At 64.8% G+C, this 114,679-nt stretch carries 98 protein-coding genes and 1 riboswitch (2 of these 99 cut by a window edge); of the genes, 36 read left to right on the top strand and 62 right to left on the bottom strand.

What is annotated here, in order from left to right; genetic code table 11:
* Window positions 1-244, bottom strand: the 5' end (the start) of a protein-coding gene (locus ABIB78_RS21560) for a selenium-binding protein SBP56-related protein (protein WP_429028299.1). Its footprint begins 1,163 nt before the window's first position; the window shows 244 of its 1,407 coding nt (coding positions 1-244); it begins with the start codon at window positions 242-244; the stop codon falls past the left edge of the window.
* Between the two features lie 346 nt (window positions 245-590).
* Here ABIB78_RS21560 and ABIB78_RS21555 point away from each other — a divergent pair, with 346 nt between their 5' ends.
* Window positions 591-2,153: a serine hydrolase domain-containing protein gene (locus ABIB78_RS21555; protein ID WP_429028297.1), complete on the top strand. Its 1,563-nt coding sequence runs from the start codon at window positions 591-593 to the stop codon at window positions 2,151-2,153.
* Window positions 2,154-2,302: 149 nt separating this feature from the next.
* Here ABIB78_RS21555 and ABIB78_RS21550 read toward each other — a convergent pair whose 3' ends face one another.
* Window positions 2,303-2,509, bottom strand: coding sequence for a hypothetical protein (locus ABIB78_RS21550; RefSeq protein ID WP_106324689.1), 207 nt, complete (start codon window positions 2,507-2,509; stop codon window positions 2,303-2,305).
* Between the two features lie 299 nt (window positions 2,510-2,808).
* Here ABIB78_RS21550 and ABIB78_RS21545 point away from each other — a divergent pair, with 299 nt between their 5' ends.
* Window positions 2,809-3,051, top strand: coding sequence for a hypothetical protein (locus ABIB78_RS21545; protein WP_106324687.1), 243 nt, complete (start codon window positions 2,809-2,811; stop codon window positions 3,049-3,051).
* A gap of 123 nt (window positions 3,052-3,174) precedes the next feature.
* Here the strand turns inward: ABIB78_RS21545 and ABIB78_RS21540 are convergent, their stop codons facing one another.
* Complete coding sequence (locus ABIB78_RS21540) at window positions 3,175-3,639, bottom strand: Lrp/AsnC family transcriptional regulator (RefSeq protein ID WP_429028295.1); 465 nt, start codon at window positions 3,637-3,639, stop codon at window positions 3,175-3,177.
* Between the two features lie 175 nt (window positions 3,640-3,814).
* Here ABIB78_RS21540 and ABIB78_RS21535 point away from each other — a divergent pair, with 175 nt between their 5' ends.
* The 3 genes from ABIB78_RS21535 (at window position 3,815) to ABIB78_RS21525 (ending at window position 6,638) form a co-directional block, all read left to right on the top strand.
* Window positions 3,815-4,828: a 1-aminocyclopropane-1-carboxylate deaminase gene (locus ABIB78_RS21535; RefSeq protein ID WP_429028293.1), complete on the top strand. Its 1,014-nt coding sequence runs from the start codon at window positions 3,815-3,817 to the stop codon at window positions 4,826-4,828.
* 100 nt (window positions 4,829-4,928) lie between these two features.
* Complete coding sequence (locus ABIB78_RS21530; RefSeq protein ID WP_429028523.1) at window positions 4,929-5,174, top strand: hypothetical protein; 246 nt, start codon at window positions 4,929-4,931, stop codon at window positions 5,172-5,174.
* A 204-nt stretch (window positions 5,175-5,378) separates the two neighbouring features.
* Entirely contained in the window at window positions 5,379-6,638 is a 1,260-nt protein-coding gene (locus ABIB78_RS21525; RefSeq protein WP_429028291.1) for a S1C family serine protease, read from the top strand.
* Between the two features lie 208 nt (window positions 6,639-6,846).
* Here ABIB78_RS21525 and ABIB78_RS21520 read toward each other — a convergent pair whose 3' ends face one another.
* The 4 genes from ABIB78_RS21520 to recQ all read right to left on the bottom strand — a co-directional run bounded on the left by ABIB78_RS21520 (window position 6,847) and on the right by recQ (window position 12,500).
* Complete coding sequence (locus tag ABIB78_RS21520; protein ID WP_429028290.1) at window positions 6,847-7,791, bottom strand: metallophosphoesterase; 945 nt, start codon at window positions 7,789-7,791, stop codon at window positions 6,847-6,849.
* Between the two features lie 82 nt (window positions 7,792-7,873).
* Window positions 7,874-9,622: a flavin-containing monooxygenase gene (locus ABIB78_RS21515; protein WP_429028287.1), complete on the bottom strand. Its 1,749-nt coding sequence runs from the start codon at window positions 9,620-9,622 to the stop codon at window positions 7,874-7,876.
* A gap of 172 nt (window positions 9,623-9,794) precedes the next feature.
* The gene (locus ABIB78_RS21510; protein WP_429028285.1) at window positions 9,795-10,487 is read right to left on the bottom strand and encodes an alpha/beta hydrolase; all 693 of its coding nucleotides are present in this window, start codon (window positions 10,485-10,487) and stop codon (window positions 9,795-9,797) included.
* A gap of 144 nt (window positions 10,488-10,631) precedes the next feature.
* Complete coding sequence (gene recQ / locus ABIB78_RS21505; protein WP_429028283.1) at window positions 10,632-12,500, bottom strand: DNA helicase RecQ; 1,869 nt, start codon at window positions 12,498-12,500, stop codon at window positions 10,632-10,634.
* Window positions 12,501-12,622: 122 nt separating this feature from the next.
* Here recQ and ABIB78_RS21500 point away from each other — a divergent pair, with 122 nt between their 5' ends.
* From ABIB78_RS21500 to ABIB78_RS21485, 4 genes are read left to right on the top strand one after another with little or no spacing between them, the layout of a single operon-like run.
* A complete protein-coding gene (locus ABIB78_RS21500) occupies window positions 12,623-13,441 on the top strand; it encodes a c-type cytochrome (protein ID WP_429028281.1) in 819 nt (272 codons plus the stop codon).
* Window positions 13,434-13,964, top strand: a complete 531-nt coding sequence (locus tag ABIB78_RS21495; RefSeq protein ID WP_429028279.1) for a c-type cytochrome — start codon at window positions 13,434-13,436, stop codon at window positions 13,962-13,964. Before ABIB78_RS21500 ends, ABIB78_RS21495 begins: the two co-directional genes overlap by 8 nt.
* The gene (locus ABIB78_RS21490; RefSeq protein ID WP_429028277.1) at window positions 13,961-14,452 is read left to right on the top strand and encodes a (2Fe-2S)-binding protein; all 492 of its coding nucleotides are present in this window, start codon (window positions 13,961-13,963) and stop codon (window positions 14,450-14,452) included. The genes ABIB78_RS21495 and ABIB78_RS21490 overlap by 4 nt, the downstream gene beginning before the upstream one ends.
* On the top strand, window positions 14,449-16,671 hold the full coding sequence (locus ABIB78_RS21485) for a molybdopterin cofactor-binding domain-containing protein (protein WP_429028274.1): 2,223 nt from the start codon (window positions 14,449-14,451) through the stop codon (window positions 16,669-16,671). Before ABIB78_RS21490 ends, ABIB78_RS21485 begins: the two co-directional genes overlap by 4 nt.
* A gap of 5 nt (window positions 16,672-16,676) precedes the next feature.
* Here the strand turns inward: ABIB78_RS21485 and ABIB78_RS21480 are convergent, their stop codons facing one another.
* Window positions 16,677-17,888, bottom strand: a complete 1,212-nt coding sequence (locus tag ABIB78_RS21480) for a DUF2235 domain-containing protein (RefSeq protein ID WP_429028272.1) — start codon at window positions 17,886-17,888, stop codon at window positions 16,677-16,679.
* A gap of 20 nt (window positions 17,889-17,908) precedes the next feature.
* Between ABIB78_RS21480 and ABIB78_RS21475 the strand changes: the two genes are divergently transcribed.
* The gene (locus ABIB78_RS21475; RefSeq protein ID WP_429028270.1) at window positions 17,909-18,235 is read left to right on the top strand and encodes a hypothetical protein; all 327 of its coding nucleotides are present in this window, start codon (window positions 17,909-17,911) and stop codon (window positions 18,233-18,235) included.
* Window positions 18,232-18,759: a hypothetical protein gene (locus tag ABIB78_RS21470; RefSeq protein ID WP_429028267.1), complete on the top strand. Its 528-nt coding sequence runs from the start codon at window positions 18,232-18,234 to the stop codon at window positions 18,757-18,759. Before ABIB78_RS21475 ends, ABIB78_RS21470 begins: the two co-directional genes overlap by 4 nt.
* Window positions 18,760-18,777: 18 nt before the next feature.
* Here ABIB78_RS21470 and ABIB78_RS21465 read toward each other — a convergent pair whose 3' ends face one another.
* The 10 genes from ABIB78_RS21465 to ABIB78_RS21420 form a co-directional block, all read right to left on the bottom strand.
* On the bottom strand, window positions 18,778-20,154 hold the full coding sequence (locus tag ABIB78_RS21465; RefSeq protein ID WP_429028264.1) for a vWA domain-containing protein: 1,377 nt from the start codon (window positions 20,152-20,154) through the stop codon (window positions 18,778-18,780).
* Between the two features lie 6 nt (window positions 20,155-20,160).
* A complete protein-coding gene (locus tag ABIB78_RS21460) occupies window positions 20,161-21,108 on the bottom strand; it encodes an AAA family ATPase (RefSeq protein ID WP_429028262.1) in 948 nt (315 codons plus the stop codon).
* Between the two features lie 163 nt (window positions 21,109-21,271).
* Window positions 21,272-21,589, bottom strand: a complete 318-nt coding sequence (locus ABIB78_RS21455; protein WP_429028260.1) for a hypothetical protein — start codon at window positions 21,587-21,589, stop codon at window positions 21,272-21,274.
* 170 nt (window positions 21,590-21,759) lie between these two features.
* The gene (locus tag ABIB78_RS21450; RefSeq protein ID WP_429028257.1) at window positions 21,760-22,392 is read right to left on the bottom strand and encodes an HAD-IA family hydrolase; all 633 of its coding nucleotides are present in this window, start codon (window positions 22,390-22,392) and stop codon (window positions 21,760-21,762) included.
* Window positions 22,393-22,563: 171 nt separating this feature from the next.
* The gene (locus tag ABIB78_RS21445) at window positions 22,564-23,250 is read right to left on the bottom strand and encodes a methyltransferase family protein (protein ID WP_429028255.1); all 687 of its coding nucleotides are present in this window, start codon (window positions 23,248-23,250) and stop codon (window positions 22,564-22,566) included.
* 97 nt (window positions 23,251-23,347) lie between these two features.
* Window positions 23,348-23,689 carry a hypothetical protein gene (locus ABIB78_RS21440; RefSeq protein WP_429028253.1) on the bottom strand — a complete coding sequence of 114 codons (342 nt, stop codon included), beginning with the start codon at window positions 23,687-23,689 and terminating at the stop codon, window positions 23,348-23,350.
* A 36-nt stretch (window positions 23,690-23,725) separates the two neighbouring features.
* Complete coding sequence (locus tag ABIB78_RS21435; protein ID WP_016842277.1) at window positions 23,726-23,905, bottom strand: hypothetical protein; 180 nt, start codon at window positions 23,903-23,905, stop codon at window positions 23,726-23,728.
* A gap of 56 nt (window positions 23,906-23,961) precedes the next feature.
* The gene (locus tag ABIB78_RS21430) at window positions 23,962-24,153 is read right to left on the bottom strand and encodes a hypothetical protein (RefSeq protein WP_429028251.1); all 192 of its coding nucleotides are present in this window, start codon (window positions 24,151-24,153) and stop codon (window positions 23,962-23,964) included.
* A 174-nt stretch (window positions 24,154-24,327) separates the two neighbouring features.
* Window positions 24,328-26,781, bottom strand: coding sequence for a S8 family serine peptidase (locus ABIB78_RS21425; RefSeq protein WP_429028248.1), 2,454 nt, complete (start codon window positions 26,779-26,781; stop codon window positions 24,328-24,330).
* A 356-nt stretch (window positions 26,782-27,137) separates the two neighbouring features.
* Window positions 27,138-27,809 (bottom strand): LuxR C-terminal-related transcriptional regulator, encoded by a 672-nt coding sequence (locus tag ABIB78_RS21420; RefSeq protein ID WP_429028246.1) that lies wholly within the window; start codon window positions 27,807-27,809, stop codon window positions 27,138-27,140.
* Between the two features lie 433 nt (window positions 27,810-28,242).
* Here ABIB78_RS21420 and ABIB78_RS21415 point away from each other — a divergent pair, with 433 nt between their 5' ends.
* Window positions 28,243-29,004: a S1 family peptidase gene (locus ABIB78_RS21415; RefSeq protein WP_429028244.1), complete on the top strand. Its 762-nt coding sequence runs from the start codon at window positions 28,243-28,245 to the stop codon at window positions 29,002-29,004.
* Window positions 29,005-29,104: 100 nt separating this feature from the next.
* On the opposite strand, the gene ABIB78_RS21410 is transcribed toward ABIB78_RS21415, so the two are convergent.
* The 3 genes from ABIB78_RS21410 to ABIB78_RS21400 all read right to left on the bottom strand — a co-directional run bounded on the left by ABIB78_RS21410 (window position 29,105) and on the right by ABIB78_RS21400 (window position 34,435).
* Window positions 29,105-31,327 carry an acetate--CoA ligase family protein gene (locus ABIB78_RS21410; RefSeq protein WP_429028241.1) on the bottom strand — a complete coding sequence of 741 codons (2,223 nt, stop codon included), beginning with the start codon at window positions 31,325-31,327 and terminating at the stop codon, window positions 29,105-29,107.
* Between the two features lie 169 nt (window positions 31,328-31,496).
* Window positions 31,497-32,087, bottom strand: a complete 591-nt coding sequence (locus ABIB78_RS21405; protein WP_429028240.1) for a class GN sortase — start codon at window positions 32,085-32,087, stop codon at window positions 31,497-31,499.
* A 128-nt stretch (window positions 32,088-32,215) separates the two neighbouring features.
* On the bottom strand, window positions 32,216-34,435 hold the full coding sequence (locus tag ABIB78_RS21400; protein WP_429028520.1) for a marine proteobacterial sortase target protein: 2,220 nt from the start codon (window positions 34,433-34,435) through the stop codon (window positions 32,216-32,218).
* A 252-nt stretch (window positions 34,436-34,687) separates the two neighbouring features.
* On the opposite strand from ABIB78_RS21400, the gene ABIB78_RS21395 reads away from it, so the two are divergent.
* Entirely contained in the window at window positions 34,688-35,452 is a 765-nt protein-coding gene (locus ABIB78_RS21395) for a helix-turn-helix domain-containing protein (protein ID WP_429028238.1), read from the top strand.
* 55 nt (window positions 35,453-35,507) lie between these two features.
* Here the strand turns inward: ABIB78_RS21395 and ABIB78_RS21390 are convergent, their stop codons facing one another.
* From ABIB78_RS21390 to ABIB78_RS21380, 3 genes are all read right to left on the bottom strand, one after another.
* Window positions 35,508-36,218, bottom strand: a complete 711-nt coding sequence (locus ABIB78_RS21390; protein ID WP_429028236.1) for a DUF1614 domain-containing protein — start codon at window positions 36,216-36,218, stop codon at window positions 35,508-35,510.
* 363 nt (window positions 36,219-36,581) lie between these two features.
* Window positions 36,582-37,802 carry an ABC transporter substrate-binding protein gene (locus ABIB78_RS21385; RefSeq protein WP_429028235.1) on the bottom strand — a complete coding sequence of 407 codons (1,221 nt, stop codon included), beginning with the start codon at window positions 37,800-37,802 and terminating at the stop codon, window positions 36,582-36,584.
* A 123-nt stretch (window positions 37,803-37,925) separates the two neighbouring features.
* On the bottom strand, window positions 37,926-39,467 hold the full coding sequence (locus tag ABIB78_RS21380) for an acyl-CoA synthetase (protein WP_429028233.1): 1,542 nt from the start codon (window positions 39,465-39,467) through the stop codon (window positions 37,926-37,928).
* A gap of 216 nt (window positions 39,468-39,683) precedes the next feature.
* On the opposite strand from ABIB78_RS21380, the gene ABIB78_RS21375 reads away from it, so the two are divergent.
* The 4 genes from ABIB78_RS21375 to ABIB78_RS21360 all read left to right on the top strand — a co-directional run bounded on the left by ABIB78_RS21375 (window position 39,684) and on the right by ABIB78_RS21360 (window position 43,816).
* Complete coding sequence (locus tag ABIB78_RS21375; RefSeq protein WP_429028231.1) at window positions 39,684-40,820, top strand: acyl-CoA dehydrogenase family protein; 1,137 nt, start codon at window positions 39,684-39,686, stop codon at window positions 40,818-40,820.
* 132 nt (window positions 40,821-40,952) lie between these two features.
* Window positions 40,953-42,122: an acyl-CoA dehydrogenase family protein gene (locus tag ABIB78_RS21370; RefSeq protein ID WP_429028229.1), complete on the top strand. Its 1,170-nt coding sequence runs from the start codon at window positions 40,953-40,955 to the stop codon at window positions 42,120-42,122.
* Complete coding sequence (locus ABIB78_RS21365; protein ID WP_429028227.1) at window positions 42,122-42,778, top strand: glutathione S-transferase family protein; 657 nt, start codon at window positions 42,122-42,124, stop codon at window positions 42,776-42,778. Before ABIB78_RS21370 ends, ABIB78_RS21365 begins: the two co-directional genes overlap by 1 nt.
* Window positions 42,779-43,009: 231 nt before the next feature.
* Window positions 43,010-43,816: a helix-turn-helix domain-containing protein gene (locus ABIB78_RS21360; RefSeq protein ID WP_429028517.1), complete on the top strand. Its 807-nt coding sequence runs from the start codon at window positions 43,010-43,012 to the stop codon at window positions 43,814-43,816.
* Window positions 43,817-43,893: 77 nt separating this feature from the next.
* On the opposite strand, the gene ABIB78_RS21355 is transcribed toward ABIB78_RS21360, so the two are convergent.
* A complete protein-coding gene (locus tag ABIB78_RS21355; protein WP_429028226.1) occupies window positions 43,894-45,117 on the bottom strand; it encodes an ABC transporter substrate-binding protein in 1,224 nt (407 codons plus the stop codon).
* 229 nt (window positions 45,118-45,346) lie between these two features.
* Between ABIB78_RS21355 and ABIB78_RS21350 the strand changes: the two genes are divergently transcribed.
* The 4 genes from ABIB78_RS21350 (at window position 45,347) to ABIB78_RS21335 (ending at window position 51,656) form a co-directional block, all read left to right on the top strand.
* Entirely contained in the window at window positions 45,347-46,213 is an 867-nt protein-coding gene (locus ABIB78_RS21350) for a 3-keto-5-aminohexanoate cleavage protein (protein WP_429028225.1), read from the top strand.
* Between the two features lie 118 nt (window positions 46,214-46,331).
* A complete protein-coding gene (locus ABIB78_RS21345) occupies window positions 46,332-47,933 on the top strand; it encodes an AMP-binding protein (RefSeq protein ID WP_429028223.1) in 1,602 nt (533 codons plus the stop codon).
* A 133-nt stretch (window positions 47,934-48,066) separates the two neighbouring features.
* Window positions 48,067-49,683, top strand: a complete 1,617-nt coding sequence (locus ABIB78_RS21340) for an acyl-CoA carboxylase subunit beta (protein ID WP_429028221.1) — start codon at window positions 48,067-48,069, stop codon at window positions 49,681-49,683.
* Window positions 49,680-51,656: an acetyl/propionyl/methylcrotonyl-CoA carboxylase subunit alpha gene (locus tag ABIB78_RS21335; RefSeq protein WP_429028219.1), complete on the top strand. Its 1,977-nt coding sequence runs from the start codon at window positions 49,680-49,682 to the stop codon at window positions 51,654-51,656. The genes ABIB78_RS21340 and ABIB78_RS21335 overlap by 4 nt, the downstream gene beginning before the upstream one ends.
* Window positions 51,657-51,800: 144 nt before the next feature.
* Here ABIB78_RS21335 and ABIB78_RS21330 read toward each other — a convergent pair whose 3' ends face one another.
* The 9 genes from ABIB78_RS21330 to ABIB78_RS21290 form a co-directional block, all read right to left on the bottom strand.
* Entirely contained in the window at window positions 51,801-52,793 is a 993-nt protein-coding gene (locus ABIB78_RS21330) for an ABC transporter ATP-binding protein (protein WP_429028217.1), read from the bottom strand.
* Window positions 52,790-53,803, bottom strand: a complete 1,014-nt coding sequence (locus ABIB78_RS21325) for an ABC transporter ATP-binding protein (protein WP_429028216.1) — start codon at window positions 53,801-53,803, stop codon at window positions 52,790-52,792. Before ABIB78_RS21325 ends, ABIB78_RS21330 begins: the two co-directional genes overlap by 4 nt.
* Window positions 53,803-54,696, bottom strand: a complete 894-nt coding sequence (locus ABIB78_RS21320) for an ABC transporter permease (protein ID WP_429028214.1) — start codon at window positions 54,694-54,696, stop codon at window positions 53,803-53,805. The genes ABIB78_RS21325 and ABIB78_RS21320 overlap by 1 nt, the downstream gene beginning before the upstream one ends.
* Window positions 54,697-54,700: 4 nt before the next feature.
* On the bottom strand, window positions 54,701-55,648 hold the full coding sequence (locus ABIB78_RS21315; protein ID WP_429028212.1) for an ABC transporter permease: 948 nt from the start codon (window positions 55,646-55,648) through the stop codon (window positions 54,701-54,703).
* A gap of 86 nt (window positions 55,649-55,734) precedes the next feature.
* Window positions 55,735-57,330: an ABC transporter substrate-binding protein gene (locus ABIB78_RS21310; RefSeq protein ID WP_429028209.1), complete on the bottom strand. Its 1,596-nt coding sequence runs from the start codon at window positions 57,328-57,330 to the stop codon at window positions 55,735-55,737.
* 354 nt (window positions 57,331-57,684) lie between these two features.
* Window positions 57,685-58,572: a TauD/TfdA dioxygenase family protein gene (locus ABIB78_RS21305; RefSeq protein WP_429028206.1), complete on the bottom strand. Its 888-nt coding sequence runs from the start codon at window positions 58,570-58,572 to the stop codon at window positions 57,685-57,687.
* Between the two features lie 79 nt (window positions 58,573-58,651).
* Window positions 58,652-59,350, bottom strand: coding sequence for a DUF2270 domain-containing protein (locus ABIB78_RS21300; RefSeq protein ID WP_429028204.1), 699 nt, complete (start codon window positions 59,348-59,350; stop codon window positions 58,652-58,654).
* Between the two features lie 122 nt (window positions 59,351-59,472).
* The gene (locus tag ABIB78_RS21295; RefSeq protein ID WP_429028202.1) at window positions 59,473-61,023 is read right to left on the bottom strand and encodes an AMP-binding protein; all 1,551 of its coding nucleotides are present in this window, start codon (window positions 61,021-61,023) and stop codon (window positions 59,473-59,475) included.
* Window positions 61,024-61,121: 98 nt separating this feature from the next.
* On the bottom strand, window positions 61,122-62,276 hold the full coding sequence (locus tag ABIB78_RS21290) for an iron-containing alcohol dehydrogenase (protein WP_429028199.1): 1,155 nt from the start codon (window positions 62,274-62,276) through the stop codon (window positions 61,122-61,124).
* Between the two features lie 555 nt (window positions 62,277-62,831).
* Here ABIB78_RS21290 and ABIB78_RS21285 point away from each other — a divergent pair.
* Window positions 62,832-63,134 carry a DUF6916 family protein gene (locus tag ABIB78_RS21285; protein ID WP_429028197.1) on the top strand — a complete coding sequence of 101 codons (303 nt, stop codon included), beginning with the start codon at window positions 62,832-62,834 and terminating at the stop codon, window positions 63,132-63,134.
* Here the strand turns inward: ABIB78_RS21285 and ABIB78_RS21280 are convergent.
* From ABIB78_RS21280 to ABIB78_RS21260, 5 genes are all read right to left on the bottom strand, one after another.
* Window positions 63,116-63,673, bottom strand: a complete 558-nt coding sequence (locus ABIB78_RS21280; RefSeq protein ID WP_429028195.1) for a GNAT family N-acetyltransferase — start codon at window positions 63,671-63,673, stop codon at window positions 63,116-63,118. The genes ABIB78_RS21285 and ABIB78_RS21280 overlap by 19 nt on opposite strands.
* A gap of 7 nt (window positions 63,674-63,680) precedes the next feature.
* Entirely contained in the window at window positions 63,681-64,214 is a 534-nt protein-coding gene (locus tag ABIB78_RS21275; protein WP_429028193.1) for a phage tail protein, read from the bottom strand.
* A gap of 12 nt (window positions 64,215-64,226) precedes the next feature.
* Window positions 64,227-64,721, bottom strand: coding sequence for a phage tail protein (locus ABIB78_RS21270; RefSeq protein WP_429028192.1), 495 nt, complete (start codon window positions 64,719-64,721; stop codon window positions 64,227-64,229).
* Between the two features lie 42 nt (window positions 64,722-64,763).
* A complete protein-coding gene (locus ABIB78_RS21265; RefSeq protein WP_429028190.1) occupies window positions 64,764-65,264 on the bottom strand; it encodes a phage tail protein in 501 nt (166 codons plus the stop codon).
* 264 nt (window positions 65,265-65,528) lie between these two features.
* Window positions 65,529-72,653: a cadherin domain-containing protein gene (locus tag ABIB78_RS21260; protein ID WP_429028188.1), complete on the bottom strand. Its 7,125-nt coding sequence runs from the start codon at window positions 72,651-72,653 to the stop codon at window positions 65,529-65,531.
* Window positions 72,654-73,522: 869 nt separating this feature from the next.
* On the opposite strand from ABIB78_RS21260, the gene ABIB78_RS21255 reads away from it, so the two are divergent.
* From ABIB78_RS21255 to ABIB78_RS21245, 3 genes are all read left to right on the top strand, one after another.
* Window positions 73,523-74,689, top strand: a complete 1,167-nt coding sequence (locus ABIB78_RS21255) for an efflux RND transporter periplasmic adaptor subunit (protein ID WP_429028514.1) — start codon at window positions 73,523-73,525, stop codon at window positions 74,687-74,689.
* Window positions 74,686-77,859, top strand: coding sequence for an efflux RND transporter permease subunit (locus ABIB78_RS21250; protein ID WP_429028185.1), 3,174 nt, complete (start codon window positions 74,686-74,688; stop codon window positions 77,857-77,859). Before ABIB78_RS21255 ends, ABIB78_RS21250 begins: the two co-directional genes overlap by 4 nt.
* Before the next feature lie 291 nt (window positions 77,860-78,150).
* Window positions 78,151-79,341: an ABC transporter substrate-binding protein gene (locus ABIB78_RS21245; RefSeq protein WP_429028183.1), complete on the top strand. Its 1,191-nt coding sequence runs from the start codon at window positions 78,151-78,153 to the stop codon at window positions 79,339-79,341.
* A 178-nt stretch (window positions 79,342-79,519) separates the two neighbouring features.
* Here ABIB78_RS21245 and ABIB78_RS21240 read toward each other — a convergent pair whose 3' ends face one another.
* From ABIB78_RS21240 to ABIB78_RS21220, 5 genes are all read right to left on the bottom strand, one after another.
* Window positions 79,520-79,912 carry an MAPEG family protein gene (locus ABIB78_RS21240; RefSeq protein ID WP_429028181.1) on the bottom strand — a complete coding sequence of 131 codons (393 nt, stop codon included), beginning with the start codon at window positions 79,910-79,912 and terminating at the stop codon, window positions 79,520-79,522.
* 91 nt (window positions 79,913-80,003) lie between these two features.
* Window positions 80,004-81,089: a lipocalin-like domain-containing protein gene (locus tag ABIB78_RS21235; protein WP_429028180.1), complete on the bottom strand. Its 1,086-nt coding sequence runs from the start codon at window positions 81,087-81,089 to the stop codon at window positions 80,004-80,006.
* Window positions 81,079-83,481, bottom strand: coding sequence for an FtsX-like permease family protein (locus ABIB78_RS21230; protein WP_429028512.1), 2,403 nt, complete (start codon window positions 83,479-83,481; stop codon window positions 81,079-81,081). Before ABIB78_RS21230 ends, ABIB78_RS21235 begins: the two co-directional genes overlap by 11 nt.
* A 92-nt stretch (window positions 83,482-83,573) precedes the next feature.
* Complete coding sequence (locus tag ABIB78_RS21225; protein ID WP_429028178.1) at window positions 83,574-84,227, bottom strand: ABC transporter ATP-binding protein; 654 nt, start codon at window positions 84,225-84,227, stop codon at window positions 83,574-83,576.
* A 40-nt stretch (window positions 84,228-84,267) separates the two neighbouring features.
* The gene (locus tag ABIB78_RS21220) at window positions 84,268-85,026 is read right to left on the bottom strand and encodes a class I SAM-dependent methyltransferase (protein ID WP_429028175.1); all 759 of its coding nucleotides are present in this window, start codon (window positions 85,024-85,026) and stop codon (window positions 84,268-84,270) included.
* Window positions 85,027-85,249: 223 nt separating this feature from the next.
* Here ABIB78_RS21220 and ABIB78_RS21215 point away from each other — a divergent pair, with 223 nt between their 5' ends.
* Window positions 85,250-86,566, top strand: coding sequence for an MFS transporter (locus ABIB78_RS21215; RefSeq protein WP_429028173.1), 1,317 nt, complete (start codon window positions 85,250-85,252; stop codon window positions 86,564-86,566).
* A gap of 79 nt (window positions 86,567-86,645) precedes the next feature.
* Here ABIB78_RS21215 and ABIB78_RS21210 read toward each other — a convergent pair whose 3' ends face one another.
* The gene (locus ABIB78_RS21210; protein ID WP_429028171.1) at window positions 86,646-88,364 is read right to left on the bottom strand and encodes an N-acyl-D-amino-acid deacylase family protein; all 1,719 of its coding nucleotides are present in this window, start codon (window positions 88,362-88,364) and stop codon (window positions 86,646-86,648) included.
* A 129-nt stretch (window positions 88,365-88,493) separates the two neighbouring features.
* Entirely contained in the window at window positions 88,494-89,711 is a 1,218-nt protein-coding gene (locus ABIB78_RS21205; RefSeq protein ID WP_429028169.1) for an MFS transporter, read from the bottom strand.
* Window positions 89,712-89,935: 224 nt separating this feature from the next.
* Between ABIB78_RS21205 and ABIB78_RS21200 the strand changes: the two genes are divergently transcribed.
* Window positions 89,936-91,183, top strand: a complete 1,248-nt coding sequence (locus ABIB78_RS21200; protein ID WP_429028167.1) for a hypothetical protein — start codon at window positions 89,936-89,938, stop codon at window positions 91,181-91,183.
* 165 nt (window positions 91,184-91,348) lie between these two features.
* On the opposite strand, the gene ABIB78_RS21195 is transcribed toward ABIB78_RS21200, so the two are convergent.
* Window positions 91,349-91,519 carry a hypothetical protein gene (locus ABIB78_RS21195; RefSeq protein ID WP_429028165.1) on the bottom strand — a complete coding sequence of 57 codons (171 nt, stop codon included), beginning with the start codon at window positions 91,517-91,519 and terminating at the stop codon, window positions 91,349-91,351.
* A gap of 109 nt (window positions 91,520-91,628) precedes the next feature.
* Window positions 91,629-93,839 (bottom strand): TonB-dependent receptor, encoded by a 2,211-nt coding sequence (locus ABIB78_RS21190; protein WP_429028162.1) that lies wholly within the window; start codon window positions 93,837-93,839, stop codon window positions 91,629-91,631.
* Between the two features lie 176 nt (window positions 93,840-94,015).
* Window positions 94,016-94,213, bottom strand: a riboswitch (cobalamin riboswitch).
* Window positions 94,214-94,325: 112 nt separating this feature from the next.
* Between ABIB78_RS21190 and ABIB78_RS21185 the strand changes: the two genes are divergently transcribed.
* The 3 genes from ABIB78_RS21185 to ABIB78_RS21175 all read left to right on the top strand — a co-directional run bounded on the left by ABIB78_RS21185 (window position 94,326) and on the right by ABIB78_RS21175 (window position 97,074).
* The gene (locus tag ABIB78_RS21185; RefSeq protein WP_429028160.1) at window positions 94,326-95,369 is read left to right on the top strand and encodes a FecCD family ABC transporter permease; all 1,044 of its coding nucleotides are present in this window, start codon (window positions 94,326-94,328) and stop codon (window positions 95,367-95,369) included.
* Entirely contained in the window at window positions 95,366-96,139 is a 774-nt protein-coding gene (locus ABIB78_RS21180; protein ID WP_429028157.1) for an ABC transporter ATP-binding protein, read from the top strand. Before ABIB78_RS21185 ends, ABIB78_RS21180 begins: the two co-directional genes overlap by 4 nt.
* Window positions 96,140-96,285: 146 nt before the next feature.
* Window positions 96,286-97,074 (top strand): ABC transporter substrate-binding protein, encoded by a 789-nt coding sequence (locus ABIB78_RS21175; protein WP_429028155.1) that lies wholly within the window; start codon window positions 96,286-96,288, stop codon window positions 97,072-97,074.
* Window positions 97,075-97,257: 183 nt separating this feature from the next.
* On the opposite strand, the gene ABIB78_RS21170 is transcribed toward ABIB78_RS21175, so the two are convergent.
* The 8 genes from ABIB78_RS21170 to soxX all read right to left on the bottom strand — a co-directional run bounded on the left by ABIB78_RS21170 (window position 97,258) and on the right by soxX (window position 103,298).
* A complete protein-coding gene (locus tag ABIB78_RS21170; RefSeq protein ID WP_429028153.1) occupies window positions 97,258-98,298 on the bottom strand; it encodes an MBL fold metallo-hydrolase in 1,041 nt (346 codons plus the stop codon).
* 300 nt (window positions 98,299-98,598) lie between these two features.
* A complete protein-coding gene (locus ABIB78_RS21165) occupies window positions 98,599-99,054 on the bottom strand; it encodes a hypothetical protein (RefSeq protein WP_429028150.1) in 456 nt (151 codons plus the stop codon).
* Window positions 99,051-100,799, bottom strand: a complete 1,749-nt coding sequence (soxB, locus tag ABIB78_RS21160; RefSeq protein WP_429028148.1) for a thiosulfohydrolase SoxB — start codon at window positions 100,797-100,799, stop codon at window positions 99,051-99,053. The genes ABIB78_RS21165 and soxB overlap by 4 nt, the downstream gene beginning before the upstream one ends.
* A 181-nt stretch (window positions 100,800-100,980) precedes the next feature.
* A complete protein-coding gene (locus ABIB78_RS21155; RefSeq protein ID WP_429028145.1) occupies window positions 100,981-101,295 on the bottom strand; it encodes a hypothetical protein in 315 nt (104 codons plus the stop codon).
* Window positions 101,292-102,101: a sulfur oxidation c-type cytochrome SoxA gene (gene soxA / locus ABIB78_RS21150; protein WP_429028510.1), complete on the bottom strand. Its 810-nt coding sequence runs from the start codon at window positions 102,099-102,101 to the stop codon at window positions 101,292-101,294. Before soxA ends, ABIB78_RS21155 begins: the two co-directional genes overlap by 4 nt.
* Window positions 102,102-102,139: 38 nt before the next feature.
* Entirely contained in the window at window positions 102,140-102,451 is a 312-nt protein-coding gene (soxZ, locus tag ABIB78_RS21145) for a thiosulfate oxidation carrier complex protein SoxZ (protein ID WP_429028142.1), read from the bottom strand.
* Between the two features lie 29 nt (window positions 102,452-102,480).
* Window positions 102,481-102,975: a thiosulfate oxidation carrier protein SoxY gene (gene soxY / locus ABIB78_RS21140; protein WP_429028139.1), complete on the bottom strand. Its 495-nt coding sequence runs from the start codon at window positions 102,973-102,975 to the stop codon at window positions 102,481-102,483.
* 32 nt (window positions 102,976-103,007) lie between these two features.
* Window positions 103,008-103,298 (bottom strand): sulfur oxidation c-type cytochrome SoxX, encoded by a 291-nt coding sequence (gene soxX, locus ABIB78_RS21135; RefSeq protein ID WP_429028508.1) that lies wholly within the window; start codon window positions 103,296-103,298, stop codon window positions 103,008-103,010.
* Between the two features lie 230 nt (window positions 103,299-103,528).
* Between soxX and ABIB78_RS21130 the strand changes: the two genes are divergently transcribed.
* The 4 genes from ABIB78_RS21130 (at window position 103,529) to ABIB78_RS21115 (ending at window position 107,876) form a co-directional block, all read left to right on the top strand.
* On the top strand, window positions 103,529-104,218 hold the full coding sequence (locus ABIB78_RS21130; RefSeq protein ID WP_429028137.1) for a DUF938 domain-containing protein: 690 nt from the start codon (window positions 103,529-103,531) through the stop codon (window positions 104,216-104,218).
* A gap of 276 nt (window positions 104,219-104,494) precedes the next feature.
* Window positions 104,495-104,992 carry a type II toxin-antitoxin system HicB family antitoxin gene (locus tag ABIB78_RS21125; RefSeq protein ID WP_429028136.1) on the top strand — a complete coding sequence of 166 codons (498 nt, stop codon included), beginning with the start codon at window positions 104,495-104,497 and terminating at the stop codon, window positions 104,990-104,992.
* 293 nt (window positions 104,993-105,285) lie between these two features.
* Window positions 105,286-106,530 carry an MFS transporter gene (locus tag ABIB78_RS21120; RefSeq protein WP_429028133.1) on the top strand — a complete coding sequence of 415 codons (1,245 nt, stop codon included), beginning with the start codon at window positions 105,286-105,288 and terminating at the stop codon, window positions 106,528-106,530.
* A gap of 128 nt (window positions 106,531-106,658) precedes the next feature.
* Window positions 106,659-107,876, top strand: coding sequence for an MFS transporter (locus ABIB78_RS21115; RefSeq protein ID WP_429028131.1), 1,218 nt, complete (start codon window positions 106,659-106,661; stop codon window positions 107,874-107,876).
* A 120-nt stretch (window positions 107,877-107,996) separates the two neighbouring features.
* Here the strand turns inward: ABIB78_RS21115 and ABIB78_RS21110 are convergent, their stop codons facing one another.
* Both ABIB78_RS21110 and ABIB78_RS21105 read right to left on the bottom strand, forming a co-directional pair.
* Window positions 107,997-108,491 (bottom strand): VOC family protein, encoded by a 495-nt coding sequence (locus ABIB78_RS21110; protein ID WP_429028128.1) that lies wholly within the window; start codon window positions 108,489-108,491, stop codon window positions 107,997-107,999.
* Window positions 108,492-108,626: 135 nt separating this feature from the next.
* A complete protein-coding gene (locus ABIB78_RS21105) occupies window positions 108,627-109,172 on the bottom strand; it encodes a carboxymuconolactone decarboxylase family protein (protein ID WP_429028127.1) in 546 nt (181 codons plus the stop codon).
* Between the two features lie 168 nt (window positions 109,173-109,340).
* Between ABIB78_RS21105 and ABIB78_RS21100 the strand changes: the two genes are divergently transcribed.
* Together ABIB78_RS21100 and ABIB78_RS21095 are read left to right on the top strand one after the other, a co-directional pair.
* Complete coding sequence (locus ABIB78_RS21100; RefSeq protein ID WP_429028124.1) at window positions 109,341-110,525, top strand: acyl-CoA dehydrogenase family protein; 1,185 nt, start codon at window positions 109,341-109,343, stop codon at window positions 110,523-110,525.
* A 150-nt stretch (window positions 110,526-110,675) separates the two neighbouring features.
* Window positions 110,676-111,815 carry an acyl-CoA dehydrogenase family protein gene (locus ABIB78_RS21095; protein ID WP_429028122.1) on the top strand — a complete coding sequence of 380 codons (1,140 nt, stop codon included), beginning with the start codon at window positions 110,676-110,678 and terminating at the stop codon, window positions 111,813-111,815.
* Between the two features lie 175 nt (window positions 111,816-111,990).
* Here ABIB78_RS21095 and ABIB78_RS21090 read toward each other — a convergent pair whose 3' ends face one another.
* The 4 genes from ABIB78_RS21090 to cydB form a co-directional block, all read right to left on the bottom strand.
* A complete protein-coding gene (locus ABIB78_RS21090; RefSeq protein ID WP_429028120.1) occupies window positions 111,991-113,028 on the bottom strand; it encodes an amino acid ABC transporter substrate-binding protein in 1,038 nt (345 codons plus the stop codon).
* Between the two features lie 61 nt (window positions 113,029-113,089).
* On the bottom strand, window positions 113,090-113,683 hold the full coding sequence (locus tag ABIB78_RS21085) for a L,D-transpeptidase (protein WP_429028118.1): 594 nt from the start codon (window positions 113,681-113,683) through the stop codon (window positions 113,090-113,092).
* 223 nt (window positions 113,684-113,906) lie between these two features.
* Window positions 113,907-114,035: a DUF2474 domain-containing protein gene (locus tag ABIB78_RS21080; protein WP_429028117.1), complete on the bottom strand. Its 129-nt coding sequence runs from the start codon at window positions 114,033-114,035 to the stop codon at window positions 113,907-113,909.
* A protein-coding gene (gene cydB, locus ABIB78_RS21075) for a cytochrome d ubiquinol oxidase subunit II (RefSeq protein ID WP_429028114.1) crosses the window boundary here: on the bottom strand, window positions 114,035-114,679 show its 3' portion. 366 nt of this gene lie beyond the right edge of the window; only the last 645 of its 1,011 coding nucleotides appear in the window; the start codon falls outside the window, past its right edge; the stop codon is at window positions 114,035-114,037. The genes ABIB78_RS21080 and cydB overlap by 1 nt, the downstream gene beginning before the upstream one ends.

Genomic DNA, 114,679 nt, shown 5'->3' with positions numbered 1-114,679 from the left:
GAGACAGTGCGGAGGAGCAGGCGTTCCAGCCGAAGTGATGGAACTCGTCGCCCTTGTTCGGCATCGTTACGGTATGGACGATCCGGCCATAGGTCTTCGAGCCCGGCTTGACGTCGATCACCGCGAGCGCGTCGGGCTTCTTGAAATCGGGACTGAGCAGCAGCGTGTAGGCGAACTGCTCCGGCGGCGCCTCCATCGCAAGTCTTGGCGAGGCGTGAAACGTGGGGTCGGGTCGCATCGTCATGACGTCCTCCCGGTTATGTCGGCTTGTCGCCAACGTCGGGCCGCTCGCAGCGTTGCAATGGTCTGCAATGGTCTCAATGGGTCGGCCTGGCACTCCGCTGGACGCGAGGTTGGCTGCGGACAGCTTACGGCATCATGCGCCTCCCGGAAACACGCCCGCATCCATTTGCGCTGTGGCGTTCTGCCACGAGTTCGTGAGCCGAATCACACTTGGAATTACTCACACTTGGAATTACTGGCGGCTCAGCCCGCGCTTAGCCAGCATCCATGTCCGCAAGTTGTGAAGTGAGGCCGCTGCCGCTCGTGGTATATGCCTTGCGCAAGCCGATCACTGGCAGGGGCGGACTATGCAGGCAGCCGATCTCGTCGTCGGGCTTTCGTCACGGATCAGGACTGCGCTGGGCGCGTTCATCCTGCTCACATCGGTTTGTTCCGGCGCGGCCAATGGGCAAGGCGCCGAGCCGGTCTGGCCGACGGCTCAATGGGAACCCTCCACGCCGGAGCAGCAGGGCATGGATTCGGCGGCACTGGCAAAACTCGTGACGACCGGCACTACGCGTAGCTTCGACAGCCTGCTGGTGACGCGCCATGGCCGCATCGTGCTCGATGCGTATTACGCGCCCTTTACCGCCGACATGCCGCACGCAATCAACTCCTCCACCAAGGCAGTGGTCTCGACGCTGCTCGCGATCGCCTACAAGGATGGTCTGCTGGATCGTCTCGATCATCCCATGCTGGACTTCTTTTCCGATCGCAGCACCGCCAATATCGACGAGCGCAAGAAGGCCATCACGGTCCAGCATCTGCTCAACATGACATCGGGCCTCGACTGGGACGAGGGCTTCGAAGGTGGGCGGGAGCAGTCGCTTCGCGACATGGGAAGGAGCGCGGACTGGGTCCAGTTCATTCTGGACCGCCCGATGGCGCATGCGCCGGGCGAGGTCTTCTATTACAACAGCGGTGGCTCGCATCTGTTGTCTGCGATCGTCAGCAAGCTTACCGGCAAGAGCACCGCCGACTATGCCCAGGAGCGACTATTCGGTCCGCTCGGCATCGCTCAGCCGTTCTGGCGGCGGGATCCCCAAAAGCTCGCGATTGGCGGATTCGGCCTGGCGATGCGGCCGCGCGACATGGCGAAGATCGGCTATCTCTATCTGCGCAACGGTGAGTGGGCGGGCAAGCAGTTGCTGCCGGCGGATTTTCTCGATGCCGTCAACCATGCCAGCATCAACATGAATTCGCGGTTCGATCCCTCGCGGCGCTACGCCAATCAGTTCTGGGCCATCCCCGACAAGCACGTCTACATGACGGTCGGCTATCATTGCCAGGTAGTCATGGTGTTGCCGGAGCGGGATATCGTCGCCGTCATGACGGCGAGTAGTTTCTGTTCGTTCGGCAAGCTGGCCGACGAGATTTCCGGTGCCATCAAATCCGATCAGGCTTTGCCGGCCGATGCGGCCGCGGCCGAACAATTGGCAAGGGCGATCGCCGACGTCTCCACCGAGAAGCTGGGACAGGTCGGCGCGACGCCCGCGATTGCATCCACGATCTCGGGCCGGACCTACAAATTTCCCGACAATGACCTGGGTATCAAGACGCTGACGCTGTTCCTTGCCGATGAGAACCCGCGCTACGTGGTGGAGACGAACGCGGGCGATCCTGCGCGGCGCCACCTCGACGGACCGATCGGCCTCGATGGTCTCTATCGCAAGAGTGCCCCCAGCTTCCTCGGTGTTCGCGCCGTCAAGGGCGCGTGGAAGGACGTGCAGACCTTTGTCGTCGATCTCCAATATGTCGGGCTCGGCGACGCCTGGATATGGACGCTCACCTACGACGGCGACAAGGTCGCGCTGCGCGGCAAGGCGAGGGATGGGCGCGAGGGAGCAGCGGAAGGGGCGGCGGGCGGCTAAAGCGCGGCGCGTGCTGGCGCGCACAGCTGCAGTGGCCGGGTTGATCTCCTGATCAGACTTATAGGCATTTTCACTTAAAGGCGTGCCGGGACACTCGCTCACGGTTCGCGGCAGGTGGCCTGCGCCGATTTTCGATACCCGCGCATTGCTTATTGCGAGTACGTCAGCTGCTCTTCCGTCACCACCCGCTCGATATTGCCTGCTTTGCTCCTGATTCGGTATCGAAGCCGCCCGTCTGCTTCTATCGGCATGCGTTGAACGATGGTGTAGACCGCCGGCTGATCGGCCTCGGCACGACCTTGCGGCCCCTGGGCCCGGTGGTGAACGTCCTCATTCAGCTTGTAGGCATATGACATCTGTCCACCTCAAAAAGATTAGGGGGTGCTCTAACGCAGGACTGTGCTGTGACGCAATGGAGCTGTGGCTTCCCGTGCGGACGCGACTTGCTGCTTCGATCGCCGCGTCAGGCCTCTCCGGAGTCCGCAGGAGCACGTTAGTCACATTGACCGAATACGCCGGAAATAGCCACCGAATACTCGCCTTCGACCAGGGATGCGTGAGCGCCTTGGAAGGGGTCCCGGCCGTTTTGCGGCTTCAGTTGCCATTTGATCGCCTCAGGCAGATGCTGCCGGCCAGGGGTACAAGGGAGAGCAGCATGAGCAAGGCAGGTCTCGACAACCGGCATCCCAACAAGGACGGCGAAATCAGCGGCAAGCACGGAAATACGCTGCTGCGCACCTTGCGCAAGGTCTACGGGCCGGGTTTCGCGGCGGGTTATCCCGAAACCGAGAAGCTGAGCGATGTCCTGGTTGCGCTGAATGAGACGTCGCTCAGCCAACTCCGTCGCGATCATCAGACCGGCCATCTCGGGCACAAGATCGCCAAAGCTTCGAAGTAGGTTGCCGAGCGGGGCTAAAGCATGATCCGTAAAAGTGCGAAGCGGTTTTCCGAGAAGATCATGCTCAAACAAAGAGCTAAAGCGCGATGACGATTCAACCCAATCTCATCGCGCTTTAGCGGCTCAAAACTCCAGCGCCGCATTATCCACCACCTCCTTCATGACGAAGAAGGTGCGGGTCTGCCGCACGCCGGGCAGCGCGATCAGCTGGTCGCCATGGATGCGCTTGAAATCGTCGACATCGCCGGCGCGGATCTTGAGGAAGTAGTCGAAATCGCCGGCGACGAGGTGGCAATCGAGCACGCATCTGAGTTGCGCCACCGCCTGCTCGAAGCTCGCAAAGCTTTCCGGCGTCGAGCGGTCGAGCACGACGCCGACCATGACCAGCGTGCCCTTGCCGAGCTTGCGCGGCGCCACCATGGCGCGGACGCCGCTGACATAGCCGTCGTCGAACAGCGCTTGCGTTCTCCGGTGGCAGGTGGCGGGGCTGACGCCGACCTGGTCGGCCAGCTCGGCATTGCTGAGCCGGCCGTTCTTCTGCAGCAATCTCAACATCTTGAGGTCGATGCGGTCGAGCCGGGATGACATGGAAGAATCTCTCACAATTGGCCGGTTTAGTGAGAGGAACCATATCATGGTGACCGAATTCAGCAATCTTCGATAATCTTGGGGGCTGAGTTAGAGAGCACCTTTCGCGCCGGGGGTGATAGGTCTGGCCGCCGTTCCAGGACACCGAAAACACGACACCAAAGAGGATGCCAGCATGCTGGAAAAATTCGCGCGCTACCCGCTCACCTTCGGGCCGACCGCCATCGAGAAGCTCGATCGGCTGTCAAAGCATCTCGGCGGCAAGGTCGAGCTCTATGCCAAGCGCGAGGATTGCAATTCCGGGCTCGCCTTCGGCGGCAACAAGCTGCGCAAGCTCGAATACATCATCCCCGACGCGATCGCCTCCAACGCCGACACGCTGGTCTCGATCGGCGGCGTGCAGTCGAACCATACGCGCATGGTTGCCGCCGTCGCGGCCAAGATCGGCATGAAGTGCCGGCTGGTGCAGGAAAGCTGGGTGCCGCACGAGGACGCAGTCTATGACCGCGTCGGCAACATCCTGCTCTCGCGCGTGATGGGCGCCGATGTGCGCCTGGTCGATGACGGCTTTGACATCGGCATCCGCAAGAGCTGGGAGCAGGCGATCGAGGAGGTGAAGGCGGCGGGCGGCAAGCCTTACGCTATACCGGCCGGCGCCTCCGTGCATAAATATGGCGGGCTCGGTTATGTCGGCTTCGCCGAAGAGGTGCGCGCGCAGGAGCGCCAGCTCGGCGTCAAGTTCGACTACATCATCGTTTGCACAGTGACCGGCTCCACCCATGCCGGCATGCTGGTCGGCTTCGCCGCCGACGGACGCGCGCGCAACGTGATCGGCATCGACGGTTCGTTCACGCCTGCGCAGACGAAGGCGCAGGTGCTGTCGATCGCGCAGAACACCGCAAAGCTGGTCGAGCTCGGCCGCGACATTGTCGACGACGATGTCGTGCTGATCGAGGATTACGCCTATCCCGCCTACGGCGTGCCGTCGGAGGAGACCAAGGAGGCGATCCGCCTCAGCGCGCGGCTCGAGGGCATGATCACCGACCCCGTCTATGAGGGGAAATCAATGCAGGGCATGATCGATCTCGTGCAGAAGGGCTTCTTCCCGGCCGGATCGAAGGTGCTCTACGCCCATCTCGGCGGCGCGCCGGCGCTCAACGGCTACGCCTACGCGTTCAGGAACGGCTGAGGCAGGCCGCGGGGCTCCTACGGGCTGTCGCGTCAGGTCCGCGTCAGCTTCGTTCGGTATTTTTACGGTGCCGGACGAGTCGGGAGACCTTCGCGTGAGGATGATGAATGCGGCCGGCCGAGCCATCGCCGCGCTCGGCGTCGGCATCGTCGCGGTGGGGCATTGGGTCTGGATCTACCAAGGCCACGGCGCTGTGCCGCGCGCCCGCCTGCTGGCGATGAACAGCGAGATCGAGCTCTACGCCGGCATCTTCCTGATCGGCGTCGGCGTGCACGCCTTCGCATCCCGCTACTGGTTCAGCGATCCAGACCCGCCGGCGCAGTCTTCGGCTGGGGAGCCGCCATAGCGTCCGCCTGGCGCGGCCGCTGAATATGTCCGGGTTGACATTTCTGGAACAAAATAGGAACATTTCTTCTGTAACCAGAGGATGTGGCGGTTGCCTCATCCGCGGCGGTATTGCGTGGCCGCAGGACCAAAGACCAAGCCGCGCACCACTTGCGGATGAATTTCTCCGCCTCCTATGATGGGTTGTGGCTGGGGAGTATGCGTCATGAGAGTTGCGATCTGGGCGGCCGTTGCGGCCGCGTGGCTGTTTGCGTCTGCAACTTCGTCGAGCGCCCGCGGTCCCTACGGTTCGATCAGTGTCGGCAACTGGAAGGGCGGCGCCTTCACCAACGACAAGAACGGCGCGTTCACGCATTGCTCGGCGGGCACCACCTACCAGAGCGGCATCTTCTTCATGGTCTCGATTGCCGAAAATGACAGCTGGCGGCTCGGCTTTGCCCATGACAGCTGGCGTTTGACGCCGGGTGAGGCCTTTCCGCTTGCGCTGACCTTTGACGGCCAGCCGGCGTTCAACGTTTACGGCCTGCCGTTCGGCACCCAGCTCGTCAATGTCGAGATGCCGGTGAATTCGGCGCTGATCAACCAGTTCCGCAAGGCGCGCCAGATGACGGCATTCGCGCAGGGACAATTGTTTCAGTTCAACCTCAATCAGACCGCGCAGCTGCTGCCGGCACTGCTCAACTGCGTGGTCTCGGTGAAGAAGAACGGCGTCGCCAATGCCAGCGAGTTCGCGGTCGCGACAAAGCCTGCGGCTGCGCCGCCGCAACAGGCGGCTCCGGCGCCGCCGCAGAAACAGGCGAGGTCGGGGACGGGGACCGGCTTTGTGGTCAGCAGCAGCGGCCACGTCGTCACCAATCACCATGTCGTCGGCGGTTGCAGCGAGATTACCGGCAACCTGAGCGGCGAGGCGCCGGTCAAGCTGCGCCTGGTGTCCGATGACGAGACCAACGATCTCGCGTTGCTGCAGGCGCCGGCGCCGTTCAAGGACGTCGTCAGCCTCAGGCAAAATCCCATCCTGGTCGGCAACGGCGTGGTCGCGGTCGGTTATCCCTATCACGGATTGCTGACATCCGATTTCACGGTCACCACCGGCATCGTCAGCTCGCTGAGCGGCATCCTCAACGAGACCCGTCATCTGCAGATCAGCGCCGCTGTGCAGCCCGGCAATAGCGGCGGTCCGCTGTTCGATCTTACCGGCGCGGTGGTCGGCGTGGTGGCTGCCAAGCTCGACGCGGTCAGGATGGCGCGGGCGACGGGAACCATCCCGGAGAACATCAACTTCGCGATCAAGACCGGCGCGCTGCGCGACTTCCTCGACAACAGCGCGGTGGCGTACCGGACTGCCGAGTGGCGCGAGGAGATGAAGAAGGAAACCGCCGAAATTGCCAAGAATGCGCGCGGCTACACGCTGCTGATCACCTGCACGGTGAACGAGCAGAGCGCGAGCGCGAAACGGGGAAATTGAGACTTCCGCTACTCCCTCTCCCCGTCCTTACCGCAGGGCGATCGCATATGGCGATCGGCCACACGTCTTTTCCTGCGCAAGTCCGGGCAGCCGCCGGCTCCTTTGCATGGGGTTGTTTTCGATATTTTGGCCATGTGCTCTTACGACGGCAGGCTATCCGGCTATCAGCAGCGCGGCGGGTTGCCACGTACGGGCGAGGTATCAGAGCTCAGCGGCCGAGCCGCCGCAGCGTATGCACCGTGATCTCAGCCGGGCAGTTGAGCCGCACCGGCGCCAGGCTGGTGCCGGCGCCGGTTGATGTGTATCCGGCAAGCCTCTCGAAACGCCAGGCGCCCTTGCCCATTCGGCGCGGCAGCCGCGCCTCCAGCTTGATCGCGACGCCGCCGGGCAGGCAGAGCTGGCCGCCATGGGTATGGCCGCTCAGCATCAGGTCGAAGCCGGCCGCGGCCGCCTCGCGATAGGACTCGGGTGTGTGCGCCAGCAGGACCGAAAACGCGTCGCGCGGGATTGCCGCGGCAGCCTTTGCAATGTCGTCGGTGCGATAGAAATGCGCGTCATCGATGCCGGCGAGATGGATCGTCGCGCCATCGCGCGTGATCGGTTCCTGCTCGTTGAACAGCATCCTGATGCCCATCGCCTCCAGCGCCGGCGTCATGCGGATGCTGTCGTGATTGCCGAGGATGCCGTAGAGCGGCAGCTTGATCCGCGCGCAGAGATCCCTCATCAACGTGAGGCTCGTCTCGAACGGTCCATACGTCTTGCCGCGGTAGTCGCCGGTGAGGACGCAGATGTCGCAGGCGATGGTGCGCACGATATCCGCCAGATGTCGCATCGCGCCCTGGCTGATGTCGGCGTGGAGATCGCTGAGGTGAAGGATGGCGAAGCCGTCGAACGCCGCCGGCAGGCGCGTTGACGTCACCAGGTTGCGCCGCACCTCGACCCGGTCGGCGTTGCGCCGCGCGCGGCCATAGAGGCCGGTCACCTTGAGCGCGGTCTCGACGGTCCACGGCGCCAGCTTCCAGTTCTCGACGTTGAACAGCAGCGTGCCCTGGCCGAACAGCTGCTTTTCGTGCGCGGCCTCGATTCCAAGCCGGTGCACGACGTGATCCGCGCCGATCCGATCGACCAATCCTTGCAACGCCGTGTCGGCCATTGTCCCCCGTGCGGCCCACGATACGAAACGCGGGCCGGCGCGACACTATCATGCGCGATCCTGCCGGGGATACCGCCGATGCTCAGACCACAGGAACGCGCCTGGCGGCGATCGCGGCCGGCGAGATCACCTCGATGTCGAGCGGCACCTGCCAGCGCTCGGTGAAGCGCACCTGCGGCGGTGCGTTGCCGGTGCGGCCGCCCTGCAGCACGAAGCCGTCGTAACCCGAGTTCATCACCTCATTGCATTTCTGCACATAGATCGGGAAGCCGCCGATATAGGGCATGAACACGCGAGGGCGGCCCGGAATATTGGCGCCGACATACCACGAGCTGCAGGTCGAGCGCAGCGAGACCGTGGAGACGTCGTTGACATGGGCGACCCAGGCATCCTCGTCGTCGCGCACCGCTTCGATCGTGCCGGCGCCGACCTCGCGCATGTGGCCGAGGCAATCCGCCAGCCAGTCGACATGCTGCTCGATCGCCTGGATCATGCTCGCGAGCACCGACGGGCTGCCGGGCCCGGTGATCATGAACAGGTTCGGAAATCCCTCCGAGGCGAGGCCGAGATAGGCGCGCGGCCCGGCGCGCCATTTTTCGGCCAGCGTCTGCCCGCCGCGGCCGGTGATCGCGATCTTGTCGAACGAGCCGGTCATGGCGGCAAAGCCGGTGGCGGACACGATCGCATCGAACTTGTATTCGGTGCCGTCGACCACGATGGCATCGCGCGTGAAGCGTTCGATCGGCGTCGTCGAGACGTCGACCAGCTTCACATGCGGCAAATTGTAGGTCTCGAAATAATTGGTGTCGACGCAGAGCCGCTTGCAGCCAAACACGTTTCGAGGGCACAGCAGCTCGGCGGTGGCGGGATCCTTGACGATGCCACGGATCTTATCCCGCGCGAAATCGGCGATAGTGTCGTTGGCGGCCTTCTCGAACAAGAGGTCGCCGAACGAGCCGAGAAAAGGCAGGCCGCCGCGCTGCCAGGCTTCTTCATAGAGCCGCTCGCGCTCTTGCTCGCTCGCCTGCAAGGCGGGCTGGGCGTTGAACTGGAAATAGAAGCCGGTCGGTCGCGCGCGAGCCTTGGTGCGCAGCTCCGGATAATGCGCCTTGGCTTCCTTCAGATACTCCGCCGACAGCCGCTCGTTCCATGCCGGCACCGACCAGGTCGCGGTGCGCTGGAATACGGTGAGCTCGGCCGCCTGCTGCGCGATGATCGGGATCGACTGGATCGCGGATGAGCCGGTGCCGATGACGCCGACGCGCAGGCCGGTGAAATCGACACCCTCATGCGGCCATTCACCGGTGTGATAGATCGGCCCGCGGAAATCCTCCATCCCGGCGAAGGCCGGACGGTTCGGTGCCGACAGGCAGCCGACCGCCATGATGCAGAACTTCGCGGTGACCCTGTCGCCGTGGTCGGTTTCGATCAGCCAGCTGCCGGCCTGTTCGTCGAAGGTCGCCGCGGTGACGCGGGTGTCGAACACGATCTGGCTGCGCAGATCGAAGCGATCGGCGACATGATTGGCGTAGGCGAGAATTTCGGGCTGCGGTGAATATTTCTCCGACCAGCTCCAGTCCTGGTCGAGTTCCTCGGAGAACGAGAAGGAATATTGCAGGCTCTCGACGTCGCAGCGCGCGCCGGGATAGCGATTCCAGTACCAGGTGCCGCCGACGCCGCCGCCGGCTTCATAGACCCGCGCGGTGAAGCTGAGCCCGCGCAGCCGATGCAGCATGTACATGCCGGCGAACCCCGCGCCGATCACCACCGCATCGAACGTTCCGGTTTCGGCAGGGCGCGCAGTTGTGCGCGCGGCGTTCTCCTGAGCCATGGCCCGTCTCTTCCCTATCTTTGGTCGTTATGTCTTGTCTTGGCCGCGCCTCGCTGGACGCAACGACCGAAAGATTAGGGCGAGGGCGGCGCAGCCCGCAAGCACATGCGCTGCCGCGCCGGGTATGGCTCCTATGCCTCCGGGTCGAGGGCTGCGGTATCCGGGCGCTGCCTTACGCGAGACTCGTAGCGGCTTCATCGATCAGGGCGGTCACCTCGTTCGGCTTCGAGGCCAGTGAGGCGTGGCCGGCAGCGAGCGTGATGATCTTGCGGGGATTCATCCGTTCCGACATCCGCTTCTGGTTGTCAGGGTTGATCATCCGGTCTTCGCTGGAAATCTGGTACCAGACCGGCTTCTTCTTCCAGGCCGGCGCGGTGACGTTGTCGCCGAAGGTGCTGGCAAGCGGCGCTTTCTGGGTGACCGCCATCACCAGCGCTTCATCGGCAGGCAGGTCCTGGCAGAAGCTCTCGTGAAATTTGTCGGGCTTAATCCAGAGATAGCCGTCGCTGTCGGGCGCAAGATTGGCGATCGCAGCCGGCGGAAGCGCTTGGCTGATGGCCCCGGGGCTCTCGCCAGCGTCGGGCGCGAAGGCGGCGATATAGACGAGACCCGCGACATTGGGCAGGTCGCCGGCCTCGGTGATAACGGCGCCACCATAGGAATGGCCGACCAGCAGCACCGGACCGCTCTGCTGCTTGACCATCTTGCGCAGGCGTTCGGCGTCGTCGGCGAGCGAGGTCAGGGGCATCTCAACCGCTTGCAGGCCGCTATGCCCTTTGCGCGAGAGCGCAACGATTACCTTGCTCCAGTGCGCAGCACCTCCCCAGAATCCGTGAACCAGAACGATCGTCGGCTTGCTGCCCATGCTCGGCTCCTCTGGTGGATGAGTTAAGGAAACGCGGGCAGCATGAGCGGGCGCTTGGCTGCCGTCAACGAGACAAGGCGCGGCCGTATCGCGCCGGTGTCACGTTTTCGTCACCAGCAGGAGGCAGTCACCAATGCCGGTTGTTCAGCCGTCGTTGGACTTCACGATCCGGATCAACTCGTCACCGTAATGCTCGAGCTTCTTGTCGCCGATCCCGGCGATGTTGCGCAGCTCGCACAGCGTGTCCGGCCGCATCGCCGCGATGCCGTCGATGGTGGAATCGTGCAGCACCACATAGGCCGGCACGCCGCGCTGGCGCGCGATCTCGGAACGCCAGGCGCGCAGCGCCGCATGCAGCGCGGGGTTGGCGGCGGCGCCCTTGCCGTCGGCCGCAGGCGCGAGCTCACCGCGCCGCGAAGTGCCGCGGATCGCGCGATTGCGCGCGCCTTCCGGCTGCTCGCGCAGCATCACCGTGGTTTCGCCCTTGAGCACGCCGCGGGCGCTGTCGGTCAGCTTCAGCGCGCCGAAGGCGTCGCTGTCGGCGCGCAGATGACCCATCGCCACCAGCTGGCGCAGCACCGCGCGCCATTGCTTCTCATTGAGCTCGCGGCCGATGCCGAACACCGACAATTGGTCGTGGTTGAACTGCTTGACCCGTTCGGTCAGCCGCCCGACCAGCACATCGATCAGGTGCATGGCGCCGAAGCGTTGCCCGGTGCGATAGACGCAGGACAGCAGTTTCTGCGCCAGAACCTTGCCGTCGCGGACCCGCGGCGGCGTCAGGCAGTTGTCGCAATTGCTGCAATTTTCGTGCGCGTGCGTTTCGCCGAAATAGCCAAGCAGGCGTTGCCGCCGGCAATGCACGGTTTCGGCAAGCGCAACCAGCGCATCGAGCTTGCCGATCGAGACGCGCTTGAAGGCGTCGGAGCCGGTCGATTCATCTATCATGCGGCGCTGCTGCACGATATCGGAGAGGCCGTAGGCCATCCACGCCGCCGACGGCTTGCCGTCACGGCCGGCGCGTCCGGTTTCCTGGTAATAGGCCTCGATGCTCTTGGGCAAATCGAGATGCGCGACGAAGCGCACGTCGGGCTTGTCGATGCCCATGCCGAACGCGATCGTGGCGACGATCACGATGCCGTCCTCGTTGAGGAAGCGGTCCTGATGCCGGGCACGCACGCTGGCATCGAGCCCGGCGTGATAGGGCAGCGCCGGAATGCCGGCCTCGCTCAGCGACGCCGCGACGTCCTCGACCTTGGCACGGGACAGGCAATAGACCACGCCGGCGTCGCCGGCATGCCGCTCCTTGATGAAGGACTTCAGCTGCGTGGTGGCGTTCTGCTTGTCGACGATCTCGTAGCGGATGTTGGGGCGGTCGAAGCTTGCGACGAACTCCGGCGCGTCGGTGAGTGACAGCCGCTCGGCGATCTCCTTGCGCGTCAACGCGTCCGCGGTCGCCGTCAGCGCGATGCGCGGCACCTTGGGGAAGCGCTCGGCGAGCGCGGACAAGCCGATGTATTCGGGGCGGAAGTCGTGGCCCCATTGCGAGACGCAATGCGCCTCGTCGATCGCAAACAGCGCGATCTGCGCCTGGCCGAGCAGATTAAGGCAGCGCGGCGTCAGCAGCCGTTCCGGGGCGACATAGAGCAGGTCGAGATCGCCGGCGAGCAACCGCCGTTCGACCTCGGACGCTTCGTCATACGATAGTGTCGAGTTCAGCACCGCGGCGTTGACGCCGGCTTCGGTGAGGCCCGCGACCTGATCGCGCATCAGCGCGATCAGGGGCGACACCACGATGCCACAGCCGTCGCGCAGCAGTGACGGCAGCTGGTAGCACAGCGACTTGCCGCCGCCGGTCGGCATCAGCACCAGGCAATTGCCGCCGTCAGTGACGTGGCGGATGATCTTCTCCTGCGCGCCGCGGAACTCCGACAGGCCGAACACGGAACTGAGCACGGAGCGCGCGTCGCGAGGCGGAGCGGATGCGCGATCGAGGGCGGGCTGGGCGGTCATGATCGCGTGCTCGGTCCCTTGGGATTTCCCGGGGTCAACAGGCGGTGATCGAGGTTTTCTGGCCGAACGATACCGGAACGAAGGGTGTTAATACACGTCCCAACAACAAACTCAATTCAGGCATGGCCGGTCGGCTGAGGATCATCACAGGCATTGCCGCGATCGTGCTGGTCGCAGGCGCGGCGGCGGGCTTTGCGGTCGCCTGGCGGCCACAGATCTCGGCCATTGCGCCGCCGCGGCCCGATACCTTCGATCCCGAGATCGTCAAGCGTGGCCGTGATCTCGCGGCAATCGGCAATTGCAACACCTGCCATACCGTGCAGGGCGGTGGAAATTACGCCGGCGGGCTTCCGATTCCGACGCCGTTCGGCACGGTCTTCTCGTCGAACATCACACCGGATGCCGGCACCGGCATCGGGGGCTGGCCGGAAGAGGCCTTCGTCCGCGCGATGCGCTCGGGTGTCGGTCGCGACGGCCAGCACCTCTATCCGACCTTTCCCTATGATCATTTCACCAATGTTTCGGACGCAGACGACCGGGCGCTCTATGCGTTCCTGATGACCCGACAGCCGATCCATGCGTCGCCGCCGGCGAATCAGCTGCCGTTTCCGTTGAACTACCGGCCGCTGATTGCCGGGTGGAAGCTGCTGTATCTTCGCAGCGGCGATGTCGCTTCTGACGCGGCGAAGGGCGCGGATTGGAACCGCGGCGCTTATCTGGTCGAGGGGCTCGCGCATTGCGGCGCCTGCCACACGCCGCGCAACGCGCTCGGCGCGGAGCGCGTCAATGCGCAGTTCTCCGGCGGAGACGTCGACAATTGGCACGCCTACGCGCTGAACGACGCGTCGCATGCCCAGGTGCGCTGGGATGCCGACGCGCTGTACGCCTATCTGCACCACGGCTGGCACGCCGATCACGGCACCGCGCGGGCCGATGGCTGAAGTTGTGAGCAACCTGGCGTCGGTGCCCGACAGCGATGTGCGCGCCATCGCCGTGTATATGGCCGATATCTCGGGCGCGCCGGCGCCGGATCGCAAGCAATCCGCGGACGCAGTGGCGCAGTCGGCCTCCGCGGACGCAGCGCAAGCCAACGCCGCTGGCGCGGCGATCTATGCGGCGACCTGCGCGGCCTGCCACGAAGGCGGCCGGGCGCTGCCCTATGGCGGCGTCAATCTCGCGCTGAGCACGGCGATCGCAAGCCCCGATCCGCGCAACCTTCTCAACATCGTGCTGGCGGGCGTCGGCGCCGTCGAGGGCGAGCGCAGTCCGATCATGCCGGGCTTCGCCGCCAGCATCGATGATGCGCAGATGGTTGCGCTGACGACGTATCTGCGCGCCAGGTTCGGCAAGCGCCCGGCGTGGAACAATCTCGAGAAGGCTGTGCATGACGCGCGCGCGGCGCAAGCCACGTCGCTTGCGGCGCGCGACACGCCTGCGGAATCCCGACAGCGAGGCAAGCCATGACGACATTGAAGATCAATGGCAGCGAACATCAGGTTGACGCGGATCCCGATACGCCGCTGCTCTATGTGCTGCGCAACGATCTCGAACTCAATGCCGCCAAGTTCGGCTGCGGGCTCGGGCAATGCGGCTCCTGCACCGTGATCGTCGACGGCAAGGCGGTGCTGTCCTGCGTTACGCCGCTGCTGCTCGTCGAGGGCAAGCAAATAACGACGCTCGAAGGGCTCGGCACGGTGGCGGCGCCAGCGCCGATCCAGCGCGCTTTCATGGAGGAACAGGCGGCGCAGTGCGGCTACTGCATCGCCGGGATGATGATGCGGGCGCAGGCGCTCTTGATGCGCAACTCGAAGCCATCGGATGCGCAGATCCGCGCCGAGCTGGAGCCTAACCTCTGCCGTTGCGGCACCCATATGCGCATCCTGCGCGCGGTGCACCGCGCCGCCAGGTTAATGGATACGGCCGACGCCGCAAGTGACAGGAGCGTCCGATGACGGCGCCAGTGGTTCTCGATCGCCGCAGCGTGCTGGCCGGTGGCGGCGCGCTGATCGTCAGCTTCTCGCTGCGTCATGCGGTGGCGCAGGAGAAGGCGACTCAGGGTCCGGAGTTGCCGGGCAGCCTGGCGAAATCGCCCAATCTGGATTCCTGGATCCGCATCGACGCCAACGGCCAGATCACGGCCTTTACGGGCAAGGCCGAACTCGGCCAGGGATTCCGCACCGCGTTCCAGCAGATCGCGGCCGAGCAACTCGATATTCCCTTCGATGCGCTGAAGGTGATCACCGCCGACACCAAACTCACGGCGAACGAGGGCTACACATCGGGCAGCCATTCGATGCAGGACAGCGGCACTGCGATCCTGCATGCCGCGGCGCAGGCGCGCGCGTTGCTGGTAGCCGAAGCCGCCAGGCGGTTCGACCTGCCGCCCGACCGGCTGCGGACCGAGAATGCGACCGTCGTCGCTCCCGATGGCCGGCGCCTGACCTATGGCGAGCTCGTTGCTTCGGACATGTTGCATGTCCAGGCGCAGCCGACATCAGACCTGAAGGATCCGGCAAGTTTCAAGGTGATGGGCCAGCCGGTGCCGCGCGTCGACATCCCGGCGAAGGTCACAGGCGGCGCCGCCTACGTGCAGGACATGCGGCTGCCCGGCATGGTGCATGCGCGCGTGGTGCGCCCGCCGAGCTACGGCGCGCAGCTCGCCGAATACGACACCGCCGCGATCGAGAAGATGCCCGGCGTGATCCAGATCGTGCGCGACGGCAATTTCCTCGCCGTGGTGGCGGAGAAGGAGTTTTTGGCAGTCAAGGCCATTCACGCGCTATCAGCCGCAGCGAAGTGGCGGGAGAGCGCGAAGCTGCCGAACCAGCATGATCTCGCGAATGTGCTGACGGCGCTGCCCTCGCAGGATTTTGCGATCTTCCAGCGCAATGATCCCTCGGTGAGCGGTGCGCGATCGCTCGAAGCCACCTATACGCGGCCTTGCCAGTCGCACGGCTCGATCGGACCGTCCTGCGCGGTCGCGCATTTTGTCGATGGCGCGATGACGGTGTGGACGCACACGCAAGGCGTCTATCCGGATCGCCAGGCGATCGCCGAGATGCTAGGCATGCCGCCCGCCAGCGTCCGCCTGATCCATGTCGAGGGTTCCGGCTGCTACGGCCATAACGGCGCCGGCGATGCCGCGGCCGACGCCGCGCTGATTGCCCGCGCGCTGCCCGGACGACCGATTCGGGTGCAGTGGACGCGCGAGCAGGAGCATGGCTGGGAGCCCTATGGGCCGGCGATGGTGACGAAGCTGAGCGCCTCGCTCGACGCCAATGGCAACATCGCCGACTGGAATTTTGCGGTATGGAGCAACACGCATTCGATGCGGCCGGGCGGCGCCGGCTCGCTGCTTGCGGCCCAGCACATGGCGCGGTCGTTCGCGGTGCCCGCGCCAAAGCCCTTGCCGCTGCCGGAAGGCGGCGGCGATCGCAATGCGATCCAGATCTATAATTTCTCGAATGCGCATGTGATGCATCACTTCATTGCCGCAATGCCGCTGCGGATTTCCGCGATGCGCGCGCTGGGCGCCTATCACAACGTGTTCTCGATCGAGAGTTTCATGGATGAACTGGCGGATCTCGCCGGAATTGATCCGGTCGAGTTTCGCCTCAAACATCTCGACGATCAGCGCGGCCGTGCGGTGGTCGAGAAGGCCGCCCAGGAATTCGGCTGGACGCGCGGGAAAAAGCCGCCGCAAGATCGCGGCTACGGCTTTGCGTTCGCGCGCTACAAGAACCTCGCCGCCTATTGCGCTATTGCATCCGAGGTGGAGGTCGATCGCGAAACCGGCCGCGCCCGCCTGGTGCGCGCGGTCGCCGCCGTCGACGCCGGCCAGGTCGTCAATCCCGATGGCATCACCAACCAGATCGAGGGTGCGATCGTACAGTCGGCCAGCTGGACGCTCTTTGAAAGTGTCACGTTCGACGAGGCCAGGATCACCAGCATCGACTGGCAGACTTACCCGATCCTGCGGTTCAATTCCGTGCCCGACAGCATTGCCGTCCACATCATCAACCGCCCCGGCCAGCCGTTTCTCGGCAGCGGCGAGACCGGCCAGGGTCCGGCTGCGGCGTCGCTCGCCAACGCCATTGCGCATGCGACCGGCAGGCGGTTGCGCGACTTGCCGCTCAGCCGCAAGCGGATCAAGGATGCGATCGATGCGTAAATCTGTCAGGCCGTCGGAGCGGGCGGCGGTGTCATCTGCTCGACCTTGTAGGTCTTCGGCAGGTTGATCGGCTTGTAGGTCGGATCCTTCTCCATGCGTTCAAGCACCGAGCTATGGATGGTCGCGCCTTCCGGAATCGGCCGCGGCTCGCCGTGCGGCAGATAGAAGCCGAGGAAGGATTTCCGCTGGGGCCATTCCTTCCATTTGTCGCTCTTCGGAATCCACTCCAGGATTTCCCAGGCGGCGGTCAGCGAATTGTGCAGCGGCGCCGTCGCGCTCGGCGGCACATATTCGTGCGTGTGCGGCGGCAGCGGCATCCCCCAGGCGAGATGATCGATCAGCGCCTGGTCGACGCGCAGCCCGGCGGCCTTGACCTGCTCCAGCATCCAGATCAGCGGAAACTTCGAGGGCCCGCTCTGGTCCTCCGGATAGCCGCCGCCGACGTCGGAATGCACGCCGGCGAACCAGACCTGGCGAATGTCCTGCTCCACCGCCGTCGAGGGATCGAACGGATCCGAGCGGAATTTCTGCGGCTCGATCCAGCGGTTGAGGCGGAACATGCGCCTGCGCTCGTCGATCGAGATCGCCTGGCGGAATTGCCTGACGCTGGAATTGGTGCGGGTGAACAGCAGTGTCTGCATGTCGAACAGGAAGTTGTCCTGCCGCGGCACGATGATCGAGGCCACGGTGTCCCAGACCCCGACGAACTCGATGTCGATGTTGCGGCCGCCGGCGATCTGGCTGAAGTGCCAGGCTTCCTTCAGCGGAGCATCGTCGAACGTGCCGTCGGACTTCTGGGCGTCCGAGCTGGCTTTCTTGTAGGTGTTGAACGCGTAGTCCGCGATATCGAGCTGGTCGATCGGCAGGAGGCCCATCACATGAACGAAGGCCGCCAGCACGCGCACGGTGTAGGCGCCGCGGCTGAACCCGAACATCCAGACCCGGTCGCCGGGCTCCCACGTCCGACATAGGAACAGGTAGGCGCCGAGCGTGTCCTTGTCGAGACCGGCGCCGAAGGCCAGCCCGAACAGGCCGCGCATCTGCTGCTTGATGCGGCCCCAGGTGTTCTCCAGGCCGATCGTGCCGAGACCCGGATGATAGTAGATCCGCTGCCGGTCATCCTTGTCGGTGACGCGAAACAGCTTCAGGATGTTGGAAATATTGGCCCCGATCTCGTTGCCGGTGCCGTCGCAACAAATCACAATATCCTTCGGCATCCGTTGCCCCCGCGGTCGCCGTGAAATTCGTGGCCTCTATGTACGGCAGAACGCAGGGAAGATTCAATCTTCAATTGAAGAGGGTTCTGTGTGTGCGCCGTATGAACGGCGGCGGTGCAGTGCAGCTGAAGCCTGCGGTCGGCATCGGAATCGGCCGGGTGCTCACTCCGGATAGCGATCCGCAGAATTCAATTGCAACACTCCGGAAAAGATGGAAATCTCACCGTCGCTCATTGTTGTATCGCGTTGATATTTTCTTCCTTTCGGGGACTTCGCCGGTGCGCGAGATCATCTTGCCTGCGGGTTTCCGCAGCTTCCTCAACATCGACAGGAACGGATCGGCATGAGCCATCAAGCTCTCGTGACGATCATTCTCGCGGGACCGGTGGTGATAGCGTTCGGACTGTTCTGGTGGGTCGGCAGCTATTCCGATCACGTTTTTGCCAACAGATTCCGCACCCGCTTTCCCGAGAAGACGCTGGGCTACACCGGCGAACAGCTCGGTCAGCTGGTGCAGTCCGATCTCCGGATGAAATATGTCTTCCCGATCCTGTTTCCACTCGATCTGATCGTCATGCTGGCGCTGGCTGGCGCGATGGGCGCGGCGTCATCGCACTGGCTCGACCAGATCTATCCGTCCGCGGCGTGGCTCGGCCTGGTCGTGCCGGCGGTATATTTGCTCAGCGACCTGATCGAGGATTGTCTGCTGGCATGGCTGTTGTTGCGCGGCGACCCGCAGGCGGCGGCGCGATCCGTGTCGGTCCTGAAGGCGATCACGACGATCAAGCTCGTCAGTATCTTTGCCTCGATCGTGCTGACATTGGTTGCGTTCGCCGGGTGGCTGGTCCGCAGCCAATCGCTCGCGATATAGACGGCGCGGCCGAGCAGCCTATTGATACGTCGCCACGATGTCGGAGACGGCGCGCTCGAGCTGCCGCGCGGTCCCGCATTGCCGCACCACGGTGCAGAAGGTCGCGTAGCGCGGCATCTCGGAATCGCCGAAGCCCCAGACCATGCGGCCCTCGGGATTGAGCCACACCAGCCGTTTGGAGCGCTCGCCGATGCGGCGCAGGATATCGGCGCGCGGATCGAGATTGTTGCTGCGGGCGTCGCCGAGCACGATCACCGTCGTCTGCGGCGTGATCGCGCTCATCCAATTGTCTTCGAAATCGGCGAAGGAGTTGCCGTAATCGGACGAGCCGAAGCCGACTTTGGACATGATCTCTTTCATCGCCTCTTCCGGCGATTTCGATTCCAGGATGTCGCTGACCTCGATCAGGTGGCCCGAGAAGGCGAATGAGCGGACGTCGTCGACGACCTCGTGCAGGCTGTGGATCAAGAGCAGGAAGAAGTCCGAGACGCGGGCGACCGAACCCGAGACGTCGCACAGCGCGACGATTTTCGGCCGGTCGCGGTGCTTGCGCTTCCACGCGGTGAGGAAGGGGACACCGCCCCAGGCCGCGTTCCGGCGCAGCGTGCGGCGGACGTCGAGATGGCCGCGGCGCTGGCGCTTGCGTGGCTTGGAATAGCGCTCACGCAGGCGGCGCGCGATCTGGCGGATCAGCGCGCGCATCTGCTCGACCTGACGCGGCTCGATCCGCGCCAACGGCGCGTTGCGCAGGATCTCGTTGCGCAAATTCTCCGCTTCCTCGCGGCCGTAGAGCAGCAGGGCCTGCGAGACGGCGTCGCGAACCGTGCCGCGCAGGCCGTTGAGCGCCTCCTGCAGCCGCTCGGCGAGCGCCGGATTGCGCGTAGTCAGATCGTCGATGTCGTCGCGGAGGCGCTGGATGCCCATCGCATCGAGGATGCGGGTCTGGAAGATGCCGCGCTGGGTGAAGTAGCGGATGTCGGGCAGCGAGGCGGCGCCGGAGGCGTTGGCGATCGCCGTCGATATCGCGGAGCGATCCTGCGACAGCAGCATCTGCGCCAGCGGCCCGACATTCTCGCTGGCGGCGCCGCCTGCCGTGTCGCCATGCTCATCGGCCGATGGGTTGGCGCCGGATTCGCTGCTGTCGTCCGTCTTGTCCTGCGCAGCGTTTTCTTGCTGTGGCTCGGGCCGGCTGAAGAACAGATCGAAGCATTCGCCGAGCGCGCGCTTCTCGTCCTGGGTCTTGGCAAGCGTCAGCAGGAACGTATCGCGCAGGATGTCGCGGTCGGCAAAACCGACCTGGGCGACCGCCCGCATCGCATCGATGCTTTCGGCGGGCGAGACCCGGACCCCGGCTCCCCGCGCCGCACGAAAGAAGCGATGCAGGTTCTCGCGCATGTTGGTTTAGCTGAACACGCCTTGGCGCGACGCCTTGGCGATGAAGGACGAGATCTGCGGCGTCGCCGCCTCGATATCGGTCTCGTATTTCAAGAGCACGTTGAGTGTGTCCTTGACGATCTCGTGGTCGAGCTCGCTGGCTTGCAGCAGCACCAGCACACGCGCCCAGTCGATCGCCTCGCTGACCGAGGGCAGCTTCTTCAGATCCAGTGAGCGGATCTCGTGGATGAAGCCGACCATCTGCCTGCGCAGCGTCTGCGAGATGCCGGGCACCCGGCTCTCGACGATGCGCTCTTCCAGCTTCTGCTCGGGGAAGCCGATATGCAGATGCAGGCAGCGCCGCTTCAAGGCGTCGCCGAGATCGCGCTCGCTGTTCGAAGTCAGGATCACGGTCGGCGGCGCGACCGCGGAGACGGTGCCGAGCTCGGGGATCGTGACCTGGAAGTCCGAGAGGATCTCCAGCAGCAGCGATTCGAATTCGGCATCCGACTTGTCGATCTCGTCGATCAGGAGCACGCAGCCGGCCGGCTGCTCCAGCGCCTGCAACAGCGGCCGCGGCTCGACGAATTCCTTGGAGAAGAACACGTCGCCGAAGGTGTGGAGCTGGTCGAGCGCTGCGGCCAGCGTCTGCGCGCCGCCGAGCACCTCGCCGAGCTTGTCCTTCAGGATCTGCGTGTAGAGCAGCTGCTTGGCATATTTCCACTCATACAGCGCCTTGGCCTCGTCGAGGCCTTCATAGCATTGCAGGCGGATCATCTTCATGCCGCGCCATGCGGCGATCGCCTTCGCCAGCTCGGTCTTGCCGACGCCGGCGGGGCCCTCGACCAGGATCGGCTTCTCGATCTGCTGCGACAGATAGACCGCGGTCGCGATCTGCCGGCTCGCAATATAGCCCTGTGCGGCGAGGCCGCTTTCCACCGCCTCGATCGAGGCGGTGGGCCTGGTGTCAGCCACGAGGATCAGCTCCGAATTTGCCTTGAACTCGGACCTGTTCTGCGCCCGTTGCGGGCAAAGCACAAGGCTCGTTTGGCCCGCAAAGGCAAGGGGCTAAAGGCTGGGGTTAGCGCATGGTTCCGGAGTATTTCCGCCGAGCGCAATACCCCGGAGGCGGTTGCCTTTAGCCCGCACAGCTCTTCACGAAATCCTTGCGCTGCGAGCCGGTGATCTTCTGGTCGATCGCCTGCTTCAAGCAGTCGAGATGCGCCTGCGCCATGCAGAGCTGCATTTGGTCATGCCGGTCCTGACCTTTCAGCGCCTTCGCCGCGCTCTGGCAGGCCGCGCGCTTCGCACCGGGTACCGGCGCTGCCGCCGACGTGCTCTCTTGCGCGGGAGCAGTCACAGGCGCTGCCGCCGGCGCTGATGTTGATTGCGCGAACGCTGCGACCGAGACCAGCAGCGAGCCAGCCGAGACAAGGACGACGACGAGACGTTTCATGGGATGTGCCTCCGCGGGCATGATCCGGAGAAGTGAACGTCGGTTTTCCGGAACGTCATGCTCAGACCAGGAAAGGGATCACGGTGCGCTTTCGCGATTGCCGTGATCCAAGGGAGGCCTACGATTAGCGGCGGCCGCCTGAATGCGGAGTGAATGCGCGCGGAACCGCTTCACCTCAGCGTGAGCCCGGTCGCAGCTTCGAGCTCGGAGATCGCCTGCGCGGCGTTCGCGACCTTGATCGTGGTCATGCCCATCTCGCGCGCCGGCTTCAGGTTGACGCCGAGATCGTCGAGATAGACGCAGTGCTTCGGGTTCACCTGCAGCGTCTCCACCATCATCTGGTAGATGCGCGGATCGGGCTTGCGCAGGCCGATCTTCGCGGATTCGATGACGTGATCGAACAGCGACATCACCTCGGCGACATAAAGCGTGCGTCCGCTATGGCTGCCGATCGCGTTCGACGGCAGATTGTTGGTGATGCAGCCGGTCTTGAATTTTGCCTTGATGCGCTTCAGCGCCTCGACCATTGCCGGCCGCAGGTCACCGGAGAGCAGCGGCAGCACGTCCTTGCCGCGCACCTCGGCGCCGAGCGCCTTCGACTCCGTGGCGAACAGCTCGTCGAACGCGTCGATACCGATTTCGGCGCGCTCGAACTTGGCCCAGGCGTTTTCGAGATGGTTGGCGGCGTTGGTGCGGCGGATGATGTCGATGGGCAGGCCACGCTCGGTCTCATAGCGCGCAAATGCCTCGAACGGCGACGTGGTCAAGACGCCGCCGAAATCCCAGATCACTGCCTCGATCATCAATGTCCTGCCCGTTAATGTCCTGCCCGTTGCAAAGCGGCGGCTTCGCCTCGGGTCGTCCGGCCGCTTGGCAGGAGGACAGGGAAACGCGCGTTCAGCCTTCTTTATTGGAATTGCCGCCGATCAGGCAAGTCGCCAGTTTGCGGCAATATCCGCCACGCGGAACGCGGGTCACCAGACCATCGGCACCAGGCGATAGCGCACGCGCGCGAGATATTCGGCATAGCCGTCGAGTTCGGCGGTGAGCATCCGCTCCTCCATCATGGATCTCAGGCCGAGCAGCGCCACCATGACCGGCACGATGGCAAGGCCATACCAGGATCCGAGCAGCAGCGGCGTGCCGACATAGGTCAACAGGCCGCTGGCATAGATCGGGTGCCGCACATAGGCGTACGGCCCCGTGGTCACCGCAGCATGCCCGCGCTCGCGCTGGATCTTCACGACCGGCGCGGCGTAGCTGTTTTCCCGGTAGGTCCGGTAGACGATGTAGAACGACGCCGCGATCATCACCGCGCCGGCGCATTGCAACCAGAAGGGGACGAGCGATGTCTGGTAGCGGACCGCATCGAGCGCCATCAGCGGCAGCCAGGTCAGCCACAGCAGCGGCATGATCGATGTGATGACGCGATCCCACCCGACCTGGCCGCTTGACGTGCGCCGCTCCGCCAGCAACCCCGGATCGTGCCTGGCGAGCCAGGCCTCGGTGATCAGCGCTCCGATTGTGACCTCGAGCAGGAACGCCCAAGCGCCGGCCCATCGCATGGTGCCGGCCGCGAGAAACAGAAGTGCCCCGAGGCCGATGAACGTGAAGGCGGCGTGGCGCAGATTGATGCGAGGGGGATTGCCGGTCTCGTTCATGTCTCTCTCCGACGAGCGGCAACGGCCGCGCCGCCGGATCGGGCGGGCCGTTGCATGTCTGCGCGGCGGATCGACGCGCGGTTCGGCGCGAAGCCGATCACGGTCTACGAGTCCAGTTTCGCGCCTGTCCGGAATAGACCTTGCCCGGCAGCGCGCGCGCCATCGGATCGAGCAGGATCTTCATCGCGGTGTTGAGCCGCTCTTCCGAATGCGGCGACCCATCATGGCGCAACTGTTGCGGAGCGCCCGGCCCCTGCGGAGGTGCCATGTAGGCTGACGTGGTCGGCGGGGTGGGGGTGGTCGCGATCTTCGGACGGGCGACAAGCGCGGCGTCCATCGGGCGCCGCGCCTCGGCAATGCGTGACGCTGCGGATGCTGTTTCCGCAGGCGGCGGAGAGGCTGCGCTGTCGGATCCGGATTTGCGGGGCGGTCTTGCCATGGCATCGGCTCCATAGGTTCGGTGGTGACGACGATTTCAGGATTTGTCCTCGTCGGATGTGGTGCGTTTGGCGATGATCGGGTTGCGGTCGCTGATCGCGGCGATCAGCGAGGCGTGGCTCACGACTGACGACACGACGATCTTTCCGGAGGGCTCGATCCGGCGACCGTTCTGCTGCTGCTGTTGTGGGCTTCTGGCAGTGGATTTCTGCATCATGTCGGTCTCCTCGAAGGCAGGTGGGGCCCGACAACGCCGGGCCCCGAGTTTGGCGATCAGATGCCGAAGGCGCCGAGGACGCCCGGCAGCGCCTGCGCGACGCCGCCGAGGATATCCGTCCAGCCCTGCGGGTTGACCGACCCGTTGGTCGCCACTTCGGTAATCCGCTTCGGACCGCGCTCGATGCCCTCACACTGGATCGGGCTACGCACGCTGCCGAAGGTCTCAAAGTCGTTCCTTGCGTACATGTTCAGCTCCTTCTTTCGGTTTGAATTGACGGCAGCTACCGGAGGTGGGCACCGACCGGCGCAACCGTCGCTGGACGTCGCCCGGGCGATCGCTCATCGCGTCGATCCCCCGGACCACGTGACGCCAAATCGCGCCACGTTCTGATCTCCTCCGGACGCAGAGGAGCAATCGCGTCAATAGACCTGCCACTGCCGTAGCGGTCCGACCGCAACCGGCACCACGTCGCTCACGTCGATCGTGTATTGATAGACTTCGCGCGCCTGGGTCAGGACCTGCGTCGGGTTGAAGAAGCGGTAGGTCACGTCGTGGCAGACCGAGTCCGGGCGGCAGATCACGCTCTGGTCGACTTCGACGGTGTCGAGCCGGAGGCCCTTCTTGGCGACGTCGGTGAAGATCTTCCGCGTGTTGTAGGCATTCATCGCCGAATAGTTCAGTGCGCGATCCTGCGGTGAGAGACCGACATTGCGGAACTCGTTGTAGATCCGCTCGAGGAAGCCCTCCGCGCCGGCGGGCCAGGTCTCGACGTCGGGCCCGAACAGCGTGTAGAGATCCCACTGGTAGAAGCCGCGCCAGTCGGTCACCAGCGTCGGCACGACGGTCCCGTTCAGGAGCTTGGTCGTGTTGGTGCTGTCGACCCAGCCGGCCATCGAAACCCGTGCAACGCCGCCGCGACCCGGGAACGCGGGAGGCGTGGTCGGTGGCGTGTCGTCGCCGGGCGCCACAGCCGGAACCATGGTCTGGGTGTTTGCGGGATCCTCATGTGAGACTTCCTGGTGCCAGAGCGCCAGGATCAGCGCGGCGAAGAATCCGAGACCAAAGACATCGAGCGGCTTGATCGCGTAGATCGGAATCGAATCGATCGTCAGCGTCCAGATGATGGCGTCGGCGTCCGGGAAGTTGTTGCCGGAGCCGGCCGGCGTGGCGTGCTCGCCGTCCGCCTGATTGAGCAGATAGCGTGCCATGATCTGCGGATTGTACGGCGCCGAGGTATCGCCGGAGCGGTCGCGATCCGGTCCGAATGCCGGAAGGCCGCGCCCGACCAGGCTGTCGCGCCAGTTGGCGATCGCCTGCACGAAATAGTCGAGGCGGGCTTCCTTGCCGAAATCGTAGAACAGCCTGCCGATCGGGAAGGCGAACTGACCGGAGGACTCGGCCGCAGCGCCTTGCGGACGCATGCCGCCGCCGCAGCCGCAGCTCTTCTCGCTGGTTCGAACCGCGGGCGCTTCGTACATCGGCAGTGCCTGAGGCATTGCGACGGGAAGGGCGTGGCTCGGCATCAAGGCAGGGAGCTGCTGCGGCTGCAGCCAGGTTTGCGGCATCATGCCGGCCGGCGGCATCGCCATCTGCGGCATCATCATCTGTGGCATAGCCATCTGCGGCATCGGCGCCGGCATCCAGACCATGTCGCCGCCGGTATGGGGGGCGTGATACGGATAGGGCGCGGGCGCTGTGATCGGCGCGGCGACGACACCGTGGTCAACCGGGGCCGCCATGGCCGCAGGTGCCGCCGCTGCGGCAGCCTGGGCCTCGCTTGGCATGATCCCGGCGCTGCCTCGCAGGACCGAGCCGTCCGGCCCGAAAATGCGCGGAGCCGATGGTGCAGACATTGCTGATAGATCTCCCATGGAACCCTCTCTGGTTGCAGTTGGCTGAGCGGCGGATGACGGTTGGACGAAAGGGCGCGCGGACACTCCCCAGAAGCGGGGAGGCGCGGCCGTGGCACCCGACGGCATGACGGCATCCGCCTGCTCGCCAAGCAGGGCGGCGACAGCCGCGGGAATATCGAGCCGTCCGGCGAGGCAGCGCGAGGCGCTGCCGTCGCTGCGGCAGGGCACCGCGCTTTCGAGTAGCGCGGCCCGGACGGCCTGCGGATCGGCCCTGCGTCCGTTCTGGTGCAGGCATGAGAGCAGCAGCGCGACGACGCCGGTGACGATCGGCGCAGCGAAGCTCGTTCCGGAACGCAGGCTGACGTTGCGGACCGGCGAAGCGCCGGCGATATTCTCGCCTGGCGCGAGGATGCCGTTCTCGAGATAGGCATCGCCGAAATTGCTGAAAGGCAGCGGATTGCCGGCCAGGTCGCACGCGCCGACCGCGAGCACCGAAGCGAGGCTGCCGGGCACCTGGACGCAGCGGCAGCCGTCATTGCCGGCAGCGGCGACGATCAGCTTGCCGGCGCGTTCGCAGGCGCGGACCGCGTCGACCAGAATCCGATCGGCCCGTCCGGTCGCCGATTGCTGGCCGCTGCTGATGTTGATGATGTCGGCGCCGACCGCCAGCGCCTGGTTGATCGCGAGCGCCAACGTGCTTTGCGAGGACGGCTCGATCTGCCCGGCGGCATTCTCGCGATAGATCGAGAACACCGTCGCGCTGCAATTCGGCGCGACGCCGAGCACCGGGCTGCCGGGCGTGCCCATCAGCACGCTTGTGACATGGGTGCCGTGCTCGGACTGGATCATCGGCGAAGACGGCGCGACGAACTGGCCGCCGACGGCGACGCGGGCCTGCCTGAGCGAGGGATGATTGAGGTCGACGGGGCCGTCGATGATCGCGATCTTCACCGCGGGGTCGCCGCCCGACGTTCTCTGCCACAAGGCAGCCAGACCAGCGATGTCGGCAACTGGATTCATGAAATCGATCCCGGCCGATCTGCTGCGAATTCGTGCAACCGATCCGGCTCCCACGGCAATTTGCATTCACGCAACGATCGAAAAGGAGCGGCACGTCGTTGCGTTGGTGCAGTTGTGGCAGCTGTGCCGCGAAAGGCCTATTCACCGCGGTGGATCAGAAAGGATCGAGGTGATGATGCGGATCGATCGGTCCATGAGGTCGAGCGCGTGCCTCGAAAGATCGACCAAAGGGTTTAGTCGGGATTGATCTCACGGCGCGATGCGTGCGCAGGCGCATCTGCAGAGATACGCCGCATCTCCGCACGCATGCGTGGAAGCATCGCGGTCAGCCGCACACGGAATTCAGGATGCTGGGGTCAGTCGAGCTCGCGGCGGCGATCAGGGATCGGCGCAGATGATGCGATCCACGGCGCTTCGCGCACCCGCCGCATCGCCTGCGCCCGGCGCGGCAGGCCGAGCTTCTGCAGCACGTGATGGACGTGATGTTTGACGGTCGCAAGACTGAGATTGAGATCGCGCGCGATCTCCTTGTTCGACAGGCCCTGTCCGATGAGCTTGAGGACCTCGCCTTCGCGGCGCGTCAATCCCTCCGCATCGGTCGTATCCGCCTGACGCTCCATGCAAAACAGTGCGCGCAGCAGGCCGCCGGAAATCTCGGCGCTGCAGGCGAGCCGTCCTGATGCGACGTCCGACAGTGCGCGGCAGAGTTCATTGAAGCTGGCATTCCGGGAAATGTAGCCGCTGAACCCGGCCCGGCCGCAGCGGACGACGTCCCGGCGGTCCTCGTTGAGGCCGAGCGCCACCAGGGCGATCTCCGCATGCTCGCTCGCAATCACGCGCACTTCGTCGAGATCGATGCCTTGTGTGACGTCGATCAAAATGACATTCAATCCGCTGGTCTTGAGGGTCTCGCGCAGGCCGGCGAGATCGGAAACCGCCGCCTCAATGGCAAACTCGGCGTGGTTCTCGAAACTCGACGTAAGCCCCTCGCTGAACAGCCTGATCGGCGTGACGACCGCGATCCTCATATTATCCTCGAATTCAAAAATGGCGGATGGAAAGCCGTCTGTAGATCAACGGCACCGGCATCCAGAAAGTCATGAAGGTAAGTATGCGGTATGCTGCCGGAGGTTGTATTGCTATAGGGTCAAAATTACGGCCGCGATACGTGCACAATCAAGAGACACAGTTCACATTCGAACGTCGATCGGGTCATGCAGTGCGATCCGATGTGTTGCATATCGCGACAGCACGGCGACGCGGAGCGCGCACGGTCGATCGTGGCGCAGGATTTTGGCGGCGACTTCAACGCCGTAGCCGTCGTCGACTAGATATTTAGACAATTGACGCGTGCAGGTTCGGATGCTCTGTACAACATTGCGTGTTCTCCGGGGCCGAGTGTGAGCGACGCAATGTCGCGCTTCGGATATGTCAGGTTTCAATGAAGATCAACGGGGATCCATGACGGGCTTGATTCGAGCGACAGCCTTACTGACCGTGTTGATGGCAACGCCGGCGTTGGCCATCGTCGGTGGTGGCGCGCCGTCGACTGATGGCGTTGCGCACTCCGTCGTCACCATCGTCGGTTCACGCGGTAATTTCTGCACCGGCGCGCTGATCGCGCCGAAGGTGGTGCTGACCGCGGCGCATTGCGTGCAGCCCGGTGCCGACTACAAGATCGTCGAGTATGGCGCGGACCGGCAGCCGAAGCTGCAGGACGTCAAGACGGTCGCGATCCATCCCGGCTTTCGGATGCAGGCGATGACCAATCATGTCGCGACCGCCGATGTCGCGCTGCTGCAGCTCGCGGTACCAGCGGCAGGCAAGGCGCCGGCCGCGCTCGGCATGCCCAACGTTCCGATCCAGGTCGGCGGCCGCTTCACCGTCGCGGGCGTCGGCGTCACCGTGCGCGGCGATGGCAAGAGCGGCGGCAGCACGCGTGTCGCCGGCCTGATCGCGAGCGGCAAGCCCGGCACGCTGCAGATCCGTCTCGTCGACCCGGTCGGACAGGGCGTGCGCGACGGGCTCGGCGCCTGCACCGGCGATTCCGGTGCGCCCGTGTTCGAGGACAAGCAAGGTGGGCCCATTATCGTCGGCGTGGTGAGCTGGTCCACCGGCCCGAACGGCACCGCCGGCTGCGGCGGCATCACCGGCGTGACACCGCTAACGCTCTATCGCGACTGGGTGATGCAGACCGCGCGGCAGTGGGGTGCGGGGTTTTAGCAAGGCCGTCATTGCCGGGCTTGACCCGGCAATCCATCTCATTCGGAAGGCTCTCTTGTCGGATGGATGCGCGGGTCAAGCCCGCGCATGACGAGTAGCGTCAATGCCCCGCGGCCTTGTTCGCGGCGGCGTTGTTCAGCACGATCAGGCCGTCGACGGCGACGCCGAGCTTGCTGTTGATCAGGAACGGGTTGACGTCGATCGAGGCGATGCGGCCATCGGCGTCGGCCATCAGATTGGAGAGCCCGACCAGCGCCTTCACCGCCGAGGGCTCGTGCAACGCGGGCTTGCCGCGATAGCCCTTCATCTTGACCCCGGCCTTGGTCCTGGCGATCAGCTCCTTCGCCTCGGCGGCATCGAGCGGCGCGCCGGCGAGCGCGACGTCCTTCATCAGCTCGATGTCGACGCCGCCGGTGCCGAACAGCACCACCGGCCCCATCTCGGCGTCGAGCGAGGCGCCGACCACGAGCTCGAGGTCGGCCTTGACCTGCTGCGCGATCAGGATGCCCTCGAGCTTCGGCTTGCCCTTCAGCTTCTTCACCCGCGCGGTGATGTCGTTGAACGCCTTCTTCACCTCGGCCGCATTGCCGAGGTTCAGCACCACGCCGCCGATATCCGACTTGTGCAGGATGTCGGGGCTGACCACCTTGGCGACGACCGGAAAGCCGACTGTCTTGGCGATCTTCACGGCCTCGGCCGCGGTCTGTGCAACGTCTTCCTTCGAGATCGGGATGCCATAGGCCTTGAGCAGCTGCTTCGAGGCGACCTCGTCGAGCGCGGCGGCGCCGTTGGCGGCCTTCAGCGTCTTCTCCAGCACGGCGCGCGCGGACGCCTTCGAGCTCGACGCGATGTCGGGCACTTCCTTGCGCAGACCGGCGTACTCGATCAGCGACTTGATCGCGCCGACCGCGCGGTCGAGGCCCTGCATGACCGCGATATCGGGCAGCGTCTTGCGCAGCCCCTTGGTGAATTCGGTGAAGCCGATCGACATCGCGCTGATATAGATCACCGGCTTGTTGGCCCGGCCCGCCATCTCGTTGACGATCCGCAGATTGCGTTCGCGCAGCTCGTGTGGTGCCTTCGGCAGCTCGGCGTCGATGATCACGATGTCGGTGTCGGGATCGTCGATCATGATCTTGATCGACTTCATGTAGACGGAGGGATCGACCACCGCGGCAAAACCGGCGTCGAGCGGGTTACCGACGATGCTGCCGGGCCCGAGCATCTTCGCTAGCTGTTCCGATGCGTTCGGGCTCAGCGGCGCGAAATTCAGCCCGGCGGAATGGAACGCGTCGATCAGCAGTCCGCGCTTGCCGCCCGACAGCGACACCGCCGCGAGGCGGTTGCCCTTTGGCGGATCGGCGTGGACGAAACACTCGGTGGTTTCGATCAATTCGTCCAGCCCGCGCACGCGGATCACGCCTTCGCGGGTCGCAATCGCGTCGAATGTCTCGATTGAGCCGGCGAGCGCACCGGTATGCGCCATCGCGGCAGCACGGCCGCCTTCGGAGGCGCCGAGCTTCAGCGCGATTACCGGCTTGCCCGCGGCGCGGGCGGCCTTGCAGGCATCGCGGAACCCTTTTGTGTTCCGGACGCCCTCCAAATAGACGACGATGACGCGGATGCTCGGATCGGCGGCGAAATAGCTCATCAGGTCGGGGGTCTCGAGGCCCGACTCATTACCGGTGGTGACCATGTAGCCGACGCCGACACCGCGATCCTCCAGCGCCTGCCGGATCGCCATCACGATCGCGCCGGATTGGCCGGCGATCGCCACCGCGCCCTGCTCCATGGTGACGATACGGTCGTCGATATTGGTGAACAGGTTCTCGCCAGCGCTGAGATTGCCGAGGCAATTTGGGCCGGTAACTGCAAGCCCGGTCTCCTTGATGGCCTGCTTCAGCTCGACCGCGAGCCGCTGGCTCTCTTCATCCTGCAGCTCGCTGAAGCCTGAGGTGACGATGGTCGCCGAGCGTGCGCCGGCGGCGGCCGCGTCGCGGATCACCTGCACCGCAAAGCGGGCCGGCACCAGCACCAGCACATGGTCGGGCTTCTCGGGAAGGCTGGCAAAATCCTTGTAGCAGGTGACGCCCCAGATGATTTCGCGCTTGGCGTTGATCGGAAACAGGCCCCCGGCATATCCGTACTTGATCAGGTTGTTCCAGATCCGTTCGGCGTAGTTGCCGGGCTTGTCGGTGGCGCCGACCAGCACGATGTTGCGCGGGTGCAGCATCGCGTGGATGCTCCTGACGATGTCGCTGGCGTCAGCGGGCGGCGCCCATTTATGGGACGGATGAGACGCGGTGCCTGCGAAAGCTTCCATGGAGCCTGCCCTTATCCTTGTTCTACTTGTTTCCTCTGGCCCACGGCGGATCACCGCAGAACGCGACTTTTCATTGTTTTTATGGCTGATGGAAGGGGGTAGCAACTCACGCTGGCGCAAGTCAGGCATCGCGCGCAATATCCCGGCACACGCAAAATTCATGTAGGTATCAGGAACCCGATTCGATCTGGGTCAAACGCGATTGGATCATGGTCGCGTGCAGCAGATAGCGCTCGGGACCCGATGTCAGCGCGTCGAATGGCCAGCAGGTCGACAGCACCAGCTCATAGCGGTTGGTGAGCGGATCGATGCCGGACTGATCGAAGCGGACGATCGAGCTGCGATCGGCCCGGTAGCGAAATGTCTTGCCGTCGCTCCTCGTGACGTCGATCTCGTCACCGATTGTGACATCCTTGAGAAAGCGGAAATGGGTGTCACGATGCGCGGAATACACCGCCACCCCGCGCTGGCCGGCATCGACGGTCTGCTCGACATGGCCGGGACCGAACGCCAGCGCCTGGCCGCTGCTGCCGGCAAGCGCGATCGCGGAAGCATGCAGGCGCTTCACCTCGATCCGGGCTACCGGCCAGGTATCGGACCAGCTCCACGGCTTCACGGGTTGGCCGGCTGCGATGCTGCTTGCGAAGGCGCGCTCCAGCAGCAGCTGCGCGAGCAGCGCCTTGGCGTGGATGTAGGCACCCTGGCCGAACAGGGTCAGGCCGATGACGGCGAAGGCGAGGGGAGGAATGAAGCGGCGCATTGGGCCTTCCGTCATTCGGAATGACACTCGAAGAAAAAATGGCGCGCGCGGCCCTTGGGGGACGGGTGGGAAGGCCGCGCGCGCTCTTGAAGGAGGAGGTCGGGGGCACCTCCTCCTTTCATCCGACGTCATTGGGGCGACGTCTGACGCCGGTTGAACACCAGAAGCAGAAGGCTGACCGTGAGCAGGATCACGCCCGCGATCATCTTCAATTCGGCATCGGTCGCCGTCTTCGGCAGCTGGATCGTGCCGGGACCTTGCGTGGCGACCGGTGACCGCTTCAGCGCAGCGAGTTGCATCTTGCCGTCGCCGGCGTCGGCGCGACGTTCGCCCGGTGCAGCCGGCAGGCGCGGACGCTCACCGAACACCTTTGCGAAATCCCAGCCGGCGGGCAGGTTGAGCGGCAGTTCGGAGAGCTTCAGCGGCTCGCCTTCGGGACGGCTCGGCGTCTTGTCGACCGCAACCAGGCTGGTCAGCCGCGTGACGAGCTGATGCTCCAGCGCGAGTGCAAGGATGGTCTTGTCGGCGTCCTCGGGGCTCGCCTGGCGCGTGGTGCGCGCGACCTCGGCATCCGCGATCTTGCGGCGCGCCCACAGCTTTGAGAGGCCCTTGCCTTCTGCGGCGCCGGCGAGCGGTAACGTCACGCTCCACGGACGGTCGCCGATGCGGCCCTTGATCTCGACCGAGCCGGCAAGCTTGTCGAGCTTCGCGGCCAGCACCAGCGGCTCGTCGCGATACACGTCAGGGAGTGCCGAGGGCGTCAGATCGGCCGTCGCCTCGGAGAATTTTGCGGAGAGGTTAGTCACCGCCGGATTTTCCAGCTTGGCGAACAGGCCGCGCATGCGTTCGTCGACCTGCTCGACCGAGCCGATATGGGTGAAGGTGCCGCGGCCGAGCTCCGCGGCGCGCGTCATCAGGTAGGTGTTCGGCGCCGAGCCGATGCCGACCATGAACACCCGCGAGCGGCCGCGTAGCGCGCTGATGGCTTCGAACAATTGCTGCTCGTTGCCGACGGCACCGTCGGTCAGGAACACGACCTGGCGGACGAAATTGGCGTCGTCGCGGTTGGTGTCGGACAGCGCGGCGCGCATCGCCGGCAGCATCTCGGTGCCGCCGCGCGCCTGCAGCGCGCTGACGAACGACGTCGCGTTGCCGATATTGGCGCTATTTGCCGCGACCGGCGCTGGGAACAGCACGTCCATGGTGTCGTCGAAGCGGATCACGTTGAAGCGGTCGGTCGGCTGCAGGCGGCCGAGCGCGTAGATCAGGCTCGCCTTGGCCTGGATGATCGAGGTGCCGCCCATCGAACCGGAATTGTCGATCACAAGGATCACCTCGCGCGGCAGGACCTTCTGTTGCGCCGGCTCCACCGATGGCGGGGTGACGAAGGCCAGCAGATAGTCGGAATTGCCGACATGCTCGCGGAACAGCCCGACCGACGGCGTCTTCTCGGCGGCCGGCTTCCAGGTCAGCTCGAAATCGCGATCGGCCGGCACCGGGCCTTCGGCCAGCTTGACGATGCGCGTGGTGTTGTCAGGGCTCTCGATCTTGACCTGATGGAAATGGCTCTTCACGTCGCCGAGCGGAAAGCCGGCGTTGAGGTGCACCGTGATGTTGGTCGGATTGACCGGCGCATTCTCGGCGGGATCGAGCACCTCGCGCGCGATGCGATCGCGGTCCGGCACAGGATCGGTGGTGGTGGCGCCCCAGCCGTTGCCGTCGGCACGGAGGTCGACGCTCTGCGCCACCGGACGCGGATTGTAGCGCGGGCCGACCACCATCGGCACCCGCAGCGAGAATTCGCTGCCGTTCTGCTGCACCGGCTCCTGATATTCGATCTGCACCAGCACGGTTTCGCCGGGACCGATATTGGCGACGGAGTTGGTGAAGATGTTGGGCCGCTCCTGTTCGGTGAGCGCGGCCTTCTGACCATTCTGCTTGGCCTGCTCGTAGATGGCGCGGGCCTGCTGCCGCTCCTTGATGTCGCCGACCACGATGCGGTCGCCGACCACCATCTTCAGTGTGTCGACCGCGCCGCCCGCCGGCAGCGGATAGACATAGGTCGCTTCCACCCAGTCCTTGGTCGGATTGCGGAAGATTTGCGTGACGCGGGCGCGGACGGTCGGGCCCGACACGGTGAGGTCGACATCGATGCCGAGCCTGGTTGCGTCGGCATATCCGTTGTCGGTCTTGAACAGCAGCAAGCCGGAGCGCGCATCGCCAGGCCGCAGCACCGCCTGCTGCGACAGCTCGGCCGACCACACCGGATCGAAACTCAGGAACAGAGCCGCGAAGCCGATCACCAGCGCGGCCACACCTTCCACCAGAAAGAACAGCACAATGCGCATCCGGCGCGACAGGCGGATCTGCGGGCTGCTCTCACATGCATCGTAAATCGTCATTTTCGTCACTCCCGAGCGAGACTTTCGCTGCTTCGCAATCATGGAGAACGGCGGTTTCGGCGCGAGCAGAATGATCGGCAATGATTGGCCGCCGCCCGGCGCGGCCCGCCACCGGCGGAGGCGGGTTTGTGCGGTTTTGTGATGGATTGTCCGGTCTGCTAGACTGTACAGATTCATGGGGAATCGCGCAGGAACACGATGTCGACGCCTGATAAGCAGCTTTCCGCCGAGCAGAGCCAGCAGGTCGCGGAGACCATCCGCGAGGAAATCGCGCGCCGCCGCATCTCGCGGCAGACACTGGCGGAGCAGGCGAAGCTCAGCCTGTCGACGTTGGAAAAAGTGCTCGGCGGCCGCCGCCCGTTCACGCTGGCGACCACCGTGCGGCTGGAGCAGGCGCTCGGTGTTTCCTTGCGCAGGCTGCCGGAGGCGATCAGGGTGGTCACGCCGGCCAATGGCGGGATCGCGCCTGACAGCCTCGGATCGTATTCCCGCCGCGCGGTGGCGCGGATCGAGGGGACCTATATCACGGTGCGTCCGTCGTTCGGCGAAACCGGCGCGCTCTATGCCTATCGGACGGAGATCGCTTGGGACGAAGCAGCGTCATCGCTCGGTTTCCGCGAGGGCGAGCGGCAGGATGCCGACTACACCCAATATGGAGAGGTGGCGGTGCCCAATGAATCGGGCTTCGTCTACCTCGTGACCAACAGGCATGGCCAGCATCGCGTGATCACGGTCTCGCGCCCGCGCAATTCCGGTGAGATGTACGGCATCATCACGACGCTGCTCGCCGGCCGCGGCTCGCTGCTGACGCCGGTCGCGGCGCCGATCGCATTCTTGCCGGTGAAGAACGTGCCCAAGCCGAGCCTCGGCCGGGTGTCGGCTGACGATGCGAACTACGCCCTCTATCGTGAGCATCTGCGCCGCACGATCGATGAGCCGTTCGCGATCTTCCTGCCGGGATAGCTTCTTGCCTTAACGCGTTTTCTTCACCCGAACCGACATCCACTTTGGTCGAAGTTTACGCCGGTCTCGGACGCGCAGGCGCGGCCACGCCGGCGATCAGCACGGCGAGAATGCCGGTCAGGAAAATGCCGTCAAATGTGCCGGCGCCACCGATTGATGCGATCGGCGCGCCGAGGCTGCCGATCTTATCGAGATTCAACAGATCGGCGCCGAGCAGCGTTCCCATCGAGCCGCCGATATAGGCGAGCGGTGCCCCGTATTCACGCGACAGCAGCAGAGCGAGGATGGCGGTGGCCACGACCGGTACGAATACGGGAACGGCGATTCCCATTCCCGGCACCGGCGTGGCGCTGGCATGGACGATGGCTGCGATGACGACTGTCGCGATCGCGGCCCTCAGCCAGAGCTGATAGCGCAGCATCAAATAGGTGGACATCACGGCCGGGATTACCGCGCCGCCGACATTCACAGCCAGAATCGTCCTCGGCGACGTCAGGAACGGCACCACATAGCGCATGCCAAAGAAGTCGACGATCTGCCCCGATCGTACCGGTGGTCCGGACAGCACGGTGATCGGAATGTTGAAATAGCTGCCGATCAGCGAACCGAACAGCAGCAGCAACGCGACACCGGGACCGATGCCGAGCCGCATATAGGCATAGCGCAGGATACGAAGCTGGATCAGCACCACCAGCGCTACGGCCACGAACACCAGGATCGAGAAGAATCCCGGAGTCAACGGCAGATAGTGAACGTTGGAATCCATCGGTTCGACAGCCTGGCTTCGGCTCGGCCCCTCTTGTTAACTAGGAATTGAGGACGAAATCACAAGGACGGTGCCGGTCCCGTCATCCTGAGGTGCGAGCCTTGCGGCGCAATTGCGCCGTTGGGCGAGCCTCGAAGGATGCGCGGCCGAGCTGCCGCATCGGGACCTTTCGAGACGCCGCTTCGCGGCTCCTCCAGCAACAACGGCAAGCCCGTTGCGCGGGGGTGACGGTGAGAGAGTGGTGTGCCCATCCGGCCGGTCTATTTAGATTCAACTCGCTGCGGACTACGAAGTACCCGCAGAACAACGAAGCCGCCCGAACGGGCGGCTTCGCGGCACTGTTCGCTCGGTGAGCGTGCGGCGCTAGCCGCCAGTCTCGGCGCTGATGATGTCGCCGAACAGCTCCCACTGTCCGTTCTTGAACTGCATCATCTTGAGCTGCTCGACCGGAGCGAAGTCGGTCGCGCTGGTGTTGATCCTGATGCCGGGGATCAGCGTGTCGGGCGTGAAATCCTTCAGGCTGGCAGCCTGCTTCATCACGTTCTCACGCGTCAGGTTGTCGCCGGCCTGCTTCAGCACCTGCACCATGGTCTGCGCCGCGGCGTAGCCATAGACCAGGTTGGCGTCGGCCAGATTGGCACCTGGCATGTACTTCTCGGCGAAGGCCATGAACTTCTTCATGCCCTCGTCGTTCTTCCACTGCGGATCGGACGCGTCCTTGAGGTAGCCGGCCGACAGCACGCCTTCGGAAGCTTCAAGACCGGCGGGCTTCATCACCGCGCCGATCGAGATCGAGACGTCGGTCATCACCTGCATCGGCTTCCAGCCGAGCTCGGCGATCTTCTTGATCGCTTGCGCCGCGAATTTCGGCGTCGAGATGTTGACGAACACGTCGGCGCCGGTGTCCTTCAGCTTGACGATATGGGAATCGATCGACGGCTCGGTGGTCTCGTAGCTTTCCTCGGCGACGATCTTGACGGTCGATTTGTCGAGGACCTCCTTCAGGCCGAGCAGGTAGTCCTTGCCGAAATCGTCATTGGCATAGAAGATCACGACCTTGGCATCCGGCTTGGCCTTGAGGATGTACTTGCCGAAGATCCGCGCCTCGACGCGATAGCTCGGCTGGAAGCCCATCGTCCACGGAAAATCCTTCGGATCGTTCCACTTGCTGGCGCCGGTGGCGAGGAAGAGCTGCGGCACCTTCTTGGCGTTGTGATACTTCTGCACTGCGGTCTGGGTCGGCGTCCCCAGCGCGTTGAACACCAGGAAGACCTCGTCGCTTTCGATCAGCTTGCGGATCTGCTCCACGGTCTTCGGCGGCGAGTAGCCGTCGTCATAGGAGATCCAGTTGATCTTGCGGCCGTTGATGCCGCCGGAATCGTTGATCATCTTGAAATAGGCTTCTTCGGTCTTGCCGATGATGCCGTAGGCGGAGGCGGGACCGCTATAAGCCTCGACATTGCCGATCTTGATCTCGGTGTCGGAGGCGCCGGTGTCATACTTCTTTTGTGCAAAGGCGGCCTGGGTGGAGAGCAGGCAGAGCGCCGTGGCGGCTGCCAGCAGCGACAGTGTTGTTGTTTTCATAAAGGCAATTTCCTCGATTGATTTTGGTTGGGGACTTACGCAACGAACCCGCGGCCGGTCCCGGCAGACGGTTACGGGGTAACTCTTGTCACGGCGAAATCCGGAACGCGACGCGTCCTAGAATTACGCCGCGGTATCGGTTGGCTTCGGCCGGCTGAATTGTTGCCGGAGCGTCGGCTTATGAATTTTGCCTGTCGCATTCCGCGGCAGGGCATCGATGAATTCGATCAGGCGCGGGCACTTGAACCGCGCCAGATTGGCCTGGCAATGCGCGTGGATCTCGGCCGGCGTCAGCGTATGGCCCGGCTTCACCGCGATCACGGCCATCCCGACCTCACCCCATTGCTCGTTCGGGATGCCGATGACCGCGGCCTCGGCAACGGCTGCCAGTTGATGCAGCACGCTCTCGACCTCGGCCGGATAGACGTTCTCGCCGCCGGAGATGTACATGTCCTTCCAGCGGTCGACGATGTAGTAGAAGCCTTCCTCGTCGATCCGCGTGGCGTCGCCGGTGTGCAGCCAGCCGTCGGTGAAGGAGGAGGCATCGGCGTCCGGCCGGTTCCAGTAGCCCGGCGTGATGTTCGGTCCCTTGACCCAGAGTTCGCCGAGCTCGCCGACCGCGGCATCGCTGCCGTCGGGCCGCACGATCCGAACCTCGGTGTGCAGCACCGGCTTGCCGGACGAGCCGGCCTTGCGCGCCGCATCCTCGCGGTCGAGCACCATCACTGCCGGCGAGGTCTCGGTCATGCCGTAGCCTTGCTGCAGGGCGACGCCGCGTGCTTCCCAGGTCTTGAGCAGCGGCACCGGCATCGGCGCGCCGCCGACGCCGCCGATCACGAGTCGGCTGAGATCCACGGTGGCGAAGGTCGGATGCTGCGCCATGAACTGGTAGATCGCGGGCACACCGAAGAACACATTGATGCCCTGCGCCGGATCGCCGATCAGCTTCAGCGCTTCGCCGGGATCGAACGCGCGCATGATCAGCACCGTGCCGCCGGCATGCAGCACCGGGTTGGTGTAGCAATTCAGCCCGCCGGTGTGGAACAGCGGCAGCACCGTCAGCAGCACGGAGGCCGGCGAGATGTAAGCGGGCCCGCCGAGATTGACGCAATTCCAGAACGTCATTCCATGCGTGATGATCGCGCCCTTGGGCTGGCCCGTGGTGCCTGAGGTGTACATGATGGTCGAGATGTCATCGAGCATGACTTCTTCGAACCGCTCGAGCGGCCTGGCCGCGGCGATGCGGGCCTCATAGGCGCCGCCGGGACCGAGCTCTATCGTGGAAGCGACATTGCAGAGCTTTGCGACCGCGAGCGCGGTCTCGGCGAGCTCGTCGTCATGGATCATCACCTTGGGCGCGGCGTCGCCGGTGATGTAGCGCAGCTCGGGAACGGTGAGGCGGGTGTTGAGCGGCAGGAAGATCGCGCCGATCCGGAAGCAGGCGAACTGCACCTCCAGCGTATCCGTGGTGTTCAGCGCCAGCACCGCGACGCGGTCGCCGCTCGTGACCTTGAGGGCGTCGCGCAGATAGGCCGCAAGCTGCGACACGCGGGCGTCGAGTTCCGCATAGTTGAATCGGCGTCCACTGGCGAGATCGACAAGCGCCATCTTGTCCGGCGTACGCCGGCGATGATGCGCGATCCAGTCGTAATAACGAACCGGCAAATTTCCCTCCTGTGGAACGGCAGTCTTGCGCCGCCTGTTCCTAGCTCAATTGATGCCATGAATTGGCAGTGGAGGGGGCGTATTAGGATACTGTCTTGCGTTTAGTGGCTGGCAGGTGGCCGGATGGAACGTCGGTCCAGCCGACAGCCACTCGACGCAAGTGGCCCGGGAAAAATCCGGACATCGTCGGATACGGGAATCAACGGAGCGACGCGGATGGCAAACCCGTTTTACACTGGCGAACATGAGGCCTTTCGCGAGGTGATGCGGCGCTTCGTTGCGAAGGAAATCGAGCCTTATGCCCATCAATGGGACGAGGACGGCGAGTTTCCGCGCACGCTCTATGCCAAGGCGTCCGAAATCGGGCTGCTCGGGCTCGGTTTCCCCGAAGAGTATGGCGGGATCGCCGCCGACCAGTTCATGAAGATCGTGGCCTCGCAGGAGCTGGCGCACGCCGGGGCCGGCGGCGTCTCCTCGAGCCTGATGAGCCACACCATCGGCTCGCCGCCGATCGCCCGCGCCGCGCGGCTCGAGGTCAAGGCGCGGGTGCTGCCCGAGGTGCTCGCGGGCAGGAAGATCTCGGCGCTCGCGATCACCGAGCCGAGCGGCGGCTCCGATGTCGCGAACCTGCGCACCAAGGCGCGGCGCGACGGCGACCATTACGTCGTTTCTGGCGAGAAGACCTTCATCACCTCAGGCATGCGCGCCGACTACCTGACGGTCGCGGTGCGGACCGGCGGCGAGGGTCCCGGCGGCGTCAGCCTGCTCTTGATCGAGGGCAACACGCCGGGCCTCTCCCGCACCAAGCTGAAGAAGATGGGCTGGTGGGCGTCGGATACCGCGACCTTGCATTTCGACGAATGCCGCGTGCCGGTCGAGAACCTGATCGGCGAGGAAGGCCAGGGTTTCAAGATCATCATGCAGAATTTCAACAGCGAGCGCATGGGCATGGCCGCGAGCTGCACTGCCTATGCGCGCGTCTGTCTCGACGAGGCGATCGCTTATGCAAAGGAGCGCAAGACCTTCGGCAAGCCGATCGCCCAGCACCAGGTGATCCGGCACAAGATCGTCGATATGGCGCAAAAAGTCGCGGTCTCGCAGGCAATGCTGGAAATGCTGGCATGGCGGCTCGGCCAGGGCGAAAGCCCGGTCGCCGAGATCTGCATGATGAAGAACCAGGCCACGCAGACCATGGCGCACTGTGCCTCCGAGGCGGTGCAGATCTTCGGCGGCGCCGGCTTCATGCGCGGCATCAAGGTCGAGCGCATCTACCGTGAGGTCAAGGTCAACGCCATCGGCGGCGGCACCGAGGAGATCATGAAGGACCTCGCGAGCCGGCAGATGGGATTGTGAGATCAGTTTGTCGTCATGCCCGGGCTTGTCCCGGGCATCCACGTCTTTCTTTCCTGCGACAAAACAAGACGTGGATGGCCGGGACAAGCCGGCCATGACGGATCTGAAGCTTTGACGGAGTTATTTAGCAAAATGCTCTTCACCGCCGAACACGACGAGCCGCGCCGGCTCTTGCAGAGATTCATCGCGGCCGAGATCAATCCTCATGTCGACGAATGGGAGAAGGCCGACATCTTCCCGGCGCATGAGTTGTTCAAGAAGCTCGGCAATCTCGGCTTCCTCGGCCTCAACAAGCCGGTCGAATTCGGCGGCCAGGGGCTGGATTATTCCTACGCGCTGATGATGGCCGAGGAGCTCGGCGCCATCACCTGCGGCGGCGTGCCGATGGCGATCGGGGTGCAGACCGACATGGCGACGCCGGCGCTGGCTCGGTTCGGCTCCGACGAGGTGCGGCGCGAATTCCTCAGCCCCGCGATTGCGGGCGACCAGGTCGCCTGCATTGGCGTCTCCGAGCCGGGTGCCGGCTCCGATGTCGCCTCGATCAAGACCAATGCGCGCTCCGACGGCGACGACTACGTCATCAATGGCGGCAAGATGTGGATCACCAACGGCACCCAGGCCGACTGGATCTGCCTGCTCGTCAACACCAGCGACGGCCAGGTTCATCGCAACAAGTCGTTGATCTGCGTTCCCATGAAGACCAGGGGCGTGCAGGTCGCGCGCAAGCTCGACAAGCTCGGCATGCGCTCCTCCGACACCGCGCAGATCTTCTTCGACAATGTCCGGGTGCCGAAGCGCAACCGGATCGGCGAAGAAGGCCAGGGCTTCGCCTATCAAATGATCCAGTTCCAGGAGGAGCGGCTGTGGGGCGCGGCGGCCTGCCTGAAGGCGCATGAATTCATCATCAACGAGACCATCGACTACACTCGCAACCGAAAGGCGTTCGGCGGCTCGATCCTCGATAACCAGGTGGTGCACTTCAAGCTCGCGGAGATGCAGACCGAGGTCGAGCTGCTGCGCTCGCTGATCTATCGTGCCGGCGAGGCGCTGGTGGCGGGCGAGGACGTCACCCGGCTCGCAACCATGGCCAAGCTGAAGGCGGGCCGGCTCGGCCGCGAGCTCACCGACGCCTGCCTGCAATATTGGGGCGGCATGGGTTTCACCAACGAGACGCCGGTCAGCCGGGCCTATCGCGACAGCCGCCTGACCTCGATCGGCGGCGGCGCCGACGAGGTGATGCTCATGGTATTGTGCAAGATGATGGGCACGCTGCCGGGCCTGAAGCAAAAGGGAAATGCCTGATGATCACGCTCTATCACTGCGACGCCGCGCGCTCGTTTCGTCCGCTGTGGATGCTGGAAGAGCTCGGGCTTGCCTACGAGCTGAAGATGCTGCCGTTCCCGCCGCGCGTCTTCGCCAAGGAATATCTCGGCATCAATCCGCTCGGCACCATTCCGTTCATGATCGACGGCGAGACCAGGATGACGGAGTCCTCCGGTATCTGCCATTACCTCGGCACCAAATACGGTCCGACGCCGCTGATCGTCGGTCCCGATGAACCGGCCTATGGCGCGTTCCTGAACTGGATGTATTTTTCCGACGCGACGCTGACCTTCCCGCAGACGCTGGTGCTCCGCTACAGCCAGCTCGAGCCGGAGGAGCGGCGCAACCCGCAAGTCTCAGGCGATTATGCAAAATGGTTCCTGGGCCGCCTGCGCGCAGTCGAAGCCGCCGCCGCGAAGTCGGAATTCCTCTGCGCGGAACGCTTCACCGCGGCGGACATCGCCAACGGTTATGCGCTCCGGCTCGCAGGCAATATCGGCCTTGCCAAGGATTTCGGGCCGAATGTCGCGGCCTATTGGGCGCGGCTGCAGCAGCGCGAAGGTTACCGGCGCGCGGTGGCGGCGGAGCAAAAAGCCGGGCAGGAACAGAACGTTGTGCCGCGTGCGCGACCGTAACCTACGCTGTCGTTCCGGGGCGATGCGCAGCATTGAACCCCAATGCGCAATGGCGCATTGTGGAACCTCGAGATTCCCCGGGGTGCAATTGCGCCCCTGAGGTCTGGTGCTTGCGCACCATCCCGGAATGACGACATTTCGCGTCGGTGACAGGTTGCGAATTTGCGCTATGGTGGCTCCGCCGCAGCGGCCCAAAGAGCCGCGCGAGGAGGAACCGCCATGGACGCGATCGTGGACGCAAAGGGCCAGCAATCCGGCCACCGGATGCTGATCACGCCGGAACGGGTGTTCTATGCCGGGCTGCTCGGCCGCCCGCGCGAACGCTGTCCGGGCGCATTCCATGTCTATGTCGCGATCCGCGACGGGCTTCATCTGTTGACCAGCGAAGGCCGCGAGTCGCATGGCGAACTCGCGGTGACGATGCCGAACCTGCGCCACACCATCACCAGTGAGTATCGATCTGCGATCTGCGTTGCGATCGAGCCGGAAAGCGTGCCCGACGGCACGCTGGAAGCCGTCGCGCGCCGCCTGCAAGGGCCCGACTCTCATCTATTCGCCAATCGCATCCGCGCCGCCTACACGACGCTTGCCGAGATGCAGCATCGCGACGCGATCGCGAATGCCGAGTTCGATACCATGTGCTTCGGCGACGCGCTGCCGCAGCGCGTGCTCGATCCGCGCGTCGTGCGCGCGATCGGCCGCATCGGGCAATTCTCCGGCGAGCCCGTGACCGCGGCCGGCTGCGCTACTGATGCCGGGCTATCGCCCTCACGCTTCCTGCATCTGTTCAAGGAGGAGACCGGAATCTCATTCCGCTCCTTCCGCGCCTGGAAGCGCGCGCGGCATTTGCTGCACTTCGCCAACCAGGACATCAACCTGGCGCATCTCGCGCAGGACATCGGCTATCCCGACTCAACGCATTTCAGCCACTCGATCCGCCGCTTCTACGGCTTGAAGCCGCGCGCGATCTTCTCCGGCTCGCGGGATCTTGCGATCTACCGCACCGGGCAGGCGGCGAGTGAGCGGGTGTTGACGTGACTCGTGATTCCCCGATGCGCAATTGCGCATCTGAGGTCTGGCGCTAGCGCACCATCCCGGAATGACGACGGCGGCACTCACAAATTCGCGCCCTGAATCACCTCGCCGAACCGCAGCCAGCCGGGTCCTTCGATCCGTTGCAGCTGAAGCTGCTGCAGAGGGTGGTGATTGGTCGGGCTGGTGTTGACGCGGATGCCGGGCAACAGCGTCGGGACTTCGATATCCCTGAGGTTATTCGCCTGCGCCATGATATTGTCGCGGCTGAAATTGCCGTTGCATTGCTCGAGCACGATCTTCAGCACCTGGGCCACGGTGTAGGCGTAGAGATTGTAGCCTTCCTTCGGATTGCCGTCGGGGAAGTACTTCTCCATGAAGGCGAGGAAATTCTTCACGCCGGGATCATTGGCCCAGGCCGGGTCGGCGACGTCCTTCACATAGGCCGACGAGATCGTGCCCTGCGACTTGTCGAGGCCGACAGGCGCAATTGTCGAGGAGATCGATGCGGCGCCGCTGGCGATGAAATGCATCGGCTTCCAGCCGAGCTCGTAGATCTTGCGGATCGACTGCGCGCAGAATTTTGCCGTGGTGCCGGAGATCAGCACATCAGGGTTGGCGCCGCGCAGCGCGACAATCTGGGAATCGATCGTGGGATCGGTGACCTCGTGCGAGGCCACCACGGCCGATGTCGCGAACCGCTCGCCCAGCACATCCCTGGTACCGGCGACGAAATCCTTGCCGAGATCGTCGTTCTGGTAGAGCACCGCGAACTTAGCGTTCTTGTTCTGGCTCAGCGCATATCTGACGAACACCTGCGCCTCGGTCCGCGCACTCGGCGCAAAGCCCATGGTCCAAGGATAGGTCTTGTAGTCACCCCATTTGTCGCCGTTCACCGACAGGAACAGATGCGGCACCTTGGCGGCGTTGATGTATTTGACGACCGACGAGTTCGGCGCGGTGCCGAGCATGTTGAACAGGAAGGCGACGTTGTCGCTCTCGATCAGGCGGCGCACCTGCTCGACCGTCTTCGCGGGATTGAACGCGTCGTCGTAGTAGATGTACTTGATCTGCCGGCCGGCGATGCCGCCCTGCTCGTTCAGCATCTTGAAATAGGCTTCCTGGCAGCGCGCCTGCACGCCAAGCGCCGACACCGGGCCGCTCAGCGAGGTGGTGCTGCCGATCCTGATCTCGGTCGCGGTGACGCCGGGCGTGTCCTCGGCAAGCGAAGGCCGCAGGCCCGCGACCGCGGCAAGCCCAGCACCCGCCGCGCCGGTGAGCCATGAGCGGCGGTTGATCGAGACCATGACGTTCTCCCCGTGATGCCGGCTTGTTGCGCCGCTTCTACTTGGCAAGCGAGGCTATGCGTTACGTGGGCTTGGCGTCTTGTGTTAACCGGCTGACGGCGGATTGTGTCGTGAGCGCATCCACTTAGCCAGTCAACGCAAGATGGCGCGGAGACAAATTTCTCATCATGGCAAAACCAGCAGCGAAAAATCAGCAGCGCATTTGCGCTGCAAAGCGGACAACAGACCCATGAGCGACAAGGCCGTCATCACCTGCGCGCTGAACGGCGTGCTGACCGACCCGAAGCAGCACAATGTTCCGGTGACGCCGGAAGAGATGGCGCGCGAGGCCAGGGCCGCGTTCAATGCCGGCGCCAGCATCATGCACATCCATCTGCGCCAGCAGGAGCCGAACAAGGGCCACCTGCCGTCATGGGAGGTCGGCGTCAGCAAGGAAATCCAGCAGGCGATCCGCGAGGCCTGCCCCGGCGTGATCATCAATCACACCACGGGTACATCGGGCCCGAACTATCAGGGCGCGCTCAATTGCGTGCGCGAGACCAGGCCCGAGATCGCCGCCTGCAATGCCGGCTCGCTGAACTATCTGAAGGTCAAGGCCGACAACACCTGGGCCTGGCCGCCGATGATGTTCGATAACGCCGTCGAGAAGGTGCAGGACTATCTCGACGTGATGAAGCTGGCCGGCACCATCCCTGAATTCGAGTGCTTCGATGTCGGCATCGTGCGCTGCGTCGGGATGTACCGGCAGACCGGAATGTATTCCGGCCCGCTCGAATACAATTTCGTGATGGGCGTCGCCTCGGGCATGCCGGCCGATCCGGACCTGCTGCCGATCCTGCTCAAGCTGAAGGCGCCGGAGGCGCATTGGCAGGTCACCGCGATCGGCCGCGCCGAGATCTGGCCGCTGCACCAGCGCGCCGCCGACCTCGGCGGCCATCTGCGCAGCGGGCTGGAAGATACGTTCTATCTCGGCGACGGCACCAAGGTGACGTCAAACGGGCAGCTGGTCGAAGGGCTCGCCGCCTGCGCGCGGCGTGCCGGCCGCGAGATCGCGAGCCCCGCAGAAGCGCGGCAGATGTTCGGGGTGAGGCACTGATCGTCATTCCGGGGCGCGCGCAGCGCGAGCCCGGAATCCATAACCACGATCGGGAGTTTGGATTCCGGGCTCAGCCCTTCGGGCTGCCCCGGAATGACGACGGGAGGGAGTAACGAGCATGGACAATCTCGCATCAACTGGTGGTGTCGCCGGCCCGGGCCGCATCGGGCGGGTCGCGATCGGTGATCTCCTGAAGCGTGCGGCACGGCGGTTTCCGGATCGCGTCGCGCTGACCGATGGCGGCAGACAGGTCACCTTCACCGAGCTCGAGCGCGACGCCAATCGTTTCGCCAATCATCTGGTGCAGCGCGGATTGAGGCCGGGCGAAAAAATCTCAACCATCTGCAACAACTCCGTCGAGTTCGTCAAAGCGCTGTTCGGCATCCACCGCGCCGGTCTGGTGTGGGTGCCGATCAACACCATGCTCGGCCCGGCGGACATGGACTACATCCTCGGCCATGCCGAGGTGCGGTTTGCCGTCATCGATGACAACCTCCACACCCAGGCGGACCGGCGTGCCGCGCTGGAAGCGCGTGGCATGGAGATGGTCGCGATCGACCTGACCGGCAATGCCGGCAAGACCGGATTGGAGGAGTTCAGCGGTCTCCTGGTGGAACAGCCCGATCTCGAGCCGGAGATCGAGATCAACGACCGCGATCTCGCGATGATCATCTACACCTCAGGCACGACGTCGCGACCGAAGGGCGCGATGCATTGCCACCTCGCCGTTGTCATGGCCGTGATGAGCAACTGCATCGAGATGCAGCTCTCGCGCGACGACGGGATCACCGGGCAGTTTCCGCTGTTCCACTGCGCCGGCCACGTATTGCTGCTCAGCTATCTCTCGGTCGGCGGCCGCATGGCGCTGATGCGCGGCTTCGACCCGGTCGTCTGCATGGAGGCGATCGTCCGCGACCGGCTCACCGTGTTCGTCGGCCTGTCGCTGATGTACCAGGCGATCCTCGATCATCCGCGCCGGCGCGAATTCGACCTGTCCGGCTTGCGCTGCTGCATCTACACCATGGCGCCGATGGGCAAGCCGCTGCTCGAGCGCGCCATCGCCGATCTCTGCCCGAACTTCGTGCTGTCCAGTGGCCAGACCGAGATGTACCCGGCGACGACGATGTCGCGGCCGGAAGTGCAGCTCGACCGCTTCGGCAATTACTGGGGCGAGTCGCTGATCGTCAACGAGACCGCGATCATGGACGACAACGGCAACCTGCTGCCGCGGGGCGAGATCGGCGAGCTCGTACATCGCGGCCCCAATGCGATGATGGGCTATTACAAGGATCCGAAGTCGACCGAGGAGGCGCGCAAGTTCGGCTGGCACCATACCGGCGATCTTGCCCTGATCGATGGAAACGGCGAGGTGCTGTTCCTCGACCGCAAGAAGGACATGATCAAGTCGGGCGGCGAGAACGTCGCTTCCGTCAAGATCGAGGAGACGTTGCTGGCGCACCCCGCCGTGCGGAATGCCGCCGTGGTCGGCCTGCCGCACCCGCAATGGGGCGAGGCGGTCTCCGCCTTCGTCAAGCTGAAGCCCGGCGCGGTGGCCGATGAGGCCGGCATCGAGGCGCATTGCAGAAAGCATCTCGGCGGCTTCCAGGTCCCGAAACTGGTGCGTATCCTCGAGGAGATGCCGATGACCGCGACCGGCAAGCTGCGTAAGGTCGAGCTGCGGCAGCAGTACAGCGGGCATTTTGTGGAGAAGCGCGCGTGATACGCGTCAGCTGTATAAACGTCGTTCCGGGGCGCACGTCAGTGCGAGCCACAGATGCGCACTGCGCATCGGGGAACCTCGAGATTCCGGGTTCGATGCGTTCGCATCGCTCCGGAATGACGGAGCGAGCTTGATGGCCATTATCGAGAACACGATATCCACCGGCAGCGCCGGCTTTCAGGGCAATCGCGACGGCATGCTGGCCCTGATCGGGCGGATGCGGGGGCTGGAGGAGCGCACGCGCGCGGCGTCAGCCGCGGCAAAGGACCGCTTCCACAAGCGCGGCCAGCTCCTGCCGCGCGAGCGCGTCGCGCTGGTGCTCGATCCCGGCTCGCCGTTTCTCGAACTGTCGACGCTCGCCGGCTACATGTTCGATGTGGCTGACGCGGACAAGAGCGTGCCCGGCGGCGGACTGGTCGCCGGCATCGGCTTCGTCTCCGGCATCCGCTGCATGGTCAGCGCCAACGATGCCGGCATCGACGCCGGCGCGCTGCAACCGTATGGCCTCGACAAGACGCTGCGGGTGCAGGAGCTCGCGTTGGAGAACAAGCTGCCCTATGTGCAACTCGTTGAAAGCGCCGGCGCCAATCTGCTGCGCTACCGCGTCGAGGATTTCGTCCGCGGCGGCAACATCTTCCGCAACCTGGCGCGGCTGTCGGCGGCGGGGCTTCCTGTCGTTACCGTCACCCACGGCTCTTCGACCGCGGGTGGCGCCTATCAGACGGGCCTCTCCGACTACATCGTGATGGTGCGCGGCCGCACCCGCGCCTTCCTCGCCGGGCCACCCTTGCTCAAGGCGGCCACCGGCGAGATTGCGACCGAGGAGGAACTCGGCGGCGCCGAGATGCACACTCAGATCTCCGGCCTCGGTGATTATCTCGCCGAGGACGACCGCGACGCGCTGCGCATCGCGCGCGAGATCATGGCCAAGCTCCCATGGGATCGTCCCGGGGCGGAACCGGCTGCGTTCAAGCTGCCGCGCTATGACGCGGAGGAACTGCTCGGCATCATGCCGATGGACCACAAACGTCCCGTCGATATGCGGCAGGCGATCGCGCGCTTCATCGACGATTCCGACTTCACCGAATTCGGCGCCAATTACGGCCCGGCGACGGTCTGCGGCCATGCCCGTATCGAAGGCCATGTGATCGGCATCATCACCAATAACGGCCCGCTCGATGTGCCCGGCGCCAACAAGGCGACGCATTTCATCCAGGCCTGCTGCCAGTCGCGTACGCCGATCCTCTACATGAACAACACCACCGGCTACATGGTGGGCAAGGCCTATGAAGAGGCCGGCATGATCAAGCACGGCTCGAAGATGATCCAGGCCGTGACCTCGGCGACGGTGCCGCAGATCACGCTGTATTGTGGCGCGTCGTTCGGCGCCGGCAATTACGGCATGTGCGGCCGCGGCTTCCATCCACGCTTCTGCTTCTCCTGGCCGAATGCCAAGACCGCCGTGATGGGCGGCGAGCAGGCCGCGGAAACCATGGCAATCGTCACCGAGGCCGCGGCCGCGCGGCGCGGCAAGCCGATCGAGAAGGAGAAGCTTGATGCGATGAAGGCGCAGATATCAGGCGTGTTCGACGGCCAGATGGACGTGTTCTCGACCAGCGCCCGCGTGCTCGACGACGGCGTGATCGATCCGCGCGATACGCGGACGGTGCTCGCCGAGGTGCTGGCGATCTGCCGCGAGGCTGAGGCGCGCAGCCCGCAGCGGATGCAGTTCTCGGTGGCGCGGCCATGAGCGGGGCAATCGTGAAGCGGACGCCGTTCTTCAAGATCCTGATCGCCAACCGCGGCGAGATCGCGCTGCGCATCATGCAATCAGCGCGGCGGCTCGGCTATGGCGTGGTCGCCGTCTATTCGGACGCCGACCGCGACGCGCTGCATGTGCGCGAGGCCGACCAGGCGGTGCGGATCGGCGAGGCGCTGCCATCACAATCCTATCTGAAGATCGACGCGATCATCGCAGCCGCCAAGGCGAGCGGCGCCGGCGCGGTGCATCCCGGCTACGGCTTCCTCGCCGAGAACGAGGACTTTGCGCAGGCCTGCCGCGATGCCGGACTCGTGTTCATCGGTCCGTCGCCGGAGGCGATCCTGGCGATGGGCAACAAGGCCGGCGCCAAGGAGATCATGCGCGAGGCCGGTGTGCCCTGCGTGCCCGGCTATCAAGGCGCCGACCAGAGTGATGCGGTGATGCTGGCGGAAGCCAAGACGATCGGCTTTCCCGTCATGATCAAGGCCGTCGCCGGCGGCGGCGGCCGCGGCATGCGGCTGGTCACGGATGCTTCGGCGTTTCCGGATGCGCTGCGTAGCGCGCGGTCGGAGGCGCAGGGCGCGTTCGGCGATCCCACCGTGATCCTGGAGCGCGCGATCGTCGATCCCCGCCACATCGAGATCCAGGTGTTCGGCGACCGCTACGGCAACGCCCTCCATCTCGGCGAGCGTGATTGCTCGGTGCAGCGGCGGCACCAGAAGCTGATCGAGGAGGCGCCGTCGCCCGCGGTGACGCCGGAACTGCGCGCGCGCATGGGCACGGTTGCCGTGCAGGCAGTCAAAGCGATCGGTTATGAGGGGGCCGGCACGCTGGAATTCCTGCTCGACCGCACCGGCAATTTCTACTTTATGGAGATGAACACGCGGCTGCAGGTCGAGCATCCCGTGACCGAGGCGATCACCGGGCTCGATCTCGTCGAGTTGCAGCTCCGTGTCGCCCGTGGCGAGCCGCTCGGCTTGACGCAGGAGGACATCACGTTCTCCGGTCACGCCATCGAGGTCCGGCTCTGCTCGGAGGATGCCGGGCATGACTTCATGCCACAATCCGGCATGATGGCGCGGTGGCGGATGCCGGATGGCATCCGCGTCGAGCACGCGCTGCAGTCCGGCTCCGAGATTCCACCATTCTATGATTCGATGATCGCCAAGGTCATCAGCCACGGCGCGACCCGCGACGAGGCGCGCGGCAAGCTGATCTGCGCCCTGGAGCAGGTGACGGCCTTCGGCGTCACCACCAACCAGGGTTTTCTGATCGACTGCCTGCGCCATCCGGTCTTCGCCAAGGGCGAGGCGACCACGGCCTTCATCTGCCAGAACCGCGAGGCGCTCGCGCCACGCGCCGACAATGCGGTGGACATCGCGCTCGCCGCGCTATTGCTCTACGTCACCCATCCTGATGCGCCATCCTGGCGGCGCGGCCGATCGCTCGCCACCACCTTTCCGCTGGGCTTGCAGTTCGATCTCGGCCACGGCGTGCAGGAGATCGAGGTCGTGCGCGAGCGCGACGGCGGCTACGTTGCCGCCCGTGACGGCGATCGTTTCAGATTCGAGATCGACGAGCTCGATCTCGATTTCGTCCGCTTTCGCCGCAACGGGTTGATGGAATCGGCCAAATTCCTGCGCGACGGCGACCGGCTCTACGTTCTGCATCGCGGCGTCACGCTGTCGGTCCGCGATCTCACCCTCGCCCCGCCTGAGAGCGCAACGGCCGCCGGAGGCGACGGCAAGGTCCGTGCGGCCATGAACGGCCGGGTCGTCGCGGTGCTGGTGAAGGCCGGCGACAAGGTCGCGGCCGGCCAGCCGGTGATGACGCTGGAGGCGATGAAGATGGAGCACGTTCACACCGCCGCTGTCGCGGGTACGGTGTCGTCGATCGATGTCGCCGAGGGCGAGCAGGTGACGACGGGGAGGATCGTGGTGGAGATCGAGGCGGCTGCATAATAGGTGTCGTCCCGGGCAAGCGGAGCGCGACCCGGGATCAATAACCACTGATGCTGATTGTTGAAGCGCGCTGGTGCCACGGCGTCGCGCGACGTTGAACAACCGCGGTTATGGGTCCCTGCTTTCGCAGGGACGACAGCGGAATCATTCTTTACGCCCAGTTCCGTCGTTCAGCCAGCAGGCGACCTGATGCGCCGTACCGGCCGCCTGCAGCGCCGGGCGTTCCGTCTTGCAGCGATCCATTGCGTAGCGGCAGCGGGTGTGGAAGGCGCAGCCCGAGGGCGGGTTGATCGGGCTCGGCACGTCGCCGTCGATCATCGGCGCGAGCCGCTTGGCCTTGGGGTCGGCGATCGGCACCGAGGCGAGCAGCGCCTGCGTGTAGGGGTGACGCGGGTTGGCGAACAGCTCGTGCTTGTCGGCGATCTCGACAATGCGGCCGAGATACATCACCGCGACGCGGTGGCTGATGTGCGCGACGACGGCGAGATCGTGCGCGATGAAGAGGTAGGAAAAGTTCTGCTTGCGCTGCAGGTCGATCAGCAGATTGATCACCTGCGCCTGGATCGAAACGTCGAGCGCGGACACCGGTTCGTCGCAAACGATCAGCCGCGGCCCAAGCGAAAGCGCGCGCGCGATGCAGATGCGCTGGCGCTGACCGCCGGAGAACTGGTGCGGGAAATTCTTCATCTGGTCGGGCCGGAGGCCGACCTGCTGAAACAACTCGGCGACGCGCTCCTGTTTCTTCGCGCCGGTTGCGATGCCGTGCACGATCAGGGGCTCGCCGACAATGTCGCCGGCGGTCATACGCGGGTTGAGCGAGGCGAACGGGTCCTGGAACACGATCTGCATCGAGCGGCGGTACGGCCGCAGCGCGGTCTTGCTGAGCGGCGCGATGTCCTCGCCATCGAGCTTGATCGCGCCGCTGGTCGGCTCCACCAGCCGCAGCACGGTGCGCGCCACCGTCGACTTGCCGCAGCCGGACTCGCCGACAAGTCCGAGCGTCTCGCCGGCGCCGAGCGCGAAGCTGACGCCGTCGACCGCGTGAACGGTGCCGACTTGCCGGCGCAGCACGCCACCGCGCACCGCGTAGTGCTTGACGAGATCGGTGACCTCGAGGAGCGGGCGATGCTCGGTCATGACGTCTCCGCGATCTCGCCGGCGCGCCAGCACGCTGCCCAGTGTTCATTTTTGACCTCGTCGAGCGGCGGATATTCCTGACGGCAGCGGTCGCTCGCGAGCCTGCAGCGCGGCGCGAAAGCGCAGCCGGGCGGCAGATTGGTCAGCGACGGCACCATGCCGGGAATTTCGGTCAGCCGGGCCTCGGTTTTCGCGCCGAGCGCGATCACCGCCGGCATCGAGGCCATCAGTCCGCGCGTGTAGGGATGCAGCGGATTTTCGAACAGCGCCTCGACGGTCGCTTCCTCGACCTTCTTGCCGGCATACATCACGATCACGCGCTGCGCGGTCTGCGCGACGACGCCGAGGTCATGGGTGATCAGGATCAGCCCGGTGCCGAGCCGCTTCTGCAAATCAACGATCAGCGCGAGGATCTGCGCCTGGATGGTGACGTCGAGCGCGGTGGTCGGCTCGTCCGCGATCAACAGCACCGGCCGGCACGCGAGCGCCATCGCGATCATGGCGCGCTGGCGCATGCCGCCGGAGAGTTGGTGCGGATACTCTTGCGCGCGGCGGTCCGGCTCCGGGATCCGCACCAGCCGCAGCATGTCGACCGCCTGCTTCCAGGCGTCCTTGCCGCTCATCCTCCGATGCAGGCGGACGGCCTCGGTGATCTGGTCGCCGATTCGCATCACCGGATTGAGCGAGGTCATCGGCTCCTGGAAGATCATCGAGATGCGGTTGCCCCTGATGTCGCGCATCGCGGCGTCGTCGAGCTTCAGCAGATCGGTGCCCTCGAGCGTCACCGAGCCGCCGACAATGCGGCCGGGCGGATCGGGCACCAGGCGCATGATCGAGAGCGCGCTGACGCTCTTGCCGCAGCCGGATTCGCCGACGATCGCCAGCGTCTCGCCGCGGCGGACCGAGAACGAGACATCGTCGACCGCGCGAAACAGGCCGGAGTTCGTGAAGAACACCGTCTGCAGGTTCTTCACGTCGAGAACCGTCTCTGCCGGAATAGCCTCGCTCATCAGCCGCGCTGCCTCGGATCGAGAATGTCGCGCAGCGCGTCGCCGAACAGATTGGTGCCGAACACCGCGAGACTGATGGCAATGCCGGGGAAGATCACCAGCCACGGCGCGGTCCTGACATATTCGGCGGCGGATTCCGACAGCATGCGGCCCCAGGAGGGATAGGGTTCGGGAATACCTAGGCCGAGGAACGACAGCGACGCTTCGGTCAGGATGGTCGAGCCGAGCTGCGCAGTGGCCAGCACGATCAAAGGTGCGATGGTGTTCGGCAGCACGTGGCGCAGCGCGATCCGCGTCTCGCTCATGCCGATCGATTTGGCGGCTTCCACGAACGGCTGCTCGCGCAGCGCCAGCGTGTTGGCGCGGATCACGCGGGCAACCGTCGGAATCAAGGGGATGGCGATGGCAAGGATCACGTTCGGCAACGAGGGGCCGAGTGCGGCCGTCATCACGAGCGCGAGCACCAGCAGCGGCAGCGATTGCAGGATGTCGGTCACGCGCTGGAACACGAGGTCGACCCAGCCGGAGAGATAGCCGGAGGTGAGACCCACGATCACGCCGAGCGTGGCGCCCAAGGTCGTGGAGCCGATGCCGACCGCAAGCGAGATCCGCGCGCCATGGACGATCCGGCTCCAGACGTCGCGGCCGAAGGAGTCGGTGCCGAACCAGTGCAGCGCCGAGGGTGCGGCAAGCCTGTGTGCGGAATCGACACTGAGCGGATCGTAGCGGCTGATGACGTTGGCGAAGATCGCGGTCAGCACGAACAGCAGCATGATGATCAGGCCGATGGTGCCGAGCACATGGCGCTGTGCGAGGAACGCAAACCGTCCCCAGCCGCCGGTCGCATTGGCTCCGGCGCGTCGCAGTTCGCTCTCGAAGTTGATCGTTGCCACGCGCTCAGTCTCCGAACCGGATGCGCGGATCGATTGCCGCATACAGCATGTCGACGATGAAGTTCACGACCACCACGACCACCGCGATGAACATCACGAGGTTCTGCACGATCGGGTAATCGCGCCAGCGCAGCGCCTCGACCAGGAAGCGGGCGATGCCGGGGATGTTGAACACCGTCTCGGTGACGATCAAGCCGCCGATCAGGAACGCGGCCTCGATGCCGATCACGGTGATGACCGGCAGCACCGCGTTCTTCAGTGCGTGATGGTAGTTCACGGAGGCCTCGGAGGCGCCCTTGGCGCGCGCGGTCCGGATGTAGTCCTGGCGCAGGATCTCCAGCATCGACGAGCGGGTGATGCGCATGGTCAGCGCCGCGCTGCGGAAACCGACCGCCATCGCCGGCACCGCATAGATGGTCAGCGCCTCGAGCCAGGTCTTCGGGTTCGGATTGAAGATCGGCATGGTGCCGAACAGCGAGACCGAGGCCATCAGGATCAGCAGGCCAAGCCAGAATGACGGCAGCGACAGGCCGCTGAGGCTGACGACGCGCAGCGCATAATCGAGCTTTGAGCCCTGGCGCACGGCGCTGATCACGCCGAGCGGAATGCCGATCGAGGCGGAGAACAGCAGCGCCAGTCCCGCGAGCCGCGCGGTGATCGGAATCCGCGGCAGGATCTCCTCCAGCGCCGGCTTTTCCGAGACATAGGAATAGCCGAGATCGCCGTGCAGCAGGCCGCCGATCCAATGCAGATACTGGATCACGATCGGCTGGCTGAGACCAAGCTCGCGCTCGAGATTGGCCTTGTCGGCGGGATCGACGAAGCCCGCGGCGTCGAACAGGATATCGACGATGTTGCCGGGAACGACGCGCAGCAGCACGAAGATAATGACCGAGATCCCGAACAGGGTCACGAGCATCAGGAACAGCCGCCGCACGATATAGGCAAACACCCTGGCCCTCTCCCTGATCTCGAATCTTCTCTTGACGCGTTTTCTTGACGCGAACCGGTATCCACTTCGCTCGAAAACGCTTCGCGCTACTTGTCCAGCCAGACGTCTTCGTAGCGATAGCCGTTATAGGAGCTGTTGGACATGATCGTGACATTCTTCACGTAAGGCTGCCAGCAGGTGCCGGTGCGGGCATGGAAGATGATCGGACGCGCGACGTCTTCCTGCAGCTTCTTGTCGATCTCCCAGACCAGCTTCTTGCGCTTGTCGATGTTGGTCTCCTCGGACTGCTGGTCGAACAGCTTCTCGATGTCCTTGTTGCAATAGTTGGTGTAGTTCCGCTCCGAGCCGCAGGCGTAGTTTTCGTAGAAGGACTGGTCGGGCTCGTCGACGGCGTTGCCGGTGAGATTGAGGCCGAGCGAATAGTCCTTGCGTGCGATCTTCGGGAACCATTGTGCGGTGTCGACGACGTCGAGCTCGGCATCGATATAGATGCTCTTGATCTGGTCGATCAGGATGATCGCGGGATCGCGGTAGACCGCAATGTTGCGGGTCGACACCTTGATATGCAGATGCTTGTCCGGGCCGTAGCCCGCCTTCTGCATCAGCTTGCGAGCTTCCTCGCGGTTCTTCTCGATGTCGGGACCGTAGCCGGGAATCTGCTCCAGCATGTCCTTCGGCATCGCCCACAGGCCGTCCGGCGCCGGCTCCATGGTACCGCCGATGTCGCCTTGCCCCTCGAACATGATCTGGATGAACGCCTTGCGGTCGAGCGCCAGCGCCAGCGCGCGGCGGATGTCGATATTGTCGAATGGCGGTCCGCTCGAATTGATGATGATGTTTGTGGAGACGTTGTTCGGTTCCACCACGCAGACCGCATTGGGTGCCTGCGACTTGACGTCCTTAAGCAACGGGATCGAGACCTCGGTCGGGAACGTCATGTCGAACCTGCCCGAGACGAAGCCCAGGATCGCCGTCGAGCGGTTGGTGATGATGGTGAATTCGATGCCGTCGAGATAGGGCAGGCTCTTCTTGAAGTAGTCGGGGTTTTTCGTGAGTTTGATCGATTCGTTGGCCTTGAACTCGACGAACTTGAACGGCCCGGTGCCGACCGGCTTGGTGCGCATCTCCGCCGGCGACACGTGGCAGGGGTAGACCGGCGAATAGCCCGAGGCGAGCAGCGACAGCAGCGCGGGCTGTGGCCGTTTCAGCTTGAACGACGCTTCATAATCCCCGTTTGTCGTGACCTCGTCGACCTGGTCGTACCAGGACTTGCGCGGGTTCTGCCGAAATTTCTGCTGCGACTTGCCCATCAGCATGTCGAAGGTGCACTTGACGTCGGCCGCGGTGAACGGCTTGCCGTCGTGCCATTTCACGTCCTTGCGCAGCTTGAAGGTCAGCGTCTTGTTGTCGCCGCTCCAGGCCCAGCTTTCCGCAAGCTCCGGCCGGATCGTGCTGGCGCTGTTCTGCGCGATGTGCTGGTCGAAGATGACGAGGTTGTTGAAGATCGGCATGAACGGAATGTTCACCGAATAGGTCGCGCCCTCGTGGATCGAGGCGCTGCCGGGGCTGTCGCGGTGATAGATCCTGAAGATGCCGCCGGATTTCGGCTCGGCTGCGCGTGAAACGTCGCTGATGGTCAGCACAGACAACACCGCGACGGCCAGCGCTTGCACGCTCCGCATGGTCCCCTCCCACATGTCGGTCTCAATGGCCGATTGGCATCGACGATACCACGGTGAGCCTGTCGGGCAACCGGCGAGGGTCGTGAAGGGATTGGCAATTGGGATGACGCCAGAACATTAAAATTTCCAAGAGCCGGGAATAATGGCTGTGTTCGCGGGGAACTCAGCTTGTTTTGCTATGCGTAGACTAGTCTCCGTTCGAGTTCGATTGGCAACGCAGATGTGGGCGGTGTGATACGGTCCGCAATCAGCGACAGTTTGTCGCCGATCGTCAGTGTCGCCGCCGGCTCGTTGCCCGTCCATCCTACGAGACGCGCTTCGCGCTCAGGATGACGGTTCAGCAGAAACATCGCCTTACTCCGCCGCCTGCGGTGAGAGCAGGTGCATGTTCGCGACACCATCGGCCTCGGTTGCCGAGATCGTGGTGCGGATCATCAGGCGGCCCTCATGCGCCGGCCAGGGGCGGCCGCGATGCATGGTGGCGCGGTTGTCCCACATCACGACGTCGCCCTGTTTCCATTGATGCAGATAGCTGACGCCGGGCGCGGTCGCAGCTTCGGTCAATTGCTCGATCATCGCCTTGCCGGCGTCGGCATCCATGCCCTCGACGCCATAGGCATGGGAGGCAAGATACAGCGCGCCGCGGCCGTTGACCGGATTGCGCCAGACCATGCGCCAGCACACCGGCGGCAGCGCATCGACTTCCTCAGTCGTGGCGAGGCCTGTGGCGACCTTGCTGCGCGAATGCGCGTAGGAGTGCCAGGCGAACGAGTTCTCCAGCCGCTTTGCCGTATCCTTGTCGAGCCGCTCGAAGGCAAGCCGCATCGAGACGAATTCGGTCTCGCCGCCATGTTCGGGGATGATGCGCGCGGACAGGATCGAGGTCAGCGCCGGCACGCGCTTGAAGGAGGAATCGGTGTGCCAGAGCTGGTTGGCCCTGGCGCGCAGCTGCTGCCGGTGGTCCGACGGAACCACCGTGCCGTCGGGCCCGAAGGTCGAGAGGATCACAAAATGCGAGCCGGTGCCCATTGAGCCCACCTTGGTCACCTCGGGCGGGCCGAAGCGGCGCGAGAAGGCAAGCTGGATGTCGTCGGTGACCACCTGGCCGCGGAACACCAGCACCGAATGTTCCTCGAACGCCGCGCGCACTGCCGCATAGGCAGCGTCGCTGGCGGCAACATCCGACAGCGTGACGCCGCGCAGTTCGGCGCCGAAGCCCGGTCGCAGCGGGATCACTTCCATTGGCAGGTCCTCCCTGAGTTTTCTTGTTGATGTGAGGCTAGGGGAAAAGCCCGCCATCGGCAACGCGACCCGCAGTGCCTCACCCCATTGCGATCAGATTGTGCCGCGTACGCCGGTCGGCGATCTCCATGCGATGCGTGACGAATGCGAACAGCGCCCAGCTGGAATGGAAGGCGATGCCGGCGAGAACCACGATGGTTCCAGGAATCGGACCGATCGAGGCGCGGTCCCAGATCGCGCTCACCGCGGTCAGCGGCAGCGGATGGATCGCAAGCTTGCCGTAATAGGCGATGGCCTGGATCGCGAAGATCCAGCCGTAGGTCCGGCGCAGCCGCCGGCCGATCGCCCTGATATAGCTGATGTGGTAGCTCGGGTTGCGGTAGTCGTTGGCCAGCAGCTCGGTCCAGGGCGAATTCGGTAAAGGACCTTCGCCCCGAATCATCGGCGCGTAGAAGTCGGTTTCGAGCAACCGGGCGCGGGCGCGCCAGACGTTGAAATAGCGGTAGCGCCGCGCCTCGAACAACAGGAATACGGTCACGAGCAGCCCGACCAGCACCATCGGCAGTGGCGAGGCCTCCGCGCTGCTGTAGGTCGCCGACAGCGCGATCCCGGTCGTGACCACCGCCCAGTTGGTCGAGCTGTCGAGGCGGGTGCGCCATACCGTACTGCGGTAGACTTCGCCACGATAGAGATGGGCAAGCGCACCGATCTCGGCGGCGGTGAATTCGAGCCTTCGGGCCGGTAGCGACTCCGGCTCGCGCGGCTGGGGCGACGGCATGGCGGCCTCCGGCGAAGCTGGCTTGCGGGCGCAAAGCATAGCGCGAAATCAGCACAACGGGCGAGTCCGTTGCGCGCCGGCGCTTGCCCGATCGGATCGGCCCGGCCCGCTGCATCGGCGGCTCACACGATCCGCGAGGTCTTGTTGCCCCAATAGCGGTCGCGCAGCAAGCGTTTGTAGAGCTTTCCGGTCGGCAGCCGTGGCAGCTCGGCCTCGAAATCCACCGAGCGCGGCACCTTCTGGCGCGACAGCGCGCTTGCACAGAACGCGATCAGTTCCTCCGCGAGCTCCGGCCCGGGCGCGATGCCGTCAACCGGCTGCACCACCGCCTTCACCTCCTCGCCGAGATCGACATTGGGCACGCCGAACACCGCGGCGTCGGCAACCTTCGGATGGGTGATCAACAAATTCTCGCATTCCTGCGGGTAGATGTTGACGCCGCCGGAGATGATCATGAAGGTGGCGCGATCGGTGAGATAGAGGAAGTTGTCATCGTCGATATAGCCGACGTCGCCGACCGTGCTCATGCTGCCGTCCGGCGAGCGTGCCTCGCTGGTCTTGGCCGGATCGTTGAAATATTCGAACGGCGTGGCGGTCTTGAACCACACGGTGCCCGGGGTGCCTTTCGGGCAGGGCTGCATGTTCTCGTCGAGGATATGCAGGTCGCCGAGGAGCACCTTGCCGACGGTGCCGCGATGCGCGAGCCATTCCTCGCTGTTGCAGGCGGTGAAGCCGAGGCCTTCCGTCGCGCCGTAATATTCGTGGATGATCGGGCCCCACCATTTGATCATGGCGTCCTTGACGAGCGCCGGGCAGGGCGCGGCGGCATGGATCGCGATCTCGAGCGTCGACAGATCGTAGCGGGTGCGAACCTCCTCGGGCAGCTTGAGCAGGCGCGAAAACATGGTCGGCACCAGCTGGCTGTGGGTGATGCCCCATTTCTGCACCAGCTCGAGATAGCGCTCGGGATCAAAACTCTCCATGATGACGACAGTGCCGCCCATGCGGATGGTGAGATTGACCGCCGCTTGCGGCGCCGAGTGGTAGAGCGGCGCCGGCGAGAGGTAGACCATGCCCTCGCGGTAGTGCCAGAGCTTGGTCAGGAAATCGAACAGCGGAAGGTTTTGCGACGGCGGCTGTTCCGGCAGCGGCCGCACGATGCCTTTCGGCCGGCCGGTCGTGCCGGAGGAATAGAGCATCGCGGTGCCCGCATATTCGTCCGCGATCGGGGTTGACGGCAGGCCGGCGATGACCTCTCGCAGCCCGACGATGCGCTCGCTCTCGCCCTCGCCGTCGACCACGATGCAGAGCTCAACCAGCGGGCACTCCTTCAGCGCCTCGCGTGCGATGTCGAGCTTCAGCTTCGAGGTGATCAGGATCCGCGACTGGCTGTTGGTCAGGATGTAGGCGAGCTCGCTTGGGGTGAGGAAGGAATTGACGCAGGTGAAATAGAGGCCCGCGCGCTCGCCTGCGCCGCAGGCCTCGAGGTAGCGGTTGTTGTTCTCCGTGAAGATCGAATAGTGGTCGAGCCGCCGCAGGCCCTGCTTGCGGAACAAATGGGCGAGGCGGTTGCATCGCGCCTCCAACTCGCGATAGGTGACGATCTCGCCGGTCCCGGCCATGATGAAGGCGGGTTGCAGCGGGCGCAGGTAAGCGTGCTTGCCGGTGTACATCGAACTTTATTTCCCCCTCGGTCGCGGCTTGATCATGCTCTCATCTTTTTGAGCATGATCCTTTCGGAAAACCGGTTTCCACTTTTCCGGATCATGCTTCAGGCGGCCATCACCAGAATCTCGCGAACCTGGGATGGACCATCGATCTTGCGCGGATTGCGCGGCACCCAGGGCGTTCGCATCGCTTGCGTTGCGATACGGTCGAAATGTTCGGGGCCGACGTGCACCTCCCTCAGGCTGCGCGGCATGCCGAGGTCGCGGATGAAGCGATCGAGCACGTCGCCGGCGTCTGCGCCAGGATGCCCCATCGCGGCTGCGACCACCGCCTGGCGGTCGGCATTGTCGCGCTTGTTCCAGCGCATCACCGCAGGCAGCATCACGCAGGAGGTGTAGCCATGCGGGACGTCGAATTCGGCGCCGAGCACGTAGCCGATGCCGTGGCTCGCGCCCATCGGCACGCCCGAGGCAAGCGGGCCGGTCGAGAGCCAGGTGCCGATCTGGCAATCCATCCGCGCCGAGATATCCTTCGGATCCGCCTTCACCCGCGGCAGGCCCTGTGCCAGCATCTCGAGCCCTTTCAGCGCCTGCGCGTCGCCGTAAGGATGCGCCTCGCGCGAGCAGATGCCCTCGACGCAATGGTCGACAGCGCGGATGCCGGTCGACAGGAACAGCCAGTCCGGTGTGTATACCGACAGTTCCGGATCGAGGATGGTGGCGCGCGGCATTACCAGGGGATGGCGCAGCATCTCCTTCTGCCGCTTGGCTTCGTTGGTGACGCCCGCGATCGACGAGAATTCGCCGCCGGCGATCGTGGTCGGCACGCTGATCTGGCGCACGGTCGGCGCGTTCATCTCCGGCGCGACGCCGCCATGGGTGCGGATCGTGTCGATGCCGTCGGATGTGGTGACGTTGTTGGCGAGGCAAAGCTGCACCGCCTTGGCGCCATCGGTGATCGAGCCACCGCCGATGGTGACGATCAGGTCGGCCTTCGCGGCGCGAGCCTGTTCCGCCGCCGCGATCACCGCGGCGCGCGGCGTGTGCGCCGGCATTTTGTCGAAGATGCCGACACAGCGGGAACCAAGTGCCCGGCGGACTTTCTCGATCTCGTCGGTCTCGCGGTTCAGCGTGCCCGACACCATCAGAAAGGCGCGCTCTGCGCCAAGCCGGTCCAGTTGCTCGACGACCGCCTCAGCGGCCGGGCGCCCGAACACGACTTCGTCCATGGCGCCGAATACCACACGGCCTCGATGCACGCGGCTGTCCTCCCTCAAAATGGTCCGCCTTGCTGGCGGTCCTTTGCGGGGAGGTTAGCGGAGGAAATCGGGGCCGTCATCAGTCCTCCCGCCGGTGGTTTGGTACGGTCGTGCCGTCCGTTCCACCGTCGTCACCCGCGAAAGCGGGCGATCCAGTATTCCAGAGACGTTTGAGTTCAACCTGCGCGGCGTACTGGATCGCCCGGCTCGACCGGGCGATGACAGGTTCGCTGGGGACGCAGCTTCGCAGCCTCGCGACGCGACGCGTCCGAGTCTTGCGTTTACTTGTCCCTCCGGTTGAACAGAGGGCGCAGGGAAAGCCGGGTGCCGATCGCACCCATGGGCCTGTGCAACAAAAAAGCACAGGGCTAGGACCACAGGTGTAACCGGAAACGACCCGGCTTTCCCTGCGCGGAGCGATTGGCAGAATGGATTCCGGGTTCAGCCTCGCATGCCCCGGAATGACGACGAGATCCGAGAACGGCCGCCCGGCAGAAATCTTGACGGCGGCGTTGCGGGCTATGTTACACCTGTGAAACCAACCGGGACGTGCGCATGACATCCACCGTCGATCTGGCGAAATTGCATATTGATGACTTCAGGTCGCATCAGGACGCGGAATTCGAGATGCAGACGGCGGATCACGTCGTGGCGCTGAAACTCGCCAAGGTCGAGCCGGCAGGCAACAGCGGCCGGCCGGGCGGCGCGTTCTCGCTGCTGTTCGCGGGGCCGAAGGGCGCGTGGCTGTCGCAGGCGATCTATCCGGTGCGGCATCCGGCGCTCGGCGTGATGGAGATTTTTCTGGTGCCGATCGGCCCCCTCGGAGACGGCAACGGCTATCAGGCGATCTTCACCTGATGGTCCAGAGCGCCTGGTGCGCGCCAGCGCATCAGGTCGTAGACGCCTTTGTCCTCCTCGGTGACGAAGCCGAGCCGGCGATAGAGTTGCATCGCCGGGTTGAGCTTCTCGACATGGATCGAGACGTCCTTGCCGACGGCGGCCGCCTCGTCCATCGCGTCGCGCAACAGAGCCTCGCCATAGCCCTTGCCGCGGTATGCCGGCATGAAGGCGATGTCGATGATGCGGTGCTGGCTCGGCCAGCGCTCGACGTAGAATCTGCCGATGTCGTCTTCCTCGCGCGTGATCACCAGCCAGTCGGCGTTCGGATAGAACTGCTGGTAATGCGCATGCTGGGCGTGGAATTGCTGCCCGAGAAAGGCAGCCTTATCCGCCTCGCTCCACGGCACCGCCGCCAGCTCCTCGGCGCGCGTCGAGGCATAGAGCCGGCTGAGGAACGCAAGATCGGCCTCTGACAGCCGACGAAAGCCGCAACCGGCTTGAGCTGCACGCGCCCAGCCGAACGCGGGCGTGCCAGTGGCGGGAACGTCGAGCGTCAAAGCGATCTCAGCCCCGTGGCGGGAACACGCCCTCCAGTGCGATGCAGAAATTCAAGGTGAGGTATGGCTGCATGTTGTTGTGCGGCTGGCTGCCGCCCGTCATGCCGATCATGGCAGCGTTCATCTGCGTCAACGATGGCGCCGGGCTCCCGGGCACATAGGCGAAGGCGTCTTTCGATTTGCCGAGGATGCGGGTCAGACTCGGGACCTGGACGTCGGCGACGTCCTGCGTGCCGACGTTCACGAGGTGGTTGTGAAGCGGTATCTCGGTTTGCAGCAGCGTCACCGAGGTCGAGCCGCCGGTCTCTCCGAGGTCATACAACGACAGCCCGGGACCCTGTCCAGGCGCCATCGGCGCGTTGCCCTGCATGTTGGGAAGCGCGAAGGTCGACTTGCCGTCGCCGCCATAGGTGGTACCGAGCAGCGAGAACAGCGCCGTATTCTGCGAAATCGGCAACAGCTGACCGTTGCAGAAGGCCCAGCCCTTGGGCGCGAAGTTGAACGGAAAAATGCGAATCTCGGCGACGTAGGGTTCGGCCATGTTGTCGCGCTCCTAGCTCTGGGTCGGGTAGATGCCGAACAGCGAAATGATGAAGCTGACGCACAGGAACGGCTGCAAATTATCATGCGGCAGGTTTCCGCCCGTGTTCGTCAGCATTCCATTCGCCATCGGGCCGTCGGGCGGCTGGCCGTCGATGTACATGGCGATCGTGCCCGATGTCTGATCGAGAATATTTCCCTGCGGGTTCTGCCCGGTGCTGGTTTGCGTCGAGGCGATGAAGGCGTGCGAATGCTGCGGGATCGTCTGTACCGTGAGCGTTACGTTTTCGACGCCGCCGTTCTGCCCGATGAGATAGCTCGTGCCGCTGCTGGCGGTGCCCATATGAAGCGGCAGACGGCCGCGCAGATCGGGGAGTGCGAAGGACGACTGGCCGTCGCCGCCATAGGTGGTGCCGATCAGATTGAACAGCACGTCGTACTGGGAGATCGCCAACAAGCTGCCGTCACAGAAATTCCATCCCGCCGGGGCGAAATTGCCGCCGAACATACGGATCTCGCCTACAAAAGGTTGTGGCATCGATGCTTCTCGTCAGTTCTGCGAGGGGAAAATGCCCTGGAGGGCAATGCTGAAATTGATCGTCAGGAACGGTTGCATGTTTTGGTGGGCCTGACTGCCGCCGACATTACCCACGGTCGCGGGATTGAGCGTGGTGATGTTGGTCATCGACGTGCTGTAGCCGTTGTTGAAGGCGCCGAGATAGGCGCCCGAATCGATCGGCGTGCTGCCGTTGCTGTTGGTGGCGTTGGCCAAATGATTGTGCTGCGCCATTTCGTTCAGCGTAAGCGTATGGCCCTCCTCGCCGGCACGTTGCCCCAGTGTTTGGCCATTGCCCATATGGGTCGGTACCCGGCCCCGCAAGTCGGGCAGGCCAAAGGTAACGCGTCCGTCGCCGCCATAGGTCGTGCCCAGCAACGAGAACAGCGCCTGATTCTGATTGATCGGAAGCAGCTGACCGTTGCAAAGCGCCCAACCCTTTGGCGCAAAGTTGAACGACATCATGCGGATTTCGGAAAGAAACGGATCGGCCATCGGTCCTCCGCGAATACGTCGTATGATTTGTAAAGAATACGAGACAATGATGTCGCGTCGACGACGTGCGCACGATAGCGTGTTTTCCGCCAAGTGCAACCTGAACGATTGTCGTGCTTAGCTGATTCTTTGGTTGGCGCGTGACGCATTCGCGTTGTAGCGGTGCGGGTATTTCACTGTTGCGATCGACGTGAATGCACGCGACCGAATGCCGGACGCCTGCCGGGTGGTGCCGGCAGGAGTCGTTGTTGCGGCGACGTTCGATCAAACCACCAGATCGTGATGGGTCTGGACGTGATTGTCGACCGGCGTGCCGCCCATGGCGGCGAGTTGCAACTCATGGCCCGCCCACCCGGGTGTACCGGAACTGGAGTGCCCGCTGAACAGATCGGACAACGCCTGGGCGTTGCCGGCAAGCGCCGCGAAGTCGAGGTGGCTCAAGCCGGCAGGCGGTGTGCCGGCTGTCTGCTGGCTCGCGAACGTATCGGTCTGCGTGAACACGAAGTTCTGCCGCGTCTGGCTGGAGCCTGCGGTCGTGCTGTCGGCCTGCGCGACATCGGCCGCGCTCGGCAGCCGCCGCTCGCCGTCGGCGAGGCCGATATACATCAGGTCGTGGACGTCAGACGGCGAGCTGGAGTCGGGGAGGCCGAGCACATGTCCCAATTCATGGGCCACGGCGGTCAGGAGATCGAGATGCCCCGCTGCGGCCGTCGACGAATTGGTCAGCAGATCGGTGCCGGACGCATTGAGAGCTTGCGTGAACTCGAAATTATCCGACGGTGTCGGGTCGATGAACCAGCCGTGGCCGGCGGCATCGCTGTCGATCGTAATGTGGCCGGCGCTCTCCAGGCCTATGACCTGGCCGGCGAGGTCCGCGACGCTGAAGGTGACCGCCTCGAGTGCGGCGAGTTGGGTCGCACTGATGCCCGCGGCCGCCCATTGGTGGATTGCGACCGACATGACCGAGTCGAGCTGGCTCTGGGTCAGGTGGGTTTCGCCCGGGTTGGTGACATCGGCCTGCACACCGCCGTCCGCGGCGAGCATCGGTGCTGCGCCGAACCCGTTGCTGCTGCCCGCCGTCACGCTGATGGTAGGCGCCGTGGTGACTGTATTGTGCGATAGGACGTAGCTCGAAATCGCGGCGGTATCGGTCGCGCCGCCGAGGTAGGACGAACCATCGCCGGCGTGCAGGCCGACGGTGGTGTTGAAGCGATCGCGCAGCCGGATATCGGTGCCGCCATTCGCGCCCGAACCGAGGAACTGATTTTCCTGGGCGCCGCTGCCGCCCAGCGTCAGCGAGACGCTCTGCGCGTCAGCGGCGTGGGCGGGAGGTCCCGCGCTGGCTCCAACCGTGCCGGCATTCAGCTCGAAGCCGTGATTGCCGAACGTGCCGGGGTTGGACACCGTGTTGCCCATGACGATCGCGGTCAACAGCGCGTTGCCGCCATCGACCGCGTCGCCGGTCTGCAGTTCGATGCCGTCGTTGTTGTACTGGTACAGATGGTTGTTGGTGATCGTGACGCTGGAATTGGCACCACCGTCGGTGATGAAGCCGATGTCGCTGCCCTGGGCGGAGCCGCTGTTGGCAACGCCCGCGACGCCGATCGTGTTGGAATCGATCGTACCGGTAAACGAGCTTGCTCCCGATCCAGTGCTGATGCCGAGTGCGGTGCCGACCGCATCGCGCATGGTGTTGTTCGCGATGTTGAAGGTCAGGTTGGCGTGATCGCCCGTCCCACCGGAGCTGATGGTGATGCCGCCGCCGCCCGAGACGATATTCTGGTTGTTGTTCGAGAAGCTGTTGCCCAGTCCGGCGGTCGCGCCGCCCAGCACGAGGTCCGAACTGACACCGCCGTGCAGATCGAGCTGGAACAGGTCGCCGCGCGCCGACGTGAAAGTCGAGCTCTGAACCGTCGCGTTGAACGTTCCGTCGGTGGCCTGGAACACCAGTGCATCGCCCGACTGGTTTCCGGCCGCCGCATTGGTTGCGAAGGTCGAGCCCGTGATCGTGATGCGGTTGAGCGTCTGGCCACTGTTGTTGAAGACGTGGAACGCATCGAGTGCAGCGCCCGTGAAGGTCGAGTTGGTCACCGTCGCGGTGCCGGACAGGCCGGTGAAGTAGACGTCGCCTTCGCCGATGCCGCCGACGTTGTCGCCGTTGGTGCCGGTCACCGTGGTGTTGCCGAGGGTAAAGCCGGTGACGTTGGTGCCGACGATGCCGTAGTTCTGGAAGTCGTGCATCGCCAGATACGAAAGCTCGACGTCCTTGGTGTTGCTGAGGTAGATGCCGCTGCCCTGGCTGGTGCTGCCGTCGGCGCCGGTCTTGCTTGCAATGGTGCCGCCGCTGCCCGCCGTCGCGCCGTCGCCGGTGACATGCAGGCCGCCATTGCCGGCTGCGGTGCCGGTGTTGGAGAGGATGATGCCGTTGCCGGAGCCGCCGCTTGACGTGATGCTCTTGAAGGTGAGGTTGCTCGAGCCGATCTGGGTGTTCTCGACGTCGAGCGCGGTGCCGGTGCCCGATGTGATGGAATTGGCGGTTCCGGTCAGCGAGATCGTGCCGCCATGGGTGAAGCTCATGCCGGCGCCGCTGGCGGTCTTGACCGTGATGTCGGACATCGTGACGGTGCCGACATTGTTGCCGTCGTCGCTGATGCCGATGCCGCTGCCGGCCGAGGTATCGATGCTGACGCCGCTGATGGTATGGCCCGACGTGCCGAGCAGGTCGATGCCGTTGTCGGCGCCGGTCACCTTGATCACCGGATCGGTGCCGGAACCGACATTCGCGGTGACCACCTGGCTGGTCACCGGATTGGTGAACTGCAGCGTATGGCTACCGCCGATCAGGTTGACGCCGTTGGCGAGATTGATGCCGTTGGCTTCGGAGTAGGTGCCGGTGCCATGCTCGAGCACGACGTAGTCACCCGCGCCTGCCGGATTCGCCGCGTTGAAGGAGGCGATCGACGTATAGGGATCGGCCTGGGTGCCGAGGTTGGCGCTGGTGCCTGTCGTCGAGTTGTCGATATAGAACACCTGCGGGACGACGCCGACATGGAAGGTCTGGGCGCCCGATGAGAGCGGCCCGCCGGTGCCGGTGTTGCCGTTGTCGTTGACGTTCAGCGTCACCGTATCCGAGCCGGTGAAGCCGTCGTCGCTGTTGTAGGTCAGCGTCGCCAGCGCGGTGTTGACCTGCGCCGCCGTGCCGGTGAGCGTCACGGTGTGGCTGTCGTTGTTGGTGAAGCTTGCGAGTCCCGTAGTGGTGAAGGTCAGGTTCGCATGGCTGGATGAAATTGTCGCCGTGACGTTGCCGCTGCCGGCATCGACGTCGGCGATCGAAAGGCCGGAGATCGCGAGATTGGTGTGCGAGAAGGCAGTGCCGATCGAATTATCCGCCGGCACCGTCGCGGTGGGCGCATCGTCCACGGCGGTCACGCTCCCGGTCGTCGATCCCGTCCCGGTGTTGTTGCCGCCGTTTGCGGTGCCGCCGTCATCGTGCACGGTGAGGGTATAGGAACGCGCGGTGCTGTCGGGATTTTCGCTGGTGTTGTTGAACTGGATCAGGTCGAGCGCCGTATTGTAGTGCGCAAGCGTGTCGGTGCCGGTGAAGCTGATCGTCTCGGTCGTGCCGGTGCTGGTGATATCGAAATGGATGCTGCCGATATCGCCGCTGGTGCCGGCGTGACCTGCGATCGTGAGCGCATCCGACGGCTTCAGATTGTTCAGCACGAAGGTTGCGTCGGTCAGGTTGTTGCCTTCGGCATCTGATATCGTCAGGTTGGGCGTGATCGTGACCGGTGTCGAATTCGCGGCCGGCGTGCCGTTCGGCGGCTCGGAGAATCCGGTGATGGCGCCGAAGCTGACCACCGGCGCGTCGTTGACCGGCGTGACATGGATGGTCGAGGTCGAGGTGTTGCTGCTCGCCGAGCCGTCGTTGACCGTATAGCTGACGGTACGATCCGCCCCGGACGGGTTGTCGCTCGAGTTGAAGTAGGTGATGGAATCGAGCGCGGCCTTGTAGTTGGCGACGCTGGAAGAGCCCGTCAATGTCAGCACGCCCGTTCCGGCGTTGTAGGAGCCGGTGATGCCGTTCTGGTTGACGAAGCCTAGCACGTCCTGGCCAGCGGCAAAGCCGCCGGTGATCTGCACCGTCGCGCCGGCCATGTTGGCGCTGTCGACGTCGGACACGCTGACCGACGCGTCGATCACGGTCGCGGCCTGGTTTTCGAGATAATTCAGCGTGCCGCCGGCGGTCGTGACCGGTGGATCGTTGACCGGCGTGACATTGATGGTGTCGGTGACCGCCGTGGAATTCGCCGAGCCGTCATTGGTGATGATGGTGACGGTGCGCGCCAGGCCCGACGGGTTGTCGCTGGTGTTCTGATAGGTCACCGAGGCGAGCGCCGCCTGGTAGTCGGCGACGCTGGCCGTGCCTGTCAGCGTCAGGGTGCCGGTTCCGGCATCGAACGAGCCGGTGATGCCGTTCTGGGTGGTGAAGGCGAGGACGTCCTGGCCGGTCGCGTAGTTGCCGGTGATCTGCACGGTGGCGCCGGCCAGCGTGGTGTTGTCGACGTCGGATACGGTGATCGCAGGATCGAACGCGGTCGCGGCCTGGTTCTCCGTAAAGTTCAGGGTGTGGCCGGCGGTGACGACGGGCGGATCATTGACCGGAGCGACGTTGATGGTCTCGGTGGCGGGGGCGCCGTCGAGCGTGCCGTCATTGGCCGTGATGGTGACGGTGCGCGCCAGCCCGGACGGATTGTCGCTGGTGTTGACATAAGTCACCGATGCCAGCGCGGCCTGGTAGTTCGCGACGCTGGAGGATCCGGTCAGCGTCAGCGTACCGGTTGCGGCATCGAACGAGCCGGTGATGCCGTTCTGGTCGGTGAAGCCGAGGAGGTCCTGGCCGTTTGCGTAGTTGCCGGTGATCTGCACGGTCGCGGACGCCAGATTGGCGTTGTCGCCGTCGGATACGGTGATCGCCGAATCGATTACGGTCGCGGCCTGGTTTTCGGTGTAGTTCAGCGTGTGGCCGCCGGTAACGACCGGCGCCAGGTCGACGACGACGGCGATGGTGAAGGTCTGCTGGTTGTGCAGCGTACCATCCGAGGAATCGACCGTGACGTCATAGGACGGATCGGCGGCGAGGATCTTGCTGGGATCCGCGACCGTAATCTTGCCGGTATTGGGGTCGATGGTGAAGCCGCCGAGCGATGAGTCGCCGACCAGCGTATAGGTCACCGCCGGTCCGTTGACGTCGGTCGAAGCGGCGGTCACGTTGACATAGCTGCCGGCCGGGGCGCCGACCGCGACCTGATTGGCCGTACCGTCGCTGTCGACCGGCGTCGACGGTGCGACGTCGGTGACGCCGACGGTGAAGGTCTGCGTGCTGGTGCCGCCCGCACCGTCGCTGGCTGTCACCTTCACCGTGTAGGCGTGGCCTGGCGCGGTCTCATAATCGATCTTGCTCGAATCGGCGACGGTGATGACGCCGGTATTGGGATCCACCGCGAATCCGCCGACAGAACTGTCGTCGCCCGGCGCGATCGAATAGGTCACGGCCGGCCCGTTGACGTCGGTCGAGGCCGCCGTGACGCCGACCGTCGAGCCGTTGACGGCGCCTTCGGCAATGGTGTTGGGGTTAACATCGCTGTCGACCGGGGTCGACGGCGGGGCGTCGGTCACTGCAATGGTGAAGCTCTGTGTGCTGGTGCCGCCCGCACCGTCACTGGCCTGCGCGATCACCGTGTAGGAATGGCTCGGGCCGCTGCTCTCGTAGTCGATCTTGTTCGGGTCGGCGACGGTGATGACACCGGTACTGGGGTCGATGCCGAAGCCGCCGAGCGAGCTGTCGCCGGTCAGCGACCAGATGACGGGCGGACCGTTGACGTCGATCGAGGACGCGGTGATGCCGACGGCGGTGCCGGCGACCGCGCCTTCGACGACGGTGTTGACGGCGGCATTGCTGTCGACCGGAGCCGATGGCGCAGCGTCGGCGACGCCGATCGTGAAGGTCTGTGTGCTTGAAAGCGTGCCGTCGCTGGCCTGCGCCGTGATGGTGTAGGAATGGCTCGGGCCGCTGCTCTCATAGTCGATCTTGGTCGGATCGGCGACGGTGACGACGCCGGTCGTCGGATCGATGCTGAAGCCGTGGGCATCGCCGACCAGCGAATAGGTCACGTTGCCGCCATTGATGTCGGTCGCGTGCGCGGTGATCCCGACGACGGTGCCGATCGCCGCACCTTCGGCCACCGAGTTCGCCGTGAGATCCGTATCGGTCGGGGCCGCCGGCGGGGCATCGGTGATATTGATGGTGAAGGTCTGCGTCGACGAGGTCGCGCCGGCCGTCGCGTGCACGGTGATGGTGTAGGCGTGGCCCGGCGCGCTCTCGAAGTCGAGCTTGGTCGGATCGGCGACCGTGACGACGCCGGTATTGGGATCGATCTTGAAGCCGCCGACGGACGTGTCGCCGGTCAGCGAATAGGTCGTCGCGGGGCCGTTCGGATCGACCGCGGAGGCGGTGATGCCGACCGGCGTGTTGACCGCGGCGCCTTCGACGACGCTGTTGGCGGCGGGATTGATGTCGACCGGCGTAGAGACCGGCAGATCGTTGACGTTGATCGTGAAGCTCTGCGAACTGACGCCGCCATGGCCGTCGCTGGCCTGCACCGTGATGGTGTAGGCGTGGCCCGGCGCGGTTTCGAAGTCGATCTTGCTGGAATTGGCGACGCTGACGACGCCGGTATTCGGATCGATCTTGAAGCCGCCACTGGAGGAATCGGCGGTCAGCGAATAGGTGACGCCGGGGCCGTTAACATCGGCCGATGATGCGGTGATGCCGACCAGCGTGTTGACGGCGGCGCCTTCGTTGACCGCGTTGGCGGTGGCGCTGATGTCGGTCGGTGTCGAGGGCGGCGCGTTGCTGACGGCGATCGTGAAGCTCTGCGACGAGACGAAGATACCGTCGGTCGCCTGCACATTGACGACGTAACTGCCGCCGGAACTTTCGAAGTCGACCTTGGTGGGATCGGCGACCGACACCACGCCGGTGTTCGGATCGACCTTGAAGCCGCCATGCGAGGAATCGGATGCCAGCGAATAGGTGACCGGAAGGCCGATCAGGCTCGAGGATTGTGCGGTGATGCCGACCGAGGTGTTGGCTGCTGCGCCTTCCACGACCGTATTGATGCCTGAATTGGCATCGGTCGGTGGCGACAGGAAGCCGGAGACCGGCGGCCACGGCGTGCCGGGAGGACAGCCGAGATAGAGATATTGCAGGCCATACGTACCTGCGAACGCCTGCGCGGCCGGATCCAGGATAATATTGCCGCTCGGATCAAGATGAAGTTCGGGGCGGGTTAAACCACTGATTGTATAAGCAGGTATGGTCGTCATGAGCACTCCTGCGACCGGTGTGGAAGCCGATCAACAATTACAATTATTGGGGACGATGACGTGTGAAGCCGTTCACACGTTGAAGTTGATTACTAGCGACCGGAGATCGCACCGGGTCGTCCGCAATTCGAGACAGCCGCGATGTCCGCGGCGTCGTGACAGCAGCAAGGTCAAATGCGCTTGCCATTACGTAGTCGCCTTCACTCACTCGCGCCGCGACAAAACACAATGAATGTTCGAGAAAAATGCGGCGGCCAGAAAAATTCACTCTCTGGCAACCATGACCGTATGGGCGATATTTCCGAGTGTCAATGTGTGTCCGCGTGACAACCGCGCCGTTAACTATGATTCTGCCATGCAGCGGGAGGTAGAGTATAAGAATCTGGCCGGCCTTGCCGTCTGCGGGCTGAGGAGGTTTCCGCGCCAAAAGCCGAATCGGGTTCGTGTGACGAATCTGTGAAACGAACTCGCGTTGTGATTGATTCGGGACGATCCGTCTGTGATCTCGCGCGTCCGATAGGCCAGCCAAACTGCCCCTTTTCGTCGTCACGGCTTCGCGTTCGCGTCGTAAGGCTTTCAGACTACGCAACTATTTGCTTGATCCGGCGGCCATCTTGAACAGACTGGGGGGCGGCTACATCTGTGACGTCCGCCGCCGCGACATCGCGGCGGTTCATCTGCGTAGAATCACCGCAATTTCAATTGCGACTTTCGTAGCCCTGCATTGGTGGCGTGCTTTCGTGGTCTTGGGGGAGAGAGAATTGAGTTCGATTGACAGAACAGGGCGTGTGGCTCCGCTGACCGGCGTCGGGCGTCACTCGCTTCGCCGCCAAGGAGTCGTCAGGGCGTGCTGGCTCGGCCTCGCGCCGATCGGGCTATTGGCCGCGCTGACGCTCGGCGGCTGCAGCGACAAGAGTGCGCAATCGCAGGCCGCGCCTCCGCCGCCGCCCGTCACGGTCGCGCAGCCGGTCAAGCGAACGGTCACCGACTGGGACGAGTTCACCGGCCGCTTCGAGGCGATCGAGGAGGTTCAGGTCCGCGCCCGTGTCGGCGGCTTCGTCAACAGTGTCGAGTTCAAGGATGGTGCGATCGTCCACGCCGGCGATCTGCTCTATACCATTGACCCGCGACCATTCGAGGCGGTCGTGCTGCAGGCCGAAGGTCAGCTCGCTGATGCGCGCGCCAAGGGGGAACTTGCCAAGCGCGATCTCGAGCGCGGGCTGAACCTGGTGCAGACCAGCGCGGTCTCCGAGCAGGTCGTCGACCAGCGGCGCCAAGCGTTGCAGGCAGCGCGCGCCGCCGAGACCCAGGCCGAGGGCACGCTGAAGGCCGCGCAGCTCAACGTCGAATTCAGCCACGTGCTGGCGCCGATCACCGGCCGTGTCAGCCGGCATTTGGTGACTCCGGGCAATCTGGTGCAGGGCAGCGAGGGCGGTGCGACGCTGTTGACCTCGATCGTGTCGCTCGACCCGATCTACATCTATTTCGACATCGACGAGGCGACCTATCAACGCAACAGCAAGCTGTGGTTCGAGGGCCGGCGGCCGAGCTCGCGCGACACGGCGAACCCGGTGCAGGTGACGCTGACCGGCGAAACCAAGCCTTCACATGAAGGCAAGATGGACTTCCTCGACAACCGCCTCGACGTCTCCACCGCGACGCTGCGCAGCCGCGCGGTGATTCCGAACCATGATCTCTCGATCCTGCCCGGCCAGTTCGGCCGCGTCCGCATCATCGGCTCCTCGCCCTACGAGGCGCTGCTGATCCCGGACACGGCTATCGCCACCGATCAGTCGCGCAAGATCGTGTTCGTGGTCAAGGACGACAACACGGTGGAAGCGAGAGCTGTTGTGCTCGGCCCGCTCGACGAGGGCCTGCGCGTAATCCGTGAGGGCCTGAAGGCGGAAGACCATGTGATCGTCGACGGGCTGCAGCGCGCCCGCGTCGGCGCCAAGGTGACGCCGAAAATGGCGCAGGCTCCGGCAGGAGACAAGCCCGCGGCCGATGCCAAGCCGGCGGCAGGTGCGAAGCCATGAATCTCGGCAGGCTCTCCATCAACCAGCCCATCCTCGCGATGGTGCTGTCGATCGTGCTGCTGATTGTCGGCGCGATCGCCTATCCGACGCTGCCGGTCTCGGAATATCCGCAGGTGGTGCCGCCGACCGTCACCGTCACCACGCAATATCCGGGCGCCTCGGCGCAGACCGTGTCCGACACCGTTGCCGCCCCGATCGAGCAGGAGATCAACGGCGTCGAGGACATGCTGTATCTCTACAGCCAGGCGACCTCGAACGGCCAGCTCACCATCACCGCAACTTTCAAGCTCGGCACCGACCTCGACAAGGCCCAGGTGCTGGTCCAGAACCGCGTCGCGATCGCGCAGCCGCGGTTGCCTGAAGAGGTGCAGCGCAATGGCGTCGTCACCCGCAAGAACTCGCCCGACATCCTGATGGTCGTGTTCATGCTGTCGCCCGACGACAGTTTCGACCAGCTCTATATCTCGAACTACGCGCTGCTGCAGGTCCGCGACCAGCTGCTGCGGCTCGACGGCGTCGGCGACATCCAGATGTTCGGCGCGCGCGATTACTCGATGCGGCTGTGGCTCGATCCCGACAGGATCGCCAATCTCGGCCTGACCTCGGGCGAGGTGCTGGCCGCGATCCGGGCGCAGAACCTGCAGATCGCGGGCGGACAGATCGCGGAACCGCCGATCGCCGACCGCGCCTTCCAACCGAATCTGGTCTTCACCGGCCGCCTCAAGGACATCAGGCAGTTCGAGGACATCGTGGTGAAGGCCGGTTCCGACGGTCGCACCGTGCGGCTGCACGACGTCGCCCGCGTCGAGCTCGGCGCGCTGTCCTACGCCACCAACAGCTTCCTGCTGCGCAAATCGGCGGTCGCCCTGCTGGTGACGCAGCGGCCCGGATCGAATGCGCTCGCCACCGCCAAGAGCATCTCCGACACGATGGAGCGGATGAAGGCGAGTTTCCCGAAGGGGCTCGACTACAATATCGGCTACAACCCGACCGAATTCATCGCCCAGTCGGTCCATGAGCTGATCAAGACGATCTACGAGGCGATGGCGCTTGTCGTCATCGTGGTGCTGGTGTTCCTGCAGGGCTGGCGGCCCGCGATCATTCCGATCATCGCGATCCCGGTGTCGCTGGTCGGCACCTTCGCGGTGATGGCCGCGCTCGGCTTCTCGATCAACAATCTGACGCTGTTCGGCCTCGTCCTCGCGGTCGGCATCGTGGTCGACGACGCCATCGTGGTGGTCGAGAATGTCGAGCGGCATCTTGAGCACGGCATGAGCCGGCGCGATGCGGCGCTCAAGACCATGGAGGAGGTCGGCGGCGCGCTGGTCTCGATTGCGCTGGTGCTATGCGCGGTGTTCGTGCCGACCGCCTTCCTCGGCGGCATCTCCGGGCAGTTCTTCCAGCAATTCGCCGTGACGATCGCGGTCGCGACCGCGATTTCCTGCTTCTGCTCGCTGACGCTGTCGCCGGCGCTGGCTTCGCAGATCCTGGTGCCGCACGAGGATAAGCGCCCGCCGGCGCGCTGGAACATCATCGCGCGCGGCTGGAACAGTTTCACCGCGCTGTTCAACCGGGTGTTCGACCGGCTGGCCCACGGCTATGCGGCGGTGGCCGACTTCGTGATCCGGCACACGGTGGTGATGCTCGCGATCTACCTCGCGCTGATCGGCAGCGCCGGCTGGCTGCTCGCGACCACCTCCCAAGGCTTCATTCCGGCGCAGGATCGCGGCTACGTCATCATCTCGGCGCAACTGCCGGGCGCCGCGTCGCTGGCGCGCACTACGGCGGTGGTGCGCGAGATCGAGCGGATTGCGCTGGATACGCCGGGCATCGTGCGCGTCGCGGCGTTCGCCGGCTTCTCCGGCGCGACGCGCACACAGCAGGGCAACGCCGCGGCGCTATTCCCGGTGTTCGACGAGCCGGAGGCGCGGCTTAAGAAGGGGCTGACGGCGAACGCGATCACCGCCGAACTGCGCAAGCGCCTGGCGGTGATCCAGGGCGCCTTCATCATCGTCATTCCGCCGCCGGCCGTGCCCGGTATCGGTACCGGTGGCGGTTTCACGATCCGCGTCCAGGATCGGCAGGGGCGCGGTCCCGAACTGCTGGCGGCCGCGACCGACGAACTGGTGCTGGCCGCGCGCAAATCGCCGTCGCTCACCTCGGTGTTCTCGCCGTTCTCGGCCAACACGCCGCAATTGTTCGTCGATATCGATCGCGTGAAGGCGCAGAAGCTCGGCGTTCCGATCGCCAATGTCACCGACACGATCGAGACCTATTTCGGCTCGACCTATGTCAACGACTTCAACCTGTTCGGGCGCACCTATCACGTCACCGCGCAGGCCGATCTTCCGTTCCGCAAAGAGACCACCGATCTCTCGCGGTTGCGCACCCGCAACGCCGCCGGCGACATGGTGATGCTTGGCAGCATCGTGGACTTCAAGGACATCTCGGGACCCGACCGGGTCGCGCGCTACAATCTCTACTCGGCGTCCGAATTGCAGGGTGAGCCGGCACCGGGGGTAAGCTCGACGACGGCGCTCAACACCATCAAGAAGCTCGCCGATGAAACCTTGCCCAGCGGCTTCTCGTTCGAATGGACCGACCTGTCCTACCAGCAGGTCAACGGCGCCAATGCCGGCCTCTACGTGTTCCCGATCTGCGTGCTGTTCGTCTATCTGGTGCTGGCCGCGCAGTATGGCAGCTGGACATTGCCGTTCGCAGTAATCCTGATCGTGCCGATGTGCCTGTTCGCGGCCACGATCGGCGTGCGTATCATGGGCCAGGACGTCAACATCCTGACCCAGATCGGCTTCGTGGTGCTGGTGGGATTGGCCGCCAAGAACGCGATCCTGATCGTCGAGTTCGCGCGCGATATCGAGCTCGAGGGCAAGCCGCGGCTGGAGGCGGTGATCGAGGCCTGCCGGCTCCGCCTGCGGCCGATCCTGATGACATCGTTCGCCTTCATCCTCGGCGTGCTGCCGCTGGTGGTGTCGACCGGCTCCGGCTCGGAGATGCGGCAGGCGGTCGGTGTCGCCGTGTTCTTCGGCATGCTCGGCGTCACCCTGTTCGGCCTGGTCTTCACGCCGATCTTCTACATGGTGGTGCGCAACCTCGCGGAAGGAAAGAACGAGGGCAAGCCGGCCACGCCTGCGGCGACCGTGGCGGGGTGAGGCGCCTGGAGCAGCTGCGCGAAGGAGACGCGGTACTGGCCCGTCATCCTGAGAAGCGCGGAATGCGCGTCTCGAAGGATGCAAGGCCTGGCTGGTGGCCGTTCGCCCTTCGAGGCTCGCCCAGCGGCGCAATTGCGCCGCAAGGCTCGCACCTCAGGCTGACGGGTCAAAAACTATGCGGCTACCACGAGCCCATACTATTGGCTTATCGGAAATCGATGGGCAGCCGCAGGGTTATAAAATAATGTCGCGCCGATTTTTCCTGATAGAAGTTACTGGGAGAGCACAAAAATGAAGTCGGGATTTTTGGCCGCGGTCGCGGCTTGCAGCCTGATGCTGGCAGTGCCGGCGTCGGCCCAGGGCGTCAAGATCGGTATCCTGAACGATCAGTCCGGCGTCTATGCCGATTACGGCGGCAAATATTCGCTCGAAGCTGCGCGGATGGCGGTCGAGGATTTCGGCGGCGAGGTGCTGGGACAGAAGATCGAGATCGTCACCGCCGACCATCAGAACAAGCCGGACCTTGCGACCGCGATTGCGCGACGCTGGTACGAGGTCGAGAACGTCGACATGATCACCGAGCTCACCACCTCGTCGGTCGCGCTCGCTGTGCAGGAGCTGTCAAAGGAAAAGAAGAAGATCGACATCGTGGTCGGCGCGGCGACCTCGCGCATTTCAGGCGATGCCTGCACGCCCTACAGCTTTCACTGGGCCTACGACACCCGCGCGCTCGCGGTCGGCACTGGCGGCGCGCTGACCGAAGCGGGCGGCAACACCTGGTTCTTCCTGACCGCCGACTACGCCTTCGGCTATGCGCTGGAAAAGGACACCAGCGACATCGTCGCCTCGAAGGGCGGCAAGGTGGTCGGATCGGTCCGCGTGCCCCTCAACTCGTCGGACTTCTCGTCCTTCCTGCTGCAGGCGCAGAGCTCGAAGGCGAAGATCATCGGGCTCGCCAATGCCGGACTCGATACCACCAACTCGATCAAGCAGGCAGCCGAGTTCGGTATCGTGCGCGGCGGCCAGAAGCTTGCCGGCCTGCTGATGACTCTGTCGGAGGTGCACGGTCTTGGGCTCGAGGCGGCTCAGGGCCTGGTGCTCACCGAGGGCTTCTATTGGGATCACGACGATGCCTCGCGTGCATTCAGCGAACGCTTCATCAAGCGCACCAGCCACATGCCGAGCATGATCCATGCCGGTACCTATTCGGCGACGCTGAGCTACCTGAAGGCGGTGAAGGCCGCCGGCACCAAGGATAGCGAGGCGGTCGCCGCGAAGCTGAAGGAGCTCCCGGTCGATGACGCCTTCGCCAAGGGCAAGGTGCTCGCCAACGGCCGCATGGTGCACGACCTCTATCTGTTCGAGGTCAAGAAGCCCTCGGAGTCGAAGAAGCCATGGGACTATTACAAGCAGCTCGCGGTGGTGCCCGGCGACAAGGCGTTCTTCAGCGCCAAGGACAGCGGCTGCCCGCTGACCAAATGACGCGAAGCTGACGTATTGCGCAGCTCGCGACACAACATCACCGTCGTCCCTGCGGAAGCAGGGACCCATGACCACTGATTTCAGTTGTTGTGCAGCGCTGCGGCCCCAGCCTTCGCAAAACTGGTTGCTGTGGTTATGGGTCTCGGCTTTCGCCGGGACGACAGTGGAATGTGTCGCGTCACCCGTGCACCAGCCGCCACACCGCGCCGCCGATCGCGCCGATCCACAGGATGATGCAGGCCACGGCCTGGATGGCAAAACCTCGGCTGCGTTTCGCCACCGCCTCGCGATAGCCGATGAAGTAGACGATGCGGCCGATCACCCAGAGCGCGCCGACGGTCGCGGCCGCGGCATCGCCGATATAGATCGCGAACAGCCAGAGCGACGGCAGGAAGATCGGCATCCACTCCAGCGTGTTCATCTGGATGCGGAAGATGCGCTCGAAATCCGGATGGCCCGAGATCGCCGGAAGCTTGACGCCGTAGGCGACCCGGGCGCGCGCGACCTGTGTCGACGTAAAGAAATAGAACGCGATCGCAAGGCAAGTGACGATGGCCGTGTAGTGGTACATGTCAGGCGTGTCCTCTTGTTTCATTGGCCCCGATGTCATGACGGGGCGGCAGGGGCCGGTGTGACAGGCGGAATTTTTTGACTGGGCCGCTCTAGTATCCGGTCATCTCAAGATAGCCGATTCCGGCGTGGCTGCCTGAAAAGCGGATCGGGCCTTCCCAATAGGGGAAGCTGGTTCCCATCCAGGCCTTCGGATTGAGCGGCGTGGTTTCGATGGCAAGGCCGCGCGCGGGCAGGGTGACCCGCCAAGACGTCGGCAGCTTGCGGCCGTCGATCTCGGTGGTCGCAAGCGGCGCGATGCTGTTCCCGGGGGCGGCGATCTCGGCCGAGCGGCCGTCCGGCGTGATCCAGTTGCCGAACAGGTTTTCGCGGCCGTCCTTCTGGCGCAGGCGGTACAGCATCAGCTTCTCGTCGCCGGGCAGGTGCAGCGAGAACCAGTCCCAGCCGGTCTGATCTGATGCCAGCGGCTGGCTGCTCCATTCGCGATCCATCCACGCCATGCCCGTGACGTCGACCGGTCTGTCGCCGATCACGATACGGCCGGACGCCTTGTAGAATGGCTGGCTATAGTAATAGGAGGCCTGTGCGCGATCCGATTTGCGGCTGTAGCCGTGGTCACCCTGCAGCACCAATGCGCGGTCGGCATCGAGGCGGAGCGCCGTGCTGAAGTCGGCAGCCGAGGCCTTGAGCTCGAGCGGCGCGACGCGCTGCGCGTCGAACGCATCCAGCCCGCGCATGTCCCAGGCGTCGATCCAGGCGCGCAACGGTGTGGCCTCGACACCGGCCTGCCCGATACCGCCGCGCGCAAACGTCTCGCTGAAGCGATGCGTGGTGGCGCTGGTCACCGCGGCGTGGCCCATCCAGACCTGCTGATTGGCCCAGCCCTCGCTAGGGCCGCCCGGCTTCATCGCCTGGCGAAACAGCGTCCATTGCGCGCCAAAGGCCGCGCCGCTGGCATCGGACAGATTTGCCGTCACGTACCACCATTCGATCCGGAACTCCGGATGCGGGCCGTGATCGACGGGAAATGCGAACGGCTTGCCCGGCGTGACGGCGGCAAATCCCTCGGCGCTCTCGCCGAGCCCGGCAAAGCCCTGCGCAAGACTCTTGCCGCCGAGCGCGAGCGCCAGCGCACCGCCGGCAAAGGCGCGACGCGTGATCGTGCCGCTAGCGCTCATTGACAAAGGTCCGGATCAGGGTGGCCGGCTGCATGCGGGCCAGTCTAGCGACCGGGAGCGCAGCGGCACAGAGTGCTGCGGCCATCGCGACGGCGATCAGCTCGATCAGCTGCAGCGGGAAGACGTGGAATGGCAGCCGCCAGCCGAACGCTTTGACGTTGACGATCGCAAGCAGGCACCACGCGACCAGAAGGCCGAGCGGCAGCGCGAACAGCGCGGTGATCAATGCAACCGCCATGGTCTTCAACAGTTCGAGCGCCGCGAGCCGGCGCCGCGTCAGGCCGATCGCCCACAGCGGTGCAAGCTGCGGCAGCCGCGAATTGGCCAAGGTCAGCAGGCTGGTCAGCAGCGCGATGCCGGCGACGCCGAGCGTGAAGGCGTTGAGCGCCGCGGTTACCGAGAAGGTGCGGTTGAACACCCGTTTCGATTCCCGCTTCATCGTCGCCTGGTCGGCGACGTTGCGATCGTCGAGGCCGAACTTCTCCTGCAACGCGGTGATCAGCGGCGCGATGTGATCGGGCGCGACGCGGAGCCCGAGCCGGGTCTGCGGCGTCTGCGGGAAGCGCCGGGTCAGCGCGGCGAAGTTGACCGCGATCTGGCCCTTGGGGTTGCCGTAATCGGCATAGATGCCGACGATCTCGAGCGGCCAATTGCCGCCGGGGGCGGGCACCTCGATATGATCGCCGAGGCCAAGCTTCAGCCGCCGCGACAGCTGCTCGCTGACAAGGCAGGTATCGCCGGGACGCAACCTGACCCAGGCATTCGCAGTGCTTTCCAGCAACGGCCAGTTGTCGCGATAGGTGGCGTGGTCGGGCAGGCCGAGCACCTCGATCGGCGCGCCGCCGAGCTGGGTGTCGGCGCGGCCGCCGGGCAGGATCGCCCGAACCTCCGGCCGGTCGCGCAGCCATGCCTTGATCTGCGTTGCCTGCGTGTCGCTGGCGGCGCTGATATAGACGTCGGCGGCAAGGCGGCCGTCGAGCCAGACCAGGAAGGTGCGGCTGAAACTTTCCACCATGGTGCCGACGCCGACATTGACCGCGAGCGCGAGCAAGAGCGCCATCAGCGCCAGCGACAGGCCCGAGAGCTGCTGGCGGCTGTCGGCCCAGAACCAGATGCTGACCGGTTCTCGCGCGCTGCGCTGGCCGAATGCGAGCGCGATCTGCAGCACCATCGGCAGGATCAAGGCCGCGCCGAGCATCAGTGCGGCCAGTACGGCAAAGCCGGCGATCAGGGAATCGCCGAACTGAATGAGAACCGCGGCGACCGCAAACACCGCGACGGCTGCCGCGCTCTGGAACATCAGCCAGCGGCGCTGCGCCTGCTGCCAGGCTTGCGGCTGCGCCGTCGCCAGCACCGGCATCCGGATCGCCTTGGCAAGGCTCGCCGCGGCGGCGGCGAGCGCACCCAGGATGCTGATGGCGATGCCGGCGAACCACCAGACGGGTTTGAGCGAAAGCTGTCCGGGAATCTGCGCGCCATAGAGCCCGCGCAGGGAGGCCGCGACATCGGGCAGCAAGGCCGCCGCGATGAAGTAGCCGCAGACCAGGCCGATCAAACCGGCGATCAGTGCGAGCGACACCAGCTCGATCACCAGCACGGTGTTGAGCATCCGCGCCGAGACGCCGCAGGCGCGCAGCGTGCGCAGCATCGGCAGCCGCTGCTCGAAAGCGAGGCCGATCGCGGAGTTGACGATGAACAGGCCGACGAAGAACGACAGCAGGCCGAATGCGGTGAGGTTGAGATGGAAACTGTCGGTCAGGCGTTCGAGATCGCTCTCGGCGCTCGGCTCGACCAGCCGCAGCTTGTCGCCGACGACGTTCTCCAAGGCCGCGCGCGGCGCGCTCGACTTGCCGATCAGCAGACGCGAGAGCTGGCCGGGCATCTTCAGGATGTCCTGCGCGATGCCGATGTCGACGACCAGCGCGCCGGGCGCGAGCTCGGCCTGCACGCGCAGCGGTGGCAAGCTGATGCCGTTGGCCTGCGGCCGGTCGCCTTCCTTGAGCCCGGGATCGTGCAGCGTTTCGCCCGCCACCAACATTTCGCCCGGCGGCGTGACGAAGGATTGCAGGCTGCCGCGGCCGACCGCCGGCGCGTTGCCGACCTCGGACGGCAGCGTCACCGGCTCGACACCGAGCAGGCGGAAGCTGCGCCCGTCGATCTGGACGCGGCCCTCCAGCATCGGCGACACCGGCCAGCCGGCGCGGCGCAGGTCTACGAAGAGTCTTTGCGGGAAGGTCGCGCTGTCGGGGCTCACCAGGACAGCGGTGCGCGAGCCGCCGAAGGTTGCGGCGGCACGGTCATAGGCGATGCGGGCCTGCTGGTTCAACGCCTGCACGCCGCTCCACAGCGCGGTTGCCGAGATCAGCCCGATCAGCAGCGTTGCAAGCTGCATCGGATGCCGCCGCCAATGGCTGAGCAGCACGGCGAGGATCCAGACCGCCCGGGAGCCTTTTCCGTTACCCACCTCGCTCGAAGACGCTCTGATCACGCTACCACCCCGGCATGCAGGGTGACCCGGCGGTCGAGCGTCGCGGCGAGCCGGACGCTGTGGGTGACCATCAGGAAGCCGCAGCCGGTGCGCCTTACCAGATCTCGCGCCAGTGCCAGCACCTCGTCGGCAGTGTCCTCATCGAGATTGCCGGTCGGCTCGTCAGCGAGCAGCAACAGCGGCTTCGGCGCCAACGCCCGGCCGATCGCGACGCGCTGCTGCTGGCCGCCGGACAATTGCTCGGGATAACGCTTCAGCAGGTTTTTCAGTCCGAGGCGCTCGACCAGCTCGTCATGCCAGCCGGCGTCGTGGCGGCCGGCGATGCGCGACTGGAACACGAGATTGTCCGCAACCGTCAGGCTCGGGATCAGGTTGAACTGCTGGAACACGAGGCCGAGCCGGTCGCGACGCAGCTCGGCGCGGCCGGCATCGTTGAATCCGGAGACGACGATATCGGCGAGCCTGATCTCGCCGCTGTCGGCGGCGTCGAGTCCAGCGATCAGGTGCAGCAGCGTGCTCTTGCCGCTGCCGGATTCGCCCGTCAGCGCGACACTCTCGCCGGTTGTGACAGCGAGGTCGACGCCGCGCAGCACCGCGACGTCTTCACCGGCAGCGCGGTAACTCTTGGTCAGGCCGGTGACGCGAAGCACCGCGGCGGTCTGGTCAGGTGAAGCGATGGCCGTGCCTCATTCAAGGCTTCTGGTATTTCAGGACGAACTCGTCGATCGGCACCGGCGCCTTGAAGACGGGAATGTCCTTGGGGTCTTCCGCATGATGCAGGAAATCACCCTCGGCGACCAGCCTGAAGCCGGCCGCCTCGATCTCCTGCTTAAGGGTGCTCTCCTCAATCCGGTGCAGCGTCTTGGCGACGCTTGTGCCTTGGCCCGGCTTGGCCGAGTGGTCCGCGATGACAAGGAAGCCGCCCGGCTTCAGCGCGGCGAACATCTTCTTGTTCATCGCGGCGCGATCGACCGGCAGATAGCTGATGTCGTGATAGAAAAAGAAGAAGGTGATCATGTCGAGGTTGTTGAGCTCGGGCGGGATCGGGTCGTCATAGTCGCGCACCACATGGACCACGTTCTGCATCGCGGGCGCCTTCGCGCGGGTGTCGAACTTGTCCTTGACGAACCGCTCGAGCACGGTGGCCGAGTCCTGCGCGTAGACCTTGCCCGACGGGGCGACGGTGCGCGCCAGCAATTCGGTGCTGTAGCCGGCGCTCGCCGCCATGTCGAGGACGGTCATGCCCGGCTTGACGCCGGCAAAGGCGAGCATCTTGGCCGGCTGGCGGCGCTGGTCGACCTGGCGATCCGCGTCGCTGCGATCGGGTGCGGCAACGATCGCGGCGTAGTCGGGGCTTGCCGCATCTTGTGCGCGGACTTGGGGCACGGCGAGCAGCGCGGCGGACACGAGTGCAACGCAGGCGGCCGCGCGTAGGATCGATTTGTTCATGAAATAACCCCGGGCTTTTCGTTGGCCCCGAACATAGCAGGGGGGACATGACAGATCACCGCTTCACGGGCGTGACGACGCGATCGTGATCGGACCGTCAGCGGCGCGCCGGGGCGTGTGACCCCGGGAAAATGCGTTGTTGCGTTGCGCGGCGAGGCGTGGCTAGCATCGCCAATTGGGGCCGATTTTACGAAGCCAAAAACGAAACGACGGGGAGCCAGACATGACGACGCAACCGACGCCCAAGGCAATGTCAATGGGGACGCCCAAAGGCGCCTGGCAGATCACCTGCCTTCTGTTCCTGTTCATGGTGGTGAACTTTGCGGACAAGATCGTGGTCGGGCTTGCCGGCGTGCCGATCAGGAAGGAAATGGGTCTCACGCCGGAGCAGTTCGGCGATCTCGGTTCGGCCTTCTTCCTGCTATTCTCGATCTCGGCAATCGTGGTCGGGTTCATCGTCAACCGCGTTGATACGCGCTGGGTGCTGCTGATCCTGGCGGTGGCGTGGTCGCTGGCGCAATTCCCGATGATCGGCACCGTCAGCTACGCGACGCTGGTGATCTGCCGCATCATCCTCGGTGCCGGCGAGGGGCCGGCCTTCTCGGTCGCCGCGCACGCCATCTACAAATGGTTTCCGGACGAGAAGCGCACGCTGCCGACCGCGATCCTGTCGCAGGGCTCTGCGTTCGGCGTGATCCTCGCGGTGCCCGCGCTGAACTGGATCATCGTCAATCACAGCTGGCATCACGCCTTCGGCGCGCTCGGCATCGTCGGCCTGCTGTGGGCCGTCGCCTGGTTCGCGCTCGGCAAGGAAGGACCGCTGGTGTCGACGGCTGCCGTCATGGCCGACGAGCCGCGGATTCCTTACCTGAAGCTCCTGACCTCGCGCACCTTCGTCGGCTGCGTGGTTGCGACCTTCGGTGCCTATTGGGCGCTGTCGCTGGGACTGACCTGGTTCACGTCCTTCATCATCGAGGGGCTCGGCTTCTCGCAGCAGCAGGCCGGCTTCGTTTCGATCCTGCCCTGGATCTTCGGCGCGACGATTGTCATTCTCACCGGCTGGATTTCCCAGCTGATGCTGACGCGCGGCTTCACTACCCGCGGCGCGCGCGGCGTGCTCGGCTCGGTGCCGCTGATCGTCGGCGGCTGTATTCTCGCGACGCTGCCGTATGCGCCGCCGGGCGCACTGATGATCGCGCTGCTTGTGATCGGCTCCGGCCTGTGTGGTTCGATCTACGTGGTGTGCCCGCCGATGCTCGGCGAGTTCACGCCGGTGTCGCAGCGCGGCGCGATCATCGCGATCTACGGCGCGTTGTACACCATCTCTGGCATCCTGGCGCCGATGGTGATGGGCAATGTGATCCAGCACGCCGCCACGCCGATGGCCGGCTACATGACCGGTTTCACCATCAACGCCGCGATCATGGCCGGTTCCGGCCTGCTGGGATTGCTGCTGCTGTGGCCGAACACCGAGCGCGCGCGGCTAACGGGCACGACGCAACCCACGGCCGCGATCAAAGGCGCGATGTCGCCGACGTAAGCGGCGCAGCTCCAGCAACTCGCTCCACTTCGCCTCTCCCCTTGTGGGAGAGACGGGAGTTTGCTGCGACGGCTTTACTTCAATTCAATCTCTGCGCGCCGCGGACGAGCCTGCCGGGCCGGGCGCCGGTGGCCTTGCCCTCCCGCTGGGTCACCACGCCGGAGACGATGGTGGCGTCGTAGCCGTCGACCTGCTGCAGCAGGCGCCGGCCGCCGACCGGCAGATCGTAATGCACCTTTGGCGGATGCAGGTGCAGCCGGTCATAATCGATCACGTTGACGTCGGCCTTGAAGCCCGGCGCGATCACGCCGCGATCAGTGAGCCCGACCGACAGCGCGGTCTTGCGCGACTGCGCCGCGATCACGAACGGGATCGAAAGCTTCTCGCCGCGGCTGCGGTCACGCGTCCAGTGCGTCAGCAGATAGGTCGGGAAGCTGGCATCGCAGATGATGCCGCAATGTGCGCCGCCGTCGGAAAGACCAGGCACGGCGCTGGGCTCGCGCAGCATCTCGTGCACGGCATCGAGATTGCCGTCGGCATAGTTCAGGAACGGCACATAGAGCATGCCGCGGCCCTCGTCGGTCAGCATCGCCTCATAGGCGAGCTCTTCAGGCTGCCGGCCCTGGCGGCGCGCCTGCGGGCCGAGCGCGTTCTCCGGCGGCTGTTCGTAGTCCGGCGGATTGCCCAGCAGATACATCTTGTCGTAGTTCGGCCGGAAGAACAGCGGATCGTCGGTCGCCGTCGTGGTTTCGCTCAGGATCGCCGCGCGCACCTCCGGCCGGCGCAGATGCGTGAGCCGCTCGGCCAGCGGAAGTTTGGCGATTTCGCGATAGCTCGGATGGGTCTGGAACGGGTTGCGCGACAATTCCAGGCCGAGCAGCAACCCGACCGGGCGCGCGGCGATCTGGGTCGTGATCGACAGGCCGCGGGCGGCGGCCTCATTGATGGTGTCCATGGTCTGCCGCCAGCGCCGCGGCGCCTTGTCGGCCTGGGCGACGGAAAACGAGATCGGGCACCTTGTGTTTTCAGCGACCCGCAGCATCATCGGCAGGTCTTCGTGGACGGTGCTCTGGTCGAGCACGAATTGCAGCACGCTGCGGCCGACGCCGTGCATCGCGCCGGCGATCGCGGTCAACTCGTCTTCGCCCGCTTTCAGCGTCGGTGTGTAGTCGCCGGTCGAGGTGCGGTGATTGAGCGTGCGCGAGGTCGAGAAGCCCAGTGCGCCCGCACGCACGGCGTCTCCGGCGAGCGCCGCCATTGCCTTGTTGTCCTCCGCCGTTGCGGGATCGCGGCGCGCGCCGCGCTCGCCCATCACATAGACGCGCAGCGCTGCGTGCGGCAGCTGCGCGCCGATATCCATGTCGAAGCTGCGCTTCGACAGCCACTCCATGTAATCGGGGAAGCTCTCCCAGGCCCAGGGAATGCCGGCGCTCAGCACCGGCTCCGGAATGTCCTCGACGCCTTCCATCAGCTGGATCAGCCTGCCATGATCGCTTGGCCGGCACGGCGCGAAGCCGACGCCGCAATTGCCCATGATCGCGGTGGTAACGCCGTTCTGCGACGACGGGGTGATGTCCTGGCTCCAGGTCACCTGGCCGTCGTAATGGGTGTGGACGTCGACGAAGCCCGGCGCCACCAGCTTGCCGCGCGCGTCGATCTCTTCCTTGCCTTTTGGAGAGACCTTGCCGACTTCGGTGATCTTGCCGCCCGAGATCGCGACATCGGCCTCATAGAGGTCGCCGCCCTTGCCGTCGGCGATGGTGCCGCCGCGGATCACGAGGTCTGGGGTCGAGGTCATGGCATTTCATCCCGAGGCTGTTCTTGGTTAGGCGGCATCATGGGTGAGCCCTTGATGCTGTCAACCACCGCGGATGACGTTCTGGAATGCGTCCGTCTCGTGTTTCGCGTGGAGAAACGCGCTTTGCGTCTATGCAGCCGCGGGAACTTGCGCGGGCTTGCGCTCGGTGACCAGCGCGAGCAGCACGGTCAGCACCATGAAGACCACCGAGGCGCCGAACACCCAATGCGGCATGTGTTGGTCCATGATCCAGCCGAACAGCAGCGGGCTGACGATGCCGCCGAAGTTGAAGCCGGTGGAGACGATGCCGAAGGCGCGGCCGGCGGCACCGGGAGGCGCGGCGTTGCGCACCATCATGTCGCGCGAGGGCGCGATCACGCCGCCGAGGAATCCGGCGAGCCCCATCGCGAGCGTGAGCGCCACCGGCGGCAGGTTCGCCAGCGCAATCAGCAGCACCAGCACGGCATTGACCGCGAAGCAGGCCGCGGCGAGCTGGCTGTGGCGGTGGGTCCAGTCGGCGAGATAGCCGCCGGCGAGCACGCCGGCCGCGCTGGCGCCGAGGAACGCGGTCAGTGCGATGTTGGCCGTCGAGAACGACGCGCCATAGCCGCCCATCAGCGCGACCACGCCGAAATTGTTGATGCCCGAGGTCGACAGGCTGAGCAGTGTGAAGAAGGCCGTCAGCACCATCAGCGCCGGCGTGATCACGCTCGCCTTCGGCGCCGCCTCGTCCCTTGTTTTGTTCTTGTTGGCGCCGGCATCGGGAATGCCAAGCACGATCAGGAACAGCGCCACCAGCGGTCCCACTGCGCCGGCGACGATCAGCGCATTGAGGCCGCCGATCGAGGCGACCAGCGCTGCCATGATCGCAGGCGCTACCGCGCCGCCGAGGAAGCCGGCAAAGGTGTGGATCGAGAAGGCGCGGCCCATCCGCGCCTCGTCCATATGGGCCGAGAGGATCGCGTAGTCAGCCGGATGATAGACGCTGTTGGCGAGGCCGAGCAGCACGGCGCAGACGATCAGCGAGGTATAGCTGAGATGCAGGCCGAGCCCGATCAGCGCGCAGCCGCCGACCGTGAGTCCGATCAAGAGGATCTTGCGCGCACCGATATGGTCGGCGAGATAGCCGATCGGCGCCTGGGTCAGGCCGGAGACCACCGCGAACACCGTCAGCGCCAGGCCGAGCTCGACATAGCCGACGCCGAGTTGCTGTTTCAGGAACGGGAACAGCATCGGCAGCACGAAGATATGGAAATGGCTGACCCAATGCGCGACCGAAATCCCGGTCAGCGTGCGCAGCGCGCTGTCGGCTTTCGCTTGCTGCGGTGCGGCCAAAATGTCGACCATGTCGTTGAAACCCCAGTTTCATAGCGTTTTCGAGCGAAGTAGGTACCGGTTCGCGTGAAGAAAACGCGCCAAAAACATGCCCGGCAGGGCGACGTGAAAATAGAGGTTGGCCGCTAATTGTCCATGAACGCAGGCGCATGGCTGCCCCCGGCGCGGGCGTGCCGGATCGACACATGCGGCATTAAATGCGGCGACAAAGTGCGGCGGTGCGGTGATGATCGGACATGATCGACGCCAAAAATCCGCTCCGCGTGCTGGTGTCGGAGGGCTCCAGCACCTCCGGCCGCGAGGCGATCACGATCCTGGGGCTGGCCGGCCATCACGTCGAAGTCTGCGATCCCTCGCGCTGGTGCCTGGCCCGTTACTCCCGCTTTGTCCGCAAATATCACCATTGTCCACCTCTGCGCACCGATCCGGCCGGCTTCCTGCGCTTCGTCGAGCGCCTGCTGGCGTCGCAGCATTTCGATGTGCTGCTGCCGACCCATGAACAGGGCTTTCTGTTCGCCCGCGCCGCGGAGCGGCTGATGTCACGTACCGGTCTCGCGCTGCCGGACTTCGCTGGCTATCGCGCCGTGCACAGCAAGGCCGGCTTCAGCCGTCTGCTCGACCAGCTCGGCCTGCCGCAACCGCCGACCCGGATCGTGAGCTCAGTCGACGAATTGCGCGAGGCGGTGCGGTTTCCGTCCGTGGTCAAGACATCGGTCGGCACCGCCAGCCGCGGCATCTGGTTCGTGCGCGATGCCGGCGATCTCAATCGCGCGCTTTACGATCTCGAATCCTCCGGCGATTTTGCCGGCGAGGTGCTGGCGCAGGATCTCATCACCGGCACGGTCGAGAAGGCCCAGTCGGTGTTCTGCCGCGGCACGCTCACCGGCTTCCACGCCTACCGGCAGATCGCGGCCGGCGTCGGCGGCGGCGAGGCGATCAAGGAGAGCGTGAGCCGGCCGGCGATTCGCGCCTGCCTCGAGACCATCGGCGCGCATCTCGGCTGGCACGGCGCGCTCTCGGTCGACGTCATCATGCCGCTCGACAGCGCGACGCCGCTGCTGATCGACTGCAATCCGCGGCTGGTCGAGCCTGTCAACGCGTATCGCGCCGGCACGGATCTCGTCGACCTCCTGCTGCGGGTCTCGCTCGGTGAAACGCCGGCGCCGCTGTCCGAGGGCCGCGCCGGGGTGCGGACGCATCTGGCGATGCAGGCGCTGCTCGGCAGCGCATCGCGGGACGGCACGCGGCGCGATTTGATCCGCGAATGCGGCCGCATTGCCGCGGGTGAAGGCCTTTATCGGGGAAGCAGCGAGGAGTTGACGCCGGTGCGGCTCGATTGGCTCAGCGCCGTGCCGCTGGCGATGACCACGGCGCTGCTGCTTGCATCGCCGCCGATCGCATCATCGCTGGCGCGCGGCGGCTTTGGTGCGCATCTGCTCGATCGCTGCAGCATCAGGAAGATCGAGAGCGAGGATTTCGAGTAACTCCATCCGCGTCGTCCCGGGCAAGCGAAGCGCGACCCGGGACCCATAACCACCGAAGGTGATTGTCGCCATCGCTGGAGCCACATCGCGCTTCAACAACCCGACCCTGTGGTTATCGGTCCCGGCTTTCGCCGGGACGACGTGGGGATGGACATCGCTCATCCCTCACAACGGCTCGTCGTCATTTCCGTAGCGGTCGAGCTTCGGCGTGGCGATGTCACCATCCTCATACTCGTCGTCCTGCGGCGGTGCGGGCGGTGGAGGCGCCTTCAACTTTTGGTCGGCCTTGTCGTTGATCCTGGCACCGCCCTTGCTCTTCTTTCTGGCCTTGGCCATGCGTTTCCCCTGCGCGGGTCAAATCAATTGCCGGAAGTCTACCCCAATTGCGGGCGCATGTAATGTGAGAGGAGACGCGGCGAGATCACCCCTGCCGCGCCGGAAAAGCTCAAAACGTCGCGCCGGCCTTCACCATGTAGGTGCGGCCGGGCAGCGGATAGGCCGAGAAGCGGCCATCCGTGAACGAGCTCGCGATCGCATAGTCGTAGTACAGCGCGTTGAACAGGTTGTTGACGCCAAGTGACCAGAAGAAGCGGTCAACCTGCCCGCTCAGCTTGATATCGGCGGTGGCGTTGCCGGGGATCCGGCTCTGGGTGTTGGCCTGGTCGTTGTCCATGATGCGCGAGCTCCAGGCCCGCAGCGTGGCGTCGAACACCAGGTAGTTTTGCCAGATATTCCAGGTCACGCCGAGATTGCCGGTGTAGCGGGACACCAGCGGCACGTCGTTGCCGGCCCACATGCCCTCACGGAAAACCGCGCGGGTGATCGCCATGCCGCCGCGCAGGGTCACGCTGTCGCTGACCTTGAGCGAGGCGCTGGTCTCGGAGCCGTAGCGGCGGGTCGGGTCGAGGTTGACGTTGTAGAACAGCACCGGGTTGAAATGGATCTCGTTCTCAAGATCCATCAGATAGACGCTGGTCTGGACCTGAAACAGGTCGGTCTTGACCCGGAAGCCGCCCTCGACGTCCTGCGAGGTCTGGGTTTTGAACTGGAAGTTCTGCGGGATCGGGGCGAAAGTCAGCGGGTCGAATGACGGACCCGACGCCACGCGCTCGTCGACATCTGGCGTGCGGAATGCACGCGCCGCGCGGCCGAACACCGAGAAGGTGTCGGTCAAGCGATGCTCGGCACCGACATGCAATGCGTACTGCGTCTCGTTGCTGTCGAGCGGCGCTGCCTGCGTGTCGAAGGCAAAGGGCGCATTCGGATCGTAGCGATCACGTGCCGAGACGCTCGTGTTCTGGACGCGTGCACCGTAGGAGAAGTCGGTCGTCGGCAACAGGCCGATTGTGTGCTGCCAGTAGCCGGCTACGGTCTGCTGCTCGATGTTGTAGATGTGGAACGGGTCCACGCCCTGATAGGCGCCGCGCGCCTCGCGGAACGTCGAATCGTAATAGTCGATGCCGGTCAGGACCGTGGACGGCATCCCCAGCATCAAATTCTTGACGCTGAGACGCGGCGTGAGCGACCAGGTCTCCAGCGCGGCATCGTTGTAAGTCGACGCGAAGCTGATGGTCGGCACCGTGCCGAAAAAGCCGCTCTGGGTGTCGCGCTGCCGCCAGCCGCCGTCGATGATGAAGTCGACGCCGTTCATCAGCGTCCTGGTGAAGCCGGCGGTGACGCTGGCGGTCTGCTGGTTGGCGTAGTCGAACGGCGTGGCGGCACCTCGGCGATCGGTGAGCAGCTCGTTGACGCCGATCGACGGATCGACCAGCCGCCCGCCGGGCAGGCCGAGCTTCTGGTCGCTGCCGGTGACAGTCAGGAAGGCGGTGAAATCGGGCGTGGTGTAGTTGATGTTGCCGACGGCATTGCGCTGGTCGAGCGCGTTGTTGACGCGGTAGCCGTCGGACTTGATGCCGTTGCCGTAGAACGAGGTGGACCATGGCCCCGAATTGAGCGCGGCGGAGACGGCGGCCATGCGGGTGTTGAACGAGCCATATCCGGCCTCGGCTCTCATCGTCGCCGGCGGACCGCCGGCGCCGGTCTTGGTGACGATATTGACCACGCCGCCCACCGCGTTGTCGCCGTAGAGCACCGCGCCGCTGTTGCCGCGCGTGATCTCGATGCGCGCGATCGAATCGAGCGGGATCGTGGTGAGATCGAAGCCGGCCTTGTCGACGTCGTTGAGGCGGCGGCCGTTGAGCAGGAACAACGTATTGTCAGTGGCGAACGCGCCGAAGCCGCGCAGATCGACGGAGGTCTTGGCGCCGTTCGGTCCCCCGTAAAGCGACTGCAGCTGGACGCCCGGCACCTGTGCGAGAATCTCGGGCAGCGATTGCACCGGCGAATGCGCGATGTCGTCGGCCGTGATCACGGTCGAGGCGGATCCGACGATGCCGGCAAACTGGCGGCCGCCGCCACCGGTGCCACCCGACCCGGTGGCCGTGCCGGTCCCTGTCGTGCCCGGTCCGCTCCCACTGCCCGAGTTGTTGCTCTGCGTGGTACCCGGCGCCGGGCGGCGTGGCGCCGGCGCTTCGTCCGCGGCCGGCCTGGCGCGGGTGACGTTCTGGTCGCCCGGCTTGGTGACCTCGATGGCCGGCAATTGATCGGGCGACTGCTGCGCCCACGCAGCGGAGGCAAGGATTGCCGGCGCGACCATCGTCGACGCGAGCAGAAGCGCGCGTCGCCGATGGGAAGGGAAGGAAAACATCAGCGAGACCTCGGTAACGTCAGTGGTACGTCACCGCGGACCAGTCTCACCATCGTGCTTGCAGCCTCAGGTGCTTGCAGCCTCAAGTGAAGCTAATGCCTGTACTCCCCGACCGGCATCGTCGCGTGTGACCACGGCTGACGGCAGGTCTCCTGGCTCGCGGGCCGTTACCCTTCGTCGCCTTCCCAGGACCGAGATTCCCAGTGGCCTGTGACGAAGGATTCACCGCATACAGTTGCGGGGGCAGCCGCGGCCTTGGGGAAGTTTCCCCGCACCGCATTCCCTTTTCATCTCATTAAAGAACCGTCATGTTCATCTAGGGTTCGGCCGGGCAGCAAAGTCAATCCGGCGGAAGTCGGGCAACGGCCGCACGGCCACGGTTTTTGTCGAGTGTCGCTTGTCTGCCACGGCGATCGCTGTAAGAGCATGGATCCAATGAGCGTGCAGGATTTTGCCTTGGCGGCCGAGGTCGCGGCGCGGCGCCGGTGGGGCGCCACCGCGGCGCTGCTCGCACTCGTGGTCCTGCTGCTGATGCTCTCGCTCGGCATCGGTCCGGTGCGGCTGTCGCCGCTTGCGGTGATCGAGGCGCTGTTCGGCGGCGGCAGCGACGTGGCGCAGGTGATCGTGCGCGAGATCCGGCTGCCGCGCACCATTCTGGCGTTTGCGATCGGCGGTATTCTCGGCCTGTCCGGCGCGGCGCTGCAGGGCTTGCTGCGCAATCCGCTGGCCTCGCCGTCGCTGTTCGGCGCGCCGCAATCGGCGGCATTCGGTGCGGTGCTGGTGATCGCACTCGGCCTCGCTGACGTGCGCTCCTACGCGCTGCCGGTGGTGGCGATCGTCGCCGCGTTCGGCTCGGTGTTCGCGCTGCTCGCGATTGCCGGCCGCAATGCCGGGCTGTTGATCCTGATCCTGGCCGGGCTCGCGATCTCGAGCTTTGCGGGTGCTGCGACGGCGTTGGTGATGAACCTCTCCAGCAATCCCTTCGTGGTGCTGGAGATCGCATTCTGGCTGCTCGGCTCGCTGGAGGATCGCAGCTTTCAGCACGTGGCGCTGGCGTTGCCTTTCATCATCGCAGGCGCCGCCATCCTGCTGAGCCAGGCGAGCGCCTTCCGCGCGCTGACGCTCGGCGAGGAGGCAGCACAGAGCCTCGGCGTCGATGTCGGGCGCCTGCGGCTCACCGTGATCACGGGCGTGGCGCTCGGCGTCGGCGGTGCGGTCGCGGTCACCGGCACCATCGGCTTCATCGGTCTGGTCGCGCCGCATCTGATGCGACCGGTGATCGGTCACGATCCGGCGCGGCTGCTGGTGCCGAGCGCGCTCACCGGCTCGGCGCTGCTGCTCGCGGCCGATATCGCGGTGCGCATCATCCCCTCGACCTCGGACATCAAGGTCGGCGTGCTGACCTCGATCATCGGCGTGCCGTTCTTCCTCTATCTGATCATGCGCGAACGCCGCGCGCTCGGCGGAGGCGTGGCATGATGCTGCTCTCCGCCGCCGCTCTCAATGCCTCGCTCGGCAGCCGCAAGGTGCTGCACGATGTCGCGCTGTCGCTTGCATCCGGTCATCTGGTCGCGCTGGTCGGTCCCAACGGCGCCGGCAAGACCACGCTGCTGCGCGCGCTCGCCGGGCTGATCCCCTCCGACGGTGACATCCGGATCGGCGGCGATGCGTTGGTGTCGCTTCCGTTGCGCGAGCGCGCGAAACGTTTCGCCTATCTGCCGCAGGGGCACATGGTGCACTGGCCTTTGCCGGCGCGCGATATCGTCGCGCTCGGCCGCTATCCGCATGGCGCGACCGATCCGGCACGACTGTCGCCAAAGGATATGGAGGCCGTGCTGCGGGCGATGCAGGCGGTCGACGTCACAGAATTCGCCGACCGCCGCGTCACCGAGCTCTCCGGCGGCGAGCGCAGCCGCGTCGCGCTGGCCCGGGTGCTTGCCGTGGAGGCGCCGGTGATCCTCGCCGACGAGCCGACTGCATCGCTCGATCCACGCCACCAGATCGACGTGATGCAGAAGCTGCGCAACGTCGCCGATACCGGTGTGCTGGTCATGGTGGTGACGCACGATCTCGGGCTCGCCGCGCGGTTTGCCGATCATGTGCTGGTGCTGTCGGAGGGGCGGCTGGCGGCGCAAGGTACACCCGTTGAAGCGTTGTCGGAGGCCGTCCTGGCCAGCGTGTTCCGGGTGAGCGCCTATCGCGCCGAATTTCAGCGCGAGGCCGTCATCGTGCCGTGGGCTGATGTCTGATGTGTGCGCAGTACTCCCGCGGGCTTCCATCACCTCCCCCGCAAGCGGGAGAGGGAGCGCAGTCTTTCCGTGGCTGGCAGTTCCGCTCATTTCTTCGTACGCTAACGTTTGCCGTTCTGGCATGGTTCGTGTCCGGCAGCGCTTCGTTGGCCGCCGGACCGCGCATCGTCTCGATGAATGTCTGCAGCGACCAGCTCGTGCTGTCGCTGGCCGATCCGGACCAGATCCTCGGCCTCAGCCGCTTTTCGCGCGATGCCTGGCAATCCTGGGCCGCCGGACAGGCGCGAAACTATCCGCGCCTGTCCGGCGAGGCCGAGGACGTGCTGCTGCTCAAGCCCGACATCGTCGTGGTCAGCCTGTTCGACAAGCGTGCGACGCGCGATCTGCTGAAGGCCAACGGGCTGCATCTCGTGGAATTCACAGTGCCCCGCACGCTGGACGAGGTGCGGGACCAGATCCGCGCGATGGGCGATGTGGTGCAGCATCCGGATCGGGCGCTGGCCGAGATCGCGCGCCTCGATGCGGCCATCGCGCGGGCGCGGGCGTTGGCGAGTGGTCATCATTATCGCGTGCTGCCGCTGGAGCGGCGCGGCTTTGTGTCGGGTGACAGCAGCCTCGTCAGCTCGCTGCTGGCGGCAACCGGCCTGACCAACGCCGCTGGTGAGCTCGGATTCAACGCCGGCGGATTTGCCTCGCTGGAGGCGATCGTGAAGCTGCGGCCGGATTTCATCCTGGTGTCGGAGGCCGGCGACCGGGCCGAGGATGACGGCCGCGCCTTCCTGCTGCATCCGGCGCTGGAGCGCTTCTATCCGCCCGACAAGCGCATCGTGCTGCCCGAGCGGCTCACCGTGTGCGGCGGCGTGATGCTGGCGGATGCGCTGGACCGGCTGACCGCGGAGCTGCAGCGGGTGAGTGCTGCTGGCGGCTCTCACTAAACCCGTCATCATGAGGAGCGCGTAGCGCGTCTCGAAGGATGCACGGCCCGGATGTTTCCAAGTGTTCGCGGAGGAACCGGGGCCGTCGCCCTTCGAGGCTCGCTTCGCTCGCACCTCCAGCGACAACGGCGAAGCCGTTGCGTGGGGGTGACGGTGAGATTTGATTTGCGCGGTTTCGCGTGGCTAACCCGTCACCACCGGACCGCCGGCCTTCTTCCACGCGTCGATGCCGCCTTCGATATGGGCGGTGTTCGCCAGCCCCGCCTTCTTCGCGGCAGCGACGGCCATCGCCGAACGCTCGCCGAAGGCGCAGAAGAACACCACGCGGCGGCCGGTTGCGGCCGCGACTTCGCGCAGCATGCCGCCGGGTTGCAAGGTGGCGCAAATCCCGGGGTAGGGCGCGTGCAGTGCGCCGGGGAGCGTGCCGTGCTTGGTCCGCTCGCCGCTTTCGCGCAAGTCCACCAGCAGGATATCGGGCCGGCCGAGGCTTGCGATGGCGTCGCGCGCGTTGAGGGAGAGGCCTTCCTTGGCCAGCTCGTTCTGGTGCAGGCCGACATGCATGTTGGCGGGCACCACGACGTCCATCAGCTTCGGGTTCGGCAAATTGAGATTGTTCATCAGCTCGACATAGTCGTCGATCGATTTCACCTGCAGCCGCGGATTGTAGCGCTTCTCCTCGCCGATCGTGGAGACGGTGTCGCCCTTGTAGTCATGCGCGGGGAATACCATGGTCTCCTCCGGCAGCTTCAGCAGGCGGTTGAAGATCGAATCGTACTGCGCCCGCGCGCTGCCGTTCTGGAAATCGGTGCGGCCGGTGCCGCGGATCAACAGCGTGTCGCCGGTGAAGACGCGGTCGCCCATCAGATAGCTGTAGGAGTCGTCGGTGTGGCCGGGCGTGTACATCGCCTCGAGGCAAAGGCCCTCGATCGTCACGCTGTCGCCGTCGGAGACGCGCATCGACACCACGTCGGCCTTGCTCTGCTCGCCCATGATGGTAATGCATTGGGTGCGGTCGCGCAGCTCGCCGAGGCCGGTGACGTGATCGGCGTGCAGGTGAGTGTCGACGGCCTTGACCAGCCTGAGGTCGAGTTCCTGCAACAGCTTGCAATAGCGGTCGGCCTTCTCCAGCACCGGATCAAGGATCAGCGCCTCGCCGCCGGCGCGGCTCGCGAGCAGATAGCTGTAGGTGCCGGACACGCTGTCGAACAACTGGCGAAAGATCATGACGGCTTACCTATTCTCCAGGTCGAGTCGTGAGGAGGATATTATTCCATAGATAGGCCCGCTTCAAAGCAAATCCATCCCCGTCCAGAAACCTGTCGGAATTTTGGGGGAGCGACCTCAGGGGCGGGCGTAACTCCAGCCCTGCTCCTGCAACCCATCAGATGCACCACGCCCAACGGTACGATGGTGGCGTCCGGGGCGACGGAGCAGTCCATTCTATCGTCTCGTCGAGACATGGATTGCTTCCGCCTTCGCCGAGGCTTCGGCGGACAAGTCGCTTCGCTCGCAATGACGCTGCGATTACGGACGAACCAGCGTGTATCCGTTCTCGGTGAGGAGCAAAATCTGCGCGACCCCGACCTGCACGGGGGTGGCGGCTGCGATGTAGTCCGGCCGCTTGCCGGTGTCGCGCTCGATCGTGTCGACGGTGTTGAGGCAGATGTCGACCCGCGCGCCCTGCGCGACCAGGCTTTCGACCAGCTTGCGGTTCGCGTTGTCCGGCCTGAGCAGATCGATGCCCGGGCCGAAGGCGACGATCTCGACCGCCACCTTGTCGGGGTCGTAATGCTTCATCAGGTTGTTGGCGATGCTGATGACGAGGCCCTGCTTCTTCGGATCGTTGTCGGAGAGCTGCAGCACGACCTTGTGCTCGGCGAACGGCTTGTCCTGCAACGGTGCGAGCTGGGCGCGGGTGGGCGGTGTCGCAAGCGCGATCGCCGCAAAGCCGAGCGCAGCGATGAGCGCGCGCCGCGTCATCCGTGCCTCGCAATGCCCGGGTTGTCCTCGACGCCTTTCAGGGTCACGCTGGGGTCGTCGCGGTTCGGCGGCCGGCCTGAGCGCAGATGCTTGGCCACGACATCCCAGATCGGCGCGCCGCTCTGCTGGTTGACCGAGGCCCAGCCCGCGACCTTGTAGTGCTTGCCGGCCTCGAGATGCTTGCCGTTGCGAAGCTTCAGCTCGGAAATGCGCTTGCCGACGGATTCGCCCGGCGTGCAGGTGTAGGCAAGGCCGCCGACGCGGACCATGTCGCCGCCCTGCTGATAATAGGGATCGGTGTTGAACAGGTTGTCGCAGACGTCTTCCAGCACATCCTTGATCTGGCTGCCGGTCATCGTCGCGACGTAGGTCTCGGGATACGTGATCGCGGTTTCCGACAGCACGTCTTCCATGGTCAGCGGTTGGCCGGCGAGCGTGGTGAGGCCCCAGCGGAACCCCGGCGACAGCGCGATCTCGGCGTTGAGCTCGTTCAGCAGCGCGTCGCAGATCAGCTGGTCGACGGTGCCGGAGAAATTGCCGCGGCGGTAGAGCAGGCGGTCGGCCGTGCCGAGCTTGTCGCTCCATTCGTCGGCATGCGGATCGCGCATCTTGTCGATCAGCGCCTGCATCGCCGGATCGGGCTTCAGGAGCTCGGCGAACACCGGCAGCAGGCGGTAGCGGATATTGGCGACCTTGCCCTTGGCGAGATCGAGATCGAGCACGCCGATGAACTTGCCGTTGGAGCCGGCATTGGTGACCAGCGTGACACCGCCGGCGTTGGTCACCGTGATTGGGATCGGAATCGCGTCGTGGGTGTGGCCGCCGAGGATGACATCGATGCCGGTGACGCGGCTGGCGAGCTTGAGGTCGACATCCATGCCGTTATGCGACAGCAGGATCACCGCCTCGACCTTGTCGTTGTTGCGGTGGCTGTCGACGAGTTTTTGCAGCTCCTCGTCGCGGATGCCGAAGGTCCAGTCCGGCGTGAAGCGCTTCGGATGCGCGATCGGCACATAGGGAAAGGCCTGGCCGATGATCGCGATGCGATGGCCGCCGATCTCCTTGATCGTTGACGGCTTGAACACACGCCCCGAAGCCGGATCGAACGCCTTGGCGTCGTTGAACGCAGCTTCCTCGGTCAGGAATACGTTCTGCGCCAAAAACTCGCCCTTGAAGCGGGAGAGATTGTCGAGCAGCACCTGCTCGCCATAGGTGAATTCCCAATGCCCGGTCATCGCCTCGATGCCGAGCAAATTGGCGGCCTCCACCATGTCGGCGCCGTTCATGGCGTTGGCGAGCCCTGAGCCCTGCCAGAGGTCGCCGCCGTCGAGCAGGATCGAGCGCTTCTCGCCGACATCGGCGCGCAGCTTGTCGACCAGCGTCTTCAGATGGGCAAAGCCGCCGAGCCGGCCGAAGCGGACGGCGGCCTTCTCGAACTCGACGCAGGTAAAGGCATAGGCATCCGCGCTGTCGGGCCGGATGCCGAAGCGATCGAGGAACGCCTTGCCGACCAGGTGCGGCGGCTGGCCGGCCATCGCACCGACGCCGATATTGACGCCGGGCTCGCGGAAGAACACCGGCTTCAGCTGCGCATGCGTGTCGGTCACGTGCAGGATGCGGGCGTTGCCGAACCGTTCGAGGTCGTAGACGCTGGCGGTATCGGCGCTGCGCGCAAAGCGGGGCAGGCCGGCCGTCAGCGTCGCGGCGGCCGAAGCTCTCAGGAAATCCCGGCGGCGGATGATCATCACTCTCCCGGCATTCGGTTCGAAGCCACGCGGGCGGTAGCAGGGCTCTCTCCCCCCTTGCGGGGGAGAGTTGGAGAGAGGGGTAAGCCACGAACACCGCCCGTGCTTACCCCTCTCCCTAGCCCTCCCCCGCAAGGGGGGGAGGGAACCCTTCCGCCCGTGCTTCCCTAACTCTTGAGTGTCAGCGAACTTCCATGTCCTTCCAGCGTTCCTTTTCGCTGGTGGCCTGGAAGATCGATGCCTTTGCCAGCGCCTCGGCCTCCTTGGCCTGGGCGACTGCGGTGTCGAAATCACCAGCCTCACCGGCCTTTTTTGCGGCTGATAGCGTCGAGGCTGTCGTGGTCCACTGGTTGCGCAGGCTGCCGGCCTCCTTGTTGGCGGCTTCAGCCGCGGCATAGGCCGCCTTGTAGTCGGCCTCGGAGGCGGCGAGGGCTGTGGTCGCAGTCGCGATCAGCAGGGCCGATGCCGCGAAGATCGCTCTGATGGCCGCGCTCATGGCCTTGCTCCCGGACCCGAAATCGGCAGGCCATTGCTGACATAGGACAGGTAGTATTCGAGATTACGGTACTCGTCGTCCTGCGGATTGAGCGGCACGCCGCGGATCTGGCTGTTGCAGGTGGTGAAGCGGCGGCTGGTGGTGCCCATGCCTGACCATTCCGAGCGGTAGATCGGCATCGCGTTCAGGATGCCGAGCGCTGGCGCCAGCACCTCGGCGCGGATCCGCTCGCCCGGGCTCTGGATATGGCAGGTGGCGCAGGAGAAATTGAGCTGACCGCGGCGGGTGTAGAAATATTCCTTGCCGTTCTGGTAGGCCTGAAGCGCGCGTGGATCGTTCGGGATCTTGATGTCCATCGGCTTGCCGCGCGAGGTGAAGGCCATGTAGGCGGTGAGCGCGGCCATGTCGTCCTTCACATAGGAGAACGGCGCCTCGCCATTGGCCTCGCGGCAGCGGTTGAGCGCGAGCTCGAGCGTGACGACCTTGCCTTCCTTCTCGTCGAAATAGGGATAGTTCTGGCGGATGCCGATGCCCTTGTTCGGGAAGCAGTCGGCGTAGGTCTTGCCGTTCTTGAACGGCGTCGCGAACATCTCCTTGCCGGCTTCGAGCGAGAATTCGTAGGGCGGAAACTGCTCCTTCTCTTCCCACTGCTTGTGCAGGTCCTCGTTCATCGAATAGGGACCGTTGACGAAATCCTCGGGCTTCAGCTTGGGGAATTTGGTGGTGAAGAGTTTCTGGAACGCCGCCTTGTCGGCGGCGGGATCGACGCTGTCGGCTGCGCGCGCGGCCGGCGCGAGCGCCAGCATGCCGAGCGCGAGCGTAGCGAGGATTGCCAAGCGCCGCGTCATTGAATCTTCGCCGTGGTGGTGTCGGTCGCGCCCTTGTTGTCGACCCAGTTGACCTTCAGATCGTCGCCCTTCTTGCCGCCCTTGAACGCGAATTTGACATAGGGGTCCTTGGAGACGCCGCCGCCCCAGTCGGCGACGAACACCGGCTTGCCGTCATACTCGAAGGTCAGCACCTGGATGAAATGCGGCGGAATGATCTCGCCCTTGGCGTCCTTGACGAAGCCGGAATCCATCGGATGCTGGATCAGCGCCTGCACCTCGATGGTGTCGCCGTTTGACGTGGCGCGCACGCGAATGCTCGATGCCATCTGTTTGCTTCCTTATCGTTTGCGCAGGATCAGCCGCCGCAGCCGCCGACGGTGACCTTGATTTCCTTGTGGGCGCTGTAGAGCTTGCCGCCGGCCTCGACGATCACGGTGACGTTGCTGGTCTTGGCCATCTTGATGCGGTTGGCGACCGTCGGCAGCGTACCGGCCGGAATCTTGTACGAGGCGATCAGCGAGATCGGATTCTCGCTGACCAGGAACGAGATCGAGGTGACGTCGGCCAGCGTCGTGGTGGCGGAGATCGGCACCACCGCGCCATTCTCGGCGATCTCGGGCGCGTCCATCTTGACCTTGTCCGAAGGCTCGGCGGTCTTGCCGTAGAGCGCCTTGATCGCGTCGGCCTCGTTCTTCTGCTTGAACGCCTCTTCCGGATATTTGTCGTTGGCGGCGGCGAGCGCCTGCGGCACGTCGAACGGAATGACGCCAAGCCCGATCAATGCGGCGACGCCCGCGCCCTTCAGCACCAGGCGGCGGTTCCTGAAAAACTCGCTGGTCGTGATGTTCATCGAAAAAATCTCCTCAAGCGACGGTCGTGGCGTCACAAGGTTTGCAGGAAGTCGACCACCGCGTTGATTTCCTTCTCGCTCAAGATCCGGTTTCGGCCGAACGGCGGCATCACGGTTTGCGGATTGCGCCTGGTCTCATCGGTCACGATCGCGATCAGCTCGTCGCGGCTGTATCTCGCCTTCAGGCCGGTCAGCTCGGGGCCGATCGTGCCGGGCAAATCGCCGCCCTTGATGACATGGCAGGTCAGGCAATTGCCCTTGCCGCGGTCGAAGGCGAGCCTCTCACCCTCGGCGGCGGATTGGGCCTGCGCGGGCAAGGCCATAGCCGTGCCTGCCAGCAGCGCCAGAACGAAGGCTGGCTTGGAGAAAGTGGCGATCAAGGACGTTTCCCGGGCTTCAATCTCGATGATCCCATCGCAATATAAAGAGTGGAAAGCACAAAGGCCATCGGCTGGCAACTCGGAGAATAGGCGCGTTGCGACGGGGTTAATGGAAGCGTGGTGGTCCGTCTGCCTGTCATGTTTGTGCGATTGAGCCCTTAAGGAGAAGCGTAGTGGCGGAGTTCGTGGTGGAGTTCGGCAAGGACGGCAGGCCGGTCGAGGCGGACGGTCGGCTCGACGCGGCAGCGTTCCACCGCAATCACCAGCCGATCTGGGCGGTCCTGAAGGACTACCTCGTCGGCCAATCCGGCGACGTGCTGGAAGCCGGCAGCGGCACCGGCCAGCATGTCCTCTATTTCGCAGCTCAGACACCCGGCGTCACCTGGTGGCCGAGCGACCTCCATGCGGCCCATCTGCGCAGCATCGAGGCCTGGCGCGCGCATGCTGCCCTTGCCAACATCCAGCCACCACAGCCGATTGATCTGTCGGACCCGGCCTGGTCGCCGGTGCCGTCGGACGGCAAAGGTCCGGAAAAACTGCTCGCGATCTTCTGCGCCAATGTGATCCACATCGCGCCGTGGCGCGTGGCCCAGGGCCTGTTCGCCGGTGCCGCGCGGCATCTGCGTGCCGACGGCCGACTGTTCCTCTACGGCCCGTTCAAGCGCGACGGCAAGCACACCGCGCTCAGCAATGCCGTGTTCGACACGTCGCTGCGCGAACGTGACGCCGAATGGGGCGTGCGTGATATCGCCGATGTCGAGAGGCTCGCGGAGAGCAATGGGCTGGAACTGGCCGGCACTTTTGAGCTGCCGGCCAACAATATGATCCTGATGTTTGTCCGGAAGGGTGCCGCTCAATCATAGGCGAGGCACCAGCCCTCGCCACGCAGCCAGCAGCGTTCGTCGGGAACGTCGGCATCGCGGGCGTCACCTTCTGCCAACCGCCGCGCGCGAAGGCTTCGGCCAACACCTTTTCAGGCGCCTCGTCGCGGCCGGCGGGGCGTGGTGCATGAGATAGGCGTGCAGCGACGGCTGGCCGTTGTTGAGGCGCCGCTGCCGCGCTCTCCCACGATTGCGTGTATTGTGTGATTTGACACACAGAGGTGTGTCAAATAGCATACTCCGACGATGGAGGCCAGAATGAAGAGACGGCTTTATCCGGCCGTGCTGGAGCGCGGTCCTCGCGGCGCGTTCGGCGCATGGTTTCCGGACTTTCCGGGCTGTGTTGCCGGCGGCAAGTCGCAGGAAGAGGCGATCGAGCGTGCCGAGCATGCGCTGGCGCAGGCGGTGGACGGTTGGGTCGAACAGGGCCGTGCGCTGCCGGAGCCGACGCCGATCGAGCGTATCGTGCCGCCCAAGGGCTCCGACGTCGCCGCCTTTTTCATGGTGGGCGTCGATCCGCCCGATCCATCCGAGCGCGTGAATGTTTATCTGCCGAAAAGCCTGATCACGCGGATCGACAAGCGTGCGGCCGAGCTCGGCGTGAGCCGTTCGAGCTTTTTCGGCTTTGCGAGCTCGCTCGCGCTTGAATGGCCGGGCGGCTATCCGCGCGGCGCCCCGATCGCGCCGCGCTCCAAAGTCCACAAGACCGGCGCGATGCGCGCCGAGAAGCGGCCGGGCAAGAAGCCGGCGCGGTAAGTGACGCGCGATGCAACACGCGTGACGTCGTCCTGGCGAAAACCAAGACCCATTACCCCAAATGCTGTTTGTTGCGCGTAGCTGGGGCCGCGGTCCCTCTCACAATAACACTCGGTGGTTATGGGTCCTGGTTTTCGCCAGGACGACGCCGGGGTGTGAGTATTCGACCAGGCTAACCCTCGTGCGCCTCCCGCATGGCGTGCGTCCGTTTGCGCCGGTTGATCGGCCTGCACCTGCTCTCCATAGTGCCGGCGATTGGAGGCTCCCGCCGGGGCTTCAACGCGGGAATGCTGATGATCGATATGACGGCTGCGGACGAAACCAGCGATGACGCGCGGGCGCGCAGCAATGTGTGGCGGCTTGCGGCGGCGCAGGCGCTGACCGGCGCCAATTCGGCGGTGATCTTCGCCACCGGCTCGATCGTCGGCGCGACGCTGGCGCCCGACATCTCGCTCGCGACGGTGCCGCTTTCGATGTATGTGCTGGGGCTTGCCGCAGGCACGCTGCCGACCGGCGCGATCTCGCGCGCCTATGGAAGGCGCGTCGCCTTCATCGTCGGCACCTTCTGCGGCACGCTCACCGGCGCGCTCGGCGCCTGGGCGATCCTGCATTCTTCGTTCTGGCTGTTCTGCGGCGCGACCTTTCTCGGCGGGCTCTATGGCGCCGTCGCGCAGTCCTATCGCTTTGCCGCGGCCGATGGCGCGAGTGTCGCGTTCCGGCCCAAGGCGGTGTCCTGGGTGATGGCCGGCGGCGTGTTTGCCGGCGTGCTCGGGCCGCAGCTCGTGCAATGGACCATGGACATCTGGCCGCCCTACCTGTTCGCGTTCTCCTTCGTGATGCAGGCGCTGGTCGCGCTGGTGGCGATGGCGGTGCTGTCGGGTGTCGATGCGCCGAAGCCCGCAGCGGCAGATCTGCATGGTGGCCGCCCCTTGCTCGAGATCGCCAGGCAGCCGCGCTTCATTGCGGCGGCACTGTGCGGCGTGATCGCCTATCCGATGATGAATTTGGTGATGACCTCGGCGCCGCTCGCCATGAAGATGTGCGGGCTGTCGGTCAGCGATTCCAATTTCGGCATCCAGTGGCACATCGTGGCGATGTATGGCCCGAGCTTCTTCACCGGCTCGCTGATCGCCCGCTTCGGCGCGCCTGTCATTGTCGCGCTCGGGCTGGCGCTGGAGGCGGTCGCCGCGATGATCGGGCTGTCCGGCATCACCGCGCCGCACTTCTGGGCGACGCTGTTTGTGCTCGGGATAGGCTGGAACTTCGCGTTCGTTGGCGCTTCCGCGCTAGTGCTGGAAACGCACCGGCCACAGGAACGCAACAAGGTGCAGGCATTCAACGATTTCCTCGTGTTCGGCATGATGGCGATCGGCTCGTTCTCGTCGGGCCAATTGCTGGCGCATTACGGCTGGAACGCCGTCAACATGGTGGTGTTTCCGCCAGTGCTGCTCGGGCTCGTCGTGCTGTCGCTGGTGTCATTCGCCAGGCGGCGGGCGAAATTGCACGCGCTGGACGAAATTCCGGACCTCGGCATCTAATCTCCTGCTGCCAACTGCTGCCAACTGCTGACACTTCGATCAGCTTCGAAATGATCGGCTTGCCAGGCTGCTCACATCGTGAGAACGGATCAGTCCGGCCATGACGATGTGAGAAGCAAGAGCAAGAAATGGACGCATCATCATCCACGCTATCAGACGAATCCTCGCTTGGTTATGAGGGCTGGCGCATCGTCGTCGTCTGCTTCCTGCTTGCGACCTTCGGCTGGGGACTGGGCTTTTACGGACAGAGCGTCTATGTCGCCGAGCTGCAGCGGCTGCACGGTTGGCCGGCGTCGCTGATCTCGTCGGGCACGACATTCTTCTACCTGTTCGGCGCCGCACTGGTCGCCTTCGTCAGCGAGGCGATCAAGGCGTTCGGCGCGCGCAGCTGCCTGATCGCCGGCACCCTCGCGATGGCGATCGCGGCGGTTGCGATCGGCGAGGTGCGCGAGCCCTGGCAGCTCTATCTCGCCGATGCGCTGCTGGCGTTCGGCTGGGCCGGCACCAGCCTCGGCATCATCACCAACACGCTCGGCCTGTGGTTCGACAAGAAGCGCGGCATGGCGATCAGCCTGGCACTGAACGGCGCGAGCTTCGGCGGCATCGTCGGCGTGCCGCTGCTGGTAGCTGGGATCGGCACTTTCGGCTTCTCCGGCGCGATGATCGCGGCCGCGGTGCTCCTGATCGTGGTGATGGTGCCGGTGATCCTGATCTTCGTCGGGCAGCCACCGGTGCATCTGCATGCAGTGACGGCGGCGGCGGCCGATGCGCCGTCGGCGACGCAGGTGCGCGCCCGGGCGCTGCGCGACATCCGTTTCCTCTCGGTCTCGATTGCCTTCGCGCTGGTGCTGTTCGCCCAGGTCGGCTTCATCGTGCATCTGATCGCCTATCTCGACCAGGTGATCGGCCGCGAGCGCGCGACGGTGGCGATGGCGCTGCTGACCGCGATGGCCGTGGCCGGTCGCGTCTCCTTTTCGTTTGTGATCGACCGGCTCAACCAGCGGCTGGCGTCGGCGCTGTCCTTTGTCAGCCAGGCGCTCGCGCTCGGCATCATCATTAATGTGCACAATGACCTCGCGCAGATCGCCGCCTGCGCATTGTTCGGCTTCTCCGTCGGCAACCTGATCACGCTGCCGGCGCTGATCGTACAGCGCGAGTTCGACCCGCGCGCATTCGGTGTGCTGGTCAGCCTGATCACCGCGATCAACCAGATCACCTACGCGTTCGGTCCCGGCGTGATCGGGCTGCTGCACGATCTCTCCGGCAGCTACACGCTGCCGTTCTATGGCTGTATCTGCCTCGAACTGATCGCCGCGGTGACGATCGTGATGCGCGGAAAAACGTAACCTGGATGGAACGAAGCTAATCCGGGGACCGTCTCAGCGCACGCAGGTTTCCCGGATTGCGCGGAGCCTGTCATCGGGTGCGCGTTCGCGCGACCCGTTGGCTCCATCCAGGCTACGGAATTACGCCGCGCGCTGCTTCAGCAGGTCTTCCAGGTCGAGCCGTCGGGTGAACATCGCGAGCTTGCCGTCCGCGCTGCGCGGCCACTCGGCCTCGGGGCGGTCCCAATAGAGCTCGACGCCGTTCTGGTCGGGATCGCGCAGGTAAAGCGCCTGGCTGACGCCGTGGTCGCTGGCGCCGTCGAACTGGATGCCGGCTGACAACACCCGATGCAGCGCGTCGGCCAACGCCGGGCGGGTGGGGTAGAGAATGGCGGTGTGGAACAGGCCGGTGGTGCCGGGCGGCGGTGGATGGCCGCCCTTGCTCTCCCAGGTGTTGAGGCCGATGTGGTGGTGATAGCCGCCGGCCGAGATGAAGGCCGCGTCCGCGCCCATGCGCTGCTGCAACTCGAAACCGAGCACGCCGCAGTAGAAGCCGAGCGCCCGCTCGAGATCGGCGACCTTGAGGTGGACATGCCCGATCCGCGTGCCCGCGATGATGGGGGGATTTTCGGGCATGACCTGGCTCCGTCGGCATCAATGCCTTGCCGTCAGGGGCAAGGTTTCGCCACCTGATATAGTCCGGATTTGCCGGGGCCGGAGCAATCCATCTCGAAACGCAGCGTTTCCGAAAGGCGCCACGGCCGGCGAAGCCTAGCAGAGCTCCGACAACTCGCCGCCGGGCAGCTGGAACTCGAACGTGTTCAGCGTCATCGACACCATGGTGTAGTAGCCGCAGAGGCCGATCACCTCGACCAGGCCGCGCAGGCTCAGCACCTCGACCGCCTCGTCATACAGCCCCTTCGGCAGGCCATGACCTTCGTGCAGCGCCTTGGCGACGTCGTAGATCATTTTTGCCTTGGGATCGTCGAAGGTCGGCGTCCGGCGCACGCGAATGTCCTCGATGATCTTCGGATCGAGGCCGCCCTTCAGCGCGAGGCGCTTGTGGGCATACCATTCGTAATGCGCGGTCCAGTGCCGCGCGGTGACGAGGATCGCAATCTCCGACAGCTTCGGCGGGAAGACCGTGTCGAAGCGCAGCACCTCGCCGAGCCGCGTGGCATGCCGCGCCATCTCCGGGCTGTTCAGCCAGGCCATCATCGGTGCCGGCGGCGCGCCGCGCTTGCCGGCGATCGACTCGTCGTAGGTTTCTTTCTGGGCGGGGTTCATTTCGCTAGGCGAAAGCAGCTTCAGCCGCATGTCCGTTTCCTCTTGTTTTTCAATCGTTACCCCGTCCCGGCGATACACCCGATCGCGCGAGGTGAGTAGCGACGCCAGAGCATGGCGCGGCTGCGAGGCATATTGAACTGGGCGGCCGCGCAGGGCTAAGGTCGATTCCAATTCGTCGATCTTGACTGGAAACGCACCATGGCTGACCTCGAGACATTCCGCGCTGAGACCCGCGCCTGGCTGGAGCAGAACTGCCCGCCCGAGATGCGCAAACCGATGACCTCGGATGGCGACACCTTCTGGGGCGGCCGCAACGCGAAATTCTCGTCCGACGCGCAGCGCGTCTGGTTCGAGCGGATGCGCGACAAGGGCTGGACCGTGCCGCATTGGCCGAAGGAATATGGCGGCGGCGGCCTCGATGGCGAGGAGGCCAAGATCGTGCGCCAGGAGATGGCGGCGATCGGCGCGCGCCAGCCGCTGACCTCGTTCGGCATCTCGATGCTCGGACCGGCACTGCTGAAATACGGCACCGAGGAGCAGAAGAAGGAGCATCTGCCAAAGGTCACTGCGGGCCTGATCCGCTGGTGCCAGGGCTATTCCGAGCCGAACGCCGGCTCCGACCTCGCCTCGTTGCAGACCCGTGCGGTGGGCGACGGCGACGACTACATCATCAACGGCCAGAAGATCTGGACGTCGTACGCCAACTATGCCGACTGGATCTTCTGCCTGGTGCGCACCGATCCGGCGGCCAAGAAGCATGACGGCATCAGCTTCATCCTGTTCGACATGACCTCGAAGGGCGTGTCGACCAAGCCGATCCTGCTGATCTCGGGCTACTCGCCGTTCTGCGAAACCTTCTTCGACAATGTCCGGGTGCCGAAGTCGCATGTCGTGGGATCAGTCAATCGCGGCTGGGATGTCGCGAAATATCTGCTGCAGCATGAGCGCGCGATGATCTCGGGCATGGGCGAGCGCGGCGTCGGCCGACCGCTCGGCCAGATCGCAGCCGACTCGGTTGGTGCGGACGCGCAAGGAAAGCTCGACGACGTGCAGCTGCGCAGCCAGATCGCGAGTTTCGAGGTCGACGAGGCCGCGCTCGCCGCGGCCGCCGAGCGTGCGGTTGACCTCGCCAAGGCCGGGCAATCGCATCCGGCGTTCTCCTCGGCGATGAAATATTACGGCACCGAGCTCAACAAGCGGCGCTACGAGATCCTGATGTCGGCGGGCGGCATCGACGCGCTGGAATGGGAGAGCGACCGCTCCAGGGGCGGCGCCCGCCCGCGCGCCTGGCTGCGCACCAAGGCCAACTCGATCGAGGGCGGCACTTCGGAGGTGATGCTCGGCATCGTCGCCAAGCGCATCCTCGATCTGCCGGGGGCGTGAATTCTATCCGCCGTCATGGCCAGGCTTGACCCGGTTATCCAGGTCTTTGCGGCGGCAGGCTCAAGACGTGGATGCCCGACACAAGGCCGGGCATGACGAAACTTTAAAGTTCAGCTGAACGACAAACAGTAGATTTATCGGAATCCATCCATGGCCCTCGTCCTCACCGAAGAACAATCCATGCTGCGCGACAGTGCGCGCGGTCTCATCAGCGACAAGGCGCCGGTGGCGCATCTGCGCGGCTTGCGCGACAGCAAGGATACCACCGGCTTCTCGCGCGAGCTCTGGAAGACCTTTGCCGAGATGGGCTTCTCAGGCCTCCTGGTGCCGGACAAGTTCGGCGGCAGCGGGCTTGGCTGCGTCGAGGCCGGCATCGTCATGGAGGAGATCGGTCGCACCTTGATGCCATCGCCGTTCCTCGCGACTTCGGTGCTGGCCGCATCGGCGCTGTCGCGCGGCGGCAGCGAGGCGCAGAAGGCGCAGCATCTACCGAAAATCGCCGACGGCTCGCTGCTGGCGGCGCTCGCGATCGATGAGGGTGCGAAGCATCGCCCGCTGCAGACCAAATTGCAGGCCGCGCGGTCGGGCAACGGCTTCAAGCTGTCGGGCGACAAGGCCTTCGTGGTCGACGGCCACACCGCTGATCTCCTGATCGTCGCGGCGCGCACGGCCGGTGGCGCCGGCGACAAGAGCGGGCTGACGCTGTTCCTGGTCGATCCGAAGGCGAAGGGGCTTGCGGTCGAGCGCACCGCGATGGTCGATTCGCACAACGCGGCGCGCATCGTGTTCGACAATGTCGAGGTCAACGCCGACAGCGTGCTCGGCGAGGTCGATCAGGGCTTTGGGCTGCTCGAGGGCGTGCTCAATATCGGCCGCGGCGCGGTCGCGTCCGAAATGGTCGGCCTCTCCGAAGAGGTGTTCGGCCGCACCGTGACGTACCTCAAGGAGCGCAAGCAGTTCGGCAAGGCGATCGGCGAATTCCAGGCGCTGCAGCACCGTGCAGCAGAGCTCTACATCGATATCGAGATCACCCGCGCCGCCGTTCTGAAGGCGCTGCAGGCGCTCGATACGGATGTCGAGAAAGCCGCCACCGCGGTCGCGGTGGCCAAAGCGCGCGCCGGCACCACCGCGACGTTGGCCGTGCAGGAAGGCGTGCAGATGCACGGCGGCATGGGCATGACCGACCAGTTCGACATCGGCTTCTTCATGAAGCGCGCCCGCGTCTGCCAGGAGCTGTTCGGCGACAGCAACTTCCACTCCGATCAATTGGCGAGCGGCAAGGGCTACTGAGCGGCCGCGTCGCCGTCGCCGCACAACACGCTGTCATCGCCCGGCCTCGACCGGGCGATCCAGTATTCCAGAGACGTCAGTGTTGAATCGAGAAGCCGCGGCGTACTGGATCACCCGCTTTCGCGGGTGATGACAGCTGAGGATGCGGTGGCGGCTGTGGCCTAGCTACGTGTCGTTACCGGATCGGCGGCGCGTACTGGACGCCGCCGGCGTTCCAGAGCTGGTTCATGCCGCGCGGAATCTTCAGCTTGGAATCGGCGCCGACGTTGCGGTCGTAGACCTCCCCGTAATTGCCGACATGCTTGATGATGCGCACGGCCCAGTCCTTGGTCAGGCCGAGATCCTCGCCATAGGAGCCCTCGGTGCCGACCAGCCGCATCACTTCCGGCTTCTTCGACTTCAGCGCCTCGTCGATGTTCTTCGAGGTGATGCCGAGTTCCTCGGCGTTGATCATGGCGTAGAGCGTCCACTTCACGATCATCATCCAGTCGTCGTCGCGCAGCCGGACCACCGGCGCCAGCGGCTCCTTGGAGATGATGTCGGCCAGGATCATGTGGTCGTTCGGCTTGGAGAGGTTGAGCCGCAGCGCGTAGAGCTGCGAGGCGTCAGACGTCAGTGTGTCGCACTGACCGGAGTCATACGCCTTCACGACGTCGTCCAGCTTGTCGAACTTCATCTCCGTGTACTTCATGTTGTTGGCACGGAAATAATCGGCGAGGTTGAGCTGCGTCGTGGTGTTGGACTGTACGCAGACCTTGCTGCCGTTCAGGTCGAGCGCGGAATCGATGTTACGCGAGCGCGGCAGCATGAAGCCCTGGCCGTCATAGTAGGCGACCGCCGGGAAATAGAGATCGTAGTTTGTCTCGCGGGACATGCTCCAGGTGGAGTTGCGCGAGAGGATGTCGACCTTGCGGTTCTGCAGCTCCTTGAAGCGCTCGCTGGCGTCGAGCGGAACGAACTTCGCCTTCGACGGATCGTCGAAGATCGCCGAGGCCACCGCGCGGCAGAAGTCGACGTCGAAGCCGGTCCAGTTGCCCTTGTCGTCCGGGTTCGAGAAGCCCGGCAGGCCCTTGTTGACGCCGCACAGCACGTCGCCGCGACGGACGGTGCGCTTCAGCGTGCGGGTGTCGTAACGCTCATAGGTGATGGCGGCTGCCGCCACCAGCACGGCGATTGCGAGCCCGATCGTCAGGCCGCCTCGAAATGTACGCATGGGTTCTCTCTCGCGAATGATCGGGGGAAAAACAGGACGGGTATCGAAGGCGGGGTGGAGACTACAGTTCGGGCTTCTGCCGGATGATCACCTTGGTGCCGACAGGAACGCGGCTGTAGAGGTCGGCGACATCATTGTTGACCAGGCGGAAGCAGCCGGACGAGATCGCGGTGCCGATGGTATCGGGCCGGTTGGTGCCGTGGATGCGGTAGACCGTGGTGCCGAGATACATCGCGCGCGCGCCGAGCGGATTGCCCGGGCCGCCCGCCATGAAGCGCGGCAGATAGGGCTGGCGCGCGATCATTTCCGGCGGCGGGGTCCAATCCGGCCACTCGGCCTTGCGGGTGATGGTCACCAGCCCCTGCCACTGAAAGCCGTCGCGGCCGACGCCGATGCCGTAGCGGAGTGCGCGGCCGTTGCCCTGCACGAGGTAGAGATGGCGTTCGGCGGTGGAGACAATGATGGTGCCCGGCGCCTCGTTGGTCCGGTAGTACACGACCTGCTTCTGCCATTCCGGATCGAGCTCGTAGCCGTCGTCGGCGATCAGGCCCGGCTCGTCGGCATCCGGGCGGCTCTGGGCGAAGCCTTGCGACGTCGACAGCACGAGCGCGCCCGTGGCGATCAACATCCAGACCAGGTGACGAAGTTTCGTCATGCAAAGCTCTCCTTGTTGGCGCATGCCAATTGCCTGCTCCACCCAAATGCACATGATCCGCCAAAGTGTGAGCGGTTTGGCGATCAGATCATGTGCCACTTTTAACTTGAGCATCAAATCTCAGCGGCAGCTTGATGGCAAGTTTAGGGCGGCGCTACAGGTATACCCCTGTAATGCTTCTGTTTTTTGTCATTGAGGGCTGCAGCACGCCAAGCTGGCAGCCTTATTTCGGCGCGATCCAGAGTCGCAAGGCGAACGAGACCAGGGTCACGGTGCCGACGCCGCCGAGCCAGAGCGCCGCGAACCACAGCAGGCGCTGGCCGAGCGGCCGCTGATTCGGGGCCGGTGGCATCAGTGGTATCCGTGGCCGGGGCGCACCTTGCCGCGGAACACCCAATAGGCCCAGGCGGTGTAGCCGAGGATCAGCGGCACCAGGATCGAGACCCCGACCAGCATGAAGATCTGGCTGTTGGCGGGCGCCGCCGCCTGCCAGATCGTGATGCTCTGCGGCACGATGTACGGATACATGCTGATGCCGAGCCCGGCATAGGACAGCCCGAACAGCGCCAGCACCAGGAAGAACGGCTGGTGGTCGTTCTTGTCGCTGAGTGCGCGCAGCAGCAACGCGGTGACGGCGGCGACCGCGATCGGCACCGGTGCGGTGAGGATGATGTTGGGCCAGGCGAACCAGCGCTGGGTGTACTGCACGCTGAGGAACGGCGTGGCGATGCTGACGGCGCCGATCGCGCACAGCATCGCGACCAACAACATCCAGCTCAGATGATAGGCGCGGTCGCGCAGCTCGCCCTCGGTCTTCATCACCAGCCAGGTCGCCCCCAGCAGCGCATAGCCGATCACCAGCGCAATGCCGGTCAGGACGCTGAACGGCGTCAGCCAATCCCACCAGCCGCCGGCATAGTGGCGTCCGTCGACATGGATGCCCTGCAGGATGGCGCCGAGCGCGATGCCCTGCGCCAGAGTCGCCAGCAGCGAGCC

This window comes from Bradyrhizobium sp. I1.14.4 (genome assembly GCF_050435825.1).
Taxonomy (GTDB): domain Bacteria; phylum Pseudomonadota; class Alphaproteobacteria; order Rhizobiales; family Xanthobacteraceae; genus Bradyrhizobium.
The sequence above is the reverse complement of the archived record's forward strand: the minus strand, read 5'-3'. Positions and strand labels throughout refer to the sequence as shown.

Excerpts from the sequence above, each read along its gene's own strand:
- ABIB78_RS21555 (WP_429028297.1), top strand. The coding sequence starts at position 591 with ATGCAGGCAGCCGATCTCGTCGTCGGGCTTTCGTCACGGATCAGGACT.
- ABIB78_RS21550 (WP_106324689.1), bottom strand. The coding sequence starts at position 2,509 with ATGTCATATGCCTACAAGCTGAATGAGGACGTTCACCACCGGGCCCAG.
- ABIB78_RS21545 (WP_106324687.1), top strand. The coding sequence starts at position 2,809 with ATGAGCAAGGCAGGTCTCGACAACCGGCATCCCAACAAGGACGGCGAA.
- ABIB78_RS21540 (WP_429028295.1), bottom strand. The coding sequence starts at position 3,639 with ATGTCATCCCGGCTCGACCGCATCGACCTCAAGATGTTGAGATTGCTG.
- ABIB78_RS21535 (WP_429028293.1), top strand. The coding sequence starts at position 3,815 with ATGCTGGAAAAATTCGCGCGCTACCCGCTCACCTTCGGGCCGACCGCC.
- ABIB78_RS21530 (WP_429028523.1), top strand. The coding sequence starts at position 4,929 with ATGATGAATGCGGCCGGCCGAGCCATCGCCGCGCTCGGCGTCGGCATC.
- ABIB78_RS21525 (WP_429028291.1), top strand. The coding sequence starts at position 5,379 with ATGAGAGTTGCGATCTGGGCGGCCGTTGCGGCCGCGTGGCTGTTTGCG.
- ABIB78_RS21520 (WP_429028290.1), bottom strand. The coding sequence starts at position 7,791 with ATGGCCGACACGGCGTTGCAAGGATTGGTCGATCGGATCGGCGCGGAT.
- ABIB78_RS21515 (WP_429028287.1), bottom strand. The coding sequence starts at position 9,622 with ATGGCTCAGGAGAACGCCGCGCGCACAACTGCGCGCCCTGCCGAAACC.
- ABIB78_RS21510 (WP_429028285.1), bottom strand. The coding sequence starts at position 10,487 with ATGGGCAGCAAGCCGACGATCGTTCTGGTTCACGGATTCTGGGGAGGT.
- recQ (WP_429028283.1), bottom strand. The coding sequence starts at position 12,500 with ATGACCGCCCAGCCCGCCCTCGATCGCGCATCCGCTCCGCCTCGCGAC.
- ABIB78_RS21500 (WP_429028281.1), top strand. The coding sequence starts at position 12,623 with ATGGCCGGTCGGCTGAGGATCATCACAGGCATTGCCGCGATCGTGCTG.
- ABIB78_RS21495 (WP_429028279.1), top strand. The coding sequence starts at position 13,434 with ATGGCTGAAGTTGTGAGCAACCTGGCGTCGGTGCCCGACAGCGATGTG.
- ABIB78_RS21490 (WP_429028277.1), top strand. The coding sequence starts at position 13,961 with ATGACGACATTGAAGATCAATGGCAGCGAACATCAGGTTGACGCGGAT.
- ABIB78_RS21485 (WP_429028274.1), top strand. The coding sequence starts at position 14,449 with ATGACGGCGCCAGTGGTTCTCGATCGCCGCAGCGTGCTGGCCGGTGGC.
- ABIB78_RS21480 (WP_429028272.1), bottom strand. The coding sequence starts at position 17,888 with ATGCCGAAGGATATTGTGATTTGTTGCGACGGCACCGGCAACGAGATC.
- ABIB78_RS21470 (WP_429028267.1), top strand. The coding sequence starts at position 18,232 with ATGAGCCATCAAGCTCTCGTGACGATCATTCTCGCGGGACCGGTGGTG.
- ABIB78_RS21465 (WP_429028264.1), bottom strand. The coding sequence starts at position 20,154 with ATGCGCGAGAACCTGCATCGCTTCTTTCGTGCGGCGCGGGGAGCCGGG.
- ABIB78_RS21455 (WP_429028260.1), bottom strand. The coding sequence starts at position 21,589 with ATGAAACGTCTCGTCGTCGTCCTTGTCTCGGCTGGCTCGCTGCTGGTC.
- ABIB78_RS21450 (WP_429028257.1), bottom strand. The coding sequence starts at position 22,392 with ATGATCGAGGCAGTGATCTGGGATTTCGGCGGCGTCTTGACCACGTCG.
- ABIB78_RS21445 (WP_429028255.1), bottom strand. The coding sequence starts at position 23,250 with ATGAACGAGACCGGCAATCCCCCTCGCATCAATCTGCGCCACGCCGCC.
- ABIB78_RS21440 (WP_429028253.1), bottom strand. The coding sequence starts at position 23,689 with ATGGCAAGACCGCCCCGCAAATCCGGATCCGACAGCGCAGCCTCTCCG.
- ABIB78_RS21435 (WP_016842277.1), bottom strand. The coding sequence starts at position 23,905 with ATGATGCAGAAATCCACTGCCAGAAGCCCACAACAGCAGCAGCAGAAC.
- ABIB78_RS21430 (WP_429028251.1), bottom strand. The coding sequence starts at position 24,153 with ATGTACGCAAGGAACGACTTTGAGACCTTCGGCAGCGTGCGTAGCCCG.
- ABIB78_RS21425 (WP_429028248.1), bottom strand. The coding sequence starts at position 26,781 with ATGAATCCAGTTGCCGACATCGCTGGTCTGGCTGCCTTGTGGCAGAGA.
- ABIB78_RS21420 (WP_429028246.1), bottom strand. The coding sequence starts at position 27,809 with ATGAGGATCGCGGTCGTCACGCCGATCAGGCTGTTCAGCGAGGGGCTT.
- ABIB78_RS21415 (WP_429028244.1), top strand. The coding sequence starts at position 28,243 with ATGACGGGCTTGATTCGAGCGACAGCCTTACTGACCGTGTTGATGGCA.
- ABIB78_RS21410 (WP_429028241.1), bottom strand. The coding sequence starts at position 31,327 with ATGGAAGCTTTCGCAGGCACCGCGTCTCATCCGTCCCATAAATGGGCG.
- ABIB78_RS21405 (WP_429028240.1), bottom strand. The coding sequence starts at position 32,087 with ATGCGCCGCTTCATTCCTCCCCTCGCCTTCGCCGTCATCGGCCTGACC.
- ABIB78_RS21400 (WP_429028520.1), bottom strand. The coding sequence starts at position 34,435 with ATGCGCATTGTGCTGTTCTTTCTGGTGGAAGGTGTGGCCGCGCTGGTG.
- ABIB78_RS21395 (WP_429028238.1), top strand. The coding sequence starts at position 34,688 with ATGTCGACGCCTGATAAGCAGCTTTCCGCCGAGCAGAGCCAGCAGGTC.
- ABIB78_RS21390 (WP_429028236.1), bottom strand. The coding sequence starts at position 36,218 with ATGGATTCCAACGTTCACTATCTGCCGTTGACTCCGGGATTCTTCTCG.
- ABIB78_RS21385 (WP_429028235.1), bottom strand. The coding sequence starts at position 37,802 with ATGAAAACAACAACACTGTCGCTGCTGGCAGCCGCCACGGCGCTCTGC.
- ABIB78_RS21375 (WP_429028231.1), top strand. The coding sequence starts at position 39,684 with ATGGCAAACCCGTTTTACACTGGCGAACATGAGGCCTTTCGCGAGGTG.
- ABIB78_RS21370 (WP_429028229.1), top strand. The coding sequence starts at position 40,953 with ATGCTCTTCACCGCCGAACACGACGAGCCGCGCCGGCTCTTGCAGAGA.
- ABIB78_RS21365 (WP_429028227.1), top strand. The coding sequence starts at position 42,122 with ATGATCACGCTCTATCACTGCGACGCCGCGCGCTCGTTTCGTCCGCTG.
- ABIB78_RS21355 (WP_429028226.1), bottom strand. The coding sequence starts at position 45,117 with ATGGTCTCGATCAACCGCCGCTCATGGCTCACCGGCGCGGCGGGTGCT.
- ABIB78_RS21350 (WP_429028225.1), top strand. The coding sequence starts at position 45,347 with ATGAGCGACAAGGCCGTCATCACCTGCGCGCTGAACGGCGTGCTGACC.
- ABIB78_RS21345 (WP_429028223.1), top strand. The coding sequence starts at position 46,332 with ATGGACAATCTCGCATCAACTGGTGGTGTCGCCGGCCCGGGCCGCATC.
- ABIB78_RS21340 (WP_429028221.1), top strand. The coding sequence starts at position 48,067 with ATGGCCATTATCGAGAACACGATATCCACCGGCAGCGCCGGCTTTCAG.
- ABIB78_RS21335 (WP_429028219.1), top strand. The coding sequence starts at position 49,680 with ATGAGCGGGGCAATCGTGAAGCGGACGCCGTTCTTCAAGATCCTGATC.
- ABIB78_RS21330 (WP_429028217.1), bottom strand. The coding sequence starts at position 52,793 with ATGACCGAGCATCGCCCGCTCCTCGAGGTCACCGATCTCGTCAAGCAC.
- ABIB78_RS21325 (WP_429028216.1), bottom strand. The coding sequence starts at position 53,803 with ATGAGCGAGGCTATTCCGGCAGAGACGGTTCTCGACGTGAAGAACCTG.
- ABIB78_RS21310 (WP_429028209.1), bottom strand. The coding sequence starts at position 57,330 with ATGCGGAGCGTGCAAGCGCTGGCCGTCGCGGTGTTGTCTGTGCTGACC.
- ABIB78_RS21305 (WP_429028206.1), bottom strand. The coding sequence starts at position 58,572 with ATGGAAGTGATCCCGCTGCGACCGGGCTTCGGCGCCGAACTGCGCGGC.
- ABIB78_RS21300 (WP_429028204.1), bottom strand. The coding sequence starts at position 59,350 with ATGCCGTCGCCCCAGCCGCGCGAGCCGGAGTCGCTACCGGCCCGAAGG.
- ABIB78_RS21295 (WP_429028202.1), bottom strand. The coding sequence starts at position 61,023 with ATGTACACCGGCAAGCACGCTTACCTGCGCCCGCTGCAACCCGCCTTC.
- ABIB78_RS21285 (WP_429028197.1), top strand. The coding sequence starts at position 62,832 with ATGACATCCACCGTCGATCTGGCGAAATTGCATATTGATGACTTCAGG.
- ABIB78_RS21275 (WP_429028193.1), bottom strand. The coding sequence starts at position 64,214 with ATGGCCGAACCCTACGTCGCCGAGATTCGCATTTTTCCGTTCAACTTC.
- ABIB78_RS21270 (WP_429028192.1), bottom strand. The coding sequence starts at position 64,721 with ATGTTCGGCGGCAATTTCGCCCCGGCGGGATGGAATTTCTGTGACGGC.
- ABIB78_RS21265 (WP_429028190.1), bottom strand. The coding sequence starts at position 65,264 with ATGGCCGATCCGTTTCTTTCCGAAATCCGCATGATGTCGTTCAACTTT.
- ABIB78_RS21260 (WP_429028188.1), bottom strand. The coding sequence starts at position 72,653 with ATGACGACCATACCTGCTTATACAATCAGTGGTTTAACCCGCCCCGAA.
- ABIB78_RS21250 (WP_429028185.1), top strand. The coding sequence starts at position 74,686 with ATGAATCTCGGCAGGCTCTCCATCAACCAGCCCATCCTCGCGATGGTG.
- ABIB78_RS21245 (WP_429028183.1), top strand. The coding sequence starts at position 78,151 with ATGAAGTCGGGATTTTTGGCCGCGGTCGCGGCTTGCAGCCTGATGCTG.
- ABIB78_RS21240 (WP_429028181.1), bottom strand. The coding sequence starts at position 79,912 with ATGTACCACTACACGGCCATCGTCACTTGCCTTGCGATCGCGTTCTAT.
- ABIB78_RS21235 (WP_429028180.1), bottom strand. The coding sequence starts at position 81,089 with ATGAGCGCTAGCGGCACGATCACGCGTCGCGCCTTTGCCGGCGGTGCG.
- ABIB78_RS21230 (WP_429028512.1), bottom strand. The coding sequence starts at position 83,481 with ATGCAGCTTGCAACGCTGCTGATCGGGCTGATCTCGGCAACCGCGCTG.
- ABIB78_RS21220 (WP_429028175.1), bottom strand. The coding sequence starts at position 85,026 with ATGAACAAATCGATCCTACGCGCGGCCGCCTGCGTTGCACTCGTGTCC.
- ABIB78_RS21215 (WP_429028173.1), top strand. The coding sequence starts at position 85,250 with ATGACGACGCAACCGACGCCCAAGGCAATGTCAATGGGGACGCCCAAA.
- ABIB78_RS21210 (WP_429028171.1), bottom strand. The coding sequence starts at position 88,364 with ATGACCTCGACCCCAGACCTCGTGATCCGCGGCGGCACCATCGCCGAC.
- ABIB78_RS21205 (WP_429028169.1), bottom strand. The coding sequence starts at position 89,711 with ATGGTCGACATTTTGGCCGCACCGCAGCAAGCGAAAGCCGACAGCGCG.
- ABIB78_RS21200 (WP_429028167.1), top strand. The coding sequence starts at position 89,936 with ATGATCGACGCCAAAAATCCGCTCCGCGTGCTGGTGTCGGAGGGCTCC.
- ABIB78_RS21195 (WP_429028165.1), bottom strand. The coding sequence starts at position 91,519 with ATGGCCAAGGCCAGAAAGAAGAGCAAGGGCGGTGCCAGGATCAACGAC.
- ABIB78_RS21190 (WP_429028162.1), bottom strand. The coding sequence starts at position 93,839 with ATGGTCGCGCCGGCAATCCTTGCCTCCGCTGCGTGGGCGCAGCAGTCG.
- ABIB78_RS21185 (WP_429028160.1), top strand. The coding sequence starts at position 94,326 with ATGAGCGTGCAGGATTTTGCCTTGGCGGCCGAGGTCGCGGCGCGGCGC.
- ABIB78_RS21180 (WP_429028157.1), top strand. The coding sequence starts at position 95,366 with ATGATGCTGCTCTCCGCCGCCGCTCTCAATGCCTCGCTCGGCAGCCGC.
- ABIB78_RS21170 (WP_429028153.1), bottom strand. The coding sequence starts at position 98,298 with ATGATCTTTCGCCAGTTGTTCGACAGCGTGTCCGGCACCTACAGCTAT.
- ABIB78_RS21165 (WP_429028150.1), bottom strand. The coding sequence starts at position 99,054 with ATGACGCGGCGCGCGCTCATCGCTGCGCTCGGCTTTGCGGCGATCGCG.
- soxB (WP_429028148.1), bottom strand. The coding sequence starts at position 100,799 with ATGATCATCCGCCGCCGGGATTTCCTGAGAGCTTCGGCCGCCGCGACG.
- ABIB78_RS21155 (WP_429028145.1), bottom strand. The coding sequence starts at position 101,295 with ATGAGCGCGGCCATCAGAGCGATCTTCGCGGCATCGGCCCTGCTGATC.
- soxA (WP_429028510.1), bottom strand. The coding sequence starts at position 102,101 with ATGCTGGCGCTCGCGCCGGCCGCGCGCGCAGCCGACAGCGTCGATCCC.
- soxZ (WP_429028142.1), bottom strand. The coding sequence starts at position 102,451 with ATGGCATCGAGCATTCGCGTGCGCGCCACGTCAAACGGCGACACCATC.
- soxY (WP_429028139.1), bottom strand. The coding sequence starts at position 102,975 with ATGAACATCACGACCAGCGAGTTTTTCAGGAACCGCCGCCTGGTGCTG.
- soxX (WP_429028508.1), bottom strand. The coding sequence starts at position 103,298 with ATGGCCTTGCCCGCGCAGGCCCAATCCGCCGCCGAGGGTGAGAGGCTC.
- ABIB78_RS21125 (WP_429028136.1), top strand. The coding sequence starts at position 104,495 with ATGAAGAGACGGCTTTATCCGGCCGTGCTGGAGCGCGGTCCTCGCGGC.
- ABIB78_RS21120 (WP_429028133.1), top strand. The coding sequence starts at position 105,286 with ATGATCGATATGACGGCTGCGGACGAAACCAGCGATGACGCGCGGGCG.
- ABIB78_RS21115 (WP_429028131.1), top strand. The coding sequence starts at position 106,659 with ATGGACGCATCATCATCCACGCTATCAGACGAATCCTCGCTTGGTTAT.
- ABIB78_RS21110 (WP_429028128.1), bottom strand. The coding sequence starts at position 108,491 with ATGCCCGAAAATCCCCCCATCATCGCGGGCACGCGGATCGGGCATGTC.
- ABIB78_RS21105 (WP_429028127.1), bottom strand. The coding sequence starts at position 109,172 with ATGCGGCTGAAGCTGCTTTCGCCTAGCGAAATGAACCCCGCCCAGAAA.
- ABIB78_RS21100 (WP_429028124.1), top strand. The coding sequence starts at position 109,341 with ATGGCTGACCTCGAGACATTCCGCGCTGAGACCCGCGCCTGGCTGGAG.
- ABIB78_RS21095 (WP_429028122.1), top strand. The coding sequence starts at position 110,676 with ATGGCCCTCGTCCTCACCGAAGAACAATCCATGCTGCGCGACAGTGCG.
- ABIB78_RS21090 (WP_429028120.1), bottom strand. The coding sequence starts at position 113,028 with ATGCGTACATTTCGAGGCGGCCTGACGATCGGGCTCGCAATCGCCGTG.
- ABIB78_RS21085 (WP_429028118.1), bottom strand. The coding sequence starts at position 113,683 with ATGACGAAACTTCGTCACCTGGTCTGGATGTTGATCGCCACGGGCGCG.
- ABIB78_RS21080 (WP_429028117.1), bottom strand. The coding sequence starts at position 114,035 with ATGCCACCGGCCCCGAATCAGCGGCCGCTCGGCCAGCGCCTGCTGTGG.